Origin of the sequence: Ginsengibacter hankyongi (genome assembly GCF_008710285.1) — a bacterium.
Taxonomy (GTDB): Bacteria; Bacteroidota; Bacteroidia; order Chitinophagales; family Chitinophagaceae; genus Ginsengibacter; species Ginsengibacter hankyongi.
This window is the reverse complement of record NZ_VYQF01000010.1, coordinates 1-115,343: the sequence shown is the minus strand read 5'-3', so window position 1 is coordinate 115,343 and position 115,343 is coordinate 1. Positions and strand designations below refer to the sequence as shown.

The following is a 115,343-nucleotide window of genomic DNA, read 5'->3' as shown; positions in this document are numbered from 1 at the left end:
CATGAAGGTGATGCACCGCTTGCAGCATTTGCTTCAAGGGCAAATGCAATTGTTTTATATCTATCAATAAGCCCTGAACAAAGAGACAAACTGCATACAAAATTTGGAAAACACAAAACCGGGAAAGGCTGCATTTATATCCCAGCACTACAAGACATCAATCTTACCATCTTAAGTAAAATGATTAAATACTCCGTCGCCAATAACATGAGTAAAGAGCATGCCTAACGGTTTAGTTAAGACATTTAATTACTGAAGAAAGTCTTTGTCATCTCGCCGTATCTCTTAGCAGCGTAGTATGCACCCACTGGCTGCCAAAGTCAATATCAATTCCGCACGAATCATCATAGAGCTTTCCCTTATGTGGATAAGCATTACCATCCACTGTAACCTGGAAAGAAAATGTATTATCCTCAACTCTCCCGCTGTCTATAGTTACCATTCCTTCCGGTGATTCTGCAGTGCCTGTTAATGTATCACCGCTTACCTTAAAGTTATAAGATACGTCAAGGTTATTGCCATCGGGCGTGGTTAATACTCCCTTCCATCGCCCGTTTAAGTTGGCCGCTACTGCCATTAAAAAAATAAAACAGCAGCAGACTAACATAGAATTAAATAAATTTCTTTTCATTTTTTTGAACTTTGATTTTTATATATGGGTGGAAACTGTTTCTTAAAACTACTACATTAAACTTTGGGAAAAAACATCCGTAGAAACAATAATTATTTATGAAAAAAAAATAATAATAATTTAGCATCTGTAAAAGGGTTGCAATGTTAATCGACGATTTTAACCATATAGTGGATAGCTGGATAAATGGGTTAGAACGATACCATTTTACGCAATTATATATTAAGCCTTCTCCTGACGGCTGGTCGCTTGGGCAGTTGTATAGGCATCTTATAGACGATACGAATTTTTATATGGACCAAATAAGAATCTGTATTTCAACAAATGATCATGCAGATGAAGATGCGTCGCCCGCGGCCAAAAACATGTTCAGCAATAATGAATTTCCTGATGAACGAATTGAAGGAGCGCCTTCAAACTCAAGTATTCCGCAGCCAGCCAGCAAAGAACAATTAAGTGGTTCTTTAGAAAAAATAAAAAATGAGATGAACAGGCTGGCAACATTAATGGCTGCCAGTAAATATAAAGGCAAAACAAAACACCCTGGCCTGAATTACCTGAACGCTCATGAATGGTTGCAGTTTGCAGAAATGCATTTTCGCCATCACCTAAGGCAAAAGAAAAGGTTAGATGAGTTTTTAAAGATGAATACGCAGTAAGTATTGTCACGCCCGCAAATCAATGGTATAATAATTGGGAGAGTTCTAATTAAAATTGTTTTATGAAAAGTCTTTTAATTGTTGCAACTATTGCTGCTATAGGAATTGTGATTGCCTATTACGCCCTTATTGAAAATGAATTACCACCTGAAATAGAGTAGTTATTTACACACCACTGTTTACCTTTTCCGGCTTTGTTATTTCACGGTCATGGGTATTCCTATACGTGCCATTACCTCTATAATTGTTTGCGAAGATTCATGCCACTCCCGGCTTCTTCTTGTAACGAAAATTTCGTTTCTTTATTAAACTATCGTGCAACCAAACGCGAATTTACATTTTGAAAAAAGGTATTGTTTTATTACTGCTTATTGTAAACCTGCAATCCATGTCGCAACACAAAATTGAAGGTGAATATTACTTTGGAAAGATGGAAATGGCCTCGGGTTTTAATTTTACGGCAGATGGTAAGTTTCAATTCTTTTTTAGCTATGGCGCCGTTGATCGCAACGCAACGGGTACTTTCTCTGTAACAGGCAACACGCTTCAACTAAAGAGCGATAAGGAACCCGGTAAAGATTTTAGCGTAACCAGCCAGTCTAAACAGGCCAAAGGATATAACCTTATTTTTAAAGATGCCAACGCCTACTTACTCCGCGATATTTTATGCATTTTTATTACGGATGGCCAGCAAAAACGGACATACTCCAATGATAGCGGCGAAGTAAATATGGGTATGGCACACTGCGATACGATCTATGTTCAACATACTTTGTTTCCTGATGTTGCTACGCTAATTAAGGATAAAGCAAACGACAATAACCATTTTACAATTACCCTCAACCCGTCCCTGGAACAGGTAAGTTTTAAAGGCATTGATTTTACAATTGAAGATGATAAAACGCTTAGCTGTCTGCCCAATTATCTACTGCCGTTGGAGGATATTAAATATACAAAACAATAAGAAGACGGTTATATCTCGCATCGCCCGCTAGTTGCCAATATTTCAAAGCGTCACTACAACGCTTATCAATCGTCCAATCATCCTCAAGCAAAGCATAATTTTCTTCAGTAACGTTGCCGTTTAAAATTTCTTTTAATGCGTTTCGTTTGAACAACGGACGTGGACTTTTGGAAGTGATAAGAAAAGTTAGTTTCGGCACGGCAGTTATTGTTTTTAAACCTTATAGTTGAGTTCTATAAAAGGCAAAAATATCGGAACAATTTCTGAAATGCCTTACCAAAGCCGCTCAATTTTTAACCAAAGCGGACATTTCCCCTGGCCACCTTAATTGGCAGCAAAGATTTGACTGGCATACGTTTCAGGCGACTTGTACAAATTGTTGATGTGCATTTTTGAAAGCAAATAAGTGCCTCAACGGCCGTGAAGCTATAGATTGTACGGTGAGGACGCCGGTAAAGTTGGGATGACCGGTTTTCCAGATATATGGAATAAAAAGAAGACCGGATAGAAATCCAGTCTTGTTTTAAAATCCAATATCCTATGAAAAACCGTTACTAAACTATATATAATTTGTTGATATATCTAATTAAACCAAAATTTATTATTAGTAAAATATACTAATAATAAAAAATTACTTACACGCAATTAACACATCTTGGATTAAGTATTGATACACCTTTCCAAAATATTATTCCCAGAGAAACCAAAAAACAAGCCCAACACTTACGTTGGGTTTTTGTTTAGCTGGTACCTGGTACAGCAATACAAATTAAATACAGGTTGATAAGCAGGTACGCTAATGCATACTTTATCCTTTGCAGGAGCAAACCATTGTGCAATTCGTTTAACCCTGGCTGTTATATTGCGTTGGATATCCTTGGGTGCAGGCATGGTATAGCAGGACTTAATAATTAGGTTTTTTATATACCGCACCTTTTTCCGCACATGACACTTCATCGCAGGCATCCTCACTTCATAATTTTCACCAACTTATTTTTATGCCTGATGGGCCTGGTGACAAAGTAAATAACGCTTACAGCCGCAATGAATAAAAGCGTCGAAAGAATTTCCCATTTACCTAAACTGGTCAGTAACCAGACAATAGCCGCAATGCCGATCAATGGTGTAACCCATCCGCCGGGTGCCTTAAAAAGTTTTTGACCTTCTTCATCTTTTTTCATTCGCAATTTAATAGTTGATAAAATAACCGCGAGATAGATAAGCAATATGATGGCGCTTGCCATAAGCGCTAATTGTTGAAATCCGCCTGAAATGGAAAAGATAAATATCAATAAACCGTAAGTTATCACAGCAATGTATGGTGTGGCAAACTTAGGATGAACTTTGCCTAAAAATTTCGGAAATAATCCATCGTTGGCACCCGCAAATAAAGACCGCGGTGTGCACAATATATCAAGCGTTACATTTCCAAAACATGAAAGCGCTGCACAGAGCAGCAGAACAGTTCCGCCTATGGGTCCGACGACTTTGCCTGCAACTGCTGCTAAAGGAGCATTTTTATATAAAGCCATTTGTGCTCCCAACGAACCTTGTGTCACCATTTGTAAAAGCATATAAATTACCAGCACAACTACTCCTGCTATGCAAATACTAAGCGGCACGGCCCGTTTTGGATTTTTAATTTCTCCGCTTGCACCGAGCGAAGTTTCAAATCCGGCAAACGCAAAGAACAAAACGAGCGTGGTATCGGCAAAGCTTTTAAAAGAAGGTAAATGCTCCCAGCGCAGGTTAGCTGTGTGCACTTCACTGAAGCCGAAGATGATGATACCAAGCAACGGAAGCAGTTTTATAATAGTAATAATTTTTACAACACCTACACTTTGCTTTGCCCCGTATACATTTATGAATATCATAAACAATGACAGGATAAGAAAAAATACACCCCGTACCAGTGGGTTTGAAAACACGGGAAATAAAACACTTAGCGAGTCTGCTATAATGTTCATTAATGCGGCGCTGCCGATAATGCTCCATCCAAAAAAATACATCCAGTTAACGATGTAACCCGGGAAGTCGCCAAATGCTGCCTCTACATATGCATAGGAACCACCACTCGTTGTAATACGGCTTCCTGTTTCCGCATAGCAAAGCATAATGGAAGCGAGGAGGATGCCGCAAAATATATAGGCAAATACACTAAAGGCGCCCAGTTCTGCCCCCACAATTGCAGGAAGTACAAAAATTCCTGCACCGACTACGCCGCTTATAATTGAAAGTGTAAGTGCGGGTACGCCGATAACACGTTTTAAGCCCTCATCGGGGTTTGCAGTTGGCATGGTTACTTGAGTTTTGATGAAAAATTATTACCGAAGAAGAAAAGTGATTCTATTGTGAATATAAACTTTTTATTTGCCGGGAGCAATTTTTTAAACAATGCAGGTATCCGCGAATTGACTTAATAAATCGCAATGCTGGGAATGGTTCGATTGGCTATTATGAGTGATTGATGCGGGGTTGTGAAAGAGGAGATATTTAAGACGGTTGGAGTCAACTTTTTCCGATTCGTTTAGGCTTAGCTGTTATACCTCTTTAAATATAATAAATTACAAACTTTGGGGGTGGTACTTTTATAATTTATACATTCTGCGGATAGCCGGTGTTGCATACAGTCAATCTTGTCAAACTTGCCCGATGTTATCTAATAAAAATTGTTCTTTATCTTTTTTGTCCACCACAATTGTTTTTGCCCACATGTCTCCTAAACGTTGATGTCTTTCTGAATTTTTAATCGCTATGATTGCAGGAATACCATAAATATATCAATTGGGTCAAGCAAATGTCGCTTTAACGCTTGTGTAAATTCAATTTCATTTCTTTCAAATAGTTAACACTTTTAAATCCAGTCCCTGATGTGCAAGCGTTGCACCGTTTAGAGCTTCGATAACTACGAAATAGATAAACCAGGCAGCCGGAATGGCCAATGCCAACAGACCGTTTACTGTTTTACCACCTTCATCATTATTATGCCCGGCCAGCATTATGTAAATAAATGTTGCAAACGAAAATAGGGTATAGTCCAGGAGTGTTGCAATTATTCGCTTTTTGAGATTTGTTTTGGCTATAAGGGCCATTGTCTTACATAATAGATAGTGTTAACGGATTTCATGCAAATTCGTGCATTGCCTAACTTAAAACTAATAAATAGCGGCAATGCAACCAAATAGACATGCTTTGCGATTTTACCAAACCATACCTTTTATAATTCATTTTGTTTTCCGTTCGTTTACACTTGGCTGTTATACCTGTTAAATATCCGGAGTTGCAAATTCCGGATAGCGGTACTTTTATAATTTATAGATTCTATGAGTAGCCTGTGGATGAGTCTTATCTGTTAGCCGACATTATTTTTTCTGCCGTTCATAAAAACTCATTACTAACCCATTTGAAAATGATTCGGTTTTTAAATGTTTAAATTCCAGGTCAGAATCCAGAAAGCCAAATAATGAAATTCCATCTCCTATAAGAACGGGCACTTTTGAAATTATCAGTTCATCAATAAGATCATCTTTTAAAAAACTTTGGATCAGGCTACCGCCATCAACATAAATAGTTGAATACCCATTTTTAGATAAATGCTTAAGAGCATCTATTGGACTAAGAGACAAAACTGTAACTTTATCTTTATACTTTTTTGGAATTTGAGTGAGGCTTTTGCTTAAGACATGAATTTTCTTTTTATAAGGCCAGGAAGGAAATGTAAGGACTTTGTTGAATGTATTTCTCCCCATCAGAATTGTATCGATTCGTTTTGTTAATTCCTCATAAGGTTTGAAGACTTCTGCACTTGCAAACTTCATTAACCAATCAATATTTCCATCTTTTCGTGCAATAAAGCCATCTAAACTAGTTCCTATATAAACAATAGTTTTCATTACAATGAATTTGAGCGTTACAACATAAGCGGCAAAAGTTGTAGAACGTCCACTAATCTAATATAGGCAAATTTCTTTGAGTTTGGCCAACAATGTCCTGCCATCATATCCATATTACGCTGCACTTTTACTTTTAATAATTTAAGACCGGGCCAGTTATATTCCGTAAGGGTTGCTGCGTTAGGCACGGGGCAGCAAAAAACGTACAGCGGGATATTTTCTCAATGGGCGCAATAAAAATAAAGCGGCCGTGTCGTAAGCCTGGTTACTATCATATTACAGTCTTCGCGAAATAATAAAAACTGGTTACCGTTAATTCAACACCATGCATTGTGGTAATAGAACATTTTATAAAATCAGGGTTATAGCGGAATGGTTTTATTGATTATTGTTAATGCTAACAAACCCGAACTCTTCTATTTCCCGCTACTTTCCCATTATGGGCAACGCCACAACCGGGATAAGTGAATTTACTATGCAACCAGTGTGGAAATTACTTAGAATTGATTAGCGGTTAAGTAGATTTACCCTTTAACAATTAACCCAAAAATTAACGACTGCACAAGGATGTCCTAAGCAGCTAATTTCTCAAGGCACTTTTCCTGGAATAGATGTCCAATCCGCAATATTGGGGATAATCCACTTTTAAAATTTACAATACATGGCATCATTTTGGCGTTCACAGCAAATAATATTTTTAACCTAAAAACACCGTATGAAAATTTCTTTCAAATTATTTATTGCTATTGTATCTTTTGTTAGTATCTGCACTGTTGCCTGTAAAAAAAACAGTACCACAGGCCCATCAAGAATGACCGTCTCACTTACTGATGACCCGTCTGCCTATGATGCAGTTAATATTGACATACAAGATATACAAGTAAATTCAAGTGCCGATAGCGGCGCCCAAAGTGGATGGACTTCTCTTCCCCTAAAGAGGAAAGGAGTATATGATTTACTTGATTTCAAAAATGGTATTGATACCGTTTTAGCTTCGCAGGAACTCCCCGCAGGAACCGTATCCCAGATCAGGCTTGTACTGGGAAGTAATAATTCAGTAGTAATAAATGGAGCAACGTTTCCGCTTACTACTCCGTCTGCACAACAATCTGGTTTAAAATTAAATATTCATGCGACGCTGGTAGCAGGCATTGAATATAAGATCTGGCTCGATTTTGATGCAGGGCGTTCCATTGTTCAAACAGGGAACGGGTCTTATTCACTTAAGCCGGTTATAAGGACTTATACCACCGCTACTTCCGGAGCTATTAAGGGTATGGTAATGCCGGCCGGCTCTCACAGTATAGTTTACGCTATCCAAAATGTATCTGATACAATTGGCTCCGCCATTGCTGACTCAACTTCAGGAAATTTTTTAATTGGTGGCCTGCAGGCGGGTAATTATAATGTGGCTATCCACGCTAATAATTCTTATAGGGATTCTACAATTTCTACCAACGTAGCAACTGGCGTCGTTACTAATTTAGGATCGGTACAACTCCATCAATAACGTTAGTTATGCCTTGACATTATAAAATATGCAAGGTTGAAAATGCTTAAACACAAAGGCACCGGGCAATGAAAGCCTGGTGCCTTTGTGTTTAAAACCCATAAGTTAACTTCAATAATGCCGTTAGTCCGGAGACCAATGAGCAGCTCCTGTCAGTGATTGATGTGAGTTTGTCAAAGGAAATGTCCGGATAGGGTTTGGCTGTTTTTATATTTAAAGTGTCATGGGAAAATATTGCCGGTTTCATATACCTTAGACATCATTTGTTTCTTTTTACCGGAAGCATGGCTAACGCCAAAGGCTATGCGACAACGCTTACGCGAAACCATTTTTTTATTATGTGCTGGAACAAAATATTGAAAGAAACTGCCCGCACTTGCAGTTACTGCAAGCACAGGCAGTGCCATTTAATTCTCATTCCCTCATTATGCATTCGTAACAGGGCACCATTAAAAGTTTATCCCGATACCACCGGTTACGTTAATGTGTTCCATTTCCTGCCGGGGATCATGTGTAAACGTGACTCCTTCCCCTGGAGCAGGCACGTTGAATTTTGGCTTCATATAGGTATAATCCACATTGGCAATAAGGTACAATCTCTCTGTTAAGTTGTAACGGAAGTCTGTGCCGAATTGCATAGCAAACGCAGCGGACCATTGTTCTTTAAAATAATTGCTGCTGTCTACAGTTACACCAGGTGAGTTAACATTGGCAACACCAGCCAATGCTTTAAAATCGAACTGTGCATTTTGTCCCGTCGGTAACGTAACCATAGGGCCGGCCACTATTCCATAATATTTCCAGTGGTCTGTAGATACCTTAACATCGGCAAATTTGGAAACATCGAGTTTATACTGCGAAAAAAGGAGGTGAGAAACAATACCAAAGTTTGGGTGAAGCTGGTACCCAACATGCATGTTAATATTAAACCCCGTTTTGGCAAAACCAGAGGTGGAATTATTAGTAACATTGGCATTTTTGGATTCGAAAGTACCCACTGGGAAAGAAGGTCCGCCAGCTACTGAAACAAAGAACTTCTTAGCCGGTTGAACTGTACTTTCCTGGGCTTTTGCGGATATAATTCCTACCATTATACCGGCAAATAATAACATAATCTTTTTCATAAAAATACATTAAAATTTAAGAAAATAAATTAGCATGGTAAAAGTAGTAAAGCCCGCTCTGGTGGCCGATGATGAATAATATTAAACCGGCTGATAGTCGTCAGTAAATAGCAATTTTTAATTAAAATTTCCTGATAGTAACGGGGCATATAACTACTGGTTGAAGAGCAGGTGTACGCAACCCCGTTTCTTAACATAGAAATCATCGCCAAATGTTTTCAATTCTTGAATTTGAATAGTATCTTTATACAAACCCCCTCAGCATGAAACACAAAATTCTTGTAGTGGAGGATAACGGGGATATTAGGGAAAATACCAGCGAACTGCTTGAGTTGTCCGATTACTGCGTTTGCACAGCCAGTAATGGCGAAGAAGGGCTGGATACTGCCCTACAGGAAAGACCCGATTTAATATTGTGCGACATCAAGATGCCGGTGATGGATGGCTTTAATTTATTGGAGCGTTTACGACAACATCCCACCCTTAAAAATTCCCGCTTTATTTTTTTTACATCCTCATCAGAAAAAAAAGAAATTGAAGCAGGCTTGCAACTGGGCGCAGATGATTATATTATAAAGCCATTCACGGAAAGCGAATTAATAGGAAAAGTAAAGAATTTGCTTGGATCAATTTTGGCCTTTGTATTCATTCAATTAGAAGCATTTCAGTTATTCCACCAGCAGTTCTGTCTTTGAAGATAAGCCACGCCTTGTTACCAAAGTTGTGATGAATCTTTGATTTGTTTTCATCTCCATATGGGTACATTCATCTAACTTAGGGTAGCCCAGGCTGTTATATAAGCAGTTCTACTTAAGATTAACATGATTCTTAATCTTTGGCAGGTTGTATGGTAGCAGTCGCCCGGTATTTTAATACAGGCTCAACTAGCACGTGACGCTGCGCTACATCATTTTCTTTTTGAGCAGCAACACGACCCATCCTGTATTTTACCAGGTTAATAATGGACACACTTCCCAATATGGTTACAAGCCCAAGAACCTGCATAAGTGTAATATGCTCATTGGCAAAGAACACGCCCAGTAAAACAGCAACTACCGGGTTTACATAAGCGTGCGTGCTTACCTGCATTGCAGGCCTCACCTGCAGCAGCCATACATAAGCACTGAAAGCCGCAATTGAACCAAAGAAAATTAAATAGGCAACCGATAGCCATGCACTGGTGGAGATAGCGCTCCAGTTCAAATGCTGCACCTCTCCTCTTATAAGGCTTCCCGGAATAAATGCTATGCCCGCAGCAAAAATTTGCCACCCGCTGTTTACCAACACGGAACCTCCGGTTGATTTATATTTTGAATAAAGTGATCCCCCTGCCCATGCCATTGAACCGATGATTAAAATAGCAAGTCCCGCCAGCTCCCGGCGGTTGCCAGCAGCGGAAAATGCTTCTATAATTTGTTGACTGAATAATAATATTACCCCGGCAAAACCAAGGATAAGGCCGACGATAGTAGCCTTGCTTTTGAAGTTTTTAGCCCACATCGGCTTATCCAGCAAAATAAACCAGATGGGCCCTGAAGATACCATGATAGCCACCATGGCACTCGGTAAATATTGTTCAACCCATATTACAGCCCCGGTTCCCACCGTCAACATGAGAAAGCCACTCACCGCGGCATGTTTAATGTCTTTTAATACAAATATATTTTCACCTTTCAGCCCGGTCCATACAAGCATTAAAAATCCGGCAATCAAAAAACGTATTGCTCCAAGCAACAATGGAGGAAAACCAGTGATTGCTTTTTGTATAAAAAAATAAGTAGAACCCCACACAATATAAACAGTGGCAAAAGCCAGAACGACCTTCAAGGGTGAAGTGTTTTTTTTATTTAAAGAATCCATTTAATTATTTTTCAGGAATGATTATTTGTTGTTGTTCTTTCACAGTTTCCATAACGATGGTTGTTCGTGTGGAAAGTATGTTTGGGATTTTGCTGAATTGGCTTCGCATGAGATCCATAAGTGTACCGGAATCAGCAGTTCGTACTTTCACGAGGTAACAATCTTCGCCCGCAATTTGGTGCACTTCCTGTACTTCGGGAATTTTAGCCAGCTCCTTTCCCGTGGTACTACATCCAAGACCATCAGCGGCCCTCATAAAAATAAATGCCAGTAACTTTTGTCGTAATGGTGCAGGGTTTATCCGGGTTGTATATTGCAGTATTACATTTTTCTGCTCCAGCTTTTTTACACGTTCCAATACACCGGAGGGGGCCATATTCAACTCACGGGCCATATCGGCATTGGTGATGCGTGCATTCTCCTGCATAAGCCTTAAGATGCTAAGATCAATCTTGTCTAAGATTATTTCATGTTCTGCTATCATTCTGTAAAATTATAAAGATTTAGAATAATGTTCAAAATTTATTTTATGAATCTAACTATAATTCTTTAAACGGTAGTTAATAAAGAATTATAGTTGTTGAACATCCTGGTAAAAATTGATAATGAGTACAGGATTAAAATTGCATTTATATCATTTACCCTCCTGATAAACATCATATAATAAGCAGGTTCTCAACTCTATATTTGGATGTAAAAAGATCTATTAACATGAGGCTTATTGCTTGTATTATAGCCGTTTGTTTTGCCAACCTGCTTTATGCGCAAACTGCAAAAGAAATTGTACAAAAAGCAGATGAGAAAATGCGGGGCAAAACGATGCAGGCCGAAATGATCATTAAAACAATCCGCCTCACCTGGTCGAGGGAAATGCAGTGCAAAACATGGATGAAAGGAAATAACCTTGCTATGATATTTATTGTAGCGCCTGCAAAAGATAAAGGCATTGCATTTTTAAAAAGAAAAAAAGAAGTATGGAACTGGATGCCGGCATTGGAACGCACCATTAAGCTGCCACCTTCTATGATGAGCCAAAGCTGGATGGGGACAGACTTTACCAATGATGACCTTGTAAAAGAATCATCTGTTGTCGAGGATTATAACCACACCATAGCAGGCGATACGATTATTCAAAACAGGGAGTGCTATATTATTCAAATGATACCCAAACCCGAAGCCGCAGTGGTATGGAGCAAAGTAATTGTATGTATTGATAAGAAAGATTTTTTAGAGCTCCACAGCCGTTTTTATGATGAAGACGGGAAACTGATAAATACGATGAACAGCTACGATATTAAGATGATGCATGACCGCATTATCCCTACCCGGTTTGAAATGATACCGGCAGATAAGAAAGGTCAGAAAACAGAAATGATTTATAAAAACATTCAATACAACAAGCCAATTGATGATGGATTCTTCTCAACAGAGAAAATAAAAACACTTAACTGATATGTGGCTCGCAAAAATGGCATGGAAGAATATCTGGAGGAATCGCAACCGTACCATCATTACCATGGCTGCCATTTTCTTTGCAGTTATTTTATCCGTTATAGCCAGCAGTCTTCAGGCCGGCATATTCGATAATCTTGTAAAAAATGTGGTAAGCTTTTATACTGGTTATATGCAGGTGCATAAACAAGGTTATTGGGATGAGCAGATTTTGGATAACAGTTTTGAATCATCTGCTGAAACGGAAAAGAAAATTCTGCAAAATAAAAATGTAACATCGGTAACTGAAAGATTAGAATCGTTTGCGCTGGCTTCGTCAGAGGATATTACCAAGGGGTGTCTTGTTGTTGGCATCAATCCTGAAAAAGAAAACGAGGTTACTTTACTAAGGAATAAACTTACACAAGGATCTTATTTACAAGATAATGATAATGCTGTATTGTTATCACAAGGCCTTGCAAAAAGATTACAATTAAAAGTAAACGATACAATTGTTTTAATGGGCCAGGGATACCACGGGGCTACAGCTGCAGGAAAATATCGCATTAAAGGATTGGTAAAGTTTGGCTCACCCGACCTGAATGATAAAGCATTATTTATGCCGTTGGCTACAGCACAGGATTTTTATAGCGCCTATGGCATGGTTACGTCATATGTGCTGTCATTAAGCAATACAAAAGATTTGCAACCCACTGAATCGTCTGTCCGTTTAGCTATAGGGGCGGGCTACGAAGTAATGACGTGGGAGCAAATGATTCCTGATATAAAGCAACATATAGAAACCGACAGCAATAATATGAAGTACGTGCAAGGCATTTTATACATGCTTATTTGCTTTGGAATTTTCGGGACGTTATTAATGATGATGGTAGAACGAAAATTTGAAATGGGTATGTTGGTTGCTATTGGCATGAAAAAAAGCACGCTGGTTATATTGATGTTGTTTGAATCGTTGCTTACAGTTATTGCCGGTTGCCTTTCAGGAATTATTATAAGCATTCCACTGGTACACTATCTAAACAAGCATCCTATAAAAATAGGCGGTGAAACTGCTAAAGCGTATGAACGGTTCGGGTTTGAAGCAATCTTTCCGACATCAACAGAAGCATCCAATTTCATTCACCAGGGATTAATAGTGCTGGTAATCGGCCTGGTATTATCCCTTTATCCGATGTATAAAATAATACGAATAAACCCTGTAACAGCTATGAAGCGTTAAAAAAGAAGTATATGATTTTTATAATGGCATGGCGGAATATCTGGCGAAATAAAATGCGAAGCATCGTAATTATATTATCGATAGCCATTGGCCTATTTGCAGGTATTGCAGTATTAGCGTTATACAAAGGCATGATGAAAAGCCGCGTTCGTACGGTGATTGACGCCGAAGTGGGCCATCTGCAGATACATGATACAAGTTTTAAAAAAGATTACGAACCCCAATTTGTTATTAGTAATGGCGCTGATTTATTAAAGAATATTTCTTCAATGCCTGAAGTAAAACTGGCTGCACCACGAAGTATAACCAATGGCATGCTGGCAACCGCAACCGGAAGCTCTGGTGTACAGATAAATGGAGTGATTCCGGCGTTGGAATATGAAGCATCTCAGCTAAAGAAAAAAATAATTGAAGGCAACGAATTTTATCCGGCTAAGAAAAATGAAGTGATTGTTGGAAAAAAGTTAGCCGGCAAAATGAAGTTGAAGGTTGGCTCAAAGCTCGTACTAACGTTTACGGATACCTCGGGAAATATTGTATCAGGTGCATTTCGGGTAGCGGCTGTTTATCAAAGCGACAATGCACCGCTTGATGAAAGAAATGTGTATGTTACTATGAATGATATGAATGCCTTACTAGGTATCAGTAATGCTTTTCATGAGCTGGTTGTGTTATTGAAAAATGATGAAGATGTAAAAACGGTACAACAAACGTTACGGAAAAAATTCCCTGCTTATCAAATTGAAACATGGCGGGAAATTTCTCCTGAAACAGATCTGTTGGTAAAAACAGTTGACCAGTATTCATATATTATTATGGTTATCATTATGCTGGCATTGGCGTTTGGTATTATTAATACGATGCTGATGGCGATACTGGAAAGAACAAGAGAAATTGGTATGATGATGGCGCTAGGCACCAACAAGATCCGGATATTTTCATTGGTATTAATGGAAACAATTTTTCTCACATTGGCAGGAACACCTGTTGGTATTTTAATTGGCTGGCTAGCTGCCAATTATTATAATCGGCGTGGATTGAATCTATCGGGCATGGGCCGTGAAATGATGAGCAGCTTTGGTTTTAATCCACTCATTTACCCCGAGTTTCCTGCTGATAAATTAATGGGAGTTTTATTAATTGTTGTTATTACGGCTATCGTTTCCTGTTTATTTCCGGCAATGAAAGCATTGAAATTGCAACCGGTGGAAGCTTTGCGTTTATGAATCAATTTTTAAAATGAATAGGTATGAATACCGTTATTGATGCTCATAATATCAGCAAGGTTTATAATCCAGAAACCATTCCTGTATACGCAGTTAACAATGTGCACCTGCATTTGGAAAGAGGTGAGTTTACTGCATTGGTAGGGCCCTCTGGTTCCGGAAAAACAACTTTGCTCAACATGATTGGCGGATTGGATAAACCGGACGGAGGCAACATATTTATTAATGGTAATGACATTACAAAATTATCTGCCAATGAATTAATTGATTTCAGGCTAAAAAATATTGGTTTCGTTTTTCAGTCTTTTAATTTAATTCCGGTGCTAACGGCAAAAGAAAACGTAGAGTTTATTATGCAGTTACAAAAAATAAAGCAAAGCGAAAGAGATGAAAGAATAAAACAATTATTTCAGCAAATTGGCCTTGAAGATAAATTGAATGAACGGCCTTCTAAACTTTCCGGGGGGCAACAGCAAAGGGTTGCAGTGGCAAGGGCTTTGGCATCCAAGCCACAATTTGTTTTAGCGGATGAACCTACTGCCAACCTTGATACAAAGTCAGCTTCAAATCTTTTAGATATTATGGCCAAACTAAATAAAGAGGAAAACATCACCTTCCTTTTTTCTACACACGACCAACGTGTAATTGATCGTGCAAGAAGAGTGATTACATTGGTTGATGGACGAATAGTAAAAGATACGGCCGTGGTCTCCACAGAACACAAAGAAGCCGCTACGATAAGATGAAAAAGTTGTTATTGATATGTTTCACTTTATTAGTCGTATTAATTGCCAATGCGCAGGATAGCACGGACACGCCGAAAAAATTTACCATCAATGCCTATATCAAAAGCCTGCAAACCCTCACGTTTGATAAAAATTTCAAAGACCTGGTTTCCGGTAATCTCATTCACAATCGTATTAATATAAAATGGAGACCATCTGAAAATTTTACAGCTGTGGCTGAATTTCGTAACCGTTTATTCTGGGGCGAAGATGTAAAACTTACTCCAGGTTTCGCATCGTTATTAAGGAATGAAAATGAACTGGTAAATATGCAAAAGGTTTGGATAAACAACAAAGCGTTGGTATTGCATACTAATGTTGAACGATTATATATTGACTACCAGCATAGCAAATGGAACGCACGGATCGGGCGCCAGCGCATCAATTGGGGCATCACCACCACCTGGAACCCAAATGATATTTTCAATACCTATAACTTTCTCGATTTTGATTATGAAGAACGACCCGGTGTTGATGGCGGTAAAGTCAGGTACATGGTCAATAGCTCTTCTAATGCAGAACTGGCTTACTCCAACACAGGTAAAAAAGATGGAGATATAGCTGCCATAAAGTATTCACTTAATAAATGGAATTACGATATGCAATTGATAACCGGTTGGTATAAAAATCATCCTACTTTAGGCGCCGGATGGGCAGGCTATATAAAAGACGCTGGCTTTAAAGGTGAGGTGCAATATTTTTTTGCAAATAAAGATTCAGCAGAACATTTTACTATGACGCTTGAAGGTGATTACATGTTTAAAAAAGGCTGGTATGTAAATGTGGGAATGTTATTTAATAATGACGGTTTATACAAGCCAATCAATTCCTGGGATACCATCAATCTCAAACTATCACCTGAAAACCTGATGCCCACCAAATGGAATGTTATTGTAACTACTGCAAAAGAATTTACGCCTTTGTTATCGGCAAATATAAGTATGCTGTATGCACCGGGTACAAACATCTTTATTTTTTTCCCTACTCTTCAGTATAATATTGCTACCAACCTTGATGTAAACCTTGTCTGGCAATCTTTCTTTGCCGAAATAAGAAACAATTTTGAAGCAGTCAGTCACCGTTGTTTCTTAAGATTGAAATGGAATTTTTAAAATTCAGCACCAGGTTACTTATGTTAACTAACGGAAACGGGCATACGCTTTTTGGCCCAATTTTTTAAATCTGTAATAAATATCCACTGCAACAAGGATTGCAGTGACGGGAAGTCCTAATTTGGTAAATAGCTTCCTATCTCATCCACTTCATCATGATTGCCAATACCTTTGGATTGGGGCCATATTGGTTTATCCCCGAATTGCTATCAGTACATAATGCAGGAACAGGAAGTAAAATTTTATACATGCCTGTTTAACATAGTTATCTCCTGCAAATGATTTTTAATTATTTTTATAAAAAAAATTTAATGAAAAGACTTCTATTGGTTTCGTTTTATTTGATTATTGCTGCTTCTGCATTTTCACAGACAAACACCCAAGCGCCCACCGTACCTGAATACATCAGCAAGGGGACCATCCCTGCTTTTATAACATATAAAGCGCCCGACAGCACAGTATTTACTAACAAGGATGTTCACAAAGGCAGGCCAACGTTGCTAATGATCTTTAGCCCCGATTGCGGGCATTGCCAGCACGTGGCTACCGAGATTACAAGTAACATAGCTCATTTTAAGAAAGCACAGATATACATGATCACCTGGCTGCCTTATAGTGATATGATGTCGTTTTATAAGAATTATAAAATTGCAGACTACCCGCAGATAACAATTGCGTGGGATTCAAAATATTTCTTCCTCCCCTATTTTCATGTACAGTCGTATCCCAAACTTATTGTGTACGATAAAAAAGGGAAATATGTAAAAGAATTCCAGGGAAATATTCAAATAGAAGATGTGTGGAAAGCACTGGGTAAAAAATAAAGTGATTCACATATAAATATGCAGTAACTTAAAATCATACTTACCTTAGAAGAAGAAAATACCTGCACGGTTTAGTGTACCTGGTACAAATAATTTACAAGCCATAAAAATAATGAACGAAAAACTAAGAATCCTAAAATGATACTTATTGTAAAAATTATAATCTTATAGCTGGGTCTGAATTTTTTCATTAGATAAATTGATATCAGTCAAACAATCATCCATGTGAATATAACCAAAGGATTGAAAAGAGTAATCGTTCTTAAGTTAAGGAAATCATCGCCAGAATTTAGTTGTAAAATTGCATAGTAATTTCCTTGAACCTATTTCACTATGCCAATAAGCCAATTTATTTTATTATGAAAATAGCTACCTACAATGTTAACGGTGTTAATGGACGCTTACCCGTATTGCTTCGCTGGCTGAATGAAACGTCGCCTGATGTAGTTTGCCTTCAGGAATTAAAAGCGCCACAGGAAAAGTTTCCGGAAAAGGCTATACAAGATGCAGGTTATAATGCGATATGGCACGGGCAAAAAAGCTGGAATGGTGTGGCCATACTTGCCCGTGATGTGCAACCTCAGGAAGTGCGCCGGGCATTACCCGGAGACCCGGAGGATATCCATAGCCGTTATATTGAGGCAGTAATTAATGATATTACTATAGGCTGCCTGTACCTGCCGAATGGCAATCCTGCGCCGGGGCCAAAATTTGATTACAAACTTCGTTGGTTTGAGAGGCTTACTACTCATGCATCTGACCTGCTTGCATCCGGTGACCCTGTAATTCTTACAGGAGACTATAACGTAATGCCAACGGAACTTGACGTTTATAAACCTGAGCGCTGGGTAGATGATGCATTGTTTCGGCCCGAGGTTCGCTCTGCTTTTAAAACATTGGTATCACAGGGATGGACAGACGCAATAAGAAAGTTATATCCTGAAGAAACTATTTATACATTCTGGGATTATTTCCGAAACGCTTATGGCCGCAATGCAGGCTTGCGTATTGACCATTTTTTATTGAGTCCGAAAATTGGCAAGCGACTTACCAGTGCAGGTGTTGACCGTAATGTGCGTGGCTGGGAAAAGACCAGTGATCATGCGCCTGTGTGGATAGAACTTACCGATGAAAAAACAGCTAAGTTTAAATGATTTGCGTTCTTTTTGAATAATAATTTAAGAAACGGATACCCCTTTACGTTATAAACTATCCGCTTCATATTTAGAACTTACCAAAAGGAAATTCATAGACGTATTCCGGCAGGTTTTTACAATTATTGACGACCGGATTTATACAATGTTTTCGCTCCGGAAACGGTTACTGGCATATTATTTGAATTTTATAGATTTTATTAAATATTAAAATTGCTAAATTATGAAAAAGCTAATTCAAGGATTGGTACTGGTCTTGTTATTAGGTTGTGCCGTACAGGTAAAAGCACAGCAAACCAAAGTTCAGTATTACTATTATCCATCATCAAACGTTTACTACAATCCACAGACGAACGAATATTGGTACAAGGATACTACTACTACTTCGTGGGTTACAGTAAAAACGCTTCCTGCTAATGTAACGGTGAGCGACAACGACAAGCAGGTGGTCTATTACAATGGAACAGATCCATGGAAAAATAACACTGCGGATCAGAAAAAATATAAAGTAAAAAGAGGCGGTAAAAAGATTAAACAAAAAAATGATTAAAGAATGCTGTCATTCTAATTCCTGACATTTTTTATTTAAGGTAGATTATGTGTTCCCCGTTTTAAAGCGGGGATTTTTTTATATTAAAGCTAGACATATCATTTAGCTCCGTCATAAAAGGAACGCTGGATCCGCTGTCGCATTTGTTAATTAAATTCAAATTTGCATTTCGTTATGTTACTAACTCGCTTTTTCAAAGTCATTTTATGAATTTATTTCACCGTGCTATACATGATTCTATGAGATATTTATTAATACCCATTGGAAGTTGTCTCCTTTTTTTCGTGGGATTTTCACAAAATGCTCCAACGGTTACGTTGGTTTTTGCCTCAACTACAAATGATATTTATAAAAATTTTGAAGCAGTAATCGATGGCGTAAGTTACTATTCTGAAAATCCTCCTGAGAGAAATAAGAAAAAAAGTACTGAATCGGTGGCAGCTGTAGATCGCAATATCATTTGGCTAAAAAATTTTCAGCCGGGCAAGCATTCTATAGAGGTCTATAATATAAAAAAAGGAACTCATGATGCCAGGGATGGAGGCTCTCCTGTTTATACTTCATCATTTGTGGTTAAGCAAGGTTTTGATGCAAAGATAGCAGTGACGATGAATGGCCAGGTGCAATTTTCCGAAAGAGCTAATGCCGGCGACATTCCAGGAGATGTTTCCGGGAAAACTAATAATAAATCCATTGACAAGAATCCCGGGAAGAAAATTAAGCGCAACGAGAATAAAAGCTCCGGGCAAAAGAGCGTATACCGGGGCCACTCGACTAAAAGCACTGAGCAAAAAAATGAAGATTCTTACAACAACCAAAATACTGACGTAACTGAAAGGCACAGCCGCAAAAGAATTGATACGGCGATAATAATGGGTAACGGTGACGGTAACACGAAAGTCGTCGGCGAGAATAGAAACCATACAATGAAAAGCAACGGTGATGATGATTTAAATCACGCTCCACATCAAATTAATGATAATGGCAGGTTACCAGTGGACGATGACCAGTTTACCCAGCTTTATGAAAAGCTACGCAACCAGTGGCACCCGGGACAAAGGATGAAAACTCTGACGAATGAATTTTCCACAGACGGAAATAATTTTACAACTTCACAGGCAAAGCAATTAATAAAGCTGCTCACCGAAGAAGGCAACCGGCTGAAGCTTGCCAAATCAGCTTATCAGCATATTACCGATCCGGAAAATTTTAGTGAAATGGATGAAATTTTGCACTACAAAGCCAGCAGGAAAGAATTGGATAATTTTGTAAAAGAAGGACAAAATTAGTCCGGATAGGTTTTTTAATTTTTTATAGCGACAGTCTAAAAGGTTATTTTTTAAATGACTGATACAAGTATCAACAGATTTGTGAAGGCACAAGAAAATATTTATGTGCAGGTGGTGAAAGAATTACAGAATGGAAAGAAAACAAGCCATTGGATGTGGTTTATATTTCCGCAAATTGAAGGGTTGGGACTAAGCTCAACATCAAAATATTATTCAATAAAAACCATTGCAGAAGCAAAGGAATATCTGGAGCACCCTGTATTAGGAAAAAGGTTAGTGGAATGTTCAAATATTTTGTTGATGCATGAGGGTAAAACTGCGGAAAACATTTTTGGCTATCCTGATTACATGAAGCTACAATCGAGCATGACACTATTTAATTTTATTGATCCAGGATCAACTGTTTTTTCTAATATGCTGGCTAAATATTTTGATAGCGGGAAAGACATGAAGACAATTATGATTTTGCATTCAATGCAAAAGGCTGGATAATTCATGATTTGACAGGGAGGGAAAAATAAAACACGGAGCCTTTATCCGGTTCACTATCTGCCCATATTTCTCCACCGTGCTTTTTCACAATTTCAGAAGAAATATATAATCCAATTCCTGAGCCGGCAAATGTGGACGCAATGCCGCTGGCCCTGTAAAAACGGGTAAAAATATTTTCAAGATCAGTTTGTTCAATCCCAATGCCATTATCTTGTATGCTTACAATTATGTTGTTGTTCTTTTTATAAGCTTCCACAAAAATATCGGTTGAACCGGGTGAATATTTAATTGCATTAGTGAGTATATTAACAATCACCTGCCCTATCCTTTCTTCGTCGCCATTGGTCAGCATGGGCTGCTTCGCTTCTTTAAAAATTATTTTATGTTGGGAAGTTGTTTGCTGAATGTTTTCGATAATGTCTCTCAACAACGTATTAATGTCGAACTCCGCAAAATTTAATTCGAGCTTACCCGCCTGTATTTTTGTAATATCCAGGAGATTGGTAATAAGGTCTGATAATTTATTAACCTGTTTTAAAGTGTGATGCACGAAATTGAGATTTGAATCATGTCCCATTTTATGTTCAAGAATCTGGAGGTTAGCTTTAATTACGGTTAGTGGTGTTTTTAATTCATGGCTGGCCATCGCCATAAAATCATCTTTATAGTCGTTCAGTTCCTGGAGGCGTTTTATGTATAACTGGCGTTGTTTTTCAGCCTCTATTTTTTCAGTTATATCCCGGGCAATCTTTGAGGCCCCGATGATCTGCCCGCTTTTATCCCTGATTGGCGACACTGCTAAAGAGATGTTGATTTCTCTTCCATTCTTAGCGACTCTTATAGTTTCAAAATGCTCCATTTTAATCCCATTACGAATATTTTCGATGATTATTGTCTCTTCGTGTAGACGGTCACGGGGAATTATCAATGAAATATGTTTACCAATAGCTTCCTCTTCAGAATAGCCAAACATCTTCTGGGCCGCGTTATTCCAGCTCGTTATAATCCCATTAAGTGTTTTACTTACGATAGCATCGTCGGAAGAGTCAACGATTGAGGCAAGTATTGCCTGCTTTACAAAGGCTTCCTTTTGCTCAGGAATGTCCCTGGCTATTTTTGATATACCAATAATTTTACCAGTCTCGTTTTTTAAAGGTGAAATGGTGAGTGCAATAAGAATTTTCCAGTTTTCCTTGGTTTTGTATAAAGTTTCATATTGTTCAATCCTCTTACCATTCTTAACCTGGTTAATAATATTTATTTCTTCATCACTAAGTTCCTGGGGTATAATAATGAAGATACTATTACCTATTGCCTCATTAGCCGTGTATCCAAATATTTTTTCGGCAGCCTCATTCCAGCTCGTGATAGTGCCATCAAATGATTCCCCAATAATTGCATCGGTGGAAGATTGGACTATTGCTGACAGAGTTGTTACCTCCACTGAATTTTCTTTTTTCATTTAATATTATTCAAATGTATATGATTGAAGGTGTAATACAATAATGAGTCCATCTATTAATGGATTTAAAGACAGCCTTAAATTGGCTACACAAAACTATTGCCAGTAAATCAATATTGCCTGTTCCGGAAGAAACCCTATCAAAGAACCTACCTTTGTATAAAATATACCGGATGATAAATGCATACGAAATATATGCGTTAGCCGAAGTAAAAACCTGGCAAAAAAGAATGCTTAAAAGGCCCTCATTTTTAAATTCGATATCAAAAAAAATCCAGGTAAAGGTCAATAGCTGGATACCCGAAAAAATTCACCAGGCAATTACGGCGGCCATTAAGCAAATGGTGCGTGGCGTTTTATTTGGCGCAAAGTACGCTACTGCAAAGCCTCTTTTACATGCTGAACTGGAGCAAAGGGAAATAGCAGTGCGTAAGAAAATTGATATCTACCGAAAAACGGCTGCAGTAGAAGGCGGCATAACCGGTGCCGGTGGAATATTGCTGGGGCTCGCCGATTTTCCTATACTGTTAGGTATTAAAATAAAGCTATTGTTTGATATAGCGGTTTTATATGGTTTTGACATTGATGACTATAAAGAAAGAGTGTACCTGCTTCATATTTTTGAACTGGCTTTTTCCAGCGATGAACACAGGAGAAACATTTTTATGAAAATGACTGACTGGGAAACTAAGCGGAAAGATTTACCTGAAGATATTCACCAGTTTGACTGGCGCAATTTTCAACAGGAATATAGGGACTACCTCGATCTAGCAAAGATGGCACAACTCGTACCCGTTATTGGCGCCCCGGTTGGAATAATTGTAAACAACCGCCTTGTGAAAAAACTTGGCTATACCGCAATGAATGCCTACCGTATGAGAATATTATAATGTAGAAGGTAGTGCACAAGCAGCAATTACGAACAGGCGAAACAAAAACTGCGCATATCGTATGCAGTTATATTCCCATTCGCATATACAAGTTATCCATTAGCCGGTGTATTGTGGTTAAATGGCAGCCATGCATAAAACACAGAACCTTTGTCAACTGTGCTTTCAAGCCATATCCTGCCTCCCAGTCTTGCAATTATTTCTGCACAAATAAATAATCCGATGCCCATACCCGGAAATGTAGATTGGGTGCCATCGCTTACGCGATAAAATTGTTTGAAAATATTTCTTTGTTCTCTTTTTGAAATTCCTATACCGAAATCCTGGACGGATAATTCAATTCCATCCCTTTTTAGTTGCGAACGCACAATAATATTGTCAGCTTTTGGTGAATATTTTATAGCATTAGAAATGAAATTATTAATGATCTGGCCTAGTTTATCTTTATCGCTGTTAACAATAGCAGTTGCATCTAATTGCATTTTAATTTTATGAGTGGCGCTTGTTTTTTGCATGTCGTCCACAACTTCTTTTATCAGTTCGTTTATGTCAAAAGCGGAGTCTTTATAAACCAATTTGCCTTGTTGTATTTTAGTAATGTCCAACAAGTCTTCTATAAGCTCGGTAAGTTTGTTAACCTGGTTCCCCATTTTTTTAATTATTGCCAATGTTTGTTCATCACCTTTGGCTTCGAGAATACTCTCTGCAATGTATGCGTAGGCTTTAATGGTGGTCACTGGCGTTTTTAATTCATGCGAAGCCATGCTGATAAATTCATCCTTATGTTGTTCAATAATTTTCTTATCGTGAATATCGGTGGCGGTGCCTATCCATAACTTTATTTCGCCATTTTCCTTTCTTACAGGTGTTGTTTTTAATGTGAACCACGAATAGCCACCTCCGGGATTTTTAAACCTGCATTCGCCTATATAAACAACTTTATTTTCAAATGCGTGTGCCCAGCCATTGGCAACTTTTTCCAGATCATCAGGGTGAATTACCGAACTCCATCCGCCATTATTTATGTCATCAAGCGATAAGCCGCTCCAGTCCATCCATTGTTTATTGATGTAGGAAATTTTTCCATCCATTTCAATTTCCCATATCATGTGTGGGATTGCATCTGCAATAAGTTCAAATTTCTCCTGGCTTTCTTTCAAAAGCTTTTCTTTTTCTTTCTGCTCTGTTATATCGAGTACGGTTCCATAGATTCGTAAAGCGTTTCCCAATTTATCGAATACTACGTTGCCGTTTAATCTTACCCAGTGTACAGATTTGTCCTGCCATAGCACCCTGGCTTCATAAAATAAATAACCGGTTTTTTTTGCGGTTTCATGCGCCTCGTCTCTTATATGCGCATCATCGGGGTGCAAGGCATTTCTTAAATCCTCGTGGGTCTTTTTTGTATTAGGAGCAAATCCAAAAATTTCTGCCAGTCTCGCCGAATAAATAATTTTACTATTAACTACATCCAGTTCATAAGTACCTAATCTTCCTGATTCTACTGCAAGTCGAAGCCGTTGTTCGTTTAAGCGGAGGATTTCTTCTTTTATTTTTGCTTCAGTAATATCAAGTACGGTTCCAATAAATTTAACCGGCTTGCTCTCATAAAAAAATACTTTGCCCTGTGCTCTTATCCATCTAACACTTTTATCAGTAAATCGTAAAATGCGGTATTCTATATCATATGATCCTGGACCCGAAGGATCCATAGCTTTTTCTATAGCATTCTGTGCAAAGTCTTTATCATCCGGAAAAATGTGTTCAGAAAATAATTCGTAATTGACTTCTTTGTCCAAAGGGAATTGGTAAATTCTTTTGCACTCATCCGACCACGTTAGTTTACCGGTTTGTGGAAGAAATTCCCAGGTTCCAAGCCGGGTGGTTTCTGTTGCAAGCCGCAGCCGCTCTTCGCTTTCTTCCACATTTTTCCTGGAAAAAACCTGGTCTGTTACTTCAGTAAAAATTGATAAAATGCCCGCGATATTTTTGTCCTCGAAATATGGCTGCAACACCATATTTACAAACATATCTTCCCTGGTGCCATTTTTCAAAAAAGTAACCGGGCTTTCATTTAGAAAAATAGTTTCCCTGGTGTTTAAAACTTGGTTGAGCAATTTAAGATACCCTTGAGTTGCTATCTCCGGAAAAATTTCAGCAATGGATTTACCAATAATAGACGCATTTCTTCCGGTTAACTCAAGGAACGCTGTATTCGCCAACTCCATTATATGTTCGGGGCCTCTTGTTAAGGCGAAGGCTACCGGTGTCGCCATAAAAAGATCGTAAGCCTGGAGGTCTAATACTTGTTTCTCCTGCTTCTTTTTTAATTTAACCTGCTCCGTTACATCGTACCCTGACGCAAGAATTCCTTCAGTTACGCCTGAACGGTTTTTAAAAGGTGTATAACTTAAATTAAAATATCTTGTTGACGGTTGATCGTCACCGGCAAATAAAGCCGTGGCCGCAATTTCTGTAACATGGTAAGGAACTCCGGTGATATATACCTTTTGCAGTAATGAAATAAATTGTTGTCCTTCTAACTCAGGGATAGCGTCTTCCAAAGATTTACCAATCAATTCGCGACCACTCATTAATTGAATATATGCTGCATTGGCAAATGTAAAAATGAACTTTTCACCTGTTAGAATTGCAAAAGGAGACAGTGCCTGGTTAAGGAAATATTCGAAATTATTTCCGACGGTCATATCAAACTTATCCGGTGCTCTCATACATAATGAAGATAACATCTTTCTGTAATATATTGTTTAAACCCGTGGATAAATGAGCAACTTTCAGGTAAAACCTTCTTGTCGCAAACGACCCTGTAAACGTCGGTATTGCCCATCGTAATAAATTGAATTTGCAAATACTTTTGTAGAAGAAATTCAAACAAATATTAATTTTTAAACCAAACAACTATGGCAGCGATACAAAAAATAACGTCATGCCTTTGGTTTGATGACCAGGCCGAGGAAGCAGTAAAATTTTATACTTCTGTATTTAAAAATTCAAAAACGGGTAGGGTTAACCGTTATGGTAAGGAAGGCTACGAGATTCATGGCAAAAAAGAAGGAAAAGTGATGACAATAGAATTCTGGTTAGAAAACCAGGGCTTTCTTGCGCTGAATGGCGGCCCGGAATTTAAATTTTCTGAAGCAATATCATTTATTGTGAATTGCGAAACGCAGGACGAGATTGATTATTACTGGAAAAAACTTTCTGAGAGTATGGATGAAAATGCCGGTGTGTGCGGCTGGCTAAAAGACAAATTCGGTTTGTCGTGGCAAATCGTTCCTTCAAAACTGGCTGATATGCTGACGGATAGCGATTCTGAAAAATCGCAAAATGTAATGAAAGCATTACTTCAAATGAAGAAACTGGATATTGCTGCTTTGGAAAAAGCTTTTTCATCTACCGCTGACAGCTAGAAACAACTAAAAAAGATTGTCTATAAAATAAATTTGATTTTTATAAAAATTTAAATGCAAAAACTATGTCGTTCCAGGCTTATTTGGATACTATTAAAATTAAGACAGGTAAGGGCCCCGATGAATTTAGAAAGCTTTCTGAACAAAAAGGATTTACAAAAAACGGGCAATTAAAACCAAGTGTAAAAGCGGGTGAAATTGTAAAATGGCTTCAAGAAGATTTTAACCTGGGGAATGGTCACTCAATGGCAATTTATACCCTACTCAAGGGAATAAGAAAAGAAACCCGTGGGTAATGATTAATTATTTGGCTTATGCAGTGCTTGTTATTTTTAATTTCTTATCGTTTGTCATAACGTAATTTTTATTCTTACTTCAATAAAAAATCGTTCCGTTTTATTTCTGGATTAATAGAATAACTATTTAATACGCGGGTATGTTTATAAAGTTACAGGAACGATAGAGATTGTAGAAGTTTTGCCGCTGGAAATTGAAATTTATTGCCAGTACTTTTGTGGGGTCAACTTTTATATAACAGCAATAAAAACCACCCTTTTCAGAGTGGCTGAAATTAACTACAACTATAACACAGAATATAAACAGATAATCTGTTAAGTTATTGCGCAGTACCGAAAATATTTTTAAGTGCGAATAGCTCCAGAAAGTGGCACGCTAACTCCAGTATATTTTGGTATCGTATTCAAATTGAACCCTGCCTTCTTTCTCAAACCTATGGAACAGATCTTCCATTTCTTTCATTAGCTCCCAGTGAATGCTTCCTTCTTTCGGGCAGTAAGAGGAAGACTGCAACCTCCCTTTTAAACTTGCCAAGTCAAATACCTGGAAATTAGCAACTGTTTTTTTTATGTATTCTTTTCGGTGCGAAAAAATCACTAATGTCTTCGTCTGAAATATTTTTGTGCGTTACTTTATTGTATTCAGGAATGTGTCTTAAAATCGTTTCATAATCTTTTTGAAAATCATTTTCATCTTTCCTTACATTCCATACAAACACCATATCTCCGTTCGGTTGTAATATTCTGCTAAATTCTATTTTTGTTTCTGTTGTATTAAACCAATGAAATGCCTGTGCGCAAAAAATAATATCGATGCTATGTTGTGGTAAGCTTGTTTGTTGCGCTGTGCCATTAATGCTGGTAAAATTCGAGTTGTTTAAATAAATTAATTCTGCTGCTTCCCGCATTTCGCGGTTGGGCTCCACGGCAAGAACTTTATTACCATTGTTTACAAAGAGAGCTGATGAAATGCCAGTGCCGGAGCCAATATCAGCGATAATTGAACGGGGATTAAGATCAATTTCTTCTTTAAGTATTTCAATAACCTGTTGTGGATAGCCGGGGCGATATTTTATGTACTCTTCTACGCTGTCGGAAAATCTTGTTGCGCTTGTTTTCATTAGAAATTAAAATCAGTAAAGTGATACTTATAATAATTTACGCGTAACGTTTTTTAAATACTGACGGATTTTCGCCGTTTAGTTTTTTAAATAGCTTATTAAAATAAGAAAGGCTTTCAAATCCCACTTCATAACAAACTTCCGAAATGTTCTTATCCTGTAATAACAATGTTTTTGCCTGGGTTATTTTATATTGATTTACAAACTCGGTAAAGGTCATTTTTGTTTGCTTTTTAAAATAGCGGCAGAACGCGGGAGTGCTCAGGTGCACACTTTCAGCGACTTTATTTACATCAGGCGTTTCGTTATAATTAGCATGGATGTATTTATAAATTGCGCCCATGCGAATTTTATCATTTAAAAATAATTTTATACTGGTATCCTGTTCATTCAACTCCGTTACTTCAGTAGATGTAGCAAGTATCTGTAAAATTTCGAGTAGGCATAACAGTTGTTCGAAATGTCCGAGCTTATGCATGTACTTTAATTTCTTTGCAACAGTTTCTTTGGTTGTACCTGTAAAAGATAATCCCATAGATGCTTTATCAAAAAGCAGTTGTATGGTTTTTAATTCAGGTATATCATCGAAAGCATCTCCAAGAAAGTTTTCTTTTAATTGAATAACTACCTGGTGATAGGCGGTTTTTAAACCGTAATCAAAATTTAAATGCGGAATGTTCGATCCTATCAGTACAAGATCACTTCCCATAAAACTGGAGATGTGTTGGCCCACATGACGGATACCAGTAGTTGCTTCTACAAACACCAATTCGTACTCGGGGTGATAGTGCCAGTAGAAGTAATTTTTTAATCTGGGTGTAAACAGTTTAAATGACTGGCCTGGGTTAGTAATTACAATTTCCTTTTTGATTTTCATCCATCTGGTTTCCTGTAAAGCTACAAATTCCGGGTAAAAATCACTGAAAGTGTCAATAGAGAGCAAAAAGTGGTCATTAGAGATATTAGTCGTCGGTTTATGATTAGAGACCTTTGTATCATTCAATACAATTAAAAATATTTTATGGAACAAAAAACAATGACCACTACCATGGCTCCTTCAATGAATGCGCACAAAGACATTCCCGGAAATCCATCCACGGCCAAAAGCAGCAAAATAAAATTAAATGACCGCTCAAATGGAAAACCATTAAACTTGCTTACTGAAGAAGATTGGCAATTCTGGATAACCAACGGTTATATAGTTATAAAAAATGCAGTACCGAAAGAACAGGTAAAAAGATTAGCCGATTTTTTATGGGAGTTTGAGGAGAAAGATCCAAACGATCCCTCAACATGGTATGCGCCTCCACGTGCGGAAATGAAGATGAAGGAACTTACCAACACAGGTATGGTTGAAGTCTACAACCACCAGTTACTTTGGGATAATCGCCAATATCCGAAGGTACACCAGGCTTTTACTGATATATGGGGGACTGAAAAATTATGGGTGACCATTGACAGGGCAAATTTAAATTTACCTGTACGTGAAGGTTATGAGCAAAAGGGTTTTATTCATTGGGATTATGATCCTGAAACAAGGCCACAAAATGTACAGGGCGTTTTGGCGCTGGCTGATCAAAACGATGAGAACATGGGCGGGTTTCAATGCATCCCCGAATTATACAGAACTTATGATACCTGGAAATTAACTCAACCAGAGGACCGCGATCATTTTAAGCCAGACGTAACAGGATTTGAAATTGTAAAAGTAAAAATGAATGCCGGTGACCTTTTGATATTTAATAGTACAGAGCCACATGGAATACGTCCAAACAGGAGTAAAGATAAAGTGCGATTGGCGCAATACATTTCTATGATGCCCGCAGAAGAAGACAATGAAGAACTGCGTCAATGGAGAATAACTTCATGGAAAGAAAGAAAGGCGCCGGAAGGATATGCATTTCCCGGCGATCCAAGGAATTGGGAAAAGACCAGATACACTACCGCAGAATTATCACCACTCGGAAGGAAACTTTTAGGACTGGATAGATGGTAATTGATATTATGGTATTTTATAAGATGCTGTAACAATGTTATTAGTTATTCTCCATTTGCCGCAATTCTATAATACACTTTTTTCGAATATACTTTAGCGTTATATAACTAAAATATTGTTGATTAATTAACTTAAAGGCATTGGCTTATTGAGTTACTACCAGGGTTGCTGTCATTCCTGAATGTATGTTGCAGTGATAGGCGAACGTACCTGCGGTTTTTGTAACATAGCTATAGGAAGCACCTCCGCCAATATTGCCGCTGTTAAAACTTGTTCCGTCATCGGATGTTACCGTATGGGCATATCCGTCATTGTTTTTCCAGGTTACAGTTGTGCCTACTTTCACAGTTAACGATGAAGGACCAAACGCCATGTTTGCAATGCTGACCGTACCTGGTGTAACTCCCGTACCGCCGGTTCCGTTATTGGCCGGAGTGTTACCGGATTTACTGCACGAAAAGCTAACGAACATTATAAATAAGATTATAACGCTCAATACCAAATTTTGATTTTGTTTCATAAATGTTTACAATTAAAGATAAAAAATGAGTTTTTTTAAAGAGCCTTTCCAGTATAAACGTTGGTTTAAAAAAAAAGGTTGCTTATTCTTTTTACCGGGACTTATTTTATAATTTATATATTAATATTTTTACCAAGTTTTAATTAAGGATGTATTATAAAAAATATGGAAAAGGTATTTATAGCATTAGGGGGGAACGTTGGGAGAGTTTCTGAAAAGTTTGAAATGGCTATTGAAAAAATTAGAGAAATGATTGGCCCTGTTATTAAAGAATCATCTCTTTACAAAACAGAACCGTGGGGTAATAAAAACCAGGACGATTTTTTAAACAGTGTAATATGTGTTGAGACGAATCTTACTTCCGATGAGGTTTTAAAAAATATTCTTGCTATTGAAAAAGCCATGGGGAGAAACAGGAATAAGGATAACCAGTTTGCTCCACGAACCATTGATATTGATATCCTGTTTTATGGTAATAAAATTATCAATACCGATCATTTAATAATTCCTCACCCCAGGCTACATTTGCGGAATTTCGTTCTAACTCCCTTGATGGAAATTGCGCCAGGGCTTATACACCCCATTTTAAACAAAACAATTGAAGAAATATCCGGATTAAATACCGATTCATCTGTAGTAAGAATAATATAATCAGTTTGATTACATTAACATCTTTCGGCTAAAATCCTGTTCGGTCATCGTCTCGACTATATCCAAATGAGCGAACAAAATTTCTGTAGATTACATATTCTGTAAGGCGCGGTTGTTCTGTATGAGGATTTTCCGTTAAGATGGCTTTTTGAAATGAATGATAGTATGAAATTTTACAGGAATTGTATTGGCGGAGGCTTCCCTATTTTTTGAGCTAAATATTATCAATCCGGGATATTCATTTACCTGCTGGAGTAAATAAGATATTTGGCTGCTGGCATAACGGTCGTGTGAATCTTTTACATTTGTTCTTTTGCCAAACAAGGCGTCGGCTTCATCGAAAAAAAGTATCCAGTTATTTGTTTTGGCTTCTTCAAAAATCTTTTCAAGATTTTTTTCGGTTTCTCCTATATATTTGGAAACCAACCGGGAAAGATCTATCCTGTATACATCGAGAGAATTTTGATTACCAATTAATTTGGCAGTAAGCTTTTTACCTTTCGCAGGCCCCGCAAATAACACTTTATAAGTAGAGGAAGTATTGTTTGGTAAGTCCTCAACTTTAACGGCTGCATTAACTGGTGATTTGAAATTGTATAAATTACTGAGTTGTAGCCTGGTTGATTTATCTATACGAAGCTGATCCCAATTCTTTTTTGTAGCAATTCGTTTTAAGAGTTTTTTATTACCCTTTGCAGAAAACGTTTGTGGGTCGCCGTTAGCAAAATGTTGTTTTTTTTTACCCATATCAAATTATAGTTATTAAGAAGCAATACAGAATAAAAATAAACATCGAATGCTGTAATTGTAATGCTGGGGCAAGAAATTAACAAGGCATAACAATTAGATTCAGTTTATTCAGGACGAACGGATCATCATTTAGTGTTGGATGTAGAACAGCGCCGTGTCACACTGGTTACCATCTTCTTCCGGAATTGGACGGTGGCTTTTCTTCAGCTTGTTTTACAATAAGTGGCTTTTTACCGAGCGAAATATCCTTTAAATTTTCAATAGCATTTTTTGCGTCCGTGTCATTAGGCATTTCTACAAATCCAAATCCTTTACTCTTCCCCGTTTCCCTATCCATAGCGACCCGGGCGGTAGCAACCTTGCCGAATTTTTCAAAAATCTCCTCCAACTCAGCATCATCGAGATCATAAGGCAAACCAGCTACAAATAGTTTCATAATAATATTTTTTGCAAAGTTACATAACTTATATTGGGATTTATAATGTTATATTATATGCGGTGCTAATTTTACATGGGGTGTTATATCTCCAATATTTTATTTCATTTTCACCGTTCAAAAAAATTGTTTTGCTTTATTTTGGTACAGAAATTTTGTACCTTCATTGGAACAGGGAATTAATAATATAAACTTAAAGAGAAAAGAATTATGAGTAAATCGCAGGAAACATGGAACAAAAAAGAAAGAGAAAAGAAAAAGCAAAAGAGCAGGCAGGATAAACAGGAGAGAAAGCAGGAAAGGAAAGATAATGCCAAGGAGGGTAAAACTCTTGACGATATGCTTGCTTATATAGACGAAAATGGAAATCTTTCTTCTACTCCCCCAGATCCTGGTAAAATGAGAAAGATAAAATTAGAAGATATTCAAATTGGTGTTCCCAAACATGTGGCACCCGATCCGGCAGATCTGATAAGAAGAGGAAAAGTTACATTTTTTAATGAATCAAAAGGATATGGTTTTATTAAAGACCAGGTAACACAGGAAAGCATTTTTGTGCATGCTAACGGGTTAATTAACCAAATTAAAGAAAATAGCAAAGTAACATTTGAAATTGAAATGGGACCAAAAGGCCCAAGCGCTGTAAATGTAAGATTAGAAAGCTAAATAATTTTAATCTACGAACCGAACCCTCGTATAAATTTCTCCTGGTTATTCATTACTCAAGGTTTTTTATGGTAGGCTGGTTAAGTCCCGAAGAATAATCTTCGCCAGGTCATATATCGTCTCAAACAAAAAAACTTCCGCTGATTAGTGCGGAAGTTTCTGAAGACTAACTTCATGAAAATAATTTATTCCTGGGGTATCGTGGTCTTTCAGGATAAATCAAATTGCCTTTTTACGGGCTGGTTTTCATTTGGATAATTTGGCATTTACAGGTATTGAATTTTAAAACAGAAGTTGACTGATATCGGATTGTTATTTGGTTTTTTATCGGATTTGGTAAAGTTCTTTCAAATGGATTTTTGGATTTCTGATTAATGTTTGTTGAACATCAATCAACTTTTGTAACAAAGATAAGTTCACGCTGTACACTTTACAATAGCATTACTGCGTAATTTTTGGCATATTGAATTTACCACATTATTAGTAAATCAACGAATAGGCATATACGTAATGTTACTATTTTACTAAAAAAAACTTGAGCTTATTAAATTAAAAACTCACGTAAACGTTAACGCAGGTTTTCTTTCCAGATGTAACAGTTTACATTCCGAGTAGATGATACATTTCATCTAATTTGGGCGAGAGAATTATTTCAGTTCTCCTGTTTTTGGCGCGTCCTTCAGGTGTTTCGTTGCTTTCAATAGGTTCATAATAACTATGCCCCGACGCTATTACTCTTGCAGGATCCACTTTATAATTATTGGTCAATATTCTTACAATTGCATTAGCTCTTGCAGTGCTAAGATCCCAATTATCTTTAAACCTTCCGCGAATCGGAATACTATCCGTATGCCCTTCAATATTTACTGAAACATCGTTATTGAGATTAAGTACGGCTGCAAGTTTAGATAATGCATCAATTCCCTTAGGATTTACAACAGCGCTTCCTGAAGGAAACAGTAAATTTTCAGAAAGACGAACATATACCTTACCGTTTTTTTGATACACTGACAGATCATTAGAATTAAATCCCTTTAACGCTTCGGTCATCTTATTTTTTAATTCTTCCGATTGTTTCTTTTGTTGTTCTAATAATGCCTGTAAATGTTCTAATCTTTCCTTTTGTTGCTGTAAAGTTTCCTTGCTTTTGGTTAATTGGTTTTGTTGTTCAGTTGTTTGTTGCCCCAACTGACTGTTTTGGTTATTCAACGCATCAATTTTTGCGGTTAAATCTTTAATGTTTTCCTGTAATGAAGCAATTTTTTCATTTAATGAAGTAACTTGGTCAGCCAGCCTCGAGCTATCCTCGCGAAGGGTTGCAGTTTCCATTTGCGATTGTTTTAAATATCTTTTAGCAACGCAACTGCTAAATAAAATAACAACGGATATAAATATTAAAGTTTTTTTCATAATTAATTTTTAATGGTATATGGTATCTATTAGGAAAAACGTGCCGGAATATTTTTTGTATTAAAACGGCTGTAAAAAATGTCAATGCAGCAACCGCTGTGGATAAATTTGCTGTCATTGGTTATTTTAATACCCGCTGAGCATTTAAATAATTTTCATTTTTTGAAAAAATAAAAATTACCCAGTAATAGGACATAAAAAAAGCTTCTGCCGGTAAGTGCAGAAGCTTTTGAAGTTAAACTTCTTTGGAATAAGTTATTCCTGGGTATTACGGTTTTTCAGGATAAATGGGATAGCCTTTTTACGGGCTGGTTTTCATTGGGACAATTCGTTAATTACAGTATTGGATTTTAAAACAAGAAGTTGACTGATACCGGATTTTTGTTTGGTTTTTTATCGGATTTGGTAAAAGTTTGTTCAATGGATTTTTGGATTTCAGATTAATGCTTGTTGGACATCAATCAACTTCTGGAACAAAGTTATAGGTGTACGATGCAGTGTGCAATAGTGATATTGCCTTATTTTGACCATATTAATTTTACTGAAGTTATAGTAGATTAACGATAAACAAGCGAGTAAGAATACCCGTTAGGTGCAGTATAAACGGGTAAACTTTTACATAAAGAATATAGAAATTGTCGATCAAAACCTAATAGATAAAAAAAACTTCTGCCGGTAATTGCAGAAGTTTTTTAACATCCCCATTCAATAATTTAATTCTGGTTTTGATGGTTTTTTAGGATAGAGATAAGCCGGTTATTGGCTGTTTTTCATAGGAACAATTATTTATATAGAATCAGTCGTTTTAAAAATATGAAAATGACTTGGCACAAGATTAAGCGTGGTTTCCCTCAAAACCAGGGCTGTGCTTTTCATTGGTTCTGGGTATTTTTCATTTCGCTAATCGACATCAATCAACTCCTGTTACAAAAGTATTTAGCGACCGTATGTGAAACAAGAGCGCTTCTGCTTAATTTTCGGTCTTTTGTATTTACTGTAATCTTCGTACATCATCTATGAATGGAAATAGTAAAATAGCTATTATTGCGTATAGTAAGTTTACTTTTAACATTGATATTATCTGACTAACCGAAAAAAAATTAATTTTAATAAAAAACCGCTACTGTTTACTGAATTAAATATTCCAAAGCGAACCTCATTACTCAAACATAAACCACAATACTGCTTGTATGAAAACATGTTTAATTTCCCTGTTGCTTTTTTCGAGTGTATGCAAAGCCCAGGAGTGGCAGGTGGAGTTAATGGCAGGCGCCGCGGGATATAACGGAGATTTAACACAACAGAGGGTTTCAATCAAACAACTAAGGCCCGCTTTCAATTTAAATTTAAAATATAATTCGGGCGATTTTTTGAACTTCCGTGCAGGAATCGCTTATGCAAGAATCGGCGCAGATGATAAAAATAACACAAGTCCACTTTTAAAAAACCGTAATCTTAGTTTTAAAAGCGATATTATAGAACTAAATGCTATCGCTGAGATTAATTTATTTGACCCAGAAACTTTTACAGCCTATCCTTATATTTTTGGCGGTGTGGGTGCATTTTATTTTAACCCATTCACATTTGACAATAATAATAAAAAAACATATCTCCATCCGTTAAGCACAGAAGGCGAAGGATTAAAGGAATTTCCTGACAGGAAGCAATATTCTCTCATTCAATTGTGTATCCCGGTGGGAATAGGATGGAAGATGCCTTTGAATGAAAAATGGGATATGAGTTTTGAATTTGGATATAGGTTTACTTTTACAGATTACCTCGATGATGTAAGTAAAAATTATGTAGATCCTGCAGTGTTGAATGCGGCGAAAGGCCCAAAATCAGCAGAGCTTTCCTACAGACAATCAACTCCTCTGACTGCCGCGGATGTACGGGGAAATCCTTCCATAAACGATGTTTATTATTTTGGAGGAATTAAGCTTGCAACCAGCCTCAACAACCTGTTTAAAAAACATTAAAGAATTAATTCTTCAGAATTTTAAATTCCACTCTCCTGTTTAATTGTCTGCCTTCATCAGTATCGTTAGTGGCAACCGGCTTCGTCTCTCCGTAACCGTGAGAAGTGATTCTCGATGAGTCTATTCCTTTTGAAATTATATATTCCATTACAGACCTTGCCCGGTTATCACTCAATTTAAAATTGTATTCGTCAGAACCGCGGCTATCGGTATGTGCGCTCATTTCAATTTCAATCGAAGGGTTTTCATTCAGCAATTTCACAACCCGGTTCAATTCAATAAATGACTCAGGACGAAGATCCCATTTATCAAAATCAAAAAACACATTATTCAAGCGTACAACCTGCCCCACTTCTATAGGAACCAGGTAAAGATCTTTATGAACTTCTTTATAGCCAGCCTTAATTAATGAATCAAGATTAAGATTTTCTGAAATCGCAAAATAGTGATCGGCCGTAGCCCGAATGCTGTAATTTTTATCGTAAGGCAATACAATTTTAAAAGCACCATCAATTGGGTTAGAAATTCCATTACCAGCCTCAGTGCCATCAGGCAAAGTTTCGTACACCAGCGAAGCGCTTAGGGGCTTCTTTGTTTTAGCGTCATACACATTACCATCTACCAGCACTACAGGGTTTGGTTTTTCTTTCTCCAATAATTTAATACGCACGATATCGCTTGCGCCGTAGCTGTCCTGGCTTGTAGTCATGTATGCATATTCACCTCCGGCATCTAAAGTAAAAAAAGCATCCCAGTCCGGCGTATTTATCGGGCTTCCCAAATCCACAGGGTCGCTCCATTTTTGCCAAGAATCATCAAGGCGTTTACTCCACCAAATATCGTTATCACCTAAACCTCCGGGCCGGTCGCTGCTGAAATAGAGTGTCACTCCATCAGATGCAAGGTATGGCGTCATTTCATTATACTTTGGCAGATTTATTTTTTTCCCAAGGCTTTTGGGTTCACTCCATGTTCCATCTTTTTGCAAAAAGCAAACATATATATCGTTATTAAAACTCCCCTCCTTCTGCGACATGTAGAGCAATAAAGTTTGTCCATCATTTGCCATGGTTGCACCATATTGATTGCCCCTGTCATACTTGTCATAATTTTTTATTTGCAGCATTTGGGGCTTACTCCAGTTTCCATATTTAGTGAGGTAACACATGCTTACGCCATTACCAAAATAATCTCCGTCAATAAATGCATTTCTTATAAGAATGCGGTTATTATCAGGCGAAATCCAAAAAACTGCATTGTATTCTGTTGTATTTAAAGGGTATCCAAGGTGTACTGCCTCACTCCATTTGCCGGTGCTATCTCTTTCTGAAAACCAAATGTCCTGCGAGTTTGGAACCACATTGTATTTGGTATTAAACGGATGGTTCTGTCTTATAAAAAATAACAAATTACCATCTGCAGAAATCGTGGGTCTTAGTTCGTCAAATTCGGTATTTATTTTTGGCCCTATGTTCTCTGATTTTACTATCGTTTCAGGCATAATGATATTTTCCTTCTGCGCAATTAACCTTAGAGTATCAGCAGAATTATCGTTTGAAGGCTGGGCGATACTATATTTTATACAAATACAAAAAACGAAAAAGAGTATAATTTTTTTCAAAAGAATCGGGTTTGGCCGCATTTATAACGCAAAACCCAATTAAATAATATGCCTTTCGATTAAATTTCCTTTTATATTATATTTATGATATTAACAGCTATAATACATTTAACTGGCAACGTTTTTGAACTAAAAAATTGAAAATCTTTTTATCATTAAAAATTTAAAATAAGAATATGAAAATTGAAAACGCAACCATTTTATTGATGACAGGTATTGCAATTGGCGCAATTGCTGGTTTATTAATGGCCCCCGATGAAGGTTCCAAAACCCGGAAGAAATGGATGAAGAAGGCAAAAAAATATAAAAAAGATGTGGAAGGTAAGGCAGCAGAATATAAAGACAAGGCCGTTGATTTAAAAGAAAATATTGAGGGCGCTGCAAATGATCTCAAAAAAAGATTTTCTTAAAAAGAAAATCTTTTAACACCCAACTGGTAATTCTTCTGGTAAGAATTACCAGTTTTTTTTTAAACAACCTTTTCCGTAAAGTCGATTACGCGTTGGCGTTAAATCTTCTGGAATTACATAAAAAAGTGTTCTGAAATAACCTCGCCATCCTTTACTTCATAAACACATAGTTCCGCCATTTGCATACGCCCGCCTTCTTTCATAGTAACATCCATTGTCATAATGCAGGCAAAAGAATTGGTTGCAATTAACGGGTCGGAAATGGTAATGCCATGCCTTTTTTCCACCATCGAATCAAATTTTTTCCCTTTTTCAAGTATTGCATCTAATCCCTTTGTTTCCTTATCAAATGCAGGCGTTGCGTGTGGCTCAATACTTATAGCATAGTTGGAAAACAAATCTTTTTGTGCAGTTTCAAAATCTCCACTGCGGCAAAGTTCAACGAGGCGGGAAGCAGTTTGCTGTGTTGTCATAATTGAATTGTTTAAACGATTATTATTTTAATTCCTGCTGAATTAATTAATCAAGTTTCATACGTTAAATTCCCAATAATGAAAATTAATTAGCAATCTTTAATTTTTTCGATCAATTTCTTTGCCGGAATTATTTATATTTCATCTTTATCTTCATAAAAATGATTGCTCCTGTTATTTACACCAACAATTTATAACTGAAAAAAATGAAAATGCAGTTTCGCCATTTAACAGCTCTCTTTATAATATTCGCCGTTTCGTTTTCGTGTGAACGATCTATAAAACAATCCTATAAAAACTGGAGCGTGTATGGAGGAACAAAAGATGCAATGCATTACTCATCCTTAATTGAAGTGGATACCAGTAACGTGGGCGAATTGCAGGTTGCATGGGAATATCATACCGGTGATGCTGATACCGGCTCAAGTACTCAAATACAATGTAATCCGATAATAGTTAATGGAGTATTATATGCCCTTTCTCCAAAGATGAAATTGTTTGCACTTGATGCCGCAACGGGTAAAGAAAATTGGGTGTTTAATCCGGAGGTGCTTAATAGAATTGATACCAATGCGCCCGCAAAACTACCATTGACATTCTTAAATACAGGCCGTGGAGTATCCTATTGGACAGATGGCAAAGATGATAAAAGAGTATTTTATACGGCAGGTTATTATCTTATTTGTTTAAATGCAAACACCGGGAAAATTATTACCACTTTTGGAGAAAATGGGCATATAGATTTACACGACGGCCTTGGAAGACATGTGAAAGACCGGTTTATAACTTCGAATACGCCCGGCGTTATATACAAGGATCTTTTAATAATGGGTTCAAGAGTTGCTGAAGATGCAACTGCTGCCCCTGGACATATCAGGGCTTACAATGTAATAACGGGTAAACAACAATGGATCTTTCATACGATACCGCAACCTGGTGAATTAGGTTATGATACCTACGAAGATAAAAACGCATGGCAACATCTTGGCTCTGCCAACAACTGGGCGGGCATGAGCCTTGATGAAAAAAGAGGAATTGTATTTGTTCCATCCGGTTCTGTAGCCTTTGACTTTTACGGAGGCAAAAGATTGGGTAATAATCTTTTTGCAGATTGTGTTGTAGCGTTAGACGCAGCTACTGGTAAACGTATCTGGCATTTTCAAACAGTTCATCACGATTTGTGGGACAGGGATTTACCAACCGCTCCCATATTGGCTACTATCACAAAAGATGAAAAGAAAATTGATGCTGTTGTACAAATAACTAAATCAGGGTTTATTTTTTTATTTGACAGGGAAACAGGAAAACCCATTTACCCGGTTGAAGAAAAACAAGTTCCTACCCAATCGGAACTTCAGGGTGAAAAACCATCGCCTACTCAACCTTTTCCAACTTTTCCAAAACCTTTTGCAAGGCAGGTTTTAAATGAAGGCGATTTAAATAATCTTGTTTCGGATTCTTCATACCAGGATATTAAAAAAAGATTGGCATCGTATAAAACAGGAAACATTTTTAATCCCCCTTCAAAGGAAGGAACTATTATATTTCCCGGCTTTGATGGCGGGGGCGAATGGGGCGGCCCCGCCTACGATCCGTCGACGGGAATAATATATGTGAACGCAACCGAAATGCCTTGGATACTCACAATGATTGATGTGAAGAATGATGAAAAAACTAATGAAACTTATTTGCAGGCAGGAAAGCGGTTATATATGAAAACTTGTGTTGCTTGCCATGGGCCAGAAAGAAAAGGCGCAGGAAGTTATCCTTCCTTAATTAACGTAAATAAAAAATATAAAGAATTAGCTTTTGACCAGTTGCTTGCTAACGGGCGCAAAATGATGCCCGCTTTTAATACTTTTTCTGCTGAAGAAAAAAGTGCCATTGCATCATTTATTCTCGATATAAAACATAATCAATCTAAGAAATTTATAGCTCCTTTAAAAACGAAAGATCCTTATTTGGATCTTCCTTACACCAGTACCGGCTACAATAAATTTCTTACAAAAGAGGGCTACCCTGCTGTAAAGCCACCATGGGGCACACTTACAGCTATCAACTTAAACACTGCTGAAGTTGTTTGGAAAGATACACTGGGAGATTATCCTGAATTAAAGGCGAAAGGAATACACTCGGGTACTGAAAACTATGGCGGCCCTGTTGTAACGGCCGGCGGACTTATATTTATAGCCGCTACAAGCGATAGTAAAATAAGAGCATTTAATAAGAGAACTGGCCAGTTATTATGGGAGGCGGAGTTGCCTGCATCAGGTTTTGCAACACCTGCTGTTTATAATATAGATGGAAAAGAATACCTCGTGATCGCTTGTGGCGGGGGTAAATTAAAAACCAAATCAGGAGATGCTTATGTTGCTTTTGCACTACCCGCTAAGAAATGAATTATGTACAAAAGGGTTTTATCATAATCGAAACTGAAATATCCTTTAAATAAATATCGATTCTTACCATTTTATGAAATCCTCCTTTTATTATAAAGTGTGAAACTGAGTTATTATATTTGAGGTCTAACGAATACTGTATCTTTTACCCTCAATTACAGTACATCTTACCAATCCAACATTTCACCAGATAAGACCGTTATTTTCTTAAGCCAATATCAGTACTCTTTAAAATCTACCGGATGGTAAAAATATTTTTACGCCAATCATTGGCTTTGTTCGCTCTTAGCATTGCCCTGAGTTATACGTCAGTTGCGCAAAATTCGTTGTTAGTTAATTTCGGAACCAGTTCATGCAGCGGTTCCGGGGAGCCGGCCTTTTCTCTTATCAAAAATCCACTTACTGATTCTACGTCATCTTTAATTACCTGCAGCATGGCGAACCAGGTACCGGATATTTTTGCAGTGTTTGTTGCTTACAACCCAAAAAATAATAAAATATACATCGCTGATATAAGAACTTTTACTGAAACAAAAATATGGGTGCTCGATATCGGGCTTCCTGAAAATATCACCTGTCCATCCCTGCTGGACAGCACACCAGATTATACATACAGTTATGTCTCAAACAATTTTGAATTTGACAACAACGGTGATCTTTGGTCATTTTCAAATTATAACGATACAATTGGTCAATGCAAAATTGATAAATTTGATGTAACAACCGGAAACATAATCAACACACGAACGGTACAATTTCCTGCGGGGAATTTTCCCGCCAGCATCACCAGTGGTGACATTACAATTTTACCCAATGGTCGCATGTTTGCAACCCTTGGGAGTTTTCCTTCGCGGCTGTACGAAATTAAAAACTATAACACTTCTACTAATGCTACTGCAACCTTCCTGGATTCCTTACCGCAAAGCTGCTATGGAATCGCTTACCTCAACGGGCAATTAGAAATTACCGGTACTGATTTTTCAGGTAATTGTTACTACTATAAATATGATATAGCAACCAATGTTTTGGATTCAGTAAAAAATTTCCAGGAAGGGCAACTTCCAATTGATAATACCAGCATTACTCCTTCTATAGGTGTTACCAAGCAATTAGTGAACATGGTAAAAGTAAATGATAATACTGCTGACCTCACTTATGAAATCTATGTAAGAAATCTTGGTAATGTTGCACTTAATAATATCAACGTTAGTGATAATCTTGCAGCAGTTTATGGCGCAGGAAACGTGTCTAATATAAATGTATCTTTTGTCCCCGGCGATAATGCAGCGAACCTTGTATTGAATCCCTCGTATAATGGCAGCACTGATACTTCCATATTACTGGCAGGGCAAAACTTAAACAACGAGACTTCTGTAAATACAGATTATTTTTTAAAACTTCGTTTAAGCTTCCGTGTTACAAATCTCAATCCTGCCGCGACTTATATGAATTCGGCCGTAGGAAGCGCCACTATCGGAAGTATGGGGACTTTAAGCTTTAGTAATGTTGCAGATTCCTCAAACAATGGTCCGGAAAGTGCGGTAGATCCTAATAATAATGGCAATGCAACGGAACCAGGCGAGAACACTCCTACTCCATTTAATTTTAGCACCTTGCCTGTAAGGTTTATCAGCATTAATGTTTTATCTGTTGATAAAACTTCTGCTATGGTTAAATGGACAGTTGCTACACCAACCGTTAGTTCGGATAAGTTCGAAATTGAATATAGTGTAGATGGAAGGAATTTTAAAAGTATCGGAGAATTAAAAATCGATAACTCGAATCAAGGTAGTTACAGCTTTTTGCATAAAAATATTCCGGGAGGAAATTTATTTTACCGCGTTAAGGAAACAGATATTGATGGAAAGTTCGTTTATAGCAGCATCGTTGTATTGCACAATAAAAATGCTCCCAATAGTTTCATCATTTATCCAAACCCGGTCAATAATAATGTTACCATCACTTCTACAACTAGCGGCATCGGTAAAACGCAAATATTATTATATGATGCAGTCGGAAGACAATTAAGCGCTAAAATAATGTCATCAGCTATTGAAGATATTAACACGGCTTCATTACCTGCGGGAACTTATGTTTTAAAAGTAGATAACAATGGAACTATAACGACTCAAAAAATTTTGATCATACATAAGTAAATAAGCCATTCCAAATTTGGAATATATTTTCATAATTTAGCTATTCATCTAAATTATTTGTATGCCTGTTAACACTGCCTTGCTTGCTGAACTAAAACATGAGGCAACCAATACAAGAAAAATGATCGAGCGTGTCCCATCGGATAAACTCGAATGGCGGCCTCACGAAAAATCAATGACTATCGGAAGACTTGCCACACATATTGCTAATATACCCATATGGTTTGACCGGATAATAAACGCAGACGAATTTGATTTTGCAACAGCAAATTTCAATACTGAAAAACTGGAGAACACAGACGCTATTTTACAATTGTTTGATAAGCGAATTGATGATGCAGTAAGGATATTAGAATCTGCATCTGACGAAACATTAAATGCATTATGCACTTTCCGGCGCGGCGATCATATATTTTTTCAATTACCCAAAAAGGCCACTCTTAGAAATTTCAGCTATAATCACCTGTATCATCACCGCGGCCAATTGAGCGTTTACCTGCGTTTGCTTGATATTGCGGTTCCTGGAATGTACGGGCCTTCGGCTGATGAATCAATGTAATTTATTGAAATATTAAGGGGATGTTTTTCTATAAAAAAGATTTCCTACTCGGAAAATTAACTTTTAATTCAAATTAATACAGGTCATGGGAAAATTTCTGTTTCAGCCATACGTTTTTTTTGCGTTTATTATTTTCTTTCCATTACTTCTGCAGGCGCAGGTAATACAAAACAACACCAAAAACAATACTGTTGATTATTACAAATTAGCAAGGATTGATGGTTTAGTGAATGATTACATTGCTAAAAACTGGTTAACAGGCGCGGTAACGATTGTAATAAAAGATAACCAGGTTGTGCAATATAAAGGTTATGGATATGCCGATGTTGCCACAAAAAAGCCAATGAAGAACGATGCGATCTTTCGCATCATGTCGCAAACAAAAGCGATAACAAGCGTTGGACTTATGATTTTATATGAGCAAGGAAAACTATTGCTTGATGAACCCATTTCAGATTTTATTCCTGAGTTTGCACACCCTGTTGTGTTGGATAAATTTAATGAAGCAGATACCACTTACACTACGGTGCCTGCAAAAAGAGAAATCACTTTCCGCGATCTCCTTACTCATACATCCGGACTTGATTATACAGATATCGGCAGTTCAAAAGTGATGGCGATTTATACAAAGAATCATATTCCATCGGGCCTGGGTTATTTTGATGCAAACCTGCTTGACCGGATGAAAGCACTTGGTAAACTCCCTCTCTCTTTTCAGCCTGGTGAAAAATGGCAGTACGGCTTAAACGCCGATTTGCTGGGTTGCTTAATTGAAGTAATCAGCGGCACAAATCTGCAGGATTTTCTAACTAAAAATATTTTTGAACCGCTTGGTATGAAAGATACTTATTTCAATGTACCGGCTTCAAAAGCGGGAAGACTTGCAACTGTTTATACAGAAGATTCTTTACACCACATAATTAAATGGAGTCATACCTTTCGCCAAATAGATCCTGATTATCCAATCATGAATAAACATTATTTTTCCGGAGGCGCAGGACTTTCGTCTACAGCTTTCGATTATGCCGTATTTATGCAGATGTTATTGAACGGTGGTATTTATAACGGGCATCGTATTTTATCAAAGAGAACAGTAGAGATGATGACCAGCGGACAATTGAAGCCTGGCCTTTTTGGTGACGACAATTTTGGATTAGGCTTTGATATTACTTCAGAAAAGTCCGCCGCAAGAGGGCCGCGATATGCAGGATCTTTTTCATGGGGCGGGTATTATGGAACCACTTACTGGGCAGATCCAAAAGCTCATCTTGTTTGTCTTTTTATGACACAACAAAATCCAAATAGTCATGGCGATGTTGAACGAAAATTTGAGTCGCTGGTTTATTCAAGTTTGAAATAGGCGGGTCAATATTTTGTACTTTACCAGCAAGCTCAACGGCAGCAGGCTATCCGTTACCGTTATTAAGCTCGCTTATCAATCTCGCTACCAGTGATGTCCACCCCGTTTGATGACTCGCCCCAAGCCCATAGCCGTTATCCCCATGAAAATATTCATAAAATAAAACGAGATTTTCATTACCCGGTTGTTGATAGAACCAATTATCTTTTCCAAATATTTTGCGATTACCTTCTTGGTCTTTTTCAAATAAACAAATTACGCGTCTTGTTAATTCATTCGCTACTTGTTGTAAATTCATTTGAATGCCGGAACCTGTGGGACATTCAACTAATAAATCGTCTCCATAAAATTCGCCATACTTACGAATAGATTGAATGAGTATATAATTTATAGGAATCCATACCGGGCCTCTCCAGTTAGAATTGCCGCCAAAAAGATTGGAAGTTGCATCGCCGGGATCATACTGAATTTTATATTCTATATTATCGATGGTAACTCCATAAGGATTTTTTTCATGGTACTTTGATAACGCTCTTATGCCGCCTGGCGAAAGAAATTCTTCTTCATCTAATAAATGCTGCAAGATGCTTTTTAAACGTTCCTGCTGAACAAGAGATAATAGAATTCTTTCCCTGTCATCACGCTCTTCATTAGGCCAAAATCGATCATTCTTCTTTCGGTAGTTTTCAAACCAGGTTGTTCGCTTTTTAAAATCAGCCAGTTTATCACGCACCTGTTTTTGAATAGTTGATACAGCAAATAATGTTGTAATGCCCACAATGGATTGTATTTGTAATTGTATCGGGTTAGTTCCTGCGAGTGAAAGAATATCATAAAAAAACTTATCGGTATCATTCCATAAACCATGTTGATTTAATGCTTCCGCTATCAGTACAAAGTGTTCAAAAAACTTGGTTGCAGCATCCTCGAAAGTTTCATCTACCATTGCAATTTCCAATGCCATGTCCATCATGTTCAATGCATACATGCCCATCCAGCTTGTGCCGTCAGCCTGCTCCAGCCGGTGGTTTCCTGGTATCTCTATACTGCGGTTAAATACACCTATATTATCCAGTCCAAGAAATCCTCCCTGGAAAATGTTATTACCACTTGCATCTTTTCTATTGATCCACCACGTGAAATTAATGACCAGCTTATGAAAAATTCTTTTTAGAAAATTAATATCTCCAACTCCTGACATCGATTTTTCAATACGATAAACCTGCAAAGCAGCCCATGCCTGAACAGGCGGATTTACGTCACTAAAGTGCCATTCATAAGCAGGTAATTGTCCGTCGGGTTTCATATACCATTCTCTCATAATCAATAGCAACTGATGCTTTGCAAACCCAGGGTCAAGCATAGCCATAGGAATACAATGGAACGCAAGATCCCAGGCAGCATACCATGGATATTCCCATTTATCCGGCATTAAAATTATATGCTGATTTTTCAGGTGCTTCCATTCATGATTGCGGCCGTTAAGTTTGCCCTGGTTTACCGGCGTAATACCATCACTTGTGGTAAGCCATCGTTCTACATCGTAGTGATAATATTGTTTACTCCATAATATCCCCGAAAATGCCAGGCGTTGTATGTTTCTTAATTCAGAAGAAATATTTTTTGGGAGAATTGCATTGTAAAATTCATCAGCTTCCGCTTTACGTTGAGGAAATATATTTTCAAAACCTCCTTCAAAACTATTATTTAATTCTTTATTAGTAAGGCGTAAGTATATACTTTTTGATTCGCCGCCTGCAATTGTATAATCATAAACAGGTGCAAATTTTGTCCCTGACTTTTTTTTACGAAGTTCTTTTACACTCTTTTTATGTATGATTGCATCATGAAATGCATCTTTTACAAAAGGCGTTGCATTTGGTATTCCTAAAACCTTCTCTGTATTGGTTTCATTCTCTGTATAAAAGGTAGCCCGCGGTTGTTGAAAATATAAATAATAAGTTCCCAACCGTTGATGGGCAGCCTTTACGGCTGTTTTATTATATTCAGTAATCACAGGTTTTTCTGTAAGATTCTGGTTGCTGGCACGATTATAAAACCATAGTGTAGGCAACACCGTTATACCCGCACTTTTCGTATACCGGTTACGTATATTTATTTTGATGAAGATATCCTGCGAGTCTTGCTTGGCATAAGTTATAGTTACATCAAAATACTCATTATCGTTAAAAATGCCTGTGTCTAATATTTCATATTCGGGCTCCGTTCTTGATCTGCGCTGGTTTTCGGTTTTAATTTCTTCATAAGGAAATTCGCGCTGCGGATATTTATACAAATATTCCATATAGTAATGAGTCGGAAGATTATCCATATAATAATATAACTCCTTCACATCCTCACCATGATTGCCGAGCCTGTTGCCAAGTCCAAAAAGCCTTTCTTTTAAAATTGGATCTTTACGGTTCCACAAAGCAACTGAAAAACAAAGATTTTGAAAATAATCTGATATGCCCCCAATGCCATCTTCTCCCCACAGATAAGCCCTGTAATGTGCCTGGTCAAAAGGAAAGTAATTCCATGCATCTCCAAATTCGCTATAATCTTCACGCACCGTGCCCCACTGGCGTTCACTCAGGTAAGGACCCCATTGTTCCATGGGAACTCTCTTTGATAAATTATCTGTAAGACGTTGTTGTTCTGCTGTCATCATTATTCATTTAGGGTATTAATTTTTTACTCATCATTCGAATAAATTTCATGCCACGTCTTCCATGAAAAGGCTAAAGTTAAAATAGATTTTGTTTGATAAACATTTCTTTGTTTTAAGTTTATGCTTTATAGTAAAATTAGTAACCTTTGCAGCCGGTAAATTTTTTGTTTCAGCAATTTTTTCAAACTATTTATTAAATTATACTTTTTTAATTTTTCATTAAAACACCCTATTTTAGTCATGTTCATACTGCGGCCCACATGTTTCACAATGCTCCTTCTTCCTTTTAAAAGCGCCAACAATTTTAAATACCAACATAATAATTGATGAAAAGAATATTGTTTTTATTTCTTTTACAAAATTTAATTGTATCAAAAATTTGCTGCCAGGCATTTACTGTTAAGGATCTTATTGAATTATCAGCTATATCGGACAAAGGCATTGATCGCTTTATGATTAAAAAAGACTTTCAGCTTGGCTACAACCATCAGGAGAAAGATGTCTTGGCAATTAAGTATAATTTCAAAACAAGGGCGAAGAAAAAACATAAAGATACAGAGCGATCTGTGGATATGCTACTTAATGACAATTTAAAATATTTTACACTTCGCACTTCTTCGTTAAGTGAATATCTTGATGGAAAGAAGGCTTTGATAAAAGATGGTTTCTTTTATGGCTTCAATAAAAACTTAAATAAAGATTCATTACTACTTTTTCAAAAGAAAAATATTTCAATAGAAGCAAGAACCGAATTAAGAGATAGTATTAAAGAATATGTTTTTAAATTGAAGGAGAAAAAAATTCCTGATTCGCTTGTGTATGCTGAAGATCTGTTGCAATTCGATTCAAATGAATTTCTTGTTAGTTTTTTTGGGGAGAAGAATGTGAAAAGAGATATTTATTATTTCTCAAAGAAAGAATTGAAAAAATGCAGTGTATTGTTCAGTGGCACGCAGTACCAGGCTGTGTTTATTTGGGGAGATGAAACTACGCTTAACAATCTTTCATACGTTTTAATAACGGATATATTACCAACCGAAGGCGGCAGGCAGGATGTATACATAGACGAAAATAATAAATGGAAATTTAGAAGTGGTCTTCGTTCAGGCATGACCTTACGTGATTTGCTTAGACTTAATCAAATGGATTTTTATATATATGGCAACAAATCAGATCTCGCTTTTATGGTAACACCCGAAGAGACCGGTAAAATTAATTTCAAAAAAACAGGGATAATGTTTAGTTGTAGTAATTGCTATGACGATAAAATTTTTGAACAATCTGAAGTTAGTGCACTGGATATTGCAAAAGCAAATGTTCCCCTGCGTATATTTGACATCATACTTTATCCATAAAGGATGCTAACAAAATTTTCTTTCCTTCGCCAATTTGTTTTTAGAATAATTCAAACTCCCATACCGATCTGTAATCTCCATGTTTTTCAATATAAGTAAGAAAGGAGTTATAAAAGGGATCCGCGCCTATAGTGGCGCTATCACCAATAACAAACAACTGCTCTTTAGCCCTTGTTATTGCTACGTTCATGCGGCGATAATCTTTCAAAAAGCCAATATCACCATCTTCATTACTTCGTACAAGCGATAATATAATTATTTCTTTTTCCTGGCCCTGGAAACTATCTATTGTGGATACACGCATTTGTTTAGGCAATATATTTTTTGCTGCTGCCACCTGCCCGGAATATGGAGATATAAAAGCAGTAATATCCGGATTCAATCCCTCGGTTGCTATAAGCTTTTGTGCAATCATTAACTCACCTTCATTTTGTAAACTCAATCCATTACCTCCCCGCACTTCATTAAACCCGGAACCAGCTGTGTCAATAAAACTGATGTGTACACCTTTATTGGTAAGATGATTTGCAGTTAGCAACAACCCTTTATAAAAATAATCGCCGGAAAAGCCGGCGATAGCCTGGCGCATACGATATTGGGTATTTAACAAAAACGTATTTTTAACCGATTCGATGCAAACTTCCAAAATGGATTTATTTAGTCCCATCAACGTGGCCTCATGGCTAAGCACGGTTGGCGGTAATTGAAGATGATCCCCGGCAAGCACGTATTTTTTAGCAAGAGGAAAGATGCACCACGCAAGTGGCTCAATACACTGGCCGGCCTCATCAATTATCAGCCTTTCAAATGCAATGTCATTAATCTTAGCATCGTACAAGCCGATAGGTGTTCCTAAAATAACAGTTGCTTCCCGGAACAATTTATCCTCATTATAAGCCTGCAATTTCTTGATTTCGTTCCGGATATTTTTTACTTCTTTAAATAAAAGATTTCTTTGTTCACGCTCCGCCTTGCCAAAACTCCTCTTGTATTTTAAAGCCATTCTGCGAAATTCTTCTGCCCGTTTTTTAAATTCCTTTATCTCTTTTTGCTGCTTTGAATTGGAAAGCTTACCCTCAGGGGTAAACGAAAATATCTCCTCATCTACCTTACTGTTATTTCCCACCCTTAGTATATTCAATCCCTTTCGCACACAGGCTTTGGCGATATTATCTACAGCCGTATTACTTGGTGCGCTTACCAATACTTTTTCACCTTTTTTTACGAGTTGTACGATGGCTTCTGTTAAAGTCGTGGTTTTGCCGGTACCGGGCGGGCCATGCACAATAGTTATATCGTTGTTTTTGAGAATAGCTTTTACAGCCTGCCGTTGGCTCTCATTCAATTCGTAATTTACGAATGCTACGTCTGCTTCGTCTAACCGCGTTCCGTAATTAACCGTGAATTCGCCGTGTATTTTTTCAAATAAAGGATACAACACTTTATCATTTTCCAGGCGGGTCAACACCGTTTTCATGATAGTAATTGTTCGTTGATCCACCGCTAATTTAATACCTACATTGTCTTCTTCTATCCAATCAGGAAAGTCAGGAGCAAACAATCTGAATTCTCCCATAGTTCCATCCAGGCTTATAAGCACACCTTTTACTGGTTCTGCACCGGCGCAAAAACACTCAATAGCTATTCCATCTTTAAATTGATTGGTGTCAGCTGGAAAAGGAAGACGAAAACTTATCTCAGGATAATCGGCATAGCCAAAAGTTTTCCTGGTAACAACAATAGGATGCAATGCCAGACCTTCAGCCTTCAAAGATTTTAATGAATGCTGCTGATCTAGTCTATAGCGATTTATTTCTTCTTTTTCTTCTATAGCTATAGCTTCTAATAATTTCCTGATATAAGGATGTGTTGCCATGCGGCGTGAAAATACATTGCAATATGTAATAAAAAATTAAATCGGATGGCTATATTCTTTTTTTCACCATTTTAATTATTTGCCAAAAAACTTCAGCGCTTACGAGTGCTGCTACAGCAAATACTGCAGGCATAAACATTTTGCCGTCTTCAGCAAAAGCTCCTGTTAATGCTATTGCAAATAAAGCAACCGGTAGAAATACCATAACACACAGTCCTCTCACAGATAACGGTATTCGAAATGGCCTATGTACCGTAGGGGACTTAATGCGCAGCACTATTAATGTTATAAATTCTAAAAATAAACCCGCTCCGTAAAGTGTAACATCTATAATAATAAGCTCCTGGAAGCTCCACAGAATCATAAAACTTACAACTATTGCACAAATGATAATTGAAATGTACGGTGTTTTAAAACGAGGGTGGAGAGTATGAATTTTTGCAGGTAACAACCCATCATCTGCCATAACCTGTGGCACACGTGAAACTGAGAGCAACACCGCAGAAAATAATCCCAATGCACCCGCCATACCTCCGATAGAAATTGCTGCACCCAGCCATTCACCTCCGGCAAGTAAACCTAAGGCTGGGTAGCCTTGTTCATTTAGCGTTTGTGCGTTAATGTTATAGTGCAATGTTGAATACAATACCATTATATACACAAGAATGACGGTTGCAAATGCAATACTGATCGATTTAAGATACGTGCGGGCAGGCCTGTCAACCTCTTCTGCATAGGTGGTCGTATTATCCCATCCAAAAAAATTCCACATAACGGTGTAAAGAGCCATGCCAATGGATGAGAAAGGAATTCCTTTTAATGAAGGAGCGGGAAATGAAAAATGAGTTCCATTATTTATAGCTATCACGAATAATACGATAAACGGCGCAATCACTAAAAGGCCGAGCATAAGGGAAGCTTTGCCTACAGGTGAAATACCCACAATATTTAAGGCAGCCCCAGCCCATATTATTACCAAACATATTGGTATTTTAAAATGAGCAATTTCCGGAAAGAAGAACGAAGCATAACTTACAAAAAGAACCGGGTAAATAGCAAGGTCAACGAAAGTATACAACCACGTCCACCATCCCTCATAAAATCCAAAGCGCAGTCCCAGCGTTTTTTTTACCCATTGATAGTAACCTCCTGTTACAGGCATCATACTATTTAACTCAAGAACCGTGAGTATAGCAGGAACATCCCAAAGAATGGGAGTGACAATTAAGAGTAATAACGCTCCATGAGTGCCTGCATAACCAAGCAACGGTTCCAGGCCATAAGGTCCGCCGGATACTGTAAAAAAGACTATCGCTGCGAGTTGTAAAATATGCAGCCGTTTACGCAATGGAAGTTTTTTAATCAGAATTGTAAGTATTAGAAATTGGCAAAATCTCCTAATAAAAAAATTAGCAAAATAAGAAAAACAAAATCATCACGCTAAAAAATTGATTGTAAACAACAGGATGTTTTTTCGTGAACGTTTTTTAGTTATCACTTAAGCATGTGCCATTAGCTTTACAAATAGCAATAAAAAAAATATTACAGCATTAAACGTTTGCCGTAATAAAAATTATCCCCACCAGAAAGCGGCTGCAATCAATAAATACAATCCTATTAGAGCCAGACCTTCCAACCAGATTGATTCTCCATCAAAAACTATAAATGCACTTACGATTACACCAAGGGCCAAAGAAACAAGCAACATCGGTGCTAATACAAAAGATAAAATAGACCCACCTAAAAAGAATGAGAGAAGCACCAACAAAGGAAACAATCCGAGAGCTACCTGCAGAGAACTGTTCATGATAACACTCATTGCATAATCTGATTGATTTTTATATGCCAGTTGAACACCTACCACGTTTTCAATTGCATTACCTGCAATTGCTACAATTACCAGACCCGCGAATGTATCGTTGATGTTTAATAATTGCATCGCGGGTTTAAGTGCATTAACAAACCAGTCGGATACAAAACCCGCAGCAACACCCGCGACTGTTAATACAATAATGGTTACTGCAAGTGGCCATACGGCATGCGGTGCCTCACTTTCGGGCGGCGGCGAAACCAAGGCAGTGTCACCCTTTAACGAAACAAATAAACTTGCAATAAAGATGATTAACAGAACGATGGCCAAAAAAATATCCATCTGGTTTATATGTGTTGAACCGGGCGTGTGAAAAATATGCGTAACGGTAGGAATGGCTAATCCTGCAAGAGCAAGTATCATCAATGTCGCCATCATTTTTGGCGGTTCGGAGCTAAAACGTTGTGTTCCGTTTTTGAGACCCCCGAGAAAAATTGCGAGTCCCAGCACCAATAATGAGTTTCCTAAAATAGATCCAATTAAAGCCGCCTGGACCACTTTATTCAAGCCGGCTTTTAAGGCAAAAATTGCAACGAAGAATTCAGGAAGATTGCCGAGAGCAGATTGCAGAATTCCTGTAGCCGCCGGGCCGAAACGACTTCCCAATTGTTCAGTTGCATCACCCACCATTTTGGCCAGTAATGCAAGCGCACCGGCACTTACAACAAATGAAAGAATCACATTTAACTGGAGATAGTTAAGTATACCCGCAACCGCCGTAACTATTATGGAGACCGCAATTATTATTTTTTCTCTTTTCTTCATCAACTGCCAATGTTAAAATTGAAAGATAGTTTTTATTGTCGCAAAATATCCCTTTAATTGTCGGGTTCGTACCGTATCTTCTTTATATAATTAACGGATGTTTGCATTGGGAAAAATTATTAAAATTAAAATCTATAAAAATGGAAACACAAAACAAAGCCGTTATAACTGTAGAGAATACAATTAACGCGCCAGTTGAAAAAGTTTGGAAATACTGGACAAAGCCGGAACATATCGTACAATGGAATAACGCTTCGGATGACTGGCATACGCCACATGCCGAAAATGATTTAAGAATAGGTGGAAAATTTACCTCGAGGATGGAGGCTAAGGATGGTAGTTTCGGATTTGATTTCGAAGGTGTATACGACGCGGTGACAACTTATGAGAACATTGAATATACAATGGGCGATGGAAGAAAAGTACAAATAGATTTCGCTCGAGATGGCGGTAAAACAAAAGTGAAAGAAAATTTTGAAGCGGAAAGCCAGAATAGCGTAGAAATGCAACGTGGAGGCTGGCAGGCTATTTTAGATAATTTTAAAAAATATGTTGAAGAGAATTAGAAGATGAATGCAATTATCAAAATATAATTTCTAAAACTTTTTTTACAACTGTTTGAAGGCCTTGTTGATTTTGGGCTGATATTCCGCAACAATTCTCTTATATTTATAGTAGCAAACTAACACCATTAATCTTCGTGCAATACTTGTTTAATAAACGAAAAACAGACAGTTATGAATTCCCGTCGTGATTTTATACAAAAAATTACTGCTGCAACAATTGCTTTCCCTTTTCTGAAACAGGCCGTTGCAGCAAACAAATCTTTTAATAAAAAACCTTACGACGGGCCTGTACTCCGGGTGGCAATTATGGGCCTGGGTAGCTATGGTACCCGTGTTGCCGAGGCTATGCGTGATTGCACAAAAGCTAAACTGGTTGGAGTTATAAGTGGTACTCCTTCCAAAATCACCGCGTGGCAAACCCGCTATAATATTCCTGAAAAGAACTGTTACAACTATGCGAATTTTGACAGCATTAAAGACAATCCTGATATTGATGCCGTATATATAATTACGCCCAATGGCCTGCATCATGATGAAGCGATTCGTGTGGCAAAAGCCGGTAAACATGTTATCAGTGAAAAACCGATGGCACTGAATGCAAAAGAAGGACAAGAAATGGTCGATGCGTGCAAAGCTGCTAATGTAAAGTTATTGGTTGGCTATCGCATGCATTTTGAACCACATACTCTGGAAGTAATCAGGATGCGAAAAGCCGGGGAATTTGGTAAGATATTATTTTTTCAGGGACTGAGCGGCTTTACTATCGGGGATCCCAATCAATGGAGGTTAAACAAAAAACTTTCCGGTGGCGGTTCATTAATGGACATCGGTATTTATTCGATTAACGGTTCCCGTTATATGACGGGCGAAGATCCGATTTGGGTTACTGCAGAAGAAACTAAAAATGACCCTGTGAAATTTAAAGAAGGAGTAGACGAAACTATCCAGTTTCAATTGGGCTTTCCCGGTGGCAGCGTGGCATCATGCCTTTCTACTTATAGCATGAACAACCTTGACCGTTTCTTCCTGAATGGCACGAGGGGATTCGCCGAAATGCAACCCGCAACAGGCTATGGCCCTATTATGGGGCGAACGAATAAAGGAGAAATCAATCAACCTGTTGTAACTCATCAAACCGTACAAATGGAAGAAATGTCCGCTATTATTTTACAGGGCAAACAACCGATAGTGCCGGTAGATGGTGAAGAAGCGTTGAAAGATTTAAAAATTATTGATGCAATTTATGAAGCGGCTAAAACGGGTAAAAAGGTGAAGCTGAATTTGTAGAGAGTTATATTGCTGAAGATAATGAGTTGCAAAAAAAATACTTGGACACCGTAAGAAAATATATTCTGCAAAATGCTATAAAATATAATATCCTGCAATTATATTTATACCAAAATTAATAACCCAACCACAAGCTTATGAACTTTTTCAACCGGCTATCCAACGGATGGCAAATTTCCATGAACAGTTTTAAAGTACTAAAAGAAAACAAGCAGCTTATCATTTTTCCAATTTTATCAGGACTATCGCTTTTAATGATAGTTGGATCATTCGTTCTTATTACTCTGGCTGGCGCAGGCTGGGATGTTAGCAACGTTAGTAAGCCGAATACTTTTGAAAACTATGTAGTAATTTTTCTTTTCTACATTATAAATTACTTTGTAATTGTATATTTTAATACGGCGCTCATTCATTGTTCCACATTATATTTTAAAGGGGAAGAGGTAACAGTTCGCAAAGGATTGGATTTTAGTTTTAGTCATATCGCGGCTATTTTCTCATGGGCATTGTTTGCAGGTACAGTTGGCGCAATACTTAAAATTGTACAGGACAATCTCGGAAGCTTAGGGAAAATAATTACTGGTATAATCGGTGTTGTATGGAGTGTTGCTACTTTTTTTGTAGTACCAATAATTGCGTACGAAAATCTGGGGCCAATAGGCGCTTTCAAACGGTCTTTACAACTGATGAAAGAAAAATGGGGTGAAAGCTTAGCTGCTGGATTCAGTTTTGGATTAATTCAATTTGCAGGAATTATCTTAATAGCGATACCTTCATTTTTGATAGGCGCCTTTATTCATCCATTTATTGGTATCGCAATTGGAGTAATAGGCATATCTTTACTTTTTGCTGTTATCAGTGCAACACAATCGATTTTTATAAGTGCTATATATCATAATATAAATGGCGACCCGGTGGAACTTTACAACCAACAATTTATCGACAATCTCTTTAAAAAAAAATAATACAAACTAATAACGCTTGAAATGATGAAAAGGTGACCCGGTTGCCCGGGTCATTTTTGTATAATTTGGCGGGAACTATAATTACTCGAAAAAATTATTAATTTCACTATCATCCTCCCTGAAAACTTTAGAAAGCTTATATCTCAGCGAAACACTATACATTTTTTATTATTCACTCTAATAATCATTAAAAATGGAACAACAATCAGTATCTGCACATCCCGATCCTTCCAGGATAATGCAGGTGGGCATGGGCTTCTGGGCATCTAAAGCATTATTGGCGGCTGTAAATTTTAAACTATTTACAAGTCTTGCAGGAACATCAAAAAAGGCAAAAGCTATTAAAGATGAGTTGCATCTTAATACAACCGACCGGCATGTTTACGATTGGCTCGATGTACTCGTGTCGCTTGGTTTTTTAAAACGGGAAGGCCTACTCGAAAATGCTGCCTATTCAAATAACGCAGATACAGAAATGTTCCTGGATGAAAACAAGCCCTCCTTCATTGGCGGCATCCTTAAAATGGGCAACAACAGGTTATATCAATTTTGGGGTAATCTTGAGCAAGGGCTGTTAACGGGTAAACCCCAAAACGAATCGAAGGATAGTACTAACATGCACTTTTTTGAAGATCTGTATCAATCTCCGGAAAAGCTGAGGGAGTTTGTAAATGCTATGTCAGGCATACAGGGTGGAAATTTTATGACACTTTCCAAAAAATTTGATTTTAGTAAATATAAAACGATGGCAGATATTGGTGGCGCCGACGGATTTCTTTCCTGTATGATTGCTCTTCAACATCCGTCGATTTCACTAACTACTTATGATCTTCCCCCCGTAGCCCCGCTGGCTGAAAAAAAAATAGCAAAGTTTAATTTAACTGGCAAAATAAAAGTTGAAAGCGGCGATTTTTTAAAGGATGCCATTCCCTCTGCTGAAATTATCAGCATGGGAAATATATTACATGGGCTTAATGAAGCAACCAAACTTGAATTGATTAAGAAAGTGTATGACGCATTGCCGGAAAACGGGATATTTATTGCGATTGAAAACGTTATTGACAATGACAGAAGCAACAATACATTTGGCATGCTCATGAGCCTGAATATGCTAATTGAAAACGGGGACGGTTTTGACTATACATTTAATGATTTTGCAAAATGGGCAAAGGATACAGGATTTACAAAAACTGAACTTATACCACTTACGGGGCCCGCGAGTGCTGCTATCGCATACAAGAGTTAGACGAATGTCATTTACAAGGTTCAGTCACCCGATAAGTAATTAACACGAGCGAAATTTCAATAAGTTATCTTCAATTTATGCTTATGGGGTTTCGCCTGTTTTTATATTTTACTTTGTCAAAAATCCAATAGGTGAGCTTGGTGGATAAGATGCCCAATCCTGCGCCGGCAATCACTTCTGTAAGCAAGTGATCCTTATTATACAGTCTGAGAATACCAACAGAAGTCGCAATAAGATAACCGCTATAACTTAATAACCTATTGTTGTCTTTCAATTCCTGGTGTAACATCTCCGCACCTCTAAAAGCATTGGCCGTATGGCCTGAAGGAAATTTTGTGTCGTGTGTAGTATATGCATTGATATGACGGCTAATTAATCTCATTGCATAACCGACACCTCCGGTAATTACAATTGAACCAGCATCAAGTATCAGATGTTCTTTAAAAGTATGCCTGGTTTTTGCCTTAAAAGCATCTAAAAGATACACTGATGCGGAAGGCGTCCACATCAGGTAATCTTCTGCGTTAGTATGAAAACCGGGATGATTTAGTTTTATGTTTGAATAAATTGTATCGTCCAGTTTTTGGATTCCACTTACGATAGGTTTCAACCCGGAATAAACTAAAAATGCTCCGGGAATTATAAAGGCATTAGGCTTTAAATAATTGTTAGTATGGTTATATTGTTTTGCTGAGGTGTCTTGTAAATTTTGTGGAATTTGGTGTATAACCTGGCCGAATACACGCAAATTAACCAGGATAGAAATCATTAATACGCACAAATATTTTGTCGCCATTATTGGATATTTAATTTTAAAAATTAAAACTACACGAATGCATTGATTTAAAATAGTTTTCTCAGTTGATGAGTAAAAATAAATTAACCTTTTTAAGAATTCGCTGCATATCGATACAAGACTTTTTTTAGAAAAATATCATAAGTTTAATCCTGGTTGTTTTAAAATATTAATTTAGAAATTATGGAAATTCCCGGAAAGCTGGAACGAATTGTTGAAGCCCGAATGAAGCTCAAGGCCCGCTTTGAAGATAGTAAACCAATGGGTAAAGGAAATCTTAACCGTCACGGAATGCCCGTGATTCCTGTGGGACAAACCATAACGCATAAGTGGCCCGTTTTAGACCTTGGCCTTCAACCAAACATTTCATTAAAGGACTGGAGATTACAAATCGATGGTGCGGTGGAACATCCGACGATATTAACGTGGGAAGATTTTATAGCTTTACCTCAAACAGATGATACGTCCGATTTTCATTGTGTGACCACATGGTCTAAATTAAACATAGATTGGACAGGAGTTCGATTCCTTGATATTGCAGCATTGGTTCAACCAAAAGAAAGTGCAACTCACATCATGTGTTATGGATATGATGATTACTCCACCAATATATCTTTGGAAGAAGCATTGAAGCCTGATGTACTATTGGTGCACACTGCTGAAGGAAAGGCATTACAAAGGAGCATGGCGGCCCTGTGCGAATGATAACTTCTCAACTGTACGCATGGAAAGGCAGCAAGTGGATTAGCAGGATAGGGTTTATGATCGGAAACCGTTTAGGTTTCTGGGAAGAAAGAGGATACTCCAACACTGCTTATCCATGGAGGAATGACAGGTATAGTTAATTTTTGGAAGCAAAATATTGTTGATCTATATTAACAGAACATTCTCAGTGAACAGGTTTTCCATAATTTTTCTCTCCTGCGGGTATGGCAACCGCTAGTAGATTTTCTTTGGGAGGAATGGGGCAATTGTACCCGGTAGTATAAGCACAATATGGATTGTAAGCTTTATTAAAATCAATTAATAGTTTTTTATTCTTTATATCCGAAACAGTAAAATCGAGATAGCGGCCACCTCCATAACTTTCGAATCCTGATGTTGCGTCGCCGAACGGTACAAACAGATAATCTTTGTATTTTTTCTGCTTCATTAAGGATGCAGATTGATATACATATAAATGAGCTAAAGAATCATGTACTTTAAAAGTAAGAAGGCCATAATGAAAGTATTTCTGCTTTACGCCTGAAGCAGTGCTCATATCAAAACCCTTTGTATCGTTAATTCTTTCGAAAGAAGCAATTATCCTCAGGTTTTCATCTACAGGAAAGAATTGGATATATTTTCTATCCTCTTTTCCCACTACCTCGTGTGTATTAATATACCTCTCTCTAAATGAAATTAAAGAATCTTCGTAGGCTTTATTTTGTGCCGGTACGTTTTTAAAAGTTGATACCAGGATTAAAAAAAAGAAACTAAACTCTTTGAATGTTTGACGGGAAAAAAACATTTTTTAAAGTTAGCAGAATCTGGTCAAAAAATAATTATTAAAAAAGTATTCATTCTTCCGAAGTACTTTATAGGTAGGCAACGGCCATCAATCTTATAATAAAAAATTTATGAAGATCCGTAATGACGATTACGGATCTTCATAAATTAAAACCAGCTAAACGTTAAATTTTATGCTGTAATTTTAGCAAAAGATTTTGCAGTTAATACATCTTCTTCCGCATCATTTTTTAAAGCAACTATGCTTTCATTTTTTGAAACATATTCGTTACTGGCGTTAACATTAATACTCGCAACATTATTATGCATTGCTACCGGCGAATTCATACTCGTTGAATCATGCTTAGGCATTTTAGTAGTGTCTGGCTTCGGAGTAGAAGGGCTGTCCTGGGCGAACGTAGATGCGAAGGCAAAACAACTTAAGCCTAAAAATACTGTTTTCAATTGGATAGATTTCATAGTGTTTGTTTTTTAGTTAAAAGATTAATTATTGCTACTATAGTACCTAAAATGATGCCAGAAAAATTGTTTTGATTTATCAAGTTTATTTTTTCAGGAACCTTTTAGCCCTGTGAAAATCTAATTAGAAGGGCATATTGTACAAGTACGCGATTATGATTCAATGCATTATTTCAAGCATCTGAACTATTATTATAGGCCTTCAATCTTTTAATTTATGCAGGATAAAAGGGCCTATTGGCTAACTTCTGTTATTTAATATCTGTTTGCTGTATAACTCTATAAATTATTAAAAAGTAAAATCAATAGTTCTTTTTTCCTTCTGGCTTTGCATGGCCAATTCTATAATGCGAACATTGTTGCGTGCCTGCACAGGTGTTACGATAAGTTCTTCTTTACCAATAATTGCGTTGTATATATTATTATAAAAGCGACTGTAATCTCCTTTCTCACTCTCAATCTTTCCAATAAAATGCTGGCCATCTATTTCAGTGTTTAATGTGCCCCAAATATCTGCTGGTTCTATACCCCAGCTGTTTTTTGTAAGTGATGTAAAGCCGGCCTTGAGGGCTTCTTCCTGCACATCTAATCCATATTTTACGAAAGAACCGTCATTGCCCAAAAGTATAAACCTGGGAAGCGGTTCCCTTACCAACATGCCAGCTTTTAAAGTAACTTTTAAACCCGGAAAATGAAGAATTATTTCGAAGTTATCAATGGCCTTACCGCCCTTTCGTTGAATACCTAAATCAGCACTAACGGTGTCGGGTAGCCCAAATAATGTCTGCGCCTGGTCGATAAGATGTGAACCCAAATCGTATAAAATGCCCGAACCAGGCGCATCTTCTTCACGCCATGCGTTTGGCTTAAGATAATTTCTGAAACGGTCATAGCGGCTTTCCATCTCAACAAGGCCGCCTAATAAATTATTCTTTATAATTTTTTGAACAGTATAAAAATCGCTATCAAATCTGCGGCTATGGTACACCGATAGGATTAAGTTTCGTTTTGTCGCTTCTTCAATAAGTTCATCTGCATCTTTGGTGTTTGTGGTAAAGGGTTTATCGACTACTACATGTTTGTCCGCCTGTAAAGCTTGCAAGGCCAATGAATGATGCGAAGTATTAGGAGTTGTGATGATTACCAAATCGATATTTTCATCTTCAAATATTTCTGCTGAAGTTTGCACAATTTCTGCCTGCGAATATTTCACTCTTGCCGGGTTAACCTGTTCAGGCTTCACCGCTCTTATTTTTGCCAGTTGTAAACCGTGTACGGTGGTCAACACAGGCGCATGAAATGTTTGGCCTCCGGCGCCAAATCCAATTAAGCCAACCTTAATAAGTTTGTCCATATCTTTTTAAAATAAAAGATAAACAACTTTATGGAAAATATAATACCTGCGTCTGATAAAGATGCTAATTTTAGGCAATGCAGCCTTTATAATTTTGAATTGTTTTTATTGAAAAGCGTAAACAGAAAAACGGATACTATTGTATTTAATTGCTCTAACCTTCGAATATCCGTTCATGCTTATTTTAAAAGCTATTACTTGTATGAGAAATTATTTGCGTCATTATTTTTTTAAAATTATTAAGTCCGGCACCTTTTGCCCAGCTAACAGTACTTACCAATACTAAAATGAAAATTATCTTTAATTTTAAACAAAAATGAATGCTATGCAGTATAGAACTTTTGGAAGAACCGGCTGGCCGGTAAGTGAAGTAGGTTACGGTATGTGGGGAATGGCGGGTTGGACAGGATCGGAAAGTGAAGAAGTAAATCGTGCGCTTGACAAGTCTGTTGAAATGGGCTGTAACTTTTTTGATACTGCCTGGGCGTATGGTGCTGGTCTTAGTGAACAGATATTGAACGCACTTTTAAAAAGGCATACAGATAAAAAATTGTATGTAGCTACGAAAATTCCCCCTAAAAACCGAAGGTGGCCTTCAAAACCGGAATATAGTTTGGCGAACGTTTTTCCGGCAGATTACATTATTGAATACACGGAAAAAAGTTTAAAAAACCTTGGCATTGAAACAATAGATCTGCAACAATTTCATGTGTGGGAAGATGGCTGGGCGCAGCAGGATGAATGGAAGGAGGCCACTGCTAAACTTAAGCAACAGGGAAAAGTAAGGGCGTGGGGCATCAGCATTAACCGCTGGGAACCTGATAACAGCCTGCAGACTTTACTAACGGGAATGATAGACGCAGTTCAGGTAATCTATAATATTTTTGATCAGGCGCCGGAAGACAAGTTGTTCCCGCTTTGTCGCCATTTAAATCTCGGTGTAATAGCCCGCGTGCCTTTTGATGAAGGAACACTTACCGGTACCATGACTAAAGAAACTACTTTTCCTAAAGAAGACTGGCGCTCTACCTATTTTGTTCCTCAAAATCTGAATGCCAGCATTGATCATGTTGATGCTTTAAAACCTTTGATACCACATGGAATGAAGTTACCTGAAATGGCGCTTCGCTTTATTCTTAGCAATCCGGACGTATCTGTAACTATACCGGGTATGCGAAAATTGAGAAACGTTGAAGCCAACATGTCTGCAAGCGATGGAAATGCTTTGCCAAATGAATTACTCAAAGAACTAAAGAAACATCGCTGGGACAGGCAACCAACTGAGTGGTCTCAATAGTAATAAATTATAAGGGTTGCTATTGAAAACCTTTTTGCACCAGTCATTCCGGGTTGTTATGTGTAATTCTGTATAAAGGCACTTTCATTCAATTGAGGATTAACCGGATTTATAAACTATTAGTAAATTTGCTTTTGCATTCTTCATCTTTTATTGTATGTTGCTCTGAATGCAAAATAAAGTCCATTATTAAGAAAACAATGACAGCCAGTTCAAAGTCACTCAAAAAATTAATTTGTTTACCTTATCGCATTAAATGCCTTTAAAAAATAATGATACTGATAAAGTTCAAAAACCTGATGATAGTGGCTTCACCATTAAGCAGGAAATTGTACACAGCACGATACATGGTTTTGGAATTCTCTTCGGAATTATAAGCATTCCTATCCTAACAGCATTGGCGGCAAAAAATGCGAATATGCCGGCAATTATTGGCGCAAGTATTTATGGATTTACTTTTTTAATGTTGTTTACTTTTTCAACCACTTACCACGGCTTTCAACAACCACAGGTAAAAAAAGTACTTGAGATATTTGATCACATCAGCATCTACTTTTTGATTGCGGGAACTTACACGCCTTTCATTCTCATTTATCTTAGAAATTCTTTTGGTGATTCGTTATTGATTATATTATGGAGCCTGACATTGTTAGGAATTGTTTTTAAAATATTCTTCACCGGCAGGTTTGAAATTGTATCTGTAATAATTTATGTTGCAATGGGATGGATTTTGTTGATTGGTGGTAAAAGATTTTTTACTGCAATGCCTTCAGATGTTATAACGTTTATTATCATTGGCGGCGGGTTGTACAGCATCGGTATTATTTTTTATTTATGGAATGGATTCAAATGGAACCATGCCGTGTGGCATTTCTTTGTACTTGCTGCTGCTGTTTGTCATTATGTAGCTGTATTGTTGTCTGTGTAACGCTGACGCATATTCGCTGTTACAAACAGTATCCACGACCTTTTATTTTTCAAAAATAACGGTATCAGCAGATGCTCCAAGATCTATTAACAGTTTAACAATTTCTTTTACAAATATTTCTGGGCCGCATACATAGAAATGCCTGCTGAAATCATGAATAGTTTCAATAAGATAGTTCCGGTCTATTCTCCTTTCGCGAAAGCCTATTACTCCCTGGCGTGTAAAAACATTTATGTACGCTGGCCCCAGCATTTTGGTAAGTTCTTCTTTAAGTATAATGTCGTCAGCAGTTTTGTTGGAAAAGATAAGTGCATTGCCGGGTATCAATTTCTTCTTTTTGTACAATGCCCTGAACATCGCAATAAATGGCGTAATACCGGCTCCTCCCGCTATAAATATGCCAGGCCCCTTGTATTGAATGGTGCCGAATACATCGTGCAGAATTAACTCTGCTCCCGCATTGGTTTTACCAAGTTGGTTGGTAACACCGGGATGATCATCATAAATTTTAATAATAAACTCGAGGTAAGGCCATTCATTTAACGAGGTAATGTAAAGGGCCGCAGATAATCTTTCCACTCAGGGTGATTAATGGATATTTCCGCTGCCTGCCCGGGGATAAAGCTGAAGCCAGCAGGCTTCTCTACCATAAAACGCTTCACATCGTGACTGATGAAACTGCACTCCAATATTTTCACAATATGCTCTGTCATAATACAAACATACTATGTTATTGTATGTTGAATGCAATCCTTAATCTCAAAATAACTGCTTTTTTTATAGCTGAAAATAAAATGCAGCATTTATAAGTTTTTGGCGTCAACTTTGTACAGGTTGGTATAATGAAACGACTTCATCAGATATGTCCTGCAGTTTTAATTGTCATTACTTTTGCTTTTGCTTCCTGTAAAAAAGAAAAGCCGTACATGAATAACGCTGAAATTATTGGGATAGACAATAGTCTCAGACCTTGTTCTGTGGATGCCCCGTGCGATTGTCCCGGTGGTTACTTTATTCATATAGATAATGTCCCTGATCCAAACGGTAACTGCACTTTTTGTAAATCTTTTAAAGCATTACGATTACCGAAAAGTTTTACATTAGGCACCAATCCCCAGTTTCCGGTTAGCATTAAAATGGATTGGAGATATGATTCTTTGCTTTGCGACAGCAGCAGAATTGTTATTACCCGTATCGCAAGAAGGTAAATTTACAACCAGGAAAAGTTCTAATGATAACTTTTAAATAATGTATAAATTATTCGCTGCTCTTCCAGTCATTATTTTTGCGATCGATATCCGGTAATTCCCCATGTGGATCCAAAACGATTGAAGTAACTGCAGTAGTAGAATTATATTTAAAAGTCCATTCGCCACCACGTTGCCATATTTCTACCGGTAATTTTATTTCCTGGGTATTGCCATTTTTCTCGGTAACTTTTACAGTCACCGGCATCACCATTTCCTGTAAATTTTCAAGAGTTATTAAGGCTCCGTTAGCAGCATTGTTATCCGCATACTTCACTTCTTTAACGGCTTGATCAAGCTTCCATGTTTCACAAAACCATTCTTTCCAAAACCAGTTAAGATCATCCCCGGCAGCATCATTCATCGTTCTGAAAAAATCATTGGGCTGAGGATGTTTAAAGGCCCATCGATGTATGTAGGTCTTAAATGCATAGTCAAATCTATCGGCACCTATAACGCTATTTCGTAAAATATTTAATCCGGTCGCAGTTTTAAAATAGTATTGGCCGTAGTCATTCAGACTTATAGATTCAGGCGGCGTCATCAAAGCGTCTTTGCTTCTTTGAAGTGTTCTCGCCATTCCTAAAATACTCCTGTTGGTGGTATCTCCATATTCACCGTGGTTAAATGAATTAGACGCATAACCGTTTATAAATGTATTCATGCCTTCATCCATCCACATAAAGCGCCTTTCATTGCTCCCAACTATCATCGGGAACCAGTTGTGCCCGATCTCATGAGTTACATCATGCCATAAATTTGCTTTGCCAATTTTATAACTGCAGAAAACAATGCTCGGGTATTCCATCCCCAACGCAACCCCAGCAACTACAACAGCAGAATTCCAGGGATACTCGAAATAATCTTTAGAATAAAACTCGATGCTTTGTTTTAAATATTGTGTGGATCTTCCATAAGCATTATATCCTTTACTTTCTACCGGGTAAACTGCCATGGAAATTCCCTTTCTGCCGGATGGAAAATTAATGCGTGCGGCATCCCATATAAAGGCTTTCGACGCAGTCCAGGAAACGTCACGGGAATTTTGCATTTTAAAATGCCAGGTGAGCAGTCCGCTTTTTACAGGCCGCATAGACGCAGATCCTATTTCATCCTCTTTAATAATCGTTACAGTGCTATCACTTCTACGTGCTTCATTTAACCTGCTTACTTCTTTTGCTGTTAGCACCTGCTGGGGATTTTGCAAATCACCGGAGCCTGCAACAATCATATCTGCAGGTACAGTAACATAATAGTCGAAGTTGCCATATTCGCAATAGAATTCACCGAGCCCCATATAAGGCAATGTATTCCATCCCTCCACAGCATCATACACACACATGCGCGGATACCATTGTGCCAATTGATAAATAACACCATTTTTTGTATAAAGCCTCCCCATACGATCTGCACCATACTGGGGAATCGAAAAGAAATAATTAACCGTAATATTTATTTTATCGCCGTTGGGTTTAACAGAAAAGGGTAAACGCAATTGCATGCGGGTATCTGTAATAACCGGTTCTATTTTATATGTTTTCCCTTTATAAAGTACAGATGCAGACTGAATTTGATAGCCGCCCTTTGTATAGCCTTTCACATCAAAACGATCTCCTGAAACCAAGGTTGCTGCAGAGCCACGTGAGTCAGGATTAAAAAGATTCTGGTCCAATTGAAGCCATAAATATTTTAATTCGCCAGGGCTGTTGTTGGTATAATTAATAGTAACATCACCATTAAGCGTTGTATCTTTTTCATCTAACGTTGAATGGATAATATAGTTGGCGCTGTTTTGCCAATACTTTGGGCCGGGTGCTCCGTTAGCACTTCTAAACTCAGTTGCATCCTGCGACATAAACGAAGGATCAAATACCTTGTTTTTATTATAAATCGAAACTGAGTCCTGAGCTGAAGTATTGTAGGAAAAAATAATAGAAATAAGAAGGAGGATACAAGAGGTAATAAAATTTTTCATTATATTTTTTTAAAGGAATAAAAATAGGTAATAATAATATCACGTTGGTGATGAAAAATAAAAATACGAAATTGAATAACCAACCCGTTAGAATTATTTTCGGGTGAATTAAAAAAAATTTCCGTATTTATCCGAGGAATAAATTCTATTCATAATTTTTTTGATAACGGATTAGATTAAACGACATTTATTTCTTCCCGGTAGCAGCCCAAAAAATACCGGCATATATATGATTTAAAAATGCCGGATCGTTATAATCAGTGGGCATGTGGCCAAGCGCCGTATAGAAAGCACGTCCACCATCATAATTATGGTACCACGCAATTGGATGAAATTTACCCATACCTTCTCCTTTCTTTGTGCCCCAATCTGCCTTAGGATTATAACTGGATTCGTCGACTGCAAGTATATAATTAAGTCCCTGGATTTTTTCAGGCCCGAATTGATACCATTCATCCGTCCATAACTTATTGCCTGCAAAGCCCTGCAACCCGGGAAATGAATTATCAAGTACGCTTAATTTTGCGGTTTGAATAACGGGATGAATATGAAACATTCTGCCCACGAGTTTCGTGTACCAGTCCCAGTCATATTCAGTATCCGACGCGCTGTGAATGCCCACAAAACCTTTACCCGATTCAATAAAACGTTCCATAACTTTTTGTTGGGCAGAATCAAAAATGTCGCCGGTTGTATTTAAAAATATAACCACCTGGAATTGCTCCAGAACTTTATCGGTGAAGCCATTTGGATCTTCAAGCAACACTACATCAAAAAAATTTTTTCTTCCCAAATCCTGCAAAGCTAAAACCCCGGCATGAATTGATTCGTGATGCCAGCCTCTTGTGGTTGTTACCAATAATGTTTTGAATTGTTTTTGAGCTATAGCCATTGAACAAAAAAATATTTGAGTGATTAAAAAAACTGTGATTGATTTTAAGAACTTCATGTTTAATTTATAAATGTGAATAATTGATGCGTTTTTTATTTTAAATAACTAAATACCATTTTTATCGGATAAGCGCTCTTTTATATCAAGGTCATACATTCTTGCATAATCTTTTGCCACATCGTATCCTGCATCTGCGTGGCGAATGATGCCAAGACCCGGATCGTTGCGTAAGACACGGCTAAGCTTACACGCAGCTTCATCGGTTCCGTCGGCAACGATTACCATACCTGCATGTATGCTATACCCCATGCCAACCCCGCCACCCTGGTGCAGGCTTACCCAGCTTGCGCCACCTGCAGTATTTACCAATGCATTAAGGATGGGCCAATCAGCAACTGCATCACTACCATCCAGCATCGCTTCTGTTTCACGATTGGGACTCGCTACAGAACCTGTATCCAAATGATCACGGCCAATAACTATAGGCGCTTTCACTTTCCCAGTTCGTACCAACTCATTAAATGCAAATCCGGCTTTTTCCCTGTCCCCCTGCCCTACCCAGCATATTCGTGCAGGTAATCCCTGGAAGGCTATTTTTTGCTGCGCCATTTTTATCCATCTTATCATGCCTTCATTTTCAGGAAATAAATTGATCATTACTTCATCTGTTACAGCAATATCATTTGGGTCGCCACTCAATGCTGCCCATCTAAAAGGCCCCTTGCCTTCGCAAAAAAGTGGTCTTATATATGCAGGCACAAACCCCGGAAAACCAAATGCATTCTTTAAACCTGCTTCGTATGCCCTTGCACGTAAGTTATTGCCATAATCGAAAGTTACCGCTCCCCGGCTCTGTAATTCAAGCATTAATTTGACGTGAAGTTTCATACTATCATAAGCGAGAGAAATATATTTTTGAGGATCAGACTCACGGAGAACCGTAGCCGCGTCTGTTGAGAGCGTATGTGGGACATATCCAACCAAAGGGTCATGTGCAGAAGTCTGGTCAGTAAGAATATCAACTGGTATATTTCTTTCAATGAGTCTTCCCAATAATTCAACTGCATTACAATGAACGCCAATGCTCCATGCTTTACCGATTTCTTTTGCACGAAGCGCTTTATCAATAGCCACATCAATATTTTCAATCATCTCATCTAAATACTTTGTTTCCAGCCGCTTTTCTATTCTCCATTTTTCTACTTCAGCAGCAAGGCATACGCCTTCATTCATCGTAATAGAGAGCGGCTGTGCCCCTCCCATTCCGCCGAGCCCCGCGGTCACACTCAACGTATTTTTAAGCGTTCCACTAAAATGTCTTTTGGCAACAGCGCCAAATGTTTCATAAGTCCCCTGTACAATTCCCTGGCTACCGATGTATATCCATGAGCCTGCAGTCATTTGTCCAAACATCATCAGCCCCTTTTTTTCCAATTCATCAAAATGCTCCCATGTTGCCCATTTTGGTACAAGTTGCGAATTGGAAATAAGGATACGAGGTGCATTAGTATGTGTTTTTAAAATGCCAACTGGCTTACCACTTTGTATTAAAAGTGATTCATCATTCTCCAAATCTTTCAATGCTTTTATAATGAGATCGAGACTCTCAAAATTTCTTGCTGCTTTTCCTCGCCCACCGTAAACAATTAACTCATCAGGCTTTTCAGCAACTTCAGGATTGAGATTATTTAACAGCATTCGTAATGCCGCCTCCTGTATCCATCCTTTGCAACTAAGTTGTGTACCGGTGGGCGTTTTATATTTTATTGCGTCATAAGTTTTCTTAACCATGATATTTCATTTATCAATTTAGAATTTTAACCTTCAGTTTTGATATTCGTACTGGCGATGCTTCGACAAGCTCAGCATGACAGATATCAATGAGGTAAAACTGATCAATTCAAGTTACGATTTTACAATTCATAGCTTCTCATAAATTCCACTGCCTTCATCATATCATCATGCAAAAACCTGTCAGCAATATTAAAAGATACTTTTTCGCGAAAGGCCGTTATCACTTCTTCCAATACCGGTGATGATTTCATTGGCTTTCGGTACTCCATTGCCTGTACCGCACTTAGTAATTCAATTGCCAAAACTTTTTCTACATTATCAATTACGCGTAAACATTTGGTGGCTGCATTAGCGCCCATACTTACATGATCTTCCTGATTATTAGATGATGAAATAGAATCAACTGAAGCTGGTGTACATAATTGCTTGTTCTCACTAACAATGCCTGCAGCGGTGTATTGCGGAATCATTAATCCTGAATTAAGGCCGGGATTTTTTACTAAAAATAAAGGTAGATTTCTTTGCCCGCTTAAAAGCTGGTAAATGCGACGTTCAGAAATATTGGCTAATTCACTCATTGCAATTGCGAGGTAATCCAAACCTAACGCTAACGGCTGCCCGTGAAAATTTCCACCACTTAATATAAGGTCATCGTCTGGAAAAATATTTGGGTTGTCGGTAACTGAATTGATTTCTTTTAAAAAGATTTTTAATACAAAATCAAATGTATCCTTCGTTGCTCCGTGTACCTGCGGAATGCAACGGAAGGAATAAGGATCCTGGACTTGTTTCTTGTGCGCTGAATAGATTTCACTTTCTTCCAGCAAGGACCGCATTTCCGCGGCAACAAATACCTGCCCGTCGTGGTCTCTTATAGAATGCAGCTTTTCATTGAGTGAATCTTTATTACCATCAAATGCATCGAAAGAAATAGATGCAATTACATTCGCCCATTCCATTAAACTCTCCGATTTAATAAGTGCACTCATTCCATAAGCGCTCATAAATTGCGTGCCATTTATAAGGGCAAGACCTTCCTTACTTTGCAGCTCTAGCGGTTTCCATCCTGATTTTTCAAGAGCATCCGCAGCTTTCATTTTTTCACCGTTATACCTTACTTCTCCAAAGCCTATTAATGGAACACATAAATGACTTAGCGGAGCAAGATCGCCCGACGCACCCAATGAACCTTGTGTATAAATAACAGGAAGCACATTATTGTTGTGCATCTCCATTAACCGTTTCACCACTTCAATACCAATGCCTGAATATCCATAGCTCAACGATTTTATTTTGAGCATCATCATCAGCTTTACAATTTCACCCGGCACCTCCTCCCCCATTCCGCAGGCATGCGATAGCAATAAATTACTCTGCAAAGCGCGCAATTGTTCTTTATCTATTTGTACATTTTGTAAAAAACCAAAGCCTGTATTAATCCCATAAAAAAGCTCATCAGAATCATTTAATTTTTCATCGAGGTATTGCCTGCATTTTAATATGACTTCGTGTGCGGCGAACGTTATAGACACTAATTGTTTGTACTTCAGAAAATTTTTTATCTGCTGAAATGTAAGAACACTCTTATCAAGCGGGAGATAATTATAACTCATGTATCAAATGTATAGAAATAGTTTAGAGTTATGAATTTAGAATTATGAATTCCGGAACTCCCCCAAAGGCTTGATGAACAAGATAAAAAATCAAAAGAAAAACTTTAAAGACTTTGCATTTTTCTTTACGTTCTTTGTGATATTAATCAAAAGATCAGGATGAAAAATATTTTTCTTTTACTCGTTCTTATTTGTTCAAATAGTTGTGCGCAACAAATAAAAATTGTAAATACAGGAACTAAAACTTCTATAAGAGGATTGAGTGTTGTAAATGATAAAATTATTTGGGTAAGCGGCAGCAATGGAATGATCGGCAAATCAATTGACAGCGGCGACACATGGAAATGGATACAGGTGAAGGATTTTGAGAAAACGGACTTCCGGGATATTGAAGCCTTTGATAAAAACATCGCCGTAATAATGGGCGTTGATGCGCCTGCTTATATTTTGAGAACCATTGATGGGGGCCAAACGTGGAAACTCGTGTTTGAAGATAAGCAAAAAGGAATGTTTTTAGATGCCATGGAATTCTGGAATGAGCAAAGTGGAATTGTTATAGGTGATCCAATCAATGGAAAATTTTTTATTGCAAGAACTTTTAACGGTGGCAATAGCTGGCAAAACATTCCTGAAAATAAATATCCTGCTGCGGACAGCGGTGAAGCCTGCTTTGCAGCCAGCGGAACCAATATACGAAAATTTGGAAATGATGCGGCCTGCTTTGTAACCGGCGGTTTACATTCAAGATTATTTATAAAAGATAAAATAATTGATCTACCTATTGTGCAGGGGAAAGAAACGACAGGCGCTAATTCCATTGCCATAAAAAATAAAAAAATATTTATAGTTGTTGGTGGTGATTTTAATACTCCCGATTCAACTTATAAAAATTGTATTATTAGTAATGATGGTGGCAACATTTGGACTTCTCCCTTAACCCCTCCAAATGGTTACAGAAGCTGTGTTGAATATATTGATAAGAAACAATGGGTAACCTGCGGCATCAATGGCGTTGACATATCTAACGATGACGGGCAAACGTGGAAATGGATTTCGAAAGTAAGCTTTAATGTTTGCAGGAAAGCCAAGAAAGGGAAGAGTGTTTTTTTTGCGGGTGGGAAAGGGTTGATTGGGAAATTGATTGAACGGTAATGAGTAGGAATTATGGGATTATCAGAATATATAATCTGTAATCGTCAATATTTAATCTGACAAGTTGGATTTTTTAAAACATCATCAATTTCTTTATCATTGAGTTTATTTTGGCGTCCAAACAAAAGAAACGTTTTATATTCTCCTCCAAATTCTTTTTCAATTCCTGGCGGCAAATTTTGGGGATCTGTTTTATAAGAGACAGAATAGTTTGCATTATTATTTTTAAATTGATATGTTATAAATCTAAACATTCTTTAAAAAACAAAGTTTGTTAATATCAAAAACAAAGCTCAAATTAATTCGCAAATTGGTGATCTAATCCTCTGAAATCTACAGGAACCAACCTGCTTACACCCGCCTCCTGCATGGTTACTCCATAAATAACATCCACTGAAGCCATAGTCATTTTATTATGGGTTACAATAATGAATTGAGATTCTTTACTAAACTTCCGGATCATTTGTGTGAATTTTCCAACATTGGCATCATCTAACGGTGCATCTACTTCATCAAGAATACAAAAAGGTGCAGGCTTTATTAAATAGATAGCAAACAAAAGTGCTATGGCAGTTAAAGTTTTTTCTCCCCCGCTTAATTGTGTTATGGTTGTTGGTCGTTTTCCTTTAGGTTTAGCAACAATATCAATGCCCGTGTCAGCAAGGTTTTCCGGGTTTTCTAGAACCATATCTGCCGTGTCATCTTCCGTAAACAATGCCTTAAAAACATTTTGAAAATTCTCTCTCACTGTGTTGAAAGTTTCAAGAAACAGACGATTAGCTGTTATTTCCACTTCCTGTATCGTTTGCATTAAAGAATCTTTTGCAGTTACCAAATCATTCTTTTGCTCCACAATAAATTCATAACGCTTTTTCATTTCAGTGAAGGCTTCGATGGCCGTTGGATTGATTTCACCCATATTTTCCAATCTCTTTTTCATGCGATCACTCTTTTCCTGTAATTCTTCAAGCGGAGTATCTGTATTTCTTTCTTCATCCAAAATTGCATCGAGGTCAACTTTAAACTCAACACTCAGGCGTTCTTTCATCCCGGCAAGATGCAGTTTCAATTCATTGAGCTTGTCTTTTATTTCATTCAATAAATGATCAGTCTGTTCTTTTGCTTTTTGCTTATGCCTTAACTCGCTTTCTTTTTCATTTAGTTCATTTCTCAAATTATAATAAGCCTGGTCGGCTTCATTTAATTTTTTTTGTTCAGTTTCTTTGCTTTTTAATAATGAAATAACCGCCTCTTCCAACTGCTTTAGCTGTTCATCAGTTGTTGCAATATTTTCGTTAGCCTCTTTTAACTGGACATTACTTCTTTCGCTCTGCGCAGAAAGATCATTAAACTGGTTGGTTTTAAATATCAGTTCCTGCTGGAGCGAATTCAATTTGTTTTGCTGCCTTGCAAGCAAGAGATTATTTTCATTATACATTCCGTTGATAGAGTTGAATTCATTTTCGGCATTCATAAATTCTTCACTTGCAATCTTCATGGTGGCATCTAATTTTTCCACCTCACCGGCCAATGATTCCAACAATAATCGTGTCTCGTTTATAGCCGAACGATTTTGCTCTAACTGGCCGTTAAGTTCCTCAGACCGTTGAGTAGATAATGATTGCTGGTGAGCAATATTTTCCATCTTATTTTGAATGGCAAACGACGTATTAATTAACTCATTTATATGCTGTTGTGTTTGTTGTATGGTATTTTCTTTTAACTGCTCGTTAAAGGCAATTACCTCGTTGGAACGCTGGGTAATAATGGCCTTTAAAGCCGTTACTTTTTCTTGTTGAACAGTTATTTTTTCGGCAAGCTTTTCGAGGTTTTTTGCCCGCCCGATTTTCTTACCTTCAAACAAACCGACGCTTCCGCCGGTGAGAGAATATTTTCCCTTTACATATTTTCCATTTTTTTCAAGAACAACAAATCCGTTGCTGTTTTGTAAGGCTTCTTCACTTTCAGCAATAAAAACATTTCCTAAAAGATAAGTGGCGAGATGCTTATATTTCTCATCAACTTCTACTACCGACATTGCAGGAATAGCTCCTTCAATTGTTCCATGTTTGCTCTCATTTTCAAATGCATTCAATTTATCAAGAAGGAAAAAGTTTGCCTTTCCTTTTTTATTTTCATCTAATAAATGAACAGCTGTCAGGCCTTCCTGTATATCTTCAACTACATAATAATTAAGATAAGGTTCCAACACATTTTCCAGGGCGGTACGAAATTCTTCTTTTACATAAATGATATCGCTTAAAATAGGCGCTGTATAGTTCCATGCTTTATTATTATGTAAGAATTTTACACTTTCAGGATAGCCCTCCATTGTATCGATAAGGCTTTTCAAAAGGTCGTGTTCATTTTGCCGGGAATCGAGTATGCGATTTTCTTCGGCAAGCTCACTTCTTAATTTTTCAAGCGCCGCCTGCGTTTCAAGAATTTGTTCTTTGGTAAAAGCATTATGTTGTTTCAGTTGTTCCAGCGTCGTTTTTTTCTCATCAAGCTCGCTTTCCTTTTTCTTCTTTTCTATTTCCAGCTGCTCCAGCATTTCATTTCGCTGGCTCTGCTCATCGCTGATCTGCATAATAGCCCGCTGCAGGTTGTTAATGGTTGTATCGGCAACGGCAACTTTTTTTTCTGCATCGAAATAATTGCGCTGCAAACTCATTTGCGATTGGCGTAAAGTGTCTACCGCTGTTCTTTTCTCATCAAATACATTCCTTTTTTCACCGGCGCTTTGTTTCAGTAATTCAAGTTGTTCCTTTTGCCCGGCAAGTTTTATTTCTTCATCTCCTATTTGCTGTTTAGTAAAAACGATACTTTCTTCAATACCTTTCAATTGACCTTCCGCTTTTACTAAAAAATCTTTCAGGCTGCTTTCTCTTTCTCTTAAATATTGCAAACGCTGAGCGCTGAGATTCTTTTCATTTTCTCTTTCGCGAACGGTGTTATTCAATTCATTAAAAGCATGCTGTTGCTGCTGCAGCAATTTTTCTTTTTCTATAAACCCGGTCTTTTCTTTTTCTACAAAAGCTTCTTCTGTCGCTATTTCAGCCTCCAGTTGAATCTTTTTATCGGTTTCTGTTTTTTGCTGTTCGTTTAAATCTTTATACGTAATGTTAAAACCTTCTAGCGCTGCTTTTGCTAGCTCAATACTTATTTCGCGGTAATCTTTTTTTATCTCGTAATACTTCTCCGCTTTTTTTGCCTGGCTCTCCAGCGATTTTAACTGGTTATTAATTTCAAAAAGTAAATCTTCTATACGTGCAAGATCCTGCTCTGTTGCATCGAGTTTTAATTTGGCTTCCCGTTTTCTTGTTTTATAAATGGAAATTCCGGCTGCCTGTTCCAGCATCCTGCGACGGCTGTTTTCTTTATCTTTTATAATATCATCTACCATCCCTAACTCAATGATGGCGTAGCTATCGGTGCTTACACCGGTATCCATAAAAAGGTTATGAATGTCTTTTAAGCGGCAGCTTACATCATTAAGCCGGTACTCGCTTTCGCCGTTCTTGTAATATTTGCGGGTTATGGTTACCGTGTTGAATTCTGTAGGCAACAAATTGCGGGTATTATCAAACGTTAGGCTTACTTCTGCAAGCCCGCTGGCACTCCTGGTTTTGGAGCCGTTAAATACGAGGCTTTCGAGGTTTTCACTCCTTAGCTGGCTGATCTTTTGTTCGCCTATAACCCAGCGTATGCTGTCAACAATATTACTTTTGCCACAACCATTGGGGCCAATAACACCCGTAATTCCTTCATCGAAGTTAAGGGTGGTTTTATCTGCAAAGCTTTTAAAACCTTTTATTTCAAGACTCTTTAATCTCACTGTATCTTATTTAAGCCTGCTCAGTACGGTTTGGGCAGGCTCGCAAATATATTGGTTCTCCTATAAAGAAATATGAGTTGCTATCAATTGGGTTTTATACTTATACACACATTTTTCACAGCGTCAATTTTTTTGAAGATTAGATGTTCTTTTTCAAGTAATTTCCTCTCGGGATGTTTTTTATTTACATTTACAAAAAAATATTTTTCATGAAATCATTTTTAGTTCCTGTTGATTTTTCTGTCACATCAGAAAATGCCGCCGAATATGCTGTGGCGCTTACATTGGATATACCTGGTGTTGAAATTATACTCTACCATGTATACAACCGCATTAATTTTGCTACATTAACTGATAAAGAAGAAGGATCCCGGAAGATGGTTACTGATGCTGAATTAAACGCTTTAAAAGACAAACTTAAATATTCTGATAACCAGATAATTAGAATTGAATCAGAAGAAGGTTCATTTATAGACAATATTGAAAAATATGTATTAAGTAATCATATTGATATGGTGATTATGGGCATTACAGGAAGTTCCAGAATTAAGCAGGTATTTATGGGCACGAATACACTTAATGTAATACGACATATCAATACTCCTGTAATGATCATTCCGCCGGATGCCAAATTTACCAGAATTAGCAACATACTTTTTGTGTCAGACTTTAAAGATGTTGCCCGGACAACACCTTTTGTTTCGCTTAAAAAAGTATTGGATTTTTTGAAGCCCAAACTTAAAATTTTAAATGTGGACAGTGAACATTACATTGAGCTTACTGATGAATTTAAAATTGAAAAAGAAACAATGGAAGATAAATTGAACAGTTATAATCCTGAATTTTCATTCTTAAGAGCTTATGATTTTTTGGATGGCATCAACAATTTTGCTGAAGCCAAAGAAATTGATGCTATAATTACTTGCCCCAAGAAACATGGAATTATCAGCCAGCTTTTTAAAACAAGCCATACTAAAAAACTTGCTTACCACAGTCATATTCCCACGATTGCAATTTCTCAATAGTAGTAAGAACAAAAATCCAAAGGGCTAAGGCATGAATTGATTTGAGGAAAAGGATCAACTATCCTTTTCCTTCTCATGAAACTTTTTATTGTCGTTTGAAATATATAAGCGAATACCTTGCGATTAAATATCCCAAGATTGCCATGATAAAAATAGAGTTATGAAAAATATAAAGCTGATAGAAGTTCCCAGTGAAATTGGAGCAGGCACACGTGGTGCAAGCCTTGGAATTGATGCAATAAAAATTGCCGCCCTTGATTTTATGAGTAATTTTTTTGTTCACTTTCCGTCAGAAAAAATTGAAACAGAAAATAATTTATTGTTCGAGCCGATACAATCACCCTATGCAAAACGAATTAATGGAGTTCTGATAATGACTGAAAGAGTTTCAAAAGCAATAAAAGATACTATCAATAATAATTTTTTCCCGGTCGTTATCAGTGGAGATCATAGTAATTCAGCCGGCACCATCGCCGGCATTAAGATGGCAAAACCTAAAAGCCGTCTTGGTGTAATTTGGATTGACGCACATGCTGACTTGCATACACCTTATACCACGCCGTCCGGAAACCTGCATGGAATGCCTCTTTCGGCATCCATTGCAGAAGATAACGAGGAAAGCAAAGTTCATGAGCCTGACGAGAAAACAAAAAAGCAATGGGATCATTTAAAGAATTTCGGAAAGATTGCTCCTAAGGTTTTACCTGAAGACATTGTTTTTATTTCTTTAAGGGATTATGAAAAGGAGGAAAAGCACCTGATTGAAAAATATGGAATGAAAGTTATTACTACTGCTGAACTAAGGCGCAAAGGCCCGGAAAATGTGGTAAGAGCGGCGCTAAGATATTTAACGGAGTGCACAGATATTTATGTGAGCTTCGATGTTGATTGCCTTGATTCGTCTATAACAAAAGGGACCGGAACACCGGTAAGCAATGGGCTTAAAGAAAGGGAAGCCGAAGACCTGGTAAGCAAATTTATGCAAAACAGGAAGATTTGTTGTTTTGAAATAACAGAAGTAAATCCTACACTCGATAAAGAAAATCTTATGGCCGAAATAGCCTTTAATATTTTACAACGAAGTGTAAATGTATTAATGATGAATTAATTCTATCACCTGCATTATGCTGTGAAAGCCTTGTTCCTTTTGCTTTTTGAATAAAAGTGTTTACAGAATTTTTAATTTTTGTACCTGTTCTGTATTATTTTTTAAATCTCTCACGTTAAGAAAATAAATGCCTGCGGCCGGCTTGTGCGCCCATTCAATATTTATCGAACCACTTTGGTTGAGCGAATACTTTTTAAAAAAGGTCGTTTGCCCTAAACTGTTTATTAATTCTACCTCAAACAAACCTCCTGTCGATTTTATAAAATGAATATTGATACCACTTATGGATGGATTAGGATACAATGAATAAGCCGCGTTGTTATTCTTATTGATGGAAGCGGAGTGAATCTGGGAGTATAAAAATTTACCTGCATAATCAGTTTGCTTTACTCTGAAGAATAAATTGCCTGTGAAGTTTTCGTCGGGAGTAAAAATAAAGCTATAACTGGCAAGGTTACCCGAAAGATTGGAAACGCCTTCGCCTAAATTCTTAAACAGCTTTCCATCGGTGCTAATTTCTATTTCATATTTATCGGTTGTTCGCGGATCATTCACCGTCCATTGAACAAGAACGTTATTGTTCCGTAGCGATAAATTAAAACCTGTCAAATGGGTTTCCAAAACAACTAAAGGACACCAATAATATACCAGTTGTACCTTCAACCGGGTATAAGCTTTAAGCGTAAAAATAGCATTATCGCTGCCGGTTAAAATAGTAAACGTACTGGTATTGAGATAATTGAAATCAACAGTTCCTGTTCCATAAAATGCTGAATTTGAAGAGCCATATTTTTCATCAGTCCGTTTATTGAACACTGTGTCAGGGCCTATATCAACATTATCTCCCGCCGAATCTTTAGGAGAAAGCGTGTAAGGCCCAAAATCTTTGGGAGCAGAAGTTACAGAAGTAAAAAAGCTGCCTGGCCCCGTAAATTGCGATCTCCTGAATGTTTCAAAATTATATACGGTTGTATCGGGAAGATTATTTTGCAAATTATAATTGACTACTGTGGAAACAGTATCCCGAAGCCTGAAGCAGGTTAAAACTCCTATAGTAGGGTCAAACTGCGGAAAAGAAATTACAGTATTGGTGGTAACTATTGAGTCAAAATTTTGGTTATAGGATATTGAATCAGGTATTGAGCCATCTGAGCAGGTACATTGCGACTTGATCTTTTGCGTGGAAAATAAAAAGATGGCAAATATTAAGTGTGGGTATAATTTTTTCATAGATCAAGGATTTGATATGTTAGCGGATTTTAATCTTTAAAGTTATAAACTATATATAGGGTAGTCAACAGGAAAAACCCCCTATTATAAGTATGGTAAATACAACATAAGTTTCTGAATTCTACCAGGGGGATTAAGACTAAAATAGAATAGCCTTCAAAGAGTTACAGGTGTTAATTTTCAATTTAATTTTAAAAGGCAGACAGGCAATAAAATTAAGCCTGAAATATTTCGACAACATTTTCTCGATTATAAACCCATAGGAACATCTTTTTTCTGCCGGCTTCTTGCAAGAGAGGGATCCATTTCAATGGCTTTATCGCATATCTTTTGGCCTTTTTCTTTTTCACCTTTCTTTTGAAAAGTCATTCCAGCCATAAATAACGAAGAAGCATCTTTAGGATTTAATTCAAGCAGCTTTTGGTAGTAGGCAAGCGCATCATCGTATCGCTTTGTTTCGTACATAGCATACGCAATGTTATTTATCAACTCTTTATTATTGGGTTTCCGGGTAAGAACTTCGTTCAATGTTTTTAATCCGTTTTCGGTATCGCCGGTATATAATTGCGCGAACCCAACATTTTCATAGTAATCGTTTGTTTTAGTATAACCTTTATCACCAGCCAAATTGAAATATTTTAAAGCGTCTTTATAATCGTCCTGGTTGTAATAAATAAGTCCCAGCTCATATATCCACATGTTTCTTTCGGGTTCTATTGTAATGGCTTTTTGGTAAAGGGGAATGGCATTCTTTTCGTTTTCCAATTCAATGTAGGTACGCCCTAACGTATAGGCAGCTTCCGCATCCTTATCGTTTTTACCAATCGCTTTTTGTAAAAGAGTTTGAGCTTTCCCATAATCTTCAAGATTGTAATAGCTCATTCCCATAATCCGGTCAGCATCGCTGCAGTTATTACATTTTTGGGAAAGATCAATTGCTTTTTGAAACTGCCTGTTATTAAAATAGAGCGTAGATAACTGTTTGATCACTTCATTATTACCAGGATCCAACTCGTATGCCTTAGTAAAATTTCCTAATGCGGGGTCAACTTTATGCATTTCCAGGTTTACATTACCGCTTTCAATATATGCTTCTGTGTAATTTGGATTAAAGCTTATTGCTTTATCAAAATCCCTGGCGGCGATGGCAAAAAGCCTGAAAGTTTTTTCACCCAGTCCTTTTTTGAAATAAAATTGAGCACTGTCTGAATTCTGAGAAAAAAGAACACAGGCAGGGAGGAAAAATAAAATTGCAAGGATAAGGTTTTTCATTGGAGAAATATTTGCAAATTAAGTACCAATCATTTCAGTACTATAGCACCTAACGCTGGTAAATGCAGGTTTATTTCGTATTCCTTATTTTTTTTATCCACCAGTTTTGTTGTAATTACCTGGTTATCGAAATAACCGCCACCCCAAAAGTTTTTATCATCGCTGTTTAATATCATCTTCCATTCCTTTTTACCATGCACTTTTATTGTCCAATTTTCCCTGGTAACAGGAGTCATATTAAAAACTACTAAAACATTCTCTTTGCTTCTCTTGCCTTTACGCATATACACAATCACGGATTCATTCCGGTGATCGAGATCAATCCATTCAAATCCTTCTTCCTCAAACTGGCACTCGTACAACGCGGGTTCCGAAGTGTACAACCTGTTTATCTGGCTTACAAAATCCTGCATTTTTTGGTGCGGCTCGTGCGCCAGTAAATGCCAGTCAAGTTCCGTATGATAATTCCATTCAGAAGTCTGGGCAATCTCGTTTCCCATAAAAAGTAATTTACTGCCCGGATGAGTAAACATATAAGTGTAGAGCAACCTGAGGTTTGCAAATTTTTGCCAGTCATCTCCGGGCATTTTATAAATCATGGGAGATTTTCCATGAACCACTTCATCGTGGCTAAGAGGCAGCATGAAGTTTTCATCATAAAAATACATCATGCTGAAAGTAAATTTATCCTGCTGGTCTTTACGATAAAGCGGATCCGTTTTAAAGTAATCAAGTGTATCATGCATCCATCCCATCATCCATTTCATTCCAAAGCCAAGCCCGTCTGAAAATGTGGGTTTTGAAACACCGGGCCAGTCGGTAGCTTCTTCTGCAATTGTTTGTACATCGGGAAAATCCCGGTATATCATTTCATTAAGATTTTTTATAAAAGCAATTGCCTCCAGGTTTCCATTGCCACCAAATTCATTTGGTTCCCAATCCCCTTCTTCCCTGGAATAATTTAACTTAAGCATGGAACTTACCGCGTCTACTCTTACACCATCAATATGAAATTTATCGAACCAAAAGCGGGCACTGCTTATAAGAAACGAACGAACCTCGCCTCTTTTATAATTAAAAATATACGAGTTCCAGTCAGGATGATAGCCCTTTCTCATATCAGCATATTCATATGTATGGGTACCATCAAACATAAAAAGACCAAATGCATCATGTGGAAAATGCGAGGGAACCCAATCAAGTATTACACCGATATCTTCTTTATGAAATGCTTCAACCATCTCCATAAATTCTTCGGGTATGCCAAACCGTGATGTTGGTGCAAAATATCCTGTTCCCTGGTAACCCCAACTTCCATCGAATGGAAATTCCATCACAGGCATTAGCTCCACATGAGTGAATCCCATTTTTTTTACGTAGGGAACCAATAGTTTTGCCTGTTCACGATAAGAGTTTAATGAAGTTTCGCTATAGGGAAAAGGCCGCATCCAACTGGCGAGATGAACTTCGTATACGCTCCAGGGTGAGTTAAGGTCGTTGTGTCTTTTGCGTTTATGCATCCATTCGTTATCTGTCCATGTATGAGCGAGATTAACTGTTTTGGAAGCCGTACCAGGCCGGACTTCCCAGTAGTTTGCATAAGGATCGCCCTTATATAGTTTTGCTCCTTCAAATCCTTCAATATAATACTTATAAGAAGTGTATTCATTTATCCCGGGAATAAAACCTTCCCAGATACCCGATTTTTCCAGCCGTACAAAAAGTGGATGGGCTTCGTTATTCCATTCATTAAAATCTCCTATAACATTTACCCTGGTTGCATTAGGCGCCCAAACCGAAAAATAATATCCTTCCTTGCCTAAAACTTGTAACGGATGCGAACCGAATTTTTTATACAAGCTGTAATGAGTTCCATTTCTAAAGTTCTCAAGGTCTTCCTCATTAAAAAGAGAATAATTCCACACAGGCCTGGTACTGTCCACAAAATTTTCTTCTTCGTATTTTTTTAAACTGCTCATTTTTATTCAATTAAATATTTCCTTCTGCATGTATTATTTCAATGCTTGTATTATAATTTATAATTATTGAAATCAGTACCGATACGCGTTTTACTTTAAGGTAAATTTAAGGATAGTGATTAAGTTATTCTAAATAAAAGAGTGATTTTTGAAATTTAATTTCCCTTCCACAACAATTCTGCATGAAAAAACTAACTGTAATTATCGCCGGATTTTTTTTATCCCTTACAACATTTTCGCAATCGGTTAAAGTTTCAGGTTCAGTAAACGACCCAAATGAAAATAAGCCAGTGAAAAACGCAGTGATTGCCTTGCTTACTCCAAAAGATTCTTTTCTTTATAAATTCACCCGCTCTGATGCCGCCGGCAGATTTACTTTAACACATGTAAAGCCCGGCAAATATATTTTGATGACCACTCATCCTTACTTTGCAGATTTGCTGGATAATATTGAAATTAATAATGATGAACAGCTTGCCCAGTTAAATCTTATTTCAAAAAGTAAATTATTACAGGAAGTAATTATAAAATCAGGGTCAGGATTTCGTATTAAAGGTGACACCACAGTTTATACAGCTGACAGCTTTAAGGTAAGTGCCAATGCCAACGTGGGAGAATTATTAAAAAAATTGCCAGGCATACAGGTAGATAAAGATGGAAAAATTACAGCCATGGGAGAAACCGTGCAAAAAGTATTGGTTGATGGAGAGGAATTTTTTGGCGATGATCCCGGTATGGCCGTTAAAAACTTAAGAGCCGATGCCGTTAAAGAAGTGCAGGTGTTTGATAAAAAAAGCGACCAGGCAGAGTTTACAGGAATCGATGATGGTAAAACACAAAAGACCATTAACCTTAAATTAAAAGAAAATGCCAAGCATGGTTACTTTGGTAAGGCAGATGTAACCGGTGGTACGCAACAAAATAAGGAAAACCGTTATAATGAGAATTTACTATTTAGTTCCTTTAGAGGAAAACGAAAATTATCAGCTTTCCTGTTAAGCGGCAATACAGGACAGGATGGCCTTAGCTGGCAGGATGAACAAAAGTATGGCGGTGGTGATGATAATATAAGTATGAATTTGGATGATGATGGTAATGTTAATTTTCAATGGACCGGCAATACCAACGACGACGAGCCCTATGTGGATCCGCAGAATGGTTTTATGACCAATGTAAACGCCGGAATGCAATACAGTAATAAATGGAACGATAAATATAATTTTAATCTCTCACCTAAATATAACAGTCAACAGTACACGAATCGCAAGCAAACTTTTACAGAGACCCAGGTAGGCGATTCGGTTTTAGATCAAAACTCAACAGAGGTGGATAATGTAAACCGCCATAATTTTAAGATCAGGGGAATATTGGATATGAAGCTGGATTCCATGAATTCTTTGAAGATTACGGTCAATACAAATTTCTATCATACCGAAAGCGGTAGCATGTTAAATTCAATCAGCACCGGAAATAACGGAACTATAAAAAATACAAGCTCAAGAGATCTTTCAACCAGTAATGATAAAAATGCAATTTCAGGAAATATACTTTTTCGGCATAAATTCCATAAAAGCAGGAGGACATTAACCTTCACCGGCAACTGGGACGTATTAAATAATAAAGGAACTAATTTCTTAAAGTCTTTTAACCAGGCATATCTTGACGGCGCTCCGTCTGGCAGCCAGGACGTTGACCAAATGAAAGATTATAACACGTCTGCTACCAATTTAACGGGTAAAATCGTGTACACTGAACCGTTAGCAAAAGAATATTCACTGGAACTGGCTTACCAGCTTTCCTATAATTATGGTACTAACGATCAGCTTACGTACAGCTATACGCCTTTTTCAAATAAGTATGATGTATTGGTTGATTCCTTATCGAACCAGTTTAAACAAAACATCGTTCAAAATATCCCTTCCGCAAGAATAAATTTTGCGAACAAGAAAGTTAAATTAAATATCGGCTCCGGCTTTGGCTTTACGAATTTCGACCTGCAGGATCTCACTTTTAATAAAGATTATACCAGGGACTATGTAAATTTTTACCCCAGCGCTAATTTTACTTATACTTATAAGCCTAATCATGGCATCAGGGTTAATTATACGGGAAACACTACACAGCCTACTATTAACCAGCTACAGCCCTTAAGAAATAACAATGATTACTTTAACCAATATATTGGTAACCCGGATTTAAAACCATCTTTCACCAATTCATTCAACGTATCCCACAATAGTTATAATTTCTTAAAGGATATATGGATGTACCAGTCTTTTAATATAAGGCTCACCAGTAATTCAATTACCAATAACCGAATCATTAATGTTCATTCAGGTAAAACCGTTACCCAGCCTATTAATACTAATGGAAGCCTCTCCCTTAATTTTTATGGCGGCTTTGGTGTTAAGATCAAAAAAATTGATACCAGGATTAATTTCAATCCTAACATTAGCTATAATAAATATGCGGATATCATTAATAGTGTAAAAAGTTTTTCTAAAACAGTATCGCCCGGCGTTTCTGTGTGGATTTCGAAATCAAAAGAAAAGAAATATGATTTTTCTGTAAGTGATCAGTTTAATTACAATGCCAATACCACTTCGCAGAACAACACAAAAATTCATTACAACAGCAACACGGTATATTTGAATGCCACTGTTTATTATAAAAAAGTTTGGGCGCTGCTTTCAGATTTGCAAATATTTTCCCGCCAGAAAACCTCGCAATTTGATAAAAACCTGAACTCCAATCAATGGGGCGCCCGTTTGCAAAGAACTTTTAAAGACAATGAGTTTACCGCTTATATTTCAGTGCATGATATTTTAAATGATAATATAGGCGTAAGCAGAGGTTTTTACAGCAACACTTATACGCAGGTAACTAACGACCGTTTAAAAAGATATTTCATGATTGGCTTTGAATGGGATTTTAAAAACAAAACAGCCAAAACCAAATAGTATTAAAAAAAGCGTTATGAAAATTAAAGTATATTTTGTATTAATTGCAGTACTATCACAGGCACGGGTACACGCACAACAATTTATTACCAAAGCGGTAATAGAATATGAAGTAAAGGCGAATATTAAAAAAACAATGGGCAATGGTATGTTTGAAGATATGCTCAAAGATCAGCTTCCACAGTTTAAAACAGCATATTACAATTTTACTTTCGCCAGTAATAAAAGCATTTACAAATTTGATCATTGGGATGAGGCATCAAAAAAAGTTCCCCAGTGGTGGAGAAAAAGCGATGAAGAAAATATTTGGTTTTGCAATTATGAAACAGGCAAAATGAATATGCAAAAAAATATTGATGGCACTAATATAGATATCGAGGATTCTATTCCAAAATTAAAGTGGAGAATTACTAATGATACCCGGGTTATTGCAGGCTTCAACTGCAGGAAAGCGGTTGCCATAATATTTGACAGTGTTTACGTGTTTGCCTTTTATACTGATGAAATTATGATTTCCGGCGGCCCCTGTACTATAAATGGTTTACCGGGTATGATACTTGGGGTAACGATACCAAGACTATACACATCATGGATTGCGACAAAAGTCTCACTGACTGGCGTAGACGAAAATAAGATTAAACCGGTAAGTTCACGGAAGTATTATGACTTGAAATTTTTAGAAACAACAATAATTGATCGTGCGAAAGACTGGTATAGCGACGACAAAACCGAAAACGAAGAAATTAAACAACAGAAGGCAAGATTTTTATGGGAGACCTTGTTGTGAATTGAAAACAATAATGTCTAAAATAAATCTCTTACAAACTAAATAAATTTTAATACCTCCTCTCCCATTCTTTCAGTTCCCAATATTTTATCAGCAGGGGTAGTGCTATCTGCAATATCTCTTGTACGATAACCGGCCTTTAAAACTTTATCAACTGCGTTTATAACTGTTTCGGATTCTTCCTTCATTCCAAATGAAATATCCAATAGCAAAGCAGCCGATAAAATGGAGGCCAAAGGATTAGCTACGCCTTTGCCGGTAATATCATGGGCAGAACCATGAATAGGTTCGTAAACTCCTGTGCCATCACCTATAGAAGCACTTGCAAGCATCCCCATTGAACCGGCTATTTGAGATGCTTCATCCGTTAAAATATCACCAAACAAATTGGCTGTAACCACCACATCGAAACGGGTCGGGTCTTTTATAAGCAGCATGGCGGTTGAATCTACAAACTGGTACTCCACTGCTACATCAGGATATTCCAATGCAACTTTTTGAACCACGTCTCTCCACAACCGGGATGTCTCAAGCACATTGGCCTTATCAACAGAACATAATTTTTTACGTCTTGTTTTGGCTGCATCAAAAGCTTTACGGGCTATGCGCTCAACTTCATAACGGCTGTACTCAGCAACATCGAATGCGGTATCCCCGTTGTTCTTTCTTCCTTTTTCTCCAAAATAAATATCACCTGTTAATTCGCGGAAAAATAAAATATCAGCGCCTTTTAATATTTCCGGTTTAATGCTTGACGCCCCCAATAATTCATCAAATAATTTTATCGGGCGAATATTAGCATACAATCCCAATTCTTTCCTCATTTTCAATAGACCTTGCTCCGGTCGTACTTTGGCTGATGGGTCGTTATCGTATTTTGGATGGCCAACCGCACCAAACAAAACCGCATCTGAATTTCTCATCTTCTCCAGTGATTCATCCGGTAATGGGTTACCTGTTGCCTCAATAGCAATATGGCCTATTAACGCATCATCATAAGTAAAGGTGTGGCTATACTTTGCAGCTATTTTATTCAATACTTTTTTACCTACGGCTGTTACTTCCTGGCCGATGCCATCGCCGGGAACAATTAAGATGTGTTTGTTTGCCATTGAAATTATTGTAAATGAATTTGTAATAATTTATTTCATTGTGGCTGAAGAGTGTTCAGCATTTTTAATGTTGCTTTTATTGCAGCAACCGTCTGGTCACTGTCTAATCCGCGTGTTTTAAAATCTCTGTTATTCTGGCTCCAGGTAATAATCGTTTCACATAAAGCATCACTCTTACCGCCCGGAGGAATTCGAACAGCATAGTCCGTTAGCTGGGGTAATTCTATTTTCTTTTGCTTGTAAACTTTTTTTAAAGCATTCATAAATGCATCGTATTGGCCATCGCCTTGCGCATGCTCTTCAAATACTTCACCGTTTACACAAATCTTTAAAGTGACCGAAGGGTTTAAATCTTTTGAATGAGTAAGTACGTAATTTTCGATAGTCACTTTTGCTTCAAGCGCATTGCCGTCTAATATGTCGGAGATGATATAAGGCAGGTCGGCCTGCGTTAATACTTCTTTTCTATCTCCCAATTCAATAATCCGTTGAGTTACCTTTTTAAGATCCTCATCTGAAAGAAGGATACCCAACTGCTGTAAATTATTTTCAATATTTGCCTTACCACTCGTTTTGCCCAATGCATATTTTCTTTGACGCCCAAAACGCTCAGGCATCAAGTCACTGAAATATAATTTATTTTTCTTATCACCATCTGCGTGTATGCCGGCCGTTTGTGTAAATACATTTTCTCCAACAACTGGTTTGTTTACGGGAATTCTAAATCCTGAAAATGTTTCTACAAGCTTACTAACGCTATACAAAGATTTTTCAACAACCGATAATTTCACCTGTGGCATAAAATCGTCCAGTACAGCGATTGAACTTGCCAATGCTGCATTGCCTGCCCTTTCGCCCATACCATTGACCGTAAGGTGTAAGCCATGGGCGCCAGCTTTTACGGCTTCCAGCACATTAGCAGTGCCTAAATCGTAATCGTTATGGCCATGAAAGTCGAAATGAATTCCCGGGTAACGCTTTACTGTTTCTGAAACAAATTCAAATACTTCCGATGGAATTAAAATACCCAACGTATCCGGTAACATAATTCTCTTAACCGGCTGTGTTGAGAGAAAATCCAGGTATTGAAAAACATAATCCCTTGAATGACGCATGCCATTGCTCCAGTCTTCGAGATATACATTGCATTCAATTCCTTTTTTCCTCGCCCGCTTTATTACGTCAGCTATTTCTGCAAAATGCTGTTCCGGTTTCTTCTTTAATTGGTGTGTTAAATGATTCAACGAACCTTTCGTGAGCAGGTTCATTACTTTTGCACCTGCCTGCTGCATCCAATGTATAGATACGTCGCCGTCAACAAAAGTTAACACTTCTACTTTATTCAAGAGTCCTTTTGCCTTGGCCCATTTGGTAATCTTTTTTACGGCATCAAATTCTCCTTCCGATACACGGGCAGAAGCAACTTCTATCCTGTCAACTTTTACTTCCGTTAACAGAAGCTGGGCTATAGTTAGTTTTTCAGATGCAGAAAAAGACACACCGCTGGTTTGCTCACCATCGCGGAGTGTAGTGTCCATAATTTCAATATATCGTTGTGATTTTGCCATTATCGTTTGCTTGGAAAATTTTAATATAAACTCTTTTTGGCAAACGATTGAATTTCTTCTCCCATAGCTTGTAAATAGTCGATGTCATCATAACCGTTAGTTAGGTTATTTTTTTTGTAACCATTAATGGCAAAGGATTCTTTGTCTCCAGTTGCAAGAATCGTAATCATTTGTTCCGGGAGATTTACTTCAAGTTCTGTATTCGGATCTGCCTCAATGGCTTTAAATATTTTAACTAAAAATTCTTCGCTTACCTGTACCGGTAGTATACCAACATTGATGCAGTTATTTTTAAAAATATCAGCAAAAAAACTGGATACCACGCAACGAAAACCATAATCATAAACTGCCCATGCCGCATGCTCACGACTGCTTCCGCTTCCAAAATTTCTTCCACCCACTAATATTTTTCCATGATAAACCGGATTGTTTAATACGAAATCTTTTTTTGGTGAGTTATCATTATTATATCTCCAGTCGCGAAAAAGATTATCTCCAAAACCCTTTCGTTCTGTTGCTTTTAAAAAGCGTGCGGGAATAATCTGGTCGGTATCTACATTTTCAATTGATAAAGGAACTGCTGTGCTTTTTAATACAGTGAATTTATCGTATGCCATGGTGTTTAATTTTTAAGCTTCATCTCAACCTCCTTCAACAAGCTCAGGATGGCAGAAGAAGAGAGACAAAGAGTATTAGTAGTTTATTTATTTTTATTTTGTTTCTTTTTTATATGCAACATCGTGCATCCCACATCGTTAGAGTAGCTCCCTTGGATCAGTAACTACACCGGTAACAGCCGCAGCCGCGGCCATAAAGGGACTCGCCAGCATCGTTCTTGCACCCGGCCCCTGTCTTCCTTCAAAGTTTCTGTTGCTGGTACTAACGGCATATTTACCGGCGGGAATTTTATCATCATTCATTGCCAGGCATGCAGAACATCCCGGCTGACGCAATTCAAAACCTGCTTCGGTTAAAATGTCTAAAATGCCTTCATCCTTAATTTGCTGTTCAACCACATGCGAACCGGGAACAATCCATGCTGTTATATTTTCAGCTTTCTTGCGCCCTTTTACTATTGATGCGAACGCACGAAAATCTTCAATGCGTCCATTGGTACAACTTCCTAAAAAAACATAATCTACCTTTTTCCCAAGCATGGAATCATCCTCATGAAAGCCCATGTAGTTAAGGGATTTTTCATAACTGGACTTGCCACCACCAGCCTGTTCTGCTGTTGGTATGTGTTTGGTGATGCCCAATCCCATACCGGGATTGGTTCCGTAGGTTATCATGGGTTCAATATCTGCAGCATCATAATGATGTTCAATATCAAAAGTGGCATCTGCATCAGTTTTTAATGTTTTCCAGTAGGCCAATGCTTTATCCCAGGCTTCACCTTTGGGGGCCTTTTCCTTTCCCTTAATATAAGTGAACGTTGTTTCATCCGGTGCAATCATGCCGCCCCGTGCGCCCATTTCAATACTCATGTTACAAACTGTCATTCTTCCTTCCATACTCATCTTCTCAAATACTTCACCGGCATATTCAACAAAATATCCGGTAGCGCCTGCAGCTGTTAATTTAGCAATTATATAAAGGACAACATCCTTTGGGGTAATTGCCTTACCCAATTTGCCGTTTACATTGATGCGCATTTTTTTTGGTTTCGGCTGCATAATACATTGAGATGATAAAACCATTTCCACTTCGGAAGTACCGATTCCAAAAGCAATACAACCAAATGCGCCGTGGGTAGACGTATGCGAATCGCCGCACACAATCGTCATTCCAGGCAAAGTAATTCCATTTTCAGGCCCGATAATATGCACAATGCCGTTTTTCGGATTACCAAGGCCCCAGTGTGAAATACCATATTTGGCCGAATTTACCTCTAATGCTTTTAACTGGTTGGCTGAAAGAGCATCTTTAACCGGTAAATGCTGGTTGATGGTTGGGGTGTTATGATCTGCAGTAGCAAATGTTTTTTCAGGAAACATTACTTTTAAACCACGGCTCTCGAGTCCCCGGAACGCAACAGGGCTGGTAACTTCATGAATAAAATGACGGTCGATAAATAGAACATCCGGACCATCTTCAATTTTGCGGACTACATGTGAGTCCCACACCTTGTCGAACAATGTACTTGGCATATGCTTTTGTAGTTTTTTTATTGGAGTGCAAAATTCCTAAAATATATGGACATTGCCCTCTTTTGTGCAGTTTTATTTATAAGAATTGACAAATAATTATTAATAAACTAACCGCGGAAAGCTTTAAAGGGAAATTATTTAATAATTACAGGCTTATTTTTCCCGATCAGCCTTATAAGGGTTTCTTCAAGTTATGTAATTGGCAATCCGCAGACAAAGAATTGTTTTAAGTTTTGCTTCGATAATTTATCATGATATATTTGACATTCACCATTCAATTCCAAAATGTCCGGGTATTCAATACACTTTGTTTTAATTGCCGTTGTTTTATCGTTAACATCATTAACTGTGAGTGCACAAAAAGTACAAGAGCCCAGAGCAGATGCTGAATGGGTAAAGCCCTGCCAGCCATTTCGCATAGCAGGAAACCTGTATTATGTAGGCACTTATGAGCTTGCCTGTTATCTCATTACAACTCCACAAGGAAATATACTCATTAATACAGGGCTTTCATCTTCAGCAGTACAAATAAGGAACAACATTGAAACCTTAGGCTTCAGGTTTGCTGATACCAAAATACTTTTAAACACCCAGGCTCACTACGACCATATGGGTGCAATGGCTGCCATTAAAAAGAGCACCGGCGCCCGGCTGATGGTAGACGAAAAAGAGGCAGATGTGTTGGCAACCGGCGGAAGCTCAGATTATGTATTGGGTAAATATGGCAGAACTTTTGAGCCTGTAAAGCCCAATCGCTTATTGCGTAATAATGATACTATTACATTAGGCAATATGCAACTGGTAATGTTGCATCATCCGGGCCACACAAAAGGCTCCTGTAGTTTTTTGTTTACTGTAAAGGATAACCAGCGATCTTATAAGGTACTTATTGCAAACATACCCACTATCGTCACGGATGAGCCATTTGCAACAATAACAACTTATCCATCCATAACAAGTGATTATGCTTATACCTTAAAAGCGATGAAAAATATATCATTTGATATTTGGCTTGCATCGCACGCAAGCCAGTTTAAATTGCATGAAAAGCATAAGCCCGGCGATGCATACAATCCGGGTGCTTTTATAGATCAGCAAGGTTATGATGCGGAACTCAGTGAAATGCAAAAGGAGTTTGATGAGAAGATGACGAAAGATTCGCTCCACTAAATAGAACACCCGAAATAAGATGAATACCAAAATGATTTGCCCGGACTTAAAGTAATACAGGACTTTTGAGACAACTCCTGTATTGCAAATGGTTAAGAAAGTTTATTATACTTGTTGAATGATCAAAGAGAATTAATCCCTCATCATTTAGATCAGCATACCCTGCCGGATGGACGCGGTTTTCCTTCTTCAAACAAAATATAAAAGATCGCTGAAGTTCACAATACATTTTCATCTCTTCATCAACTAGTTCCCAGGCGAACGATAATTAACGGTCATTTTTGCTGCCTTGTCAATTTCTTCAGGAGTTAAAAGAAGGGTCGTTGATAGATTAACCATTCCCGATGCATTAATGGTTAAAGCAAGTGCAGCAGCAGAAGTTGTATCAGGCAATTCAGCTATGGCGTACACATCATAATCTCCGAAAGCAAAATAAAATGCCTCTAGTTTACCGCCGATGTCAGCAATCATTTTTGCAATGGCTTCTTTCCGGTTGGTGCCACCCACTTTAAGCAATCCTTTAACGCCGTCTTCATTGTAAGCGGCAGTTATTAAAAACTTTGTCATGTTGTTTTATTTTGGTTAGATAAATCTTCTTAAATATAACGAAACATCCTTTCTGTGCAAAACAAACTTATTTATTCGTTTTGTAAACCGCGACCTGAAAATTCGGTTGGGTATTGCTGAAGTAAGCATAGGCTGCATAAAGAATTTAACAATGGCGGATATACCTAACCGTTATGTTAAAAAATTTTAAATGAAAAAACCGCTCACGGACTGTAATGCTATAGTGTAAGCTAATGGAGAGATATCCTGCTCCGGCACAGCGCACTAAGTTACCACAGGAATGAAACGGTTCCTAAAGATCCGGCGATTTTTTAGCGAAGCTTTTTAAATTTTTCTACTTCTTCAGGTTGATCGTTTTCAATTCGTACGGTTGCAAACTTATCTGGTGCTTCAAGCTTTACAACCCAAATTTCCCGGAGCGCTTCATTCACTCTGGCTACCTGGTTGATTTTGTAACCGGCGTAATCACTATGAATCATCTGCTTGTAGTGCCTGGGTAGCAATTTCTCATCAGAATAATCAATACTGTAAACAAGGTTGCCCTTTTTATCAAACAGGCTGCGGGTTTTTATATTTCCAACGGTAAATTCTGCTAATACATTATCGTCCACTTTTACCCAGGTAATGTTTACCGCATCGTCAAAAGGCGTGGTAAAATATTGCAATATCTTTCGCTCCGTTTTTTCATCACTTATATAATTTTTTAACCCCGAAAGATCTGGTTTAAGATGGGCCATATTTACGGCATCGGCACTTTCCGCAGTGTAGGCCGTTTGCCTGGTTGTGTTAACCTGGGAAAAGGAAGAAAATGCGATGAGCGACGCTGCACCAGCGAGTAACAGGTGACGAATGATTGTTGTTTTCATGATTGTAAGATTTAAAAAGTTTATGAAATCCTGTATAAATGTAGACCTGAAAAGAAGTAAGTGATAATGAATTGTTATCTCCGGCAATGCTTTCTGGTAAAGAGTTTCGTTAAGATAACGTTAACGGGAAAACCCAGGCATGTAATTGGTAAACTGAAGGAAAAAAATGTGCTACTGAAAGCGCATGAATATTTTTTTAAAGGAAATGCTAAAACGAAATTATTTAGGTGAATATGTTGATGAATGGCAAACTGCTCCGTTGTGGAAGCGGCCATAGTTACTTCGTGTAGACGTTGCAGTTAGCGAACATAAAAAAATTAGAGCATCTGGAAACGTCACTAACTAATATGCAGGCAAAGATGAAAGATACCGGCTCAATTAAGTAAGTTGAAAAGAATAAGTGTTCGTCTTAATTAACATCGTGAGAATTGATAAAATGGATGCGCTTTATAGCCTTTTAAATATGAGTATTCTGTTCGTGGTTCTAATAATAAGATTACCATTACTTTCAAAACTATATTCAATGGAAGTGCAAATATTATTGACGAATTCCTGCCCCCAGGAAGTTTCCGCAAGTTTAGTCATGAACAGAGATGGAATTGACAATAGCCGGTTTGCGCCGGTTGTATAGTTGCACTTCGATATCTGGTTCGTTAATGTGTGCCCATAAAATATGCCGGTAGTATTGCTCTTAGGGATAAATGTAATTACAACTTCTCCCTGAAGGTCAGAAGGTTTGGATATTGTTAAACCCGAAATATGATCTTTCACCGTAATCATTCTCCAGGTTCCGTTTAAGGAAGTGGGAACAAATTCAACGGAGTATTCTTTGCTACAGGAAAACAGTGTAAAACTCGCCAGCGCAATGAAGGCTAATATTCGCTTCATAAAAAGGGCTTTCTTTATGGATTGGTTTTGTGATTAAAACGCTGCACAATCTAATAGTTCCCTTTCCTTTCCCGCTGATGCCCCTGCCCTATTCCATCATATTATAATTTATTAATCAGATGAATAAACCTCTGAAACTTACTATTCACGGGCAACGGAAGGGTTACCCTAAATAACACTAATTCAGACAATACACTTGCTATACGATTTAACCAAAATCGCTTCAGATATATTTTGTTCGAACTAAACGATAAATATCAATACTTCGCTTCTTCGTTTTCACGTTTTGGGAATTCTAAGCAGGTTTTTTGTTTTACACAGGGCGGAATGGAAATAAAACATCATTATTTTTTTTCTGGCTGTAAAGGATATTCAAAAGGTTGTATTCTATACGCATTTACCGGTTGGTTGAATAAGATAGCACTATTCCACTTCGGGCTGTCTGAAATTACCCGCAAGGCATCATTGTCTACGTTCCTGTACCCGGACGATTTGAAAATCTTCGCTGCTATAACGTCGCCATTTTCATCAATTATAAATTGTACCTGCACCTTTGCGGTTATGGCGCTGTCGCCTTTTACTGACAAATCTCTTGCAGCATTTTTAACAATATAAGATTGCCATGCTTTCGTTCCACCTTTAAATTCAGCGTCTTTTTGAAAAATATAATGTTTGATTCGTTTGCCATCTTCGTCAAATCCTTCTACAACTGCTTCGGAACTGTTTGAGGGCACATAAAGGTGCATAGCTAGCTGGCCGCCAGGATAGTAGTGAAATAGATAAATAGTTTTTTTATCCTCTGTAAAGGAAGAATCTGCTATGCGCCCGTTTTTGAAATACAATATTTGTTTACCTATTGGATTTTGCATCACCGTATCAGGAAAAACGGATATGCCTCTTACCGTTTTGGTGTTTATCCAGTAAGAGGTGCAGCTATAAGCAGTACCGTCTTTTATAAAGTCTGCATAAAATGCCGCTTTTTCTTTGGAAGTCTCGATCCAGTTCGCGTCATAGTACCTGGTTATTTTCGTTTGTGCCTGTGCGTTACAAGCAGCGATTGTAATTAAAAAGGAAAAAAATAATTTCATAATTTGTAGGTATATAAAATTTAAATTGAGATTTTAATGGGAAGATAATTCCTTGTCAAGCTTTGCCAGTATCGTTTCGAGGCTCGCAGAAAACTTTGTATATAATTTATTCACTTGCTTATGTTTATTCGCAATTAAAGCGCCGGTAGTACCTTCAAACTTTTTGCCATGTGATGAAGGATCTGCAAGATCATCAGAATAAGTGCACTTCATTAAATACCTGTTTTCAGGCAGGTAATAAAATGCAGCAAAAAACCCGGTATGCAGGGCGATTAATGCTACCGGTGTAGCAATTAAGCCAAGTCCGCATACAATATAACCAGCAATTTTTTCGCCTTTGGAAGCTATTCTACCATCTTTAAATTCCAGGGAAATATAATCTTTGTCTTTTCGGTTTTTCTTATGCAGGTTAAATGAATGACCGGAAGAATTGAATTTCTGTATCTCAGTATTAATAACACTATCCATATCTTCCTGGTATGCCTCATGTATACGGGATGAATACTCCCATTCAATTCCAACGTCATGCGTATTCCGGGTAGTTTTAGATGCATCGGACTTTAAAGTTGAACAAGAATAGAAAAGAATAATTGTTGGAATAAACACGAGGTATTTCATAATTAGTTTTTGGTTTTTATTTAATTAAAAATAAATTATAACGGCAAAAAAAGATCGCAAATGAACTTTTCAGCAATATAGTCAAACGCTTTTTTTTCCTGGTTATTGTTTCTCCTTAAGTGTTAGTTATTTATTAAAATGTTAGCCAGCCTAAGTCATCTTTCGCTGATCACTTCGCGGGGTTTGCGTACAGGATAACCGAGGCCGCCGGGTATTAAAACCGGCAATTGCCGCGTATATAAATAAAAAGAATTATTTTACCTGTTGAAAGGGTAATTACAGGCACTGCATTCTGTGAACCTCTTAAAAAACATAACACAATTGCTATGATTATTTCCGATTATTGGATAAAGCTAGGTCTGATCTTTGGCATCCTGGTTTATTTAGGCACTTTCATGGCAGGACTGGTGACACATAAGCTGGAGCAGTATATATTCATTATAAATACCTTATCGGGCCTGGCCGTATTGATTTATTGGGGGCAGAAACAGTTGCGGATAACTCAGCACATCTTTGAAGGGAGGGAAATGATATTCCTGGGAGTTGAATTGATCATTGTTACGGCTGCAGTTTACTAACTTTTGTCTTCACCGGTCAGTAACTGGCTAAGGATAACACAGTATATATTTTTTGCAATCCATTTTATCTGCCTTTTGTTGTTGCTCGCTTTTTTCTTATTTTTTAAGATGAATAAATTAGTTTGATGACATAAAGTAAGCCTGCCTTTTTGAAGAAATTTCGACTCGCTCAGGAATTCACTTTTAAAGAAACAACAAATACTCACTTTAATTAATAACGAATAAGCCTAACCGTTATACCAGCAACTTCGCTAATGAAAACGATTCATTAACTGACACCTTCGTAAAAGGGGCAAAACAAACTATGCGACGGAAATGTTCAAATGTTGAAAACAATAAATGCATCAAGCTATTGGTAGTTGTTAACTTTTCATATAAAGTATTGAAAGTATTCCATAGTGTATTGGCGCCACCACCGCCATCTTGTTTCTTACTATAAAAACCCCTCCATAAAGGAGGCAGCATCAGACCAAACGGTTAAAGTTCTTTTTCATTTAAAAATATTGAGGGACTAAATGTTATCGTAATTTTAAAGAAGTTGTAAGAGATTTGCATTGAGAAAGTGAGTAGTGGCTTGTAAACGGTTAGCAGGTAAACTAACTCACATTCAAAATTGACCATAAAACTATTATAATGATTTTTGAAAACAAAGTAGCCATTGTAACCGGAGCCGGGCAAGGTATTGGTTATGAAATTTGCTCGAGCCTTGCGGCAGAAGGTGCGAATGTTATTTTAAATGATGTAGATCAAACATTGGCTGAAAGTGCTGTGAAACGGATCATTGAAAATACCGGCGGCAATTGTATAGCGCTTGCAGGTGATTCCGGCGATATGGCATTTATTCAAACAATGGTTGATACTGCAGTTGCTCAATTTGGTAAGCTTGATATTGTGATTGCAAATGCGGGTATTACTTTATTCGGAGATTTTTTTACTTACAAACCTGAATCTTTTTTCCGGGTGATGCAGGTAAACCTGGGAGGTACTTTTTTTTTGGCGCAGGCAGCCGCGAATCAAATGAAAAAGCAGGGATCAGGCGGATCGTTATTATTTACATCTTCTGTAACCGGCCACCAGGCGCACAAAGACCTTGCTGCCTATGGCATGAGTAAAGCTGCCCTGGAAATGCTGGCAAAAAATTTAGTGATAGAACTGTCGCAGTATAAAATCAACGTTAACACCATTGCACCCGGCGCCACTTTAACCGAAAGAACATTAGATGATCCGGAATACGCAACTACATGGAAAAGAATAACACCGATGGGCAGAGCTGCAACCGTATCGGATATTGCCAGCACCGCTTTGTTCCTTGTTTCTGAAAAAGCAAAACATATAACAGGGCAAACTTTAATAGTAGATGGCGGATGGACATGCATTAGCCCGTCACCTTTTTAATCCTACTGTGCTATTTCAACCTGTGGTTTGCGTTTCCAGTTAATATTCTGCAGTATTGCCCCAAATGCCATGCATGCTGCAAGCAATACAATAAACCATCCGAGGAAAGGCATTAAGCTGATAAGTTTAAGCACAATAAAAATTCCTAACGCTGTAAATACCAGTTTCCAATAACTCCATTTGTGATTAAAACGGTTGTTAATCCAATGTGCGGCCACCAGCGAAGTAATGACGGTTGCAAGCAGGATGAGTATTATATAATTAAACAGTAACAATAAGCCCACGGGTACACCTATGATAGTTATAAAAGCTATGATAGCTGCGATAGGTACCGCGATAAAAAAGAGCAAACCAAATCCTGATGATTTTAAAGTTTTATTGAAAACGGTATCTCCTGCTTTTTGCATTGTTGCATTAAATAAATACTGAATTATAGCAATCATCAATAATGCCATCCCGATATACCATAGTAATCCCATTACTGACATACCGCCAAGGTAATACCAGCGGCCTGTTTCAATTTTTAGTGAAGGATCATATATGGCTTTCCCGTTTTTTATTGATTGCCTGAAGTCCACTGACCCAGCCTTGTTCCAGTAACGAACATCATTATTGAATGAAGCATCATTGCCTATCGTGATTTTATTGGCTGCTATAATTGATGGCCCCATAACAGTGCCATTCATTTGCAGGTCTCCTCCCCTTACATCTATGTCTTTTTCTGCACGGCCATTAAAAACAAGGCTCCCGAACCCAGCCTTTACAGATTTATTTACGGTACCATTGAATGTGATGTCGCCACCACCCATCAACAACCCACCACCTATAACAACATCCCTGTTAACAGTAACCTGTCCACCTGCAATTACCAGGTCGCCACCAATGCTTTTTTGTATATACAACCTTCCCCCTGCGCAACGAATATCATCTCCCACATAACCGTTAAAAGTGACAGTGCCTCCTGCAACTATAATATCATCACTTACAGAATCATTAATATTGATAGTGCCCCCTGTACAAATCAAATCACCAAATACTGGGGCATTAATAGTTACTGACCCCGCTGAAACATACAGGTCTTCATGGACGGGCTGGGTTATTACAACGTTATTACCATATTCCAAACGAAATGAAAAGGCCTGAATCGTAAAGCCTAATGTGATAATAACAGAAAATATCTTTCTCATAAAACGAGTTTAACTATTAATTTATTCCAGGGGCTGATAAACATCTGTTTGAATTTCGGAAGGGTCTTTTACCGTTGCAGGATCATTTATATATACTTCGAAAGGCGCACTTTTTGCTTTTCGGGTATTTTCATTCATCCATTTTCCAATAGCATTGTAGGCTTGCCCCACCTGGTCATACGGCCCCCGGATATGTGCAATCAATACTTCACCACCGGGCTGTACCTTAGAATGAATGCGCCCGTTAACTGCTTCAGGTATTTTATTAACTTCAACGGCGACGTTCATTATCCACGGTGGCTGCACGGAACCATACCATGCCATAAATTTTAAAGGTTGTAACTGATTTTGCTGAACAAACTGCATTATTTCACCATACGCTTTCCCCAGAACATCTTTTATTCCGTCAGTCGTAGCTGCTGTGTCGGTTATAAAAAGAATATTCATATCATTGAATGCAGTTTTATCCAGCGTAATTTTCACCGGGATAGTATCATTTACCCAATGCTTTATTGGTAATAATGAAATAACACCTGGCCGTTGATCAGATGATATACAAATAATAAACAGCCATAATAAAGCAAGCTTCGAAATTTCTTTTTTCATAATAAACGTTTTATAATCATTTTCTCCATCGCCCCGGATTATAATACCATTCATGATGGTTTCTCTTCCAGTCTCCGGGCACCCACCTGATTCCATCGCGTGGTCTTGTCCAATAACCATCGCGCCATAAATATGAATTGCCGTTGAAATACCACTCTCCTCCAATCCATATATAACCGTCTCCGGGGCTTAGCGGCATTATCACAGATGGATGTTCAGGCGGCTGGCCAATAAGGAAACGATAATGCCCATTGCAGGAGAAAAGCACCCCAATAATTAATGCAATTGCCAGGTTGCCAATTATCTTTTTCATATTGAATTATTTTAGAGCTTGCGCCTGATGGTAACCAGGAAAGCAACGTCCTGATTGCAGGTTTTCTTTTTAATATATTCCAGTGAAATATTTTAAGAAATAAAATTATAAACACGACAGGCGGAAATAAATGACAACAATCATTAACTCAAATGATTTTGAGATTTATTCTTTTTTATTCGCCAGTCTTTTATATTTAAACAGGCACTCAGAATAAAGCATAAAAGGAATATAACTAGTGTAGCATTCTCCACCATTTGTTCATTAAGATTAATGCCTGATAATTTGAGAATAAGAAAATGAATATAAGAGTTGGAGTGATCTTTGTACCCCAGCCTTTGCCTTACCGTCCAATGCCAGTCGGTACAAAAGCAGTAACCCCATCCATACCAAATGCCGAGGAAGAACCAGGAGAAGGCAGTAAGGGAAATAGTAATCAAATGCAGCTTTCTCGTCTTTTGAAAAATCCATCCGACTATATTAAACAACGTAAATATTGTATGAAAAACAAAGAAGAAAATATTGAGGAAACTGTACCACATACGCAAGAAAATATGAGGTTTTACAAGACTATTAAGGGTGCAAGTCTCCATCAAAAATATTTAACCCGGCTATATTATCATGCTTTTTTTTTGAAGCTGCAAAATAAAAAACTCTGTGATGTATTGAACGGTGTAACATGATCTTCGTTTATGCAACGAATTTTATTAAATCCATGACGAATTTCCTCTTGTAATGCAGTTTCTGAATATTGTTTTACCGCGAGGCCACTGCAAGTTTCCGGCCCGTTGACCGAAAATGTCCCTATTGTCAAATAATCATTAACCGCTTTCCTCGCCGTATCCATGTATTTTTTAATCTGCCCTGATGTGGTAAGAAAATGAAAAGTAGCCCGGTCGTGCCAAAGTGTATAACTTTCGGTTGGTACAAAATCAACGATGTCGCTTACAATCCACTTTACTTTTTTTGCTGCATCGCCAAGGCGGGCTTTTACCTTTTCAAGTGCTTTTTCTGAAATGTCAAGAACTGTAATGTCCTCATATCCTTCCTTCAATAAATAGTCCACGAGTTTACTATCTCCGCCCCCAATATCAATAATTTTTGCATTCTTTGCCAGGCTGAAAGAATGTATAAAGTCCAAAGAAGTTTTTGGAACCTCCTGAGTCCAGCTTACCTGGTCTGGCCCTTTTGTTTTATAAACAGCGTTCCAATGATTTTGAATTGAGTTATCCATGATATAAAGTTCAAAATTTTAAAACTTATAGTATGTTACAAAAGTTACTTATAAATGCGCAAACCCTGTCGCGAACCAACGCATTCTTATAAGTATCTTTAATTTTACAGCGAATAAGATGGGATTACTAAAAACCTTTCCTTTCCGGCAGGAACAATTATATAAATAGGCTTCAGGACTTGCCCTGTTTACAATCATCTATAATATTGGCGAAGGAGTGGCATCACTCTATTTTGGCTTCGAGGACGGCAGTCTTGCGCTTTTTGGTTTTGGTGCAGATAGTTTTATAGAAGTGCTTTCGGGTCTGGGAATTGCTCATATGGTATTGCGCATTCAAAGAAATCCCCATAGTATCAAAGATGATTTTGAGCGATCGGCTTTAAGAATTACCGGTTTTTCTTTTTATACTTTAGTCGCGGGGCTTGTAACAACCAGTATCTACAATACCTGGACTAATCATAATCCCCGAACGACATTTGCAGGAATTATAGTATCCGTTATATCAATTATGGTTATGTGGGCCTTAATTATGTTGAAAACTAAAGTCGGAAAAAATCTTAACTCGCAGGCAATCCTTGCAGATGCCCAATGCACAAAAGTTTGCATTTATATGTCAATAGTATTGTTGTTCAGCAGTGGTATATACGAAATTTTGCACATCCCGTACCTAGACAACTTAGGAAGCCTCGGCCTTTCTTATTTCTCATTTAAGGAAGGCCGGGAATGTTTTGAAAAAGCAAAAAGTAATAAAGATTGCTGTTGTAAATGAATCGGCTCTCACTTGCTTTTACTTTTCAGAATTTTCAAAATTCTCCCGCATAATAATATACCGAAAAATCGAATATTCTTTAACGTTATGATCTGGCCGTTTAGGGTGTTTTTGCAAATTATTTTTGCTCTTTCTCCAGGTTACCTGTCATTTGGAAACCCACAAATAATCCAATGCCGGCCATTGTAAATATAGCTGCCGGATAAATGGCGTCCTGGTTTAAAGAAGTATAGGTAGATAATAAAAGTGCAATGAAAACTCCCACACCGATGCCTATCAGCAGTAAGGCTAAATTCAGGATAATTATCCTGCCGGTGGGGATGGCGTTTTGCCTCCCTTTCATAAAAATGCCGGCATCAACTCCTTTCTCAATTAACGCAAGGCGCTCTTTGTTTCGGGTGGATAAAAACAGGTAGACAATGCCAAAAATTGCGAGGAATAAGCTTATCGGTATCAAAAGTTCCGGGCCCATGGTGATTTGTTTTTAATTATATAATTTTATTTCGTTCATGGTTATGACGACACAATTTTGTTACAGGTTACAGTAATTGTAAAAAAGTTTTTACAGGATGTAACCGGGCCTGGCTTGTTGTCGTCTTATTATTATTCATATGGTTAAAGAGAACGATCAACATTATATCCACCTGGTGCTGAAGGGTGACACCAATGCGTTTGCGGTATTGGTGGAAAGATATAAGGATATGGTATTTACGTTATCGTTGAAGATGCTCAAAGACAGGCATGAAGCAGAGGAAGCTGCGCAGGATACGTTCTATAAAATATATAAATCATTATGTAAGTTTAACGGGGATTCTAAATTTTCAACCTGGATTTATAAAATAACTTTTAATGCTTGTCTCGACAGGCTAAAGAAGAATAAAAGATTGCAAGTCATCACCAGCCTGGATGAATCCAGGGAAATGGAAGCAACATCTGTATTGAATGTGTTAGATTCTATTGAAGAGAAGGAGCGCAGACAAATGATCCGGGATTGTTTACAGTTGTTGCCCGGCGAGGAAAGTTTTTTGTTGACGTTATATTATTTTGAGGAACAATCTTTAGAGGAAATTGCAAAGATTATCGGTATTAACCCGAACAATGTTAAGATAAGATTATACAGGAGCAGGAAAAAGTTGACAGTTCTTATGAAAGAGCGTTTGGAACCAGAAAGTACAATATTATGAAAGGGAACGAGGATAAAAATATTGAACATTATGTTCAGAGGGCGATAAAAGAAACTCCATTAGAATCACCTCCTCATGATTTTACTGCTAAAGTTATGGCCAACGTTTTGGCAACCGACAAGAGTAAGGCCACTATCTATAAACCTTTAATTTCAAAAAAGGGCTGGCTTCTTGTTTTTGCGATTATTGCCACATTGGGCTACTTCATCGTAAGCGGCAGTTCGCAAAACCAGGCTAAGGTATGGTCGTTCGGCCCGGGAATGAAGAATTTTATTCACACGTTTGGTGATGTGCCTTTATTTCAATTTTCAAGGATTACTACAACTGTAATTGTTTTAGCTACCATAATGATATTTATACAAATAACCTGGCTGATAAATCATTTAAATAAGCGGTTTGAAAAGTAGGATTTACCCGTTGCAACTTGTTTATGCCTTATACTAACTGTATTGCCTGTACGAATAAATCATTCAAACAGATATTTAAAAACCGGGTTTAGAGATTTCATGCACAACCAGGAAGTCTAAAGCTATTTTATTTCTTCAAATACACCGGTCTGTTTGTTCTTCCATACATTGTCCCAGTTAAAATAGCGGCCATTCATTGCCACATATACTCCCACGGGTAGCGTTTGTGCAAAGGCAAGCGCGCTGCCAAGATTAAACAGCCCGTCTGAACTACCAAACTTAATCGGGATCATGGCGCCGGTGAGTATGATGGTTTTGTCCGGCACTTTTTGTGCCAATGCTTTGGCAGTGTCGGCCATGGTATCAGTGCCATGTGTAATTACTATTTGTGTTTCATCACAGTTGTTGCATTGGTGTATAATCAACTCGCGGTCTTCGTCTGTCATTTCCAGACTATCCACCATCATCAGCGTTCGTATTTCCACAGGAACTTTGCTACGACCCATTTCCAGGAGGTCGCCCAGGTGGCTGTCTTTAAAATATAGTTTACCGTTCAGCTCATTATATTCCTTATCGAAAGTGCCGCCTGTAATAAAAATGCGGATTGCCATCAGTAAAATTTTAAGGTGAAGTTAAACGAATTTGGGAATTAAATTTTTGTGTATCATCGTTTCCCAAAGAGGTTTTCCTTCTTTTTAACCGTGTAAATCAACCATTAATTCCAGCGGACGTTAGTTCCTGCCCAATGCAAAAAAACCAGGTCACATTGAGTAATTATTGTTTTTCCATTACAATAGAAGATGTGGCTGATTGTAGCATGTTATATGTTTCACCTGAATCGTCGAATGTGAAGCCTTTCACGGCACTTTGGGTAATGGTAAGCAAGGTCCCATTAAATTTATAATGGCCACCACTGGCGCCTGACTGATATGCCCCGCTTCCGTCTACGACTGCCGTTACACCAACTTGGGGAAAATAAATAGAATCAGAACCGATGAGCTTATACGATCCCGAAGTGTGAGGATACAGATTCGGCCAATCCATTAGCTATTCGCCGTTACCATAGTACTGTCTTTTCATCGATATCGTCCCGGCCGGCATAAAGTTCTATTGCTAATCCGGCTTTTCATAATTGATGTGATCTTTTTTCAATGGTATTTTTTGCGGATGTTGCCAAAAACCCGGCATGTTTCTTTTTTAATTTGCACTTCTTGCAAAAGCTGACTTTAGTCTTTATATTCGGAATAAAAATCATTGAACGGTGGATGCGATAGCGTTACAAATAGCCCTTTTAAAAGAGATAAAAAATCACCTGCCCCCTCATCTTGCGTTGGTGGATGCATTGGCTGAGCAGTTACACCTCAGTAATGACAGTGCGTATAGGCGCCTCCGTGGGGAAAAACATCTTACTTTAGACGAAGTGTCCCAACTGGCTGCGCATTATAAAATTTCCCTGGATTCATTCCTTCATTTACAAAATGATGCACTGATTTTCTGGGGAAAGAACATTGACAGGAATACATTCGATTTTGAAAATTACCTGCAGGGCATCGTTAGCCAGCTTCAATATTTTATGCCGGCTAAAGAAAAAGTGATGTATAGCCTGAACAAGGATATTCCTATTTTCCATCATTTCATGTTCCCGGAACTTGCTGCGTTCAAATGTTATTTCTGGAGCCGCTATGACCTGGATTACCCTAAGTTTAATAAAGGGCAGTTCCTGATAGATGATTTCATAGACATTTTTAATAAAACAGGCCGGAAGATTTCTGATTTATATCTCCAGATTCCATCAGTGGAAATGTGGAATATGGACTGTATTAACACCACTATCAGGCAAATAGAATATTACCGTGAAACAAAAATTTTCAAATCGCAGCAGGATATTAAAACTGTTTATGATTGCCTGGAGAAGCTCGTTAATCACATTGAATTGCAGGTTGAGTATGGATATAAATTTCCTCATCAAAATCCACAGCAGGAAAATAAAATTAAGTATGCGTTTTATATTAATGAATTTTTCCTTGGAGATAATACAACATTGGTTGAGATGGATGGCATGAGAATGGTTTTCATTAACCATAATGTAATAAATTATATGATGACCAAAAATGCTGAATTTATTAATTACACCTTTGATACACTTAAAATCCTGCTAAAAAAATCCATGCTCATCAGTGAAATAAGCGAGAAAGACCGTCAACTGTTTTTTCATAATCTACGGGAGCGGATACACGAAAAAAGAAAATCAGTATAGCCGGGTTTACAGGCAAAAATGTAAATGCATATCCTGAGGGAAACAAAGTTGTGGTCATTTTAAAATTCTCCGCGGGGAAATTTTTAAAAACAAGTGTTATGTATTAAATTTAGGTTAGTAAGTAACCTATCAAAACACTTTCCTCGCCTCTGTTGTTCATATGGCTACACCGGGGTATTCAATATCTGTAGCTTGAATTTCTCTATACCAAATGATCGCAACAATTAATTGTTAACAATTAATACATTAAAAACATACAACAATGAAAAAGCTATTCCTGCTTTCAATCGTGATTATTTTATTTAATAAATCTTCCCTGGCTCAAAGTGTAGGAATTGGTACCACCACGCCTGACGCCAGTTCTATGCTTGAAGTAAAGTCCAGCGATAAAGGACTTCTTCTCCCAAGGACTTCTGCCACAAGCAGGACAGCTATAGTAAATCCCGCAAAAGGGTTAATCGTGTATGATACAACTACGGGCAGCTTTTGGTTCCATAACGGCAGCGCATGGACGCAAATTGAATCTGGTGGCGGCAACTGGTCGCTTACCGGCAATGGAGGTTCAAATCCGGCTACGAATTTTGTTGGTACAACCGACGCGAATTCGTTAGCAATTAAAGTAAATAATCAACGCTCCGGATACATTGATTATACTTCACCGTTCAAAACAAACTTTGGCTATCAGAGTTTAAATGCTGCTTTTGGCACAGCAAATTCTGCCTTCGGTTACCAGGCACTTTTTACGGATACGTCCGGAATTTATAACACGGCGCACGGCTATCAGTCGCTGTACTCCAATAGTATGGGAAGTTTTAACACGGCCATTGGAGCAGCCTCGCTTAATCATAACTCTACTGGCAATTACAACATGGCAGATGGGTATTACGCTCTTTACTCTAACATTGACGGCTATAGCAATACGGCAAGTGGTTACTATGCGCTATATGCAAACAATTATGGCCATGGAAACTCCGGATTTGGCACCAATGCACTTAACTCGAATACAACAGCAAATTTCAACAGTGCCTTTGGCTATGCTTCGCTCTACTCTAATTCAACGGGAACTTACAACACCGCCTGCGGAAGTGCGGCGCTTTACAATAACAATGGAAGCTATAACACAGCTGGCGGCTTTGAAGCCCTGCGGCTGAATAACGACAGTTACAACACTGCCTTCGGTTACCAGGCGCTCCGTAATACCACTGCCTCAGAATATAATGTAGCATTCGGTTATAATGCAGGCACCACTCTTAATAACGGGTATAACAACGTGTTTCTTGGCGCTAATACTGATGTGAACGGAATTGGATATTATAACGTAATTGCAATAGGACAAGCTACCGTTTGCACTGCAGCCAGCCAGGTCACTATAGGAAATTCTGCAACAAATTCTTACCGGGCTTATGCGAACTGGAGCAATATCAGTGATGGCCGGTATAAGAACAATTTAAGGGAAGATGTACCTGGCTTAAAGTTTATTAATGAGCTACGTCCTGTTACTTATACGCTTAATGCAACAGCAATAGATCAATTTCTTCATAAAAATACCCCCGCAGATAAGAAATTGAGCGCAGAAGCAAAAGCGGCACAGGTTAAAGCATTGAGTGAAAAAGAACAGGTAAGGTATACCGGCTTCGTAGCGCAGGAAGTAGAAAAGACAGCAAAAAAATTAGGGTTCGACTTCTCCGGGATTGATGCACCAAAAAATGAAAATGATTTGTATGCGCTGCGTTATGCAGACTTTGTTGTGCCACTGGTAAAAGCTGTGCAGGAACAACAGCAGCAAATTGAAGAATTAAAAAAACAAAACACTGAATTAATAAACCGTATTGACGCATTGGAGAAGAAATAATTTATCTTTTGCTGCATGGAATATTTCGTGTATACGATAGCGTTAGTTACAAAATGTCTTTCAATTTAATCCCGGCGCTCCCCTTCTAACGGCAATGCTCAATTAGAGATACACATCACAAACAACCCGGGTTTGTATGTCACCGTTTTTGATTATACTTCCTGCTCTTATACTCCAAATTGACGTAAATGATGATCGGAATGCTTGTAAATAAATTCTCCTAATTGATTTTTGGTCATCTTTCCAAAAAACCAATGCGTGAAATTATCCTCCGGGAAAGTTCCGTACCTGGTAATTAATTGTTTCCAGTTTTCTTTCTCTGCTGCCAAGTCTAAAACAGGCTCAGTCACTTTAAATTGGGGCCGGGTGGGGGCATTTTTGTTAATCCCGGTGGTTTCATCTTTCAATATGCTGGCAATTGCACGCTTTCCAAATATTCTTCCTAAAAAAGAACGCTTTACTTTTATGTTTCCATAATAATACTCTTCGCACCTGGAGCAATGTTTCACCATTTGCGCAACCGTCATCTTACCCCATTTAGCCTTGCTCTTATCGCTTAATGAATTAATTCTGTCGACTATTTCTTCTCTTATGGTATTATCAAATATTGATTTCATAATTATGAATTTATTTGTGCCAGTGAAAACCAATTCCCCGAATCGTCAAGGAATAAAGCTTCATAGCCATAAAACTCTTTCGTTGGTGGCTTTTTAAAAACAACTCCTTTAGATTTTAATTCTTCGTAAGTGGCCAGCAGGTCTTTGCAGGTAAACACGGCCGCGCCAAATGTCCCTTTCTTTATCAGCGTGGTCATTATTTGTACAGTTTCTTCGTCGAACATACCACCTTCCGCAACAAGAAAGAGTGTAATTTCTAATTCCGGTTGTTCCGGTGGAGTTACGGTAAGCCACCTTGCGCCTTCGCCCATTGGAGCATCTGTGTGAACTTTAAATCCAAGTTTGTTAACATAGAAATCGTAAGCGCTGTTCTGATCGAGAACATAAATGCAGGTATGGGTAATTTTTGTAATCATGTTTTTCTTTTTTGCAAAGATGCGGACTGCATTTTTTAGTTACCTCTCCAAAATTGCTATTTTGTCCACCCGTTATTTTCTGCAAAGCAATTAGGCACAAAAAGCAAGGGGTTTAACTGCATGGCATTTTTTTGAGCATGCTGTTTTTTCTGAAAGCTTGATGGTGTTTGTCCTGCAATTCGTTTAAACATTCCTGCAAAAGAAGTTGGGCTGTCAAAACCAACCATTATACTTGTTTCCAGTACGGAATGGCCTTTCGCTAATAAAATTTTAGCCTTTTCCATCCTGGTTTTTATAAGATAATTATTGGGTGTACTTCCATAAATTGATTTAAAAAGCCTGATGAAATGAAACCTGGAAAAGTTTGCCTGGTCGCATATGTTGCCGAGGTCAATATTCTCAGCGTAGTGATCATCAATAAAAAGTTTTGCCTTAACTATTCGCTTGTATAAATAAATCTTTTCGTATTGTTCCATTCCCTATCAAAATTAATGGATATCCATATAATTCCACCAGGCCCGCAGATCACTCATTCTTTATAACTCAACAAATGCAGCCACGATAGCGAGCCATTTGGAAGGAGTTCGGAAAGTTGTGAAATGACGAAAATGGAAGTTCAAAGATGGAGATAATAACACAGCGATAAGTTTAATATCTGAGGGCTACCGCCAAACCGTCATGAATACCGGGAGTTGCAAACATTACATGAGCAGCATTTTTATATGTGCCCTTGCTTTTGTAACGAAGGAATATTACTGTTTTAAAAACTCTACTATTTTGTTTTTTTCCGTGTCCGTTAGCAAGGCCCTGCTTTGCATATGCATGCCCACGGTTTCCCACTTCTCAGGCGAAAAGGTTGAAGGCGATGGGGTATTATGGCACCGCTGGCAATTCTCCCCCCATAATTGTGCGCCGGACTTGGCCGAGATCTTTTGACTGGCGGTGCAGCTATTCAGTATTACTATCATCGATCCAATCATAAGGATCAATATGCCTAAAATTGTGACTTTTTTATTATTTATAATTTTCATTATTGTAATTTTTAAAGTTCAATGCAAAATTGTACGTACATAGAATTATTTTTAGTAACCTCGCCGTTATGACCTCCCAGGTTAGTACTTTCTGTATTGGTTCCTTTAATCCCTTCGTATGAGAACCTTACAACGGTACGCCAGTCGATCCAGTAATTAAGGCTTAGGGCAAGTGAATTATCTTTCGTTCCCCAAAGCGAATTGGCGGGTGATGTGTAATTGCCGTACCGTGCGGCCAGCTCAAAGTTTTTTACCACTTTATTTTTGGAAAACATGGGCCGCACAGCAGCCATAATATACCCGGTTTTAGTATGATTGTTAAATGTATAGCTTGCAGTATCTACCGGGTTTATATAGCTCGCGTTATCCAGTTTAGCCTCACTGTATTGGCCTTTAATATTTATTTGAAAGGGAGTTAAATTTTCTACCAGGTTTAAATCCAGTGCAAATAAATTGGCCTCGGCGTTTTTATACTGGCTGCCTTCATCGCCTACCTTCCCGGTCATCAGCGAGGCTCCTAATTCAAGCGATGAATTAGCCAGTGGCAACCACCCTATCCTGCCTGTAAATGTTTTGTTTTTGTTATTATCAGTGATCCCGATAAACTGGGTTGTCCCATCCGGCTGAAGTTGCATGCCATTCGAAATGGCAAAGTCGTAGCTCCACTTCATAGTACCTGCCTGGAGACCACCCTCGGCTTCTACCCCATAATCTGAGGCATCAGCAATACCAATAGGATCTGAGGCTAGTTTATTAATCCAACCCGCCGCCAGCCGTTTGTTATAAGTACCAAAAGGCAAAACCAGGTATCCGCCCCTTAGTATTAATCCCGGGGCTGCATAATAAGAAACATCGGCCCAGTTAACACCAACGCCCTCTGAGCTGAACGATGGCTCAAATTCCAGCAGGAATTTTTTACCATGTCTCCAAAGCAGCATCGGACTGAACTCAAAGTGATCGGCATCACCCAGGTTATTGGTTTTTGAGACTTCGCTTGCCCCTTGGTAAGTAACCGTGGTTTTATTGCTTACATAGCCAAAAGTTAGCAGCCCCACAATCATTACATGTGATTCTTCAGGCTTAATATAGTATGCTTCCTGCTCAAGTGCGCTTACGCGGTCAAGGAGCGACGAATCAACAACGGTGGTAGGCTCCTGGGCTTTCGCAAATATTGAAAGCAACAGGCATACGCTTAACAACTTTAATTGCTGAATGAATTTTTTTAAGAAGTTCATAAAAATAAATATATAAGTGATTGAATTAGTGTTTACTTAAGTGTCCTGATATAGTTGATTACAGCCCAGCGTTGGTCGACGCTTAATACTGACTTAAAAGGCGGCATGGCGGTATGTCCATGTCCTTCAGAAATTTTATAATACAAAGTACCGTCAGATTCTGCCTGTATTGCAGCCGATGTATGGTCAGCGGGCTTAGGATTCAACGATGCTGATGCCGGCCCATCTCCCCTGCCCTTATTGCCATGGCAGGGAGCGCAGTATGCTATATATATAGTTTTGCCATTTTTTATGGAAGCCGCATCGCGGGGCTCCGGATTTCTAAGGCTTTCGCTGCTCTTGGGAACCGGCCATGGATTAGCCTGTGCCTGAGTGAAATAAGTACTAAATAACAATGCCGTAAGAATTGCAATCGTTTTGCAAGGATTGAATAAACCTTTGTGGAAGGGGCTCATAGAAATAAATTTTTTATGTGGTTAATAAATTGAACAAATTTGTTTAGGCGAAAATAGAGATGATGGTAAGGGATTTTTATGATAGAAATCATGCAGTTAGATGATAATAGCTGTTTCGGCCGTTATACTGTCACTCAATTGTCGTTTTTCAAGGGGGGGGGTACATGAGAGGGTACTAACGTACCAGGCTAATTGAAAAAATATAACCCCGGGAAATTTTTACATATGCGTGTTTGGATAGCAAAGAGCGATTGCTAACGGTGATACGGTAACTTCGTATAGCTGACGGTCCACGCCGTAAAGTTGATTCGCCACACCGAAAAGTCGACGACCCACACCGTAAAGTTGATGCGCCACACCGAAAAGTCGACGACCTACACCGTAAAGTTGATGCGCCACACCGTAAAGTCGGCGCACTTTACGGTAAAGTGGATGGGCCGCCGGGCAAGGTGAGATTGGATTGTCCTAACGACAATTGCAAATAGCGAATGTTAAACGATTGAAAATCAATTTGCAAATTTGGGAGGAGTGCCATATATTTAAGTGTAAGGTGCTACATAATGACAGACTTCACAACTATTAAGAAAATCGGTTATAGACAAGCCTTTAAAGCGATTACAGTTGGACTTGTAATTGCTTATATTATTATGGCTCTGATGGCAGGACCTTTTTGGTTATTTCAGGTTGATTTTGCCCCGACAATTTTGTTTGCCGCAATTATCATTTATATCGCAGGTTATTTCTTTGGCGGATTGACCAGTATTTGGATTTCAAAACAAAGCCGACTTGCTATTCTGTTCGGAATAATTGGGGGGTTTTTAATTGTTTGGACTGCGACATTTTTCGGAAGTCTTATCGGTTTTATGAAAGAAGGCTTACCAAATAATAGTGAAATAAGCGAACCAATTCACGACTACATTTATAAACCATTAGGTTTGGTGACAATTTTCGGTATGCTACCAATTATTATAGTAGGTATTTGGTTTGGACTTTCCATTAGGAAAAAAGTCGACAATATTTAAATGGATAAATATCTACTCATTTATGTATATACAGCACTGCTGACATTCGTTGGACTGTTATGTCTATTTGCAGCTTTTCGTAAAATGACAGCAAAGGAAAAAATGACAAAGGCATTAGAAAGACCACCTATAAGAAATTACGGCAATCCTTTTCTTTGGTTGTTCGGACTTCTTTGTATCATATTTGCAATTTTATTACTCTTCAAAACAACCCGATAAACAGACGTAGAAATGCAGCACCTTACATTGGGTTTGCTGCTATGCTGGCTGACCTGCAAGTCCTCATCTTTTGTAATACTATCAGCAGCAGTCCGGGCAGACTTTCATTATTCATCTTTTGTATTTATCTTCATCAATAGTTTTTCAATTGTGCTAACGTTATGTCCCAGCCGAGTCTCCCGCAGGGGACTCGGCGTGCAGAGACACCATAAGATCTTGTATTTTCCAATCAATATTTGTAAAGCAACAAATAGCTGAATCGGATGGAATATATTTTATAACAATTACCGGTTATAACTGGTTGCATTTGTATGATGTTACCTATTGATACCGGTTAGTTTATAAATGGTTCGACCTTTTAAAAGAAAACATGCATTACATTACCGGCTATGTTATTCTTCACACGCCGAGTTCCCTGCGGGAGACTCGGCTGGGACAAAATTATTAGCCCGTTGGATAATTTAAAGTTAACATACCTGTATTTACGCTACCTGTGAGGAACCGCGTATTTTATTATAAACGTTTAAAAAGCAGAGCTTAAGAAAAATTGTTTTCTAAAAGAAGTAGCATATTTTAGCTTAAATACACACGTTAGCGGTAACCTTATGACAGTATTTAAATTGATAATTTTCTTGACGACACTTTCTTTGTTTAGTTGCAAGACAAACAATAAAAATATTATTGCAAAATGGGAAAATGGTAAACCCAAAATAGAAAGAGTTTATTCCGACACACCTAACTGTTTCATTGAAAAAAATTTTTATGAAAATGGCCAGTTGGCAAGTGAAACAAAATTTATAGACTCGACAAAAAACGGTGAATCGGTTGCCTATTATAAAGACGGAAAACTATTAGGAAAGTGCATTTATAAAAATGGAAAAATCAACGGAGAAGTAACTGAATTTCACAAGACCGGAAGTTTAATGTTTAAAGGCAATCAGATTGACGGAAATTTAGTTGGCACTGCGACGCATTATTATGACAATGGCAAACCTGAAACTGAACTCTATTACAAAGACAACAAAGTATTTCTTGTTAATTATTGGGACAGTAGCGGCATGCAGCAAATAATAAATGGTGATGGTATTAAGAAATTTCAGGACTACTTGAATAAAAATAAAAATGGCAATGACACAACAATAAACGTCTTTGTAGTTGGAATTTATAAAGACAGTTTACACAATGGACTTTGGAAATACTACAATGTGACAGACAACAAACTTATTTTAGAAAGAGATTTTAAAGACGACAAAATAATTTCTGAAATCTGGAAATAATTATGTGGTGACAGACAAAGGCTACCGCTAACAGGCGGTTCCTATGTACCTAAATTCTCCTGAGAAAGTTAATATGGTAGAAGTATTTTATTAATTTCTTTTGAAAGAGAAAGATT

At 37.7% G+C, this 115,343-nt stretch carries 111 protein-coding genes and 1 pseudogene (1 of these 112 running past the window's edge); 51 read left to right on the top strand and 61 right to left on the bottom strand.

What is annotated here, in order from left to right; all coding sequences use genetic code 11:
- A protein-coding gene (locus tag FW778_RS20445) for a DUF1801 domain-containing protein (protein ID WP_150416744.1) crosses the window boundary here: on the top strand, positions 1 to 228 show its 3' portion. The gene continues 192 nt to the left of window position 1, outside the view; 228 of the gene's 420 nt are visible here — the last part of the coding sequence; the start codon falls outside the window, past its left edge; it ends in the stop codon at positions 226 to 228.
- A gap of 40 nt (positions 229 to 268) precedes the next feature.
- On the opposite strand, the gene FW778_RS20440 is transcribed toward FW778_RS20445, so the two are convergent.
- Complete coding sequence (locus FW778_RS20440) at positions 269 to 631, bottom strand: glycoside hydrolase (RefSeq protein ID WP_150416743.1); 363 nt, start codon at positions 629 to 631, stop codon at positions 269 to 271.
- A gap of 143 nt (positions 632 to 774) precedes the next feature.
- On the opposite strand from FW778_RS20440, the gene FW778_RS20435 reads away from it, so the two are divergent.
- Positions 775 to 1,290 (top strand): DinB family protein, encoded by a 516-nt coding sequence (locus FW778_RS20435; protein WP_150416742.1) that lies wholly within the window; start codon positions 775 to 777, stop codon positions 1,288 to 1,290.
- Between the two features lie 388 nt (positions 1,291 to 1,678).
- The gene (locus FW778_RS20430; RefSeq protein WP_150416741.1) at positions 1,679 to 2,254 is read left to right on the top strand and encodes a hypothetical protein; all 576 of its coding nucleotides are present in this window, start codon (positions 1,679 to 1,681) and stop codon (positions 2,252 to 2,254) included.
- Here FW778_RS20430 and FW778_RS20425 read toward each other — a convergent pair.
- The 4 genes from FW778_RS20425 to FW778_RS20410 form a co-directional block, all read right to left on the bottom strand.
- Entirely contained in the window at positions 2,235 to 2,453 is a 219-nt protein-coding gene (locus tag FW778_RS20425; protein ID WP_150416740.1) for a hypothetical protein, read from the bottom strand. The two genes, FW778_RS20430 and FW778_RS20425, sit on opposite strands and share 20 nt — an antisense overlap.
- Before the next feature lie 769 nt (positions 2,454 to 3,222).
- Positions 3,223 to 4,551, bottom strand: coding sequence for an APC family permease (locus FW778_RS20420; RefSeq protein WP_150416739.1), 1,329 nt, complete (start codon positions 4,549 to 4,551; stop codon positions 3,223 to 3,225).
- Positions 4,552 to 5,091: 540 nt separating this feature from the next.
- Positions 5,092 to 5,346 carry an RDD family protein gene (locus FW778_RS20415; RefSeq protein WP_150416738.1) on the bottom strand — a complete coding sequence of 85 codons (255 nt, stop codon included), beginning with the start codon at positions 5,344 to 5,346 and terminating at the stop codon, positions 5,092 to 5,094.
- A 270-nt stretch (positions 5,347 to 5,616) separates the two neighbouring features.
- Positions 5,617 to 6,147, bottom strand: coding sequence for a dihydrofolate reductase family protein (locus FW778_RS20410; protein ID WP_150416737.1), 531 nt, complete (start codon positions 6,145 to 6,147; stop codon positions 5,617 to 5,619).
- Between the two features lie 715 nt (positions 6,148 to 6,862).
- On the opposite strand from FW778_RS20410, the gene FW778_RS20405 reads away from it, so the two are divergent.
- Complete coding sequence (locus FW778_RS20405; protein WP_150416736.1) at positions 6,863 to 7,657, top strand: DUF4382 domain-containing protein; 795 nt, start codon at positions 6,863 to 6,865, stop codon at positions 7,655 to 7,657.
- Between the two features lie 221 nt (positions 7,658 to 7,878).
- On the opposite strand, the gene FW778_RS20400 is transcribed toward FW778_RS20405, so the two are convergent.
- Complete coding sequence (locus FW778_RS20400; RefSeq protein ID WP_150416735.1) at positions 7,879 to 8,064, bottom strand: hypothetical protein; 186 nt, start codon at positions 8,062 to 8,064, stop codon at positions 7,879 to 7,881.
- A 42-nt stretch (positions 8,065 to 8,106) separates the two neighbouring features.
- Positions 8,107 to 8,781 (bottom strand): outer membrane beta-barrel protein, encoded by a 675-nt coding sequence (locus FW778_RS20395; RefSeq protein WP_150416734.1) that lies wholly within the window; start codon positions 8,779 to 8,781, stop codon positions 8,107 to 8,109.
- 263 nt (positions 8,782 to 9,044) lie between these two features.
- Between FW778_RS20395 and FW778_RS20390 the strand changes: the two genes are divergently transcribed.
- The gene (locus FW778_RS20390) at positions 9,045 to 9,476 is read left to right on the top strand and encodes a response regulator (RefSeq protein ID WP_150416733.1); all 432 of its coding nucleotides are present in this window, start codon (positions 9,045 to 9,047) and stop codon (positions 9,474 to 9,476) included.
- A gap of 133 nt (positions 9,477 to 9,609) precedes the next feature.
- Here the strand turns inward: FW778_RS20390 and FW778_RS20385 are convergent, their stop codons facing one another.
- A complete protein-coding gene (locus tag FW778_RS20385; protein ID WP_150416732.1) occupies positions 9,610 to 10,641 on the bottom strand; it encodes an EamA family transporter in 1,032 nt (343 codons plus the stop codon).
- A gap of 4 nt (positions 10,642 to 10,645) precedes the next feature.
- Positions 10,646 to 11,125 carry an Lrp/AsnC family transcriptional regulator gene (locus tag FW778_RS20380; RefSeq protein WP_202552398.1) on the bottom strand — a complete coding sequence of 160 codons (480 nt, stop codon included), beginning with the start codon at positions 11,123 to 11,125 and terminating at the stop codon, positions 10,646 to 10,648.
- 227 nt (positions 11,126 to 11,352) lie between these two features.
- Between FW778_RS20380 and FW778_RS20375 the strand changes: the two genes are divergently transcribed.
- The 10 genes from FW778_RS20375 to FW778_RS20330 all read left to right on the top strand — a co-directional run bounded on the left by FW778_RS20375 (position 11,353) and on the right by FW778_RS20330 (position 20,744).
- Positions 11,353 to 12,093: an outer membrane lipoprotein-sorting protein gene (locus FW778_RS20375; protein ID WP_150416731.1), complete on the top strand. Its 741-nt coding sequence runs from the start codon at positions 11,353 to 11,355 to the stop codon at positions 12,091 to 12,093.
- Position 12,094: 1 nt separating this feature from the next.
- A complete protein-coding gene (locus FW778_RS20370) occupies positions 12,095 to 13,312 on the top strand; it encodes an ABC transporter permease (RefSeq protein ID WP_150416730.1) in 1,218 nt (405 codons plus the stop codon).
- An 11-nt stretch (positions 13,313 to 13,323) separates the two neighbouring features.
- On the top strand, positions 13,324 to 14,538 hold the full coding sequence (locus FW778_RS20365) for an ABC transporter permease (protein ID WP_150416729.1): 1,215 nt from the start codon (positions 13,324 to 13,326) through the stop codon (positions 14,536 to 14,538).
- Between the two features lie 23 nt (positions 14,539 to 14,561).
- Positions 14,562 to 15,284 (top strand): ABC transporter ATP-binding protein, encoded by a 723-nt coding sequence (locus FW778_RS20360; protein WP_150416728.1) that lies wholly within the window; start codon positions 14,562 to 14,564, stop codon positions 15,282 to 15,284.
- Entirely contained in the window at positions 15,281 to 16,435 is a 1,155-nt protein-coding gene (locus FW778_RS20355) for a hypothetical protein (protein WP_150416727.1), read from the top strand. The genes FW778_RS20360 and FW778_RS20355 overlap by 4 nt, the downstream gene beginning before the upstream one ends.
- 311 nt (positions 16,436 to 16,746) lie before the next feature.
- Complete coding sequence (locus FW778_RS20350; RefSeq protein WP_202552397.1) at positions 16,747 to 17,259, top strand: TlpA family protein disulfide reductase; 513 nt, start codon at positions 16,747 to 16,749, stop codon at positions 17,257 to 17,259.
- Positions 17,260 to 17,618: 359 nt separating this feature from the next.
- Positions 17,619 to 18,413: an exodeoxyribonuclease III gene (xth, locus tag FW778_RS20345; RefSeq protein WP_150416725.1), complete on the top strand. Its 795-nt coding sequence runs from the start codon at positions 17,619 to 17,621 to the stop codon at positions 18,411 to 18,413.
- Positions 18,414 to 18,636: 223 nt separating this feature from the next.
- Positions 18,637 to 18,963 carry a hypothetical protein gene (locus FW778_RS20340; RefSeq protein ID WP_150416724.1) on the top strand — a complete coding sequence of 109 codons (327 nt, stop codon included), beginning with the start codon at positions 18,637 to 18,639 and terminating at the stop codon, positions 18,961 to 18,963.
- A gap of 206 nt (positions 18,964 to 19,169) precedes the next feature.
- On the top strand, positions 19,170 to 20,252 hold the full coding sequence (locus tag FW778_RS20335; RefSeq protein ID WP_150416723.1) for a DUF4476 domain-containing protein: 1,083 nt from the start codon (positions 19,170 to 19,172) through the stop codon (positions 20,250 to 20,252).
- A 54-nt stretch (positions 20,253 to 20,306) separates the two neighbouring features.
- Positions 20,307 to 20,744: a DUF1810 domain-containing protein gene (locus tag FW778_RS20330; protein ID WP_150416722.1), complete on the top strand. Its 438-nt coding sequence runs from the start codon at positions 20,307 to 20,309 to the stop codon at positions 20,742 to 20,744.
- A gap of 1 nt (position 20,745) precedes the next feature.
- Here the strand turns inward: FW778_RS20330 and FW778_RS20325 are convergent, their stop codons facing one another.
- Entirely contained in the window at positions 20,746 to 22,206 is a 1,461-nt protein-coding gene (locus FW778_RS20325) for a sensor histidine kinase (protein WP_150416721.1), read from the bottom strand.
- Positions 22,207 to 22,379: 173 nt separating this feature from the next.
- On the opposite strand from FW778_RS20325, the gene FW778_RS20320 reads away from it, so the two are divergent.
- On the top strand, positions 22,380 to 23,096 hold the full coding sequence (locus FW778_RS20320; protein ID WP_235906510.1) for an EcsC family protein: 717 nt from the start codon (positions 22,380 to 22,382) through the stop codon (positions 23,094 to 23,096).
- A 92-nt stretch (positions 23,097 to 23,188) separates the two neighbouring features.
- Here FW778_RS20320 and FW778_RS20315 read toward each other — a convergent pair whose 3' ends face one another.
- Positions 23,189 to 25,846 carry a PAS domain-containing protein gene (locus tag FW778_RS20315; protein ID WP_150416720.1) on the bottom strand — a complete coding sequence of 886 codons (2,658 nt, stop codon included), beginning with the start codon at positions 25,844 to 25,846 and terminating at the stop codon, positions 23,189 to 23,191.
- 171 nt (positions 25,847 to 26,017) lie between these two features.
- Between FW778_RS20315 and FW778_RS20310 the strand changes: the two genes are divergently transcribed.
- Positions 26,018 to 26,527, top strand: a complete 510-nt coding sequence (locus FW778_RS20310; protein ID WP_150416719.1) for a VOC family protein — start codon at positions 26,018 to 26,020, stop codon at positions 26,525 to 26,527.
- A 65-nt stretch (positions 26,528 to 26,592) separates the two neighbouring features.
- The gene (locus FW778_RS20305) at positions 26,593 to 26,823 is read left to right on the top strand and encodes a DUF4287 domain-containing protein (protein ID WP_150416718.1); all 231 of its coding nucleotides are present in this window, start codon (positions 26,593 to 26,595) and stop codon (positions 26,821 to 26,823) included.
- A gap of 376 nt (positions 26,824 to 27,199) precedes the next feature.
- On the opposite strand, the gene FW778_RS23295 is transcribed toward FW778_RS20305, so the two are convergent.
- Genes FW778_RS23295 through FW778_RS20295 form a run of 3 tightly spaced genes read right to left on the bottom strand, consistent with a single transcriptional unit; the run spans position 27,200 to position 28,947 of the window.
- On the bottom strand, positions 27,200 to 27,358 hold the full coding sequence (locus FW778_RS23295; RefSeq protein ID WP_202552396.1) for a hypothetical protein: 159 nt from the start codon (positions 27,356 to 27,358) through the stop codon (positions 27,200 to 27,202).
- Positions 27,359 to 27,374: 16 nt separating this feature from the next.
- A complete protein-coding gene (locus tag FW778_RS20300; protein ID WP_150416717.1) occupies positions 27,375 to 27,944 on the bottom strand; it encodes a class I SAM-dependent methyltransferase in 570 nt (189 codons plus the stop codon).
- A gap of 37 nt (positions 27,945 to 27,981) precedes the next feature.
- The gene (locus tag FW778_RS20295; RefSeq protein WP_235906505.1) at positions 27,982 to 28,947 is read right to left on the bottom strand and encodes an AraC family transcriptional regulator; all 966 of its coding nucleotides are present in this window, start codon (positions 28,945 to 28,947) and stop codon (positions 27,982 to 27,984) included.
- A gap of 18 nt (positions 28,948 to 28,965) precedes the next feature.
- On the opposite strand from FW778_RS20295, the gene FW778_RS20290 reads away from it, so the two are divergent.
- A complete protein-coding gene (locus FW778_RS20290; protein WP_150416716.1) occupies positions 28,966 to 29,940 on the top strand; it encodes a phytanoyl-CoA dioxygenase family protein in 975 nt (324 codons plus the stop codon).
- A 145-nt stretch (positions 29,941 to 30,085) separates the two neighbouring features.
- Here the strand turns inward: FW778_RS20290 and FW778_RS20285 are convergent, their stop codons facing one another.
- Positions 30,086 to 30,460 carry a cupredoxin domain-containing protein gene (locus tag FW778_RS20285; protein WP_202552395.1) on the bottom strand — a complete coding sequence of 125 codons (375 nt, stop codon included), beginning with the start codon at positions 30,458 to 30,460 and terminating at the stop codon, positions 30,086 to 30,088.
- A 165-nt stretch (positions 30,461 to 30,625) separates the two neighbouring features.
- Between FW778_RS20285 and folK the strand changes: the two genes are divergently transcribed.
- Positions 30,626 to 31,111, top strand: coding sequence for a 2-amino-4-hydroxy-6-hydroxymethyldihydropteridine diphosphokinase (folK, locus tag FW778_RS20280; RefSeq protein WP_150416715.1), 486 nt, complete (start codon positions 30,626 to 30,628; stop codon positions 31,109 to 31,111).
- 135 nt (positions 31,112 to 31,246) lie between these two features.
- On the opposite strand, the gene FW778_RS20275 is transcribed toward folK, so the two are convergent.
- Together FW778_RS20275 and FW778_RS20270 are read right to left on the bottom strand one after the other, a co-directional pair.
- The gene (locus FW778_RS20275) at positions 31,247 to 31,858 is read right to left on the bottom strand and encodes an ATP-binding protein (protein ID WP_150416714.1); all 612 of its coding nucleotides are present in this window, start codon (positions 31,856 to 31,858) and stop codon (positions 31,247 to 31,249) included.
- A gap of 169 nt (positions 31,859 to 32,027) precedes the next feature.
- Positions 32,028 to 32,297 carry an RNA recognition motif domain-containing protein gene (locus FW778_RS20270; RefSeq protein ID WP_150416713.1) on the bottom strand — a complete coding sequence of 90 codons (270 nt, stop codon included), beginning with the start codon at positions 32,295 to 32,297 and terminating at the stop codon, positions 32,028 to 32,030.
- A 210-nt stretch (positions 32,298 to 32,507) separates the two neighbouring features.
- On the opposite strand from FW778_RS20270, the gene FW778_RS20265 reads away from it, so the two are divergent.
- Complete coding sequence (locus tag FW778_RS20265; protein ID WP_150416712.1) at positions 32,508 to 32,963, top strand: cold-shock protein; 456 nt, start codon at positions 32,508 to 32,510, stop codon at positions 32,961 to 32,963.
- 600 nt (positions 32,964 to 33,563) lie between these two features.
- Here the strand turns inward: FW778_RS20265 and FW778_RS20260 are convergent.
- Complete coding sequence (locus FW778_RS20260) at positions 33,564 to 34,373, bottom strand: OmpA family protein (RefSeq protein ID WP_150416711.1); 810 nt, start codon at positions 34,371 to 34,373, stop codon at positions 33,564 to 33,566.
- A 1,190-nt stretch (positions 34,374 to 35,563) separates the two neighbouring features.
- On the opposite strand from FW778_RS20260, the gene FW778_RS20255 reads away from it, so the two are divergent.
- Positions 35,564 to 36,352 (top strand): DUF6089 family protein, encoded by a 789-nt coding sequence (locus tag FW778_RS20255; RefSeq protein ID WP_150416710.1) that lies wholly within the window; start codon positions 35,564 to 35,566, stop codon positions 36,350 to 36,352.
- A 4-nt stretch (positions 36,353 to 36,356) separates the two neighbouring features.
- Here FW778_RS20255 and FW778_RS20250 read toward each other — a convergent pair whose 3' ends face one another.
- Positions 36,357 to 37,973: an OmpA family protein gene (locus tag FW778_RS20250; RefSeq protein ID WP_202552393.1), complete on the bottom strand. Its 1,617-nt coding sequence runs from the start codon at positions 37,971 to 37,973 to the stop codon at positions 36,357 to 36,359.
- A gap of 176 nt (positions 37,974 to 38,149) precedes the next feature.
- On the opposite strand from FW778_RS20250, the gene FW778_RS20245 reads away from it, so the two are divergent.
- Entirely contained in the window at positions 38,150 to 38,383 is a 234-nt protein-coding gene (locus FW778_RS20245; RefSeq protein ID WP_150416708.1) for a YtxH domain-containing protein, read from the top strand.
- A 113-nt stretch (positions 38,384 to 38,496) separates the two neighbouring features.
- Here the strand turns inward: FW778_RS20245 and FW778_RS20240 are convergent, their stop codons facing one another.
- On the bottom strand, positions 38,497 to 38,856 hold the full coding sequence (locus tag FW778_RS20240; RefSeq protein ID WP_150416707.1) for a SnoaL-like domain-containing protein: 360 nt from the start codon (positions 38,854 to 38,856) through the stop codon (positions 38,497 to 38,499).
- Between the two features lie 206 nt (positions 38,857 to 39,062).
- Between FW778_RS20240 and FW778_RS20235 the strand changes: the two genes are divergently transcribed.
- The 4 genes from FW778_RS20235 (at position 39,063) to FW778_RS20220 (ending at position 45,330) form a co-directional block, all read left to right on the top strand.
- Positions 39,063 to 41,255 (top strand): outer membrane protein assembly factor BamB family protein, encoded by a 2,193-nt coding sequence (locus FW778_RS20235; protein ID WP_202552391.1) that lies wholly within the window; start codon positions 39,063 to 39,065, stop codon positions 41,253 to 41,255.
- 242 nt (positions 41,256 to 41,497) lie between these two features.
- Positions 41,498 to 43,411 carry a T9SS type A sorting domain-containing protein gene (locus FW778_RS20230; protein WP_150416706.1) on the top strand — a complete coding sequence of 638 codons (1,914 nt, stop codon included), beginning with the start codon at positions 41,498 to 41,500 and terminating at the stop codon, positions 43,409 to 43,411.
- A gap of 61 nt (positions 43,412 to 43,472) precedes the next feature.
- Positions 43,473 to 43,970, top strand: a complete 498-nt coding sequence (locus FW778_RS20225) for a DinB family protein (RefSeq protein WP_150416705.1) — start codon at positions 43,473 to 43,475, stop codon at positions 43,968 to 43,970.
- Positions 43,971 to 44,055: 85 nt separating this feature from the next.
- Positions 44,056 to 45,330: a serine hydrolase domain-containing protein gene (locus tag FW778_RS20220; protein ID WP_150416704.1), complete on the top strand. Its 1,275-nt coding sequence runs from the start codon at positions 44,056 to 44,058 to the stop codon at positions 45,328 to 45,330.
- A 46-nt stretch (positions 45,331 to 45,376) separates the two neighbouring features.
- Here FW778_RS20220 and FW778_RS20215 read toward each other — a convergent pair whose 3' ends face one another.
- Positions 45,377 to 48,001 carry an MGH1-like glycoside hydrolase domain-containing protein gene (locus FW778_RS20215; protein ID WP_317132391.1) on the bottom strand — a complete coding sequence of 875 codons (2,625 nt, stop codon included), beginning with the start codon at positions 47,999 to 48,001 and terminating at the stop codon, positions 45,377 to 45,379.
- Positions 48,002 to 48,327: 326 nt separating this feature from the next.
- Here FW778_RS20215 and FW778_RS20210 point away from each other — a divergent pair, with 326 nt between their 5' ends.
- Positions 48,328 to 49,356 carry a hypothetical protein gene (locus tag FW778_RS20210; protein WP_150416703.1) on the top strand — a complete coding sequence of 343 codons (1,029 nt, stop codon included), beginning with the start codon at positions 48,328 to 48,330 and terminating at the stop codon, positions 49,354 to 49,356.
- A 40-nt stretch (positions 49,357 to 49,396) separates the two neighbouring features.
- On the opposite strand, the gene FW778_RS20205 is transcribed toward FW778_RS20210, so the two are convergent.
- The 3 genes from FW778_RS20205 to cax all read right to left on the bottom strand — a co-directional run bounded on the left by FW778_RS20205 (position 49,397) and on the right by cax (position 53,867).
- Entirely contained in the window at positions 49,397 to 51,232 is a 1,836-nt protein-coding gene (locus tag FW778_RS20205) for an AAA domain-containing protein (protein WP_150416702.1), read from the bottom strand.
- 49 nt (positions 51,233 to 51,281) lie between these two features.
- Entirely contained in the window at positions 51,282 to 52,580 is a 1,299-nt protein-coding gene (locus FW778_RS20200; protein WP_202552390.1) for an APC family permease, read from the bottom strand.
- A gap of 225 nt (positions 52,581 to 52,805) precedes the next feature.
- The gene (gene cax, locus FW778_RS20195) at positions 52,806 to 53,867 is read right to left on the bottom strand and encodes a calcium/proton exchanger (protein WP_150416700.1); all 1,062 of its coding nucleotides are present in this window, start codon (positions 53,865 to 53,867) and stop codon (positions 52,806 to 52,808) included.
- A gap of 140 nt (positions 53,868 to 54,007) precedes the next feature.
- On the opposite strand from cax, the gene FW778_RS20190 reads away from it, so the two are divergent.
- From FW778_RS20190 to FW778_RS20175, 4 genes are all read left to right on the top strand, one after another.
- Positions 54,008 to 54,433 (top strand): SRPBCC family protein, encoded by a 426-nt coding sequence (locus tag FW778_RS20190; protein ID WP_150416699.1) that lies wholly within the window; start codon positions 54,008 to 54,010, stop codon positions 54,431 to 54,433.
- 171 nt (positions 54,434 to 54,604) lie between these two features.
- The gene (locus tag FW778_RS20185; protein ID WP_150416698.1) at positions 54,605 to 55,720 is read left to right on the top strand and encodes a Gfo/Idh/MocA family protein; all 1,116 of its coding nucleotides are present in this window, start codon (positions 54,605 to 54,607) and stop codon (positions 55,718 to 55,720) included.
- A 179-nt stretch (positions 55,721 to 55,899) separates the two neighbouring features.
- Positions 55,900 to 56,685: a DUF6159 family protein gene (locus tag FW778_RS20180; RefSeq protein ID WP_150416697.1), complete on the top strand. Its 786-nt coding sequence runs from the start codon at positions 55,900 to 55,902 to the stop codon at positions 56,683 to 56,685.
- A gap of 193 nt (positions 56,686 to 56,878) precedes the next feature.
- Positions 56,879 to 57,931 (top strand): methyltransferase, encoded by a 1,053-nt coding sequence (locus FW778_RS20175; RefSeq protein WP_150416696.1) that lies wholly within the window; start codon positions 56,879 to 56,881, stop codon positions 57,929 to 57,931.
- Positions 57,932 to 58,001: 70 nt separating this feature from the next.
- Here the strand turns inward: FW778_RS20175 and FW778_RS20170 are convergent, their stop codons facing one another.
- On the bottom strand, positions 58,002 to 58,727 hold the full coding sequence (locus FW778_RS20170; RefSeq protein ID WP_150416695.1) for a phosphatase PAP2 family protein: 726 nt from the start codon (positions 58,725 to 58,727) through the stop codon (positions 58,002 to 58,004).
- Between the two features lie 183 nt (positions 58,728 to 58,910).
- Between FW778_RS20170 and FW778_RS20165 the strand changes: the two are divergent.
- Positions 58,911 to 59,572, top strand: a pseudogene (locus tag FW778_RS20165) (molybdopterin-dependent oxidoreductase).
- A 44-nt stretch (positions 59,573 to 59,616) separates the two neighbouring features.
- On the opposite strand, the gene FW778_RS20160 reads toward FW778_RS20165, so the two are convergent.
- The 3 genes from FW778_RS20160 to FW778_RS20150 form a co-directional block, all read right to left on the bottom strand.
- A complete protein-coding gene (locus FW778_RS20160; RefSeq protein ID WP_150416694.1) occupies positions 59,617 to 60,237 on the bottom strand; it encodes a DUF1684 domain-containing protein in 621 nt (206 codons plus the stop codon).
- Positions 60,238 to 60,407: 170 nt separating this feature from the next.
- A complete protein-coding gene (locus tag FW778_RS20155) occupies positions 60,408 to 60,695 on the bottom strand; it encodes a hypothetical protein (RefSeq protein WP_150416693.1) in 288 nt (95 codons plus the stop codon).
- A gap of 289 nt (positions 60,696 to 60,984) precedes the next feature.
- Complete coding sequence (locus FW778_RS20150) at positions 60,985 to 62,049, bottom strand: Gfo/Idh/MocA family oxidoreductase (protein ID WP_150416692.1); 1,065 nt, start codon at positions 62,047 to 62,049, stop codon at positions 60,985 to 60,987.
- A 325-nt stretch (positions 62,050 to 62,374) separates the two neighbouring features.
- On the opposite strand from FW778_RS20150, the gene FW778_RS20145 reads away from it, so the two are divergent.
- Together FW778_RS20145 and trhA are read left to right on the top strand one after the other, a co-directional pair.
- A complete protein-coding gene (locus tag FW778_RS20145; protein WP_150416691.1) occupies positions 62,375 to 63,346 on the top strand; it encodes an aldo/keto reductase in 972 nt (323 codons plus the stop codon).
- 256 nt (positions 63,347 to 63,602) lie between these two features.
- Complete coding sequence (trhA, locus tag FW778_RS20140) at positions 63,603 to 64,274, top strand: PAQR family membrane homeostasis protein TrhA (protein WP_150416690.1); 672 nt, start codon at positions 63,603 to 63,605, stop codon at positions 64,272 to 64,274.
- A 42-nt stretch (positions 64,275 to 64,316) separates the two neighbouring features.
- Here the strand turns inward: trhA and FW778_RS20135 are convergent, their stop codons facing one another.
- On the bottom strand, positions 64,317 to 64,853 hold the full coding sequence (locus tag FW778_RS20135) for a ferredoxin reductase domain-containing protein (RefSeq protein WP_235906500.1): 537 nt from the start codon (positions 64,851 to 64,853) through the stop codon (positions 64,317 to 64,319).
- Between the two features lie 347 nt (positions 64,854 to 65,200).
- Between FW778_RS20135 and FW778_RS20130 the strand changes: the two genes are divergently transcribed.
- Positions 65,201 to 65,482: a hypothetical protein gene (locus tag FW778_RS20130; RefSeq protein ID WP_150416689.1), complete on the top strand. Its 282-nt coding sequence runs from the start codon at positions 65,201 to 65,203 to the stop codon at positions 65,480 to 65,482.
- 49 nt (positions 65,483 to 65,531) lie between these two features.
- On the opposite strand, the gene FW778_RS20125 is transcribed toward FW778_RS20130, so the two are convergent.
- The 4 genes from FW778_RS20125 to hutH form a co-directional block, all read right to left on the bottom strand.
- On the bottom strand, positions 65,532 to 67,496 hold the full coding sequence (locus FW778_RS20125) for a M1 family metallopeptidase (RefSeq protein ID WP_150416688.1): 1,965 nt from the start codon (positions 67,494 to 67,496) through the stop codon (positions 65,532 to 65,534).
- 187 nt (positions 67,497 to 67,683) lie between these two features.
- The gene (locus FW778_RS20120; RefSeq protein WP_235906499.1) at positions 67,684 to 68,388 is read right to left on the bottom strand and encodes a ThuA domain-containing protein; all 705 of its coding nucleotides are present in this window, start codon (positions 68,386 to 68,388) and stop codon (positions 67,684 to 67,686) included.
- A 105-nt stretch (positions 68,389 to 68,493) separates the two neighbouring features.
- Entirely contained in the window at positions 68,494 to 70,179 is a 1,686-nt protein-coding gene (hutU, locus tag FW778_RS20115; RefSeq protein ID WP_150416686.1) for a urocanate hydratase, read from the bottom strand.
- 122 nt (positions 70,180 to 70,301) lie between these two features.
- A complete protein-coding gene (gene hutH / locus FW778_RS20110) occupies positions 70,302 to 71,795 on the bottom strand; it encodes a histidine ammonia-lyase (protein ID WP_150416685.1) in 1,494 nt (497 codons plus the stop codon).
- A gap of 159 nt (positions 71,796 to 71,954) precedes the next feature.
- Between hutH and FW778_RS20105 the strand changes: the two genes are divergently transcribed.
- Positions 71,955 to 72,947 carry a WD40/YVTN/BNR-like repeat-containing protein gene (locus tag FW778_RS20105; RefSeq protein ID WP_150416684.1) on the top strand — a complete coding sequence of 331 codons (993 nt, stop codon included), beginning with the start codon at positions 71,955 to 71,957 and terminating at the stop codon, positions 72,945 to 72,947.
- A 44-nt stretch (positions 72,948 to 72,991) separates the two neighbouring features.
- Here the strand turns inward: FW778_RS20105 and FW778_RS20100 are convergent, their stop codons facing one another.
- On the bottom strand, positions 72,992 to 73,201 hold the full coding sequence (locus FW778_RS20100; protein ID WP_150416683.1) for a hypothetical protein: 210 nt from the start codon (positions 73,199 to 73,201) through the stop codon (positions 72,992 to 72,994).
- A 44-nt stretch (positions 73,202 to 73,245) separates the two neighbouring features.
- Complete coding sequence (smc, locus tag FW778_RS20095) at positions 73,246 to 76,785, bottom strand: chromosome segregation protein SMC (protein WP_150416682.1); 3,540 nt, start codon at positions 76,783 to 76,785, stop codon at positions 73,246 to 73,248.
- Positions 76,786 to 76,994: 209 nt separating this feature from the next.
- On the opposite strand from smc, the gene FW778_RS20090 reads away from it, so the two are divergent.
- Positions 76,995 to 77,810, top strand: coding sequence for a universal stress protein (locus FW778_RS20090; protein ID WP_202552389.1), 816 nt, complete (start codon positions 76,995 to 76,997; stop codon positions 77,808 to 77,810).
- 160 nt (positions 77,811 to 77,970) lie between these two features.
- Entirely contained in the window at positions 77,971 to 78,918 is a 948-nt protein-coding gene (locus tag FW778_RS20085; protein ID WP_150416680.1) for an arginase, read from the top strand.
- Between the two features lie 60 nt (positions 78,919 to 78,978).
- Here the strand turns inward: FW778_RS20085 and FW778_RS20080 are convergent, their stop codons facing one another.
- From FW778_RS20080 to glgB, 3 genes are all read right to left on the bottom strand, one after another.
- The gene (locus FW778_RS20080; protein ID WP_150416679.1) at positions 78,979 to 80,148 is read right to left on the bottom strand and encodes a T9SS type A sorting domain-containing protein; all 1,170 of its coding nucleotides are present in this window, start codon (positions 80,146 to 80,148) and stop codon (positions 78,979 to 78,981) included.
- Between the two features lie 249 nt (positions 80,149 to 80,397).
- Positions 80,398 to 81,420, bottom strand: coding sequence for a tetratricopeptide repeat protein (locus FW778_RS20075; RefSeq protein WP_150416678.1), 1,023 nt, complete (start codon positions 81,418 to 81,420; stop codon positions 80,398 to 80,400).
- A gap of 29 nt (positions 81,421 to 81,449) precedes the next feature.
- The gene (gene glgB, locus FW778_RS20070; RefSeq protein ID WP_150416677.1) at positions 81,450 to 83,399 is read right to left on the bottom strand and encodes a 1,4-alpha-glucan branching protein GlgB; all 1,950 of its coding nucleotides are present in this window, start codon (positions 83,397 to 83,399) and stop codon (positions 81,450 to 81,452) included.
- 182 nt (positions 83,400 to 83,581) lie between these two features.
- Between glgB and FW778_RS20065 the strand changes: the two genes are divergently transcribed.
- Together FW778_RS20065 and FW778_RS20060 are read left to right on the top strand one after the other, a co-directional pair.
- On the top strand, positions 83,582 to 86,359 hold the full coding sequence (locus tag FW778_RS20065) for a TonB dependent receptor (RefSeq protein ID WP_150416676.1): 2,778 nt from the start codon (positions 83,582 to 83,584) through the stop codon (positions 86,357 to 86,359).
- Positions 86,360 to 86,375: 16 nt separating this feature from the next.
- Positions 86,376 to 87,146 carry a GLPGLI family protein gene (locus FW778_RS20060; protein ID WP_150416675.1) on the top strand — a complete coding sequence of 257 codons (771 nt, stop codon included), beginning with the start codon at positions 86,376 to 86,378 and terminating at the stop codon, positions 87,144 to 87,146.
- 38 nt (positions 87,147 to 87,184) lie between these two features.
- Here the strand turns inward: FW778_RS20060 and leuB are convergent, their stop codons facing one another.
- The 4 genes from leuB to leuC form a co-directional block, all read right to left on the bottom strand.
- Entirely contained in the window at positions 87,185 to 88,258 is a 1,074-nt protein-coding gene (leuB, locus tag FW778_RS20055) for a 3-isopropylmalate dehydrogenase (protein WP_150416674.1), read from the bottom strand.
- A gap of 35 nt (positions 88,259 to 88,293) precedes the next feature.
- Positions 88,294 to 89,826, bottom strand: a complete 1,533-nt coding sequence (locus FW778_RS20050) for an alpha-isopropylmalate synthase regulatory domain-containing protein (RefSeq protein ID WP_150416673.1) — start codon at positions 89,824 to 89,826, stop codon at positions 88,294 to 88,296.
- Positions 89,827 to 89,846: 20 nt separating this feature from the next.
- A complete protein-coding gene (gene leuD / locus FW778_RS20045) occupies positions 89,847 to 90,443 on the bottom strand; it encodes a 3-isopropylmalate dehydratase small subunit (RefSeq protein ID WP_150416672.1) in 597 nt (198 codons plus the stop codon).
- A 138-nt stretch (positions 90,444 to 90,581) separates the two neighbouring features.
- On the bottom strand, positions 90,582 to 91,976 hold the full coding sequence (gene leuC / locus FW778_RS20040) for a 3-isopropylmalate dehydratase large subunit (protein WP_150416671.1): 1,395 nt from the start codon (positions 91,974 to 91,976) through the stop codon (positions 90,582 to 90,584).
- Positions 91,977 to 92,261: 285 nt separating this feature from the next.
- Between leuC and bla the strand changes: the two genes are divergently transcribed.
- Positions 92,262 to 93,146, top strand: a complete 885-nt coding sequence (bla, locus tag FW778_RS20035) for a subclass B3 metallo-beta-lactamase (protein WP_150416670.1) — start codon at positions 92,262 to 92,264, stop codon at positions 93,144 to 93,146.
- A 246-nt stretch (positions 93,147 to 93,392) separates the two neighbouring features.
- Here the strand turns inward: bla and FW778_RS20030 are convergent, their stop codons facing one another.
- The 5 genes from FW778_RS20030 to FW778_RS20010 all read right to left on the bottom strand — a co-directional run bounded on the left by FW778_RS20030 (position 93,393) and on the right by FW778_RS20010 (position 97,173).
- On the bottom strand, positions 93,393 to 93,713 hold the full coding sequence (locus tag FW778_RS20030) for a GYD domain-containing protein (RefSeq protein WP_150416669.1): 321 nt from the start codon (positions 93,711 to 93,713) through the stop codon (positions 93,393 to 93,395).
- Between the two features lie 311 nt (positions 93,714 to 94,024).
- On the bottom strand, positions 94,025 to 94,579 hold the full coding sequence (locus tag FW778_RS20025) for a hypothetical protein (protein ID WP_150416668.1): 555 nt from the start codon (positions 94,577 to 94,579) through the stop codon (positions 94,025 to 94,027).
- A gap of 447 nt (positions 94,580 to 95,026) precedes the next feature.
- On the bottom strand, positions 95,027 to 95,467 hold the full coding sequence (locus tag FW778_RS20020; protein ID WP_150416667.1) for a hypothetical protein: 441 nt from the start codon (positions 95,465 to 95,467) through the stop codon (positions 95,027 to 95,029).
- Between the two features lie 344 nt (positions 95,468 to 95,811).
- Positions 95,812 to 96,555, bottom strand: a complete 744-nt coding sequence (locus FW778_RS20015; protein ID WP_150416666.1) for a TonB family protein — start codon at positions 96,553 to 96,555, stop codon at positions 95,812 to 95,814.
- 33 nt (positions 96,556 to 96,588) lie between these two features.
- Positions 96,589 to 97,173, bottom strand: coding sequence for a hypothetical protein (locus FW778_RS20010; protein WP_150416665.1), 585 nt, complete (start codon positions 97,171 to 97,173; stop codon positions 96,589 to 96,591).
- A 326-nt stretch (positions 97,174 to 97,499) separates the two neighbouring features.
- On the opposite strand from FW778_RS20010, the gene FW778_RS20005 reads away from it, so the two are divergent.
- The gene (locus FW778_RS20005; RefSeq protein WP_150416664.1) at positions 97,500 to 97,751 is read left to right on the top strand and encodes a hypothetical protein; all 252 of its coding nucleotides are present in this window, start codon (positions 97,500 to 97,502) and stop codon (positions 97,749 to 97,751) included.
- 234 nt (positions 97,752 to 97,985) lie between these two features.
- Here the strand turns inward: FW778_RS20005 and FW778_RS20000 are convergent, their stop codons facing one another.
- Positions 97,986 to 98,216 carry a hypothetical protein gene (locus FW778_RS20000; RefSeq protein WP_150416663.1) on the bottom strand — a complete coding sequence of 77 codons (231 nt, stop codon included), beginning with the start codon at positions 98,214 to 98,216 and terminating at the stop codon, positions 97,986 to 97,988.
- A gap of 168 nt (positions 98,217 to 98,384) precedes the next feature.
- Between FW778_RS20000 and FW778_RS19995 the strand changes: the two genes are divergently transcribed.
- The gene (locus FW778_RS19995; RefSeq protein ID WP_150416662.1) at positions 98,385 to 99,146 is read left to right on the top strand and encodes an SDR family NAD(P)-dependent oxidoreductase; all 762 of its coding nucleotides are present in this window, start codon (positions 98,385 to 98,387) and stop codon (positions 99,144 to 99,146) included.
- A 2-nt stretch (positions 99,147 to 99,148) separates the two neighbouring features.
- Here the strand turns inward: FW778_RS19995 and FW778_RS19990 are convergent, their stop codons facing one another.
- From FW778_RS19990 to FW778_RS19970, 5 genes are all read right to left on the bottom strand, one after another.
- On the bottom strand, positions 99,149 to 100,333 hold the full coding sequence (locus tag FW778_RS19990) for a hypothetical protein (protein ID WP_150416661.1): 1,185 nt from the start codon (positions 100,331 to 100,333) through the stop codon (positions 99,149 to 99,151).
- A 21-nt stretch (positions 100,334 to 100,354) separates the two neighbouring features.
- A complete protein-coding gene (locus tag FW778_RS19985; protein WP_202552388.1) occupies positions 100,355 to 100,939 on the bottom strand; it encodes a GyrI-like domain-containing protein in 585 nt (194 codons plus the stop codon).
- Between the two features lie 16 nt (positions 100,940 to 100,955).
- Complete coding sequence (locus FW778_RS19980) at positions 100,956 to 101,252, bottom strand: YXWGXW repeat-containing protein (RefSeq protein WP_150416659.1); 297 nt, start codon at positions 101,250 to 101,252, stop codon at positions 100,956 to 100,958.
- Between the two features lie 143 nt (positions 101,253 to 101,395).
- Entirely contained in the window at positions 101,396 to 101,845 is a 450-nt protein-coding gene (locus FW778_RS19975) for a DUF2784 domain-containing protein (RefSeq protein ID WP_235906495.1), read from the bottom strand.
- Positions 101,846 to 101,871: 26 nt separating this feature from the next.
- Entirely contained in the window at positions 101,872 to 102,486 is a 615-nt protein-coding gene (locus FW778_RS19970) for a class I SAM-dependent methyltransferase (protein ID WP_202552387.1), read from the bottom strand.
- Positions 102,487 to 102,670: 184 nt separating this feature from the next.
- Here FW778_RS19970 and FW778_RS19965 point away from each other — a divergent pair, with 184 nt between their 5' ends.
- Entirely contained in the window at positions 102,671 to 103,255 is a 585-nt protein-coding gene (locus tag FW778_RS19965; protein ID WP_317132392.1) for a cation transporter, read from the top strand.
- 118 nt (positions 103,256 to 103,373) lie between these two features.
- Here the strand turns inward: FW778_RS19965 and FW778_RS19960 are convergent, their stop codons facing one another.
- Entirely contained in the window at positions 103,374 to 103,727 is a 354-nt protein-coding gene (locus FW778_RS19960) for a DUF6249 domain-containing protein (RefSeq protein ID WP_150416657.1), read from the bottom strand.
- Positions 103,728 to 103,866: 139 nt separating this feature from the next.
- Between FW778_RS19960 and FW778_RS19955 the strand changes: the two genes are divergently transcribed.
- The gene (locus FW778_RS19955) at positions 103,867 to 104,439 is read left to right on the top strand and encodes an RNA polymerase sigma factor (protein ID WP_150416656.1); all 573 of its coding nucleotides are present in this window, start codon (positions 103,867 to 103,869) and stop codon (positions 104,437 to 104,439) included.
- A complete protein-coding gene (locus FW778_RS19950; RefSeq protein ID WP_150416653.1) occupies positions 104,436 to 104,846 on the top strand; it encodes a hypothetical protein in 411 nt (136 codons plus the stop codon). Before FW778_RS19955 ends, FW778_RS19950 begins: the two co-directional genes overlap by 4 nt.
- A gap of 122 nt (positions 104,847 to 104,968) precedes the next feature.
- Here FW778_RS19950 and FW778_RS19945 read toward each other — a convergent pair whose 3' ends face one another.
- The gene (locus FW778_RS19945) at positions 104,969 to 105,457 is read right to left on the bottom strand and encodes an asparaginase domain-containing protein (protein ID WP_150416648.1); all 489 of its coding nucleotides are present in this window, start codon (positions 105,455 to 105,457) and stop codon (positions 104,969 to 104,971) included.
- A gap of 163 nt (positions 105,458 to 105,620) precedes the next feature.
- A complete protein-coding gene (locus FW778_RS19940; RefSeq protein ID WP_150416644.1) occupies positions 105,621 to 105,890 on the bottom strand; it encodes a hypothetical protein in 270 nt (89 codons plus the stop codon).
- Between the two features lie 217 nt (positions 105,891 to 106,107).
- Between FW778_RS19940 and FW778_RS19935 the strand changes: the two genes are divergently transcribed.
- Positions 106,108 to 107,103 carry a hypothetical protein gene (locus tag FW778_RS19935; RefSeq protein ID WP_150416638.1) on the top strand — a complete coding sequence of 332 codons (996 nt, stop codon included), beginning with the start codon at positions 106,108 to 106,110 and terminating at the stop codon, positions 107,101 to 107,103.
- Between the two features lie 262 nt (positions 107,104 to 107,365).
- Positions 107,366 to 108,955, top strand: a complete 1,590-nt coding sequence (locus FW778_RS19930; protein ID WP_150416634.1) for a tail fiber domain-containing protein — start codon at positions 107,366 to 107,368, stop codon at positions 108,953 to 108,955.
- A 167-nt stretch (positions 108,956 to 109,122) separates the two neighbouring features.
- Here the strand turns inward: FW778_RS19930 and FW778_RS19925 are convergent, their stop codons facing one another.
- From FW778_RS19925 to FW778_RS19900, 5 genes are all read right to left on the bottom strand, one after another.
- On the bottom strand, positions 109,123 to 109,572 hold the full coding sequence (locus tag FW778_RS19925; protein WP_150416629.1) for a DUF1569 domain-containing protein: 450 nt from the start codon (positions 109,570 to 109,572) through the stop codon (positions 109,123 to 109,125).
- A 2-nt stretch (positions 109,573 to 109,574) separates the two neighbouring features.
- Positions 109,575 to 109,988, bottom strand: coding sequence for a VOC family protein (locus FW778_RS19920; RefSeq protein WP_150416628.1), 414 nt, complete (start codon positions 109,986 to 109,988; stop codon positions 109,575 to 109,577).
- A 56-nt stretch (positions 109,989 to 110,044) separates the two neighbouring features.
- Entirely contained in the window at positions 110,045 to 110,464 is a 420-nt protein-coding gene (locus tag FW778_RS19915) for a helix-turn-helix transcriptional regulator (protein WP_202552384.1), read from the bottom strand.
- Between the two features lie 566 nt (positions 110,465 to 111,030).
- The gene (locus FW778_RS19905) at positions 111,031 to 112,254 is read right to left on the bottom strand and encodes a hypothetical protein (protein WP_150416626.1); all 1,224 of its coding nucleotides are present in this window, start codon (positions 112,252 to 112,254) and stop codon (positions 111,031 to 111,033) included.
- Positions 112,255 to 112,286: 32 nt separating this feature from the next.
- Positions 112,287 to 112,709, bottom strand: a complete 423-nt coding sequence (locus FW778_RS19900; RefSeq protein ID WP_150416625.1) for a c-type cytochrome — start codon at positions 112,707 to 112,709, stop codon at positions 112,287 to 112,289.
- Positions 112,710 to 113,269: 560 nt separating this feature from the next.
- On the opposite strand from FW778_RS19900, the gene FW778_RS19895 reads away from it, so the two are divergent.
- Both FW778_RS19895 and FW778_RS19890 read left to right on the top strand, forming a co-directional pair.
- The gene (locus FW778_RS19895) at positions 113,270 to 113,731 is read left to right on the top strand and encodes a hypothetical protein (protein ID WP_150416624.1); all 462 of its coding nucleotides are present in this window, start codon (positions 113,270 to 113,272) and stop codon (positions 113,729 to 113,731) included.
- A gap of 851 nt (positions 113,732 to 114,582) precedes the next feature.
- Positions 114,583 to 115,227, top strand: coding sequence for a toxin-antitoxin system YwqK family antitoxin (locus FW778_RS19890; RefSeq protein ID WP_202552383.1), 645 nt, complete (start codon positions 114,583 to 114,585; stop codon positions 115,225 to 115,227).
- Positions 115,228 to 115,343: the final 116 nt, after the last annotated feature.

Excerpts from the sequence above, each read along its gene's own strand:
- FW778_RS20440 (WP_150416743.1), bottom strand. The coding sequence starts at position 631 with ATGAAAAGAAATTTATTTAATTCTATGTTAGTCTGCTGCTGTTTTATT.
- FW778_RS20435 (WP_150416742.1), top strand. The coding sequence starts at position 775 with ATGTTAATCGACGATTTTAACCATATAGTGGATAGCTGGATAAATGGG.
- FW778_RS20430 (WP_150416741.1), top strand. The coding sequence starts at position 1,679 with ATGTCGCAACACAAAATTGAAGGTGAATATTACTTTGGAAAGATGGAA.
- FW778_RS20420 (WP_150416739.1), bottom strand. The coding sequence starts at position 4,551 with ATGCCAACTGCAAACCCCGATGAGGGCTTAAAACGTGTTATCGGCGTA.
- FW778_RS20415 (WP_150416738.1), bottom strand. The coding sequence starts at position 5,346 with ATGGCCCTTATAGCCAAAACAAATCTCAAAAAGCGAATAATTGCAACA.
- FW778_RS20410 (WP_150416737.1), bottom strand. The coding sequence starts at position 6,147 with ATGAAAACTATTGTTTATATAGGAACTAGTTTAGATGGCTTTATTGCA.
- FW778_RS20405 (WP_150416736.1), top strand. The coding sequence starts at position 6,863 with ATGAAAATTTCTTTCAAATTATTTATTGCTATTGTATCTTTTGTTAGT.
- FW778_RS20400 (WP_150416735.1), bottom strand. The coding sequence starts at position 8,064 with ATGGCACTGCCTGTGCTTGCAGTAACTGCAAGTGCGGGCAGTTTCTTT.
- FW778_RS20395 (WP_150416734.1), bottom strand. The coding sequence starts at position 8,781 with ATGAAAAAGATTATGTTATTATTTGCCGGTATAATGGTAGGAATTATA.
- FW778_RS20390 (WP_150416733.1), top strand. The coding sequence starts at position 9,045 with ATGAAACACAAAATTCTTGTAGTGGAGGATAACGGGGATATTAGGGAA.
- FW778_RS20385 (WP_150416732.1), bottom strand. The coding sequence starts at position 10,641 with ATGGATTCTTTAAATAAAAAAAACACTTCACCCTTGAAGGTCGTTCTG.
- FW778_RS20380 (WP_202552398.1), bottom strand. The coding sequence starts at position 11,125 with ATGATAGCAGAACATGAAATAATCTTAGACAAGATTGATCTTAGCATC.
- FW778_RS20375 (WP_150416731.1), top strand. The coding sequence starts at position 11,353 with ATGAGGCTTATTGCTTGTATTATAGCCGTTTGTTTTGCCAACCTGCTT.
- FW778_RS20370 (WP_150416730.1), top strand. The coding sequence starts at position 12,095 with ATGTGGCTCGCAAAAATGGCATGGAAGAATATCTGGAGGAATCGCAAC.
- FW778_RS20365 (WP_150416729.1), top strand. The coding sequence starts at position 13,324 with ATGATTTTTATAATGGCATGGCGGAATATCTGGCGAAATAAAATGCGA.
- FW778_RS20360 (WP_150416728.1), top strand. The coding sequence starts at position 14,562 with ATGAATACCGTTATTGATGCTCATAATATCAGCAAGGTTTATAATCCA.
- FW778_RS20355 (WP_150416727.1), top strand. The coding sequence starts at position 15,281 with ATGAAAAAGTTGTTATTGATATGTTTCACTTTATTAGTCGTATTAATT.
- FW778_RS20350 (WP_202552397.1), top strand. The coding sequence starts at position 16,747 with ATGAAAAGACTTCTATTGGTTTCGTTTTATTTGATTATTGCTGCTTCT.
- xth (WP_150416725.1), top strand. The coding sequence starts at position 17,619 with ATGAAAATAGCTACCTACAATGTTAACGGTGTTAATGGACGCTTACCC.
- FW778_RS20340 (WP_150416724.1), top strand. The coding sequence starts at position 18,637 with ATGAAAAAGCTAATTCAAGGATTGGTACTGGTCTTGTTATTAGGTTGT.
- FW778_RS20335 (WP_150416723.1), top strand. The coding sequence starts at position 19,170 with ATGAATTTATTTCACCGTGCTATACATGATTCTATGAGATATTTATTA.
- FW778_RS20330 (WP_150416722.1), top strand. The coding sequence starts at position 20,307 with ATGACTGATACAAGTATCAACAGATTTGTGAAGGCACAAGAAAATATT.
- FW778_RS20325 (WP_150416721.1), bottom strand. The coding sequence starts at position 22,206 with ATGAAAAAAGAAAATTCAGTGGAGGTAACAACTCTGTCAGCAATAGTC.
- FW778_RS20320 (WP_235906510.1), top strand. The coding sequence starts at position 22,380 with ATGATAAATGCATACGAAATATATGCGTTAGCCGAAGTAAAAACCTGG.
- FW778_RS20315 (WP_150416720.1), bottom strand. The coding sequence starts at position 25,846 with ATGTTATCTTCATTATGTATGAGAGCACCGGATAAGTTTGATATGACC.
- FW778_RS20310 (WP_150416719.1), top strand. The coding sequence starts at position 26,018 with ATGGCAGCGATACAAAAAATAACGTCATGCCTTTGGTTTGATGACCAG.
- FW778_RS20305 (WP_150416718.1), top strand. The coding sequence starts at position 26,593 with ATGTCGTTCCAGGCTTATTTGGATACTATTAAAATTAAGACAGGTAAG.
- FW778_RS20300 (WP_150416717.1), bottom strand. The coding sequence starts at position 27,944 with ATGAAAACAAGCGCAACAAGATTTTCCGACAGCGTAGAAGAGTACATA.
- FW778_RS20290 (WP_150416716.1), top strand. The coding sequence starts at position 28,966 with ATGGAACAAAAAACAATGACCACTACCATGGCTCCTTCAATGAATGCG.
- FW778_RS20285 (WP_202552395.1), bottom strand. The coding sequence starts at position 30,460 with ATGAAACAAAATCAAAATTTGGTATTGAGCGTTATAATCTTATTTATA.
- folK (WP_150416715.1), top strand. The coding sequence starts at position 30,626 with ATGGAAAAGGTATTTATAGCATTAGGGGGGAACGTTGGGAGAGTTTCT.
- FW778_RS20275 (WP_150416714.1), bottom strand. The coding sequence starts at position 31,858 with ATGGGTAAAAAAAAACAACATTTTGCTAACGGCGACCCACAAACGTTT.
- FW778_RS20270 (WP_150416713.1), bottom strand. The coding sequence starts at position 32,297 with ATGAAACTATTTGTAGCTGGTTTGCCTTATGATCTCGATGATGCTGAG.
- FW778_RS20265 (WP_150416712.1), top strand. The coding sequence starts at position 32,508 with ATGAGTAAATCGCAGGAAACATGGAACAAAAAAGAAAGAGAAAAGAAA.
- FW778_RS20260 (WP_150416711.1), bottom strand. The coding sequence starts at position 34,373 with ATGAAAAAAACTTTAATATTTATATCCGTTGTTATTTTATTTAGCAGT.
- FW778_RS20255 (WP_150416710.1), top strand. The coding sequence starts at position 35,564 with ATGAAAACATGTTTAATTTCCCTGTTGCTTTTTTCGAGTGTATGCAAA.
- FW778_RS20245 (WP_150416708.1), top strand. The coding sequence starts at position 38,150 with ATGAAAATTGAAAACGCAACCATTTTATTGATGACAGGTATTGCAATT.
- FW778_RS20240 (WP_150416707.1), bottom strand. The coding sequence starts at position 38,856 with ATGACAACACAGCAAACTGCTTCCCGCCTCGTTGAACTTTGCCGCAGT.
- FW778_RS20235 (WP_202552391.1), top strand. The coding sequence starts at position 39,063 with ATGAAAATGCAGTTTCGCCATTTAACAGCTCTCTTTATAATATTCGCC.
- FW778_RS20230 (WP_150416706.1), top strand. The coding sequence starts at position 41,498 with ATGGTAAAAATATTTTTACGCCAATCATTGGCTTTGTTCGCTCTTAGC.
- FW778_RS20225 (WP_150416705.1), top strand. The coding sequence starts at position 43,473 with ATGCCTGTTAACACTGCCTTGCTTGCTGAACTAAAACATGAGGCAACC.
- FW778_RS20220 (WP_150416704.1), top strand. The coding sequence starts at position 44,056 with ATGGGAAAATTTCTGTTTCAGCCATACGTTTTTTTTGCGTTTATTATT.
- FW778_RS20215 (WP_317132391.1), bottom strand. The coding sequence starts at position 48,001 with ATGATGACAGCAGAACAACAACGTCTTACAGATAATTTATCAAAGAGA.
- FW778_RS20210 (WP_150416703.1), top strand. The coding sequence starts at position 48,328 with ATGAAAAGAATATTGTTTTTATTTCTTTTACAAAATTTAATTGTATCA.
- FW778_RS20205 (WP_150416702.1), bottom strand. The coding sequence starts at position 51,232 with ATGGCAACACATCCTTATATCAGGAAATTATTAGAAGCTATAGCTATA.
- cax (WP_150416700.1), bottom strand. The coding sequence starts at position 53,867 with ATGAAGAAAAGAGAAAAAATAATAATTGCGGTCTCCATAATAGTTACG.
- FW778_RS20190 (WP_150416699.1), top strand. The coding sequence starts at position 54,008 with ATGGAAACACAAAACAAAGCCGTTATAACTGTAGAGAATACAATTAAC.
- FW778_RS20185 (WP_150416698.1), top strand. The coding sequence starts at position 54,605 with ATGAATTCCCGTCGTGATTTTATACAAAAAATTACTGCTGCAACAATT.
- FW778_RS20180 (WP_150416697.1), top strand. The coding sequence starts at position 55,900 with ATGAACAGTTTTAAAGTACTAAAAGAAAACAAGCAGCTTATCATTTTT.
- FW778_RS20175 (WP_150416696.1), top strand. The coding sequence starts at position 56,879 with ATGGAACAACAATCAGTATCTGCACATCCCGATCCTTCCAGGATAATG.
- FW778_RS20170 (WP_150416695.1), bottom strand. The coding sequence starts at position 58,727 with ATGGCGACAAAATATTTGTGCGTATTAATGATTTCTATCCTGGTTAAT.
- FW778_RS20160 (WP_150416694.1), bottom strand. The coding sequence starts at position 60,237 with ATGTTTTTTTCCCGTCAAACATTCAAAGAGTTTAGTTTCTTTTTTTTA.
- FW778_RS20155 (WP_150416693.1), bottom strand. The coding sequence starts at position 60,695 with ATGAAATCTATCCAATTGAAAACAGTATTTTTAGGCTTAAGTTGTTTT.
- FW778_RS20150 (WP_150416692.1), bottom strand. The coding sequence starts at position 62,049 with ATGGACAAACTTATTAAGGTTGGCTTAATTGGATTTGGCGCCGGAGGC.
- FW778_RS20145 (WP_150416691.1), top strand. The coding sequence starts at position 62,375 with ATGCAGTATAGAACTTTTGGAAGAACCGGCTGGCCGGTAAGTGAAGTA.
- trhA (WP_150416690.1), top strand. The coding sequence starts at position 63,603 with ATGCCTTTAAAAAATAATGATACTGATAAAGTTCAAAAACCTGATGAT.
- FW778_RS20130 (WP_150416689.1), top strand. The coding sequence starts at position 65,201 with ATGAATAACGCTGAAATTATTGGGATAGACAATAGTCTCAGACCTTGT.
- FW778_RS20125 (WP_150416688.1), bottom strand. The coding sequence starts at position 67,496 with ATGAAAAATTTTATTACCTCTTGTATCCTCCTTCTTATTTCTATTATT.
- FW778_RS20120 (WP_235906499.1), bottom strand. The coding sequence starts at position 68,388 with ATGGCTATAGCTCAAAAACAATTCAAAACATTATTGGTAACAACCACA.
- hutU (WP_150416686.1), bottom strand. The coding sequence starts at position 70,179 with ATGGTTAAGAAAACTTATGACGCAATAAAATATAAAACGCCCACCGGT.
- hutH (WP_150416685.1), bottom strand. The coding sequence starts at position 71,795 with ATGAGTTATAATTATCTCCCGCTTGATAAGAGTGTTCTTACATTTCAG.
- FW778_RS20105 (WP_150416684.1), top strand. The coding sequence starts at position 71,955 with ATGAAAAATATTTTTCTTTTACTCGTTCTTATTTGTTCAAATAGTTGT.
- FW778_RS20100 (WP_150416683.1), bottom strand. The coding sequence starts at position 73,201 with ATGTTTAGATTTATAACATATCAATTTAAAAATAATAATGCAAACTAT.
- FW778_RS20090 (WP_202552389.1), top strand. The coding sequence starts at position 76,995 with ATGAAATCATTTTTAGTTCCTGTTGATTTTTCTGTCACATCAGAAAAT.
- FW778_RS20085 (WP_150416680.1), top strand. The coding sequence starts at position 77,971 with ATGAAAAATATAAAGCTGATAGAAGTTCCCAGTGAAATTGGAGCAGGC.
- FW778_RS20080 (WP_150416679.1), bottom strand. The coding sequence starts at position 80,148 with ATGAAAAAATTATACCCACACTTAATATTTGCCATCTTTTTATTTTCC.
- FW778_RS20075 (WP_150416678.1), bottom strand. The coding sequence starts at position 81,420 with ATGAAAAACCTTATCCTTGCAATTTTATTTTTCCTCCCTGCCTGTGTT.
- glgB (WP_150416677.1), bottom strand. The coding sequence starts at position 83,399 with ATGAGCAGTTTAAAAAAATACGAAGAAGAAAATTTTGTGGACAGTACC.
- FW778_RS20065 (WP_150416676.1), top strand. The coding sequence starts at position 83,582 with ATGAAAAAACTAACTGTAATTATCGCCGGATTTTTTTTATCCCTTACA.
- FW778_RS20060 (WP_150416675.1), top strand. The coding sequence starts at position 86,376 with ATGAAAATTAAAGTATATTTTGTATTAATTGCAGTACTATCACAGGCA.
- leuB (WP_150416674.1), bottom strand. The coding sequence starts at position 88,258 with ATGGCAAACAAACACATCTTAATTGTTCCCGGCGATGGCATCGGCCAG.
- FW778_RS20050 (WP_150416673.1), bottom strand. The coding sequence starts at position 89,826 with ATGGCAAAATCACAACGATATATTGAAATTATGGACACTACACTCCGC.
- leuD (WP_150416672.1), bottom strand. The coding sequence starts at position 90,443 with ATGGCATACGATAAATTCACTGTATTAAAAAGCACAGCAGTTCCTTTA.
- leuC (WP_150416671.1), bottom strand. The coding sequence starts at position 91,976 with ATGCCAAGTACATTGTTCGACAAGGTGTGGGACTCACATGTAGTCCGC.
- bla (WP_150416670.1), top strand. The coding sequence starts at position 92,262 with ATGTCCGGGTATTCAATACACTTTGTTTTAATTGCCGTTGTTTTATCG.
- FW778_RS20030 (WP_150416669.1), bottom strand. The coding sequence starts at position 93,713 with ATGACAAAGTTTTTAATAACTGCCGCTTACAATGAAGACGGCGTTAAA.
- FW778_RS20025 (WP_150416668.1), bottom strand. The coding sequence starts at position 94,579 with ATGAAAACAACAATCATTCGTCACCTGTTACTCGCTGGTGCAGCGTCG.
- FW778_RS20020 (WP_150416667.1), bottom strand. The coding sequence starts at position 95,467 with ATGAAGCGAATATTAGCCTTCATTGCGCTGGCGAGTTTTACACTGTTT.
- FW778_RS20015 (WP_150416666.1), bottom strand. The coding sequence starts at position 96,555 with ATGAAATTATTTTTTTCCTTTTTAATTACAATCGCTGCTTGTAACGCA.
- FW778_RS20010 (WP_150416665.1), bottom strand. The coding sequence starts at position 97,173 with ATGAAATACCTCGTGTTTATTCCAACAATTATTCTTTTCTATTCTTGT.
- FW778_RS20005 (WP_150416664.1), top strand. The coding sequence starts at position 97,500 with ATGATTATTTCCGATTATTGGATAAAGCTAGGTCTGATCTTTGGCATC.
- FW778_RS20000 (WP_150416663.1), bottom strand. The coding sequence starts at position 98,216 with ATGCTGCCTCCTTTATGGAGGGGTTTTTATAGTAAGAAACAAGATGGC.
- FW778_RS19995 (WP_150416662.1), top strand. The coding sequence starts at position 98,385 with ATGATTTTTGAAAACAAAGTAGCCATTGTAACCGGAGCCGGGCAAGGT.
- FW778_RS19990 (WP_150416661.1), bottom strand. The coding sequence starts at position 100,333 with ATGAGAAAGATATTTTCTGTTATTATCACATTAGGCTTTACGATTCAG.
- FW778_RS19985 (WP_202552388.1), bottom strand. The coding sequence starts at position 100,939 with ATGAAAAAAGAAATTTCGAAGCTTGCTTTATTATGGCTGTTTATTATT.
- FW778_RS19980 (WP_150416659.1), bottom strand. The coding sequence starts at position 101,252 with ATGAAAAAGATAATTGGCAACCTGGCAATTGCATTAATTATTGGGGTG.
- FW778_RS19975 (WP_235906495.1), bottom strand. The coding sequence starts at position 101,845 with ATGGAGACTTGCACCCTTAATAGTCTTGTAAAACCTCATATTTTCTTG.
- FW778_RS19970 (WP_202552387.1), bottom strand. The coding sequence starts at position 102,486 with ATGGATAACTCAATTCAAAATCATTGGAACGCTGTTTATAAAACAAAA.
- FW778_RS19960 (WP_150416657.1), bottom strand. The coding sequence starts at position 103,727 with ATGGGCCCGGAACTTTTGATACCGATAAGCTTATTCCTCGCAATTTTT.
- FW778_RS19955 (WP_150416656.1), top strand. The coding sequence starts at position 103,867 with ATGGTTAAAGAGAACGATCAACATTATATCCACCTGGTGCTGAAGGGT.
- FW778_RS19950 (WP_150416653.1), top strand. The coding sequence starts at position 104,436 with ATGAAAGGGAACGAGGATAAAAATATTGAACATTATGTTCAGAGGGCG.
- FW778_RS19945 (WP_150416648.1), bottom strand. The coding sequence starts at position 105,457 with ATGGCAATCCGCATTTTTATTACAGGCGGCACTTTCGATAAGGAATAT.
- FW778_RS19940 (WP_150416644.1), bottom strand. The coding sequence starts at position 105,890 with ATGGATTGGCCGAATCTGTATCCTCACACTTCGGGATCGTATAAGCTC.
- FW778_RS19930 (WP_150416634.1), top strand. The coding sequence starts at position 107,366 with ATGAAAAAGCTATTCCTGCTTTCAATCGTGATTATTTTATTTAATAAA.
- FW778_RS19925 (WP_150416629.1), bottom strand. The coding sequence starts at position 109,572 with ATGAAATCAATATTTGATAATACCATAAGAGAAGAAATAGTCGACAGA.
- FW778_RS19920 (WP_150416628.1), bottom strand. The coding sequence starts at position 109,988 with ATGATTACAAAAATTACCCATACCTGCATTTATGTTCTCGATCAGAAC.
- FW778_RS19915 (WP_202552384.1), bottom strand. The coding sequence starts at position 110,464 with ATGGAACAATACGAAAAGATTTATTTATACAAGCGAATAGTTAAGGCA.
- FW778_RS19905 (WP_150416626.1), bottom strand. The coding sequence starts at position 112,254 with ATGAACTTCTTAAAAAAATTCATTCAGCAATTAAAGTTGTTAAGCGTA.
- FW778_RS19900 (WP_150416625.1), bottom strand. The coding sequence starts at position 112,709 with ATGAGCCCCTTCCACAAAGGTTTATTCAATCCTTGCAAAACGATTGCA.
- FW778_RS19895 (WP_150416624.1), top strand. The coding sequence starts at position 113,270 with ATGACAGACTTCACAACTATTAAGAAAATCGGTTATAGACAAGCCTTT.